Annotated in this window: 98 protein-coding genes, 2 tRNA genes and 1 pseudogene (1 of these 101 running past the window's edge); 52 read left to right on the top strand and 49 right to left on the bottom strand. The window is 33.0% G+C overall.

Translation table 11 applies throughout. The annotated features are described in order from the left end of the window. The 5 genes from ACKI42_RS10045 to ACKI42_RS10025 all read right to left on the bottom strand — a co-directional run. A protein-coding gene (locus tag ACKI42_RS10045) for a DUF5686 family protein (RefSeq protein ID WP_407404989.1) crosses the window boundary here: on the bottom strand, positions 1-2026 show its 5' portion. Its footprint begins 428 nt before the window's first position; only the first 2026 of its 2454 coding nucleotides appear in the window; its start codon is at positions 2024-2026; its stop codon lies beyond the left edge, outside the window. A 207-nt stretch (positions 2027-2233) separates the two neighbouring features. After that, positions 2234-4837, bottom strand: a complete 2604-nt coding sequence (alaS, locus tag ACKI42_RS10040; RefSeq protein WP_407404987.1) for an alanine--tRNA ligase — start codon at positions 4835-4837, stop codon at positions 2234-2236. A gap of 61 nt (positions 4838-4898) precedes the next feature. Continuing rightward, positions 4899-5492 carry a hypothetical protein gene (locus ACKI42_RS10035; protein ID WP_407404985.1) on the bottom strand — a complete coding sequence of 198 codons (594 nt, stop codon included), beginning with the start codon at positions 5490-5492 and terminating at the stop codon, positions 4899-4901. 113 nt (positions 5493-5605) lie between these two features. Next, entirely contained in the window at positions 5606-6451 is an 846-nt protein-coding gene (locus ACKI42_RS10030; protein ID WP_407404983.1) for an ABC transporter permease, read from the bottom strand. 2 nt (positions 6452-6453) lie between these two features. Next, positions 6454-7356, bottom strand: coding sequence for an ABC transporter ATP-binding protein (locus tag ACKI42_RS10025; protein ID WP_407404981.1), 903 nt, complete (start codon positions 7354-7356; stop codon positions 6454-6456). Between the two features lie 93 nt (positions 7357-7449). Between ACKI42_RS10025 and ACKI42_RS10020 the strand changes: the two genes are divergently transcribed. The 3 genes from ACKI42_RS10020 to ACKI42_RS10010 all read left to right on the top strand — a co-directional run bounded on the left by ACKI42_RS10020 (position 7450) and on the right by ACKI42_RS10010 (position 10862). Continuing rightward, complete coding sequence (locus ACKI42_RS10020; protein ID WP_407404979.1) at positions 7450-8826, top strand: AAA family ATPase; 1377 nt, start codon at positions 7450-7452, stop codon at positions 8824-8826. A 132-nt stretch (positions 8827-8958) separates the two neighbouring features. Beyond that, positions 8959-10071 (top strand): peptide chain release factor 2, encoded by a 1113-nt coding sequence (gene prfB / locus ACKI42_RS10015; protein ID WP_407404977.1) that lies wholly within the window; start codon positions 8959-8961, stop codon positions 10069-10071. Between the two features lie 83 nt (positions 10072-10154). Continuing rightward, positions 10155-10862 carry a DedA family protein gene (locus tag ACKI42_RS10010; protein WP_407404975.1) on the top strand — a complete coding sequence of 236 codons (708 nt, stop codon included), beginning with the start codon at positions 10155-10157 and terminating at the stop codon, positions 10860-10862. A gap of 44 nt (positions 10863-10906) precedes the next feature. Here the strand turns inward: ACKI42_RS10010 and ACKI42_RS10005 are convergent, their stop codons facing one another. Next, positions 10907-11767, bottom strand: a complete 861-nt coding sequence (locus ACKI42_RS10005) for a prolyl oligopeptidase family serine peptidase (RefSeq protein WP_407404973.1) — start codon at positions 11765-11767, stop codon at positions 10907-10909. A 137-nt stretch (positions 11768-11904) separates the two neighbouring features. On the opposite strand from ACKI42_RS10005, the gene ACKI42_RS10000 reads away from it, so the two are divergent. From ACKI42_RS10000 to ACKI42_RS09970, 7 genes are all read left to right on the top strand, one after another. Further along, positions 11905-12801, top strand: coding sequence for a DUF808 domain-containing protein (locus ACKI42_RS10000; RefSeq protein WP_407404971.1), 897 nt, complete (start codon positions 11905-11907; stop codon positions 12799-12801). A 323-nt stretch (positions 12802-13124) separates the two neighbouring features. Beyond that, on the top strand, positions 13125-14015 hold the full coding sequence (locus ACKI42_RS09995) for a DUF808 domain-containing protein (RefSeq protein ID WP_407404969.1): 891 nt from the start codon (positions 13125-13127) through the stop codon (positions 14013-14015). Positions 14016-14084: 69 nt separating this feature from the next. Next, complete coding sequence (locus tag ACKI42_RS09990; RefSeq protein WP_407404967.1) at positions 14085-15002, top strand: acyltransferase family protein; 918 nt, start codon at positions 14085-14087, stop codon at positions 15000-15002. Between the two features lie 248 nt (positions 15003-15250). Next, positions 15251-15327: transfer RNA gene (locus ACKI42_RS09985), tRNA-Asp, on the top strand. A gap of 449 nt (positions 15328-15776) precedes the next feature. Continuing rightward, on the top strand, positions 15777-15968 hold the full coding sequence (locus tag ACKI42_RS09980; protein WP_407404965.1) for a cold-shock protein: 192 nt from the start codon (positions 15777-15779) through the stop codon (positions 15966-15968). Between the two features lie 230 nt (positions 15969-16198). After that, on the top strand, positions 16199-16594 hold the full coding sequence (locus tag ACKI42_RS09975; RefSeq protein ID WP_407404963.1) for a (deoxy)nucleoside triphosphate pyrophosphohydrolase: 396 nt from the start codon (positions 16199-16201) through the stop codon (positions 16592-16594). Further along, the gene (locus tag ACKI42_RS09970; RefSeq protein WP_407404961.1) at positions 16587-20024 is read left to right on the top strand and encodes a DUF3427 domain-containing protein; all 3438 of its coding nucleotides are present in this window, start codon (positions 16587-16589) and stop codon (positions 20022-20024) included. Before ACKI42_RS09975 ends, ACKI42_RS09970 begins: the two co-directional genes overlap by 8 nt. 113 nt (positions 20025-20137) lie before the next feature. On the opposite strand, the gene ACKI42_RS09965 is transcribed toward ACKI42_RS09970, so the two are convergent. The 11 genes from ACKI42_RS09965 to ACKI42_RS09915 form a co-directional block, all read right to left on the bottom strand. Then, the gene (locus tag ACKI42_RS09965; RefSeq protein ID WP_407404959.1) at positions 20138-20740 is read right to left on the bottom strand and encodes an SMI1/KNR4 family protein; all 603 of its coding nucleotides are present in this window, start codon (positions 20738-20740) and stop codon (positions 20138-20140) included. A gap of 51 nt (positions 20741-20791) precedes the next feature. Continuing rightward, positions 20792-21331: a hypothetical protein gene (locus tag ACKI42_RS09960; protein ID WP_407404957.1), complete on the bottom strand. Its 540-nt coding sequence runs from the start codon at positions 21329-21331 to the stop codon at positions 20792-20794. A gap of 245 nt (positions 21332-21576) precedes the next feature. Next, a complete protein-coding gene (locus ACKI42_RS09955; RefSeq protein WP_407404955.1) occupies positions 21577-21813 on the bottom strand; it encodes a hypothetical protein in 237 nt (78 codons plus the stop codon). Next, positions 21807-22469, bottom strand: coding sequence for a hypothetical protein (locus tag ACKI42_RS09950; protein WP_407404953.1), 663 nt, complete (start codon positions 22467-22469; stop codon positions 21807-21809). The genes ACKI42_RS09955 and ACKI42_RS09950 overlap by 7 nt, the downstream gene beginning before the upstream one ends. Positions 22470-22635: 166 nt before the next feature. Continuing rightward, positions 22636-22983 carry a hypothetical protein gene (locus tag ACKI42_RS09945; protein ID WP_407404951.1) on the bottom strand — a complete coding sequence of 116 codons (348 nt, stop codon included), beginning with the start codon at positions 22981-22983 and terminating at the stop codon, positions 22636-22638. A 219-nt stretch (positions 22984-23202) separates the two neighbouring features. Continuing rightward, entirely contained in the window at positions 23203-23583 is a 381-nt protein-coding gene (locus tag ACKI42_RS09940) for a YfiT family bacillithiol transferase (RefSeq protein WP_407405136.1), read from the bottom strand. Positions 23584-23717: 134 nt separating this feature from the next. Next, the gene (locus tag ACKI42_RS09935; RefSeq protein WP_407404949.1) at positions 23718-24176 is read right to left on the bottom strand and encodes a hypothetical protein; all 459 of its coding nucleotides are present in this window, start codon (positions 24174-24176) and stop codon (positions 23718-23720) included. Positions 24177-24195: 19 nt separating this feature from the next. Then, positions 24196-25308: a TlpA family protein disulfide reductase gene (locus ACKI42_RS09930; RefSeq protein ID WP_407404947.1), complete on the bottom strand. Its 1113-nt coding sequence runs from the start codon at positions 25306-25308 to the stop codon at positions 24196-24198. Positions 25309-25318: 10 nt separating this feature from the next. Beyond that, complete coding sequence (locus tag ACKI42_RS09925) at positions 25319-26083, bottom strand: CPBP family intramembrane glutamic endopeptidase (RefSeq protein ID WP_407404945.1); 765 nt, start codon at positions 26081-26083, stop codon at positions 25319-25321. 272 nt (positions 26084-26355) lie between these two features. Further along, the gene (locus ACKI42_RS09920; protein ID WP_407404943.1) at positions 26356-27201 is read right to left on the bottom strand and encodes a GLPGLI family protein; all 846 of its coding nucleotides are present in this window, start codon (positions 27199-27201) and stop codon (positions 26356-26358) included. 320 nt (positions 27202-27521) lie between these two features. Then, on the bottom strand, positions 27522-29669 hold the full coding sequence (locus ACKI42_RS09915; protein ID WP_407404941.1) for an endonuclease MutS2: 2148 nt from the start codon (positions 29667-29669) through the stop codon (positions 27522-27524). A 364-nt stretch (positions 29670-30033) separates the two neighbouring features. Here ACKI42_RS09915 and ACKI42_RS09910 point away from each other — a divergent pair, with 364 nt between their 5' ends. The 4 genes from ACKI42_RS09910 to ACKI42_RS09895 all read left to right on the top strand — a co-directional run bounded on the left by ACKI42_RS09910 (position 30034) and on the right by ACKI42_RS09895 (position 33354). Then, positions 30034-31539 (top strand): carbon-nitrogen hydrolase family protein, encoded by a 1506-nt coding sequence (locus tag ACKI42_RS09910; RefSeq protein ID WP_407404939.1) that lies wholly within the window; start codon positions 30034-30036, stop codon positions 31537-31539. A gap of 128 nt (positions 31540-31667) precedes the next feature. Beyond that, positions 31668-32228: a helix-turn-helix domain-containing protein gene (locus ACKI42_RS09905; RefSeq protein ID WP_407404937.1), complete on the top strand. Its 561-nt coding sequence runs from the start codon at positions 31668-31670 to the stop codon at positions 32226-32228. Positions 32229-32445: 217 nt separating this feature from the next. Further along, entirely contained in the window at positions 32446-33090 is a 645-nt protein-coding gene (locus tag ACKI42_RS09900; protein ID WP_407404935.1) for a DEAD/DEAH box helicase, read from the top strand. Positions 33091-33159: 69 nt separating this feature from the next. After that, the gene (locus tag ACKI42_RS09895; RefSeq protein WP_407405134.1) at positions 33160-33354 is read left to right on the top strand and encodes a cold-shock protein; all 195 of its coding nucleotides are present in this window, start codon (positions 33160-33162) and stop codon (positions 33352-33354) included. A gap of 99 nt (positions 33355-33453) precedes the next feature. Here the strand turns inward: ACKI42_RS09895 and ACKI42_RS09890 are convergent, their stop codons facing one another. Continuing rightward, on the bottom strand, positions 33454-34113 hold the full coding sequence (locus ACKI42_RS09890) for a hypothetical protein (RefSeq protein WP_407404933.1): 660 nt from the start codon (positions 34111-34113) through the stop codon (positions 33454-33456). Beyond that, positions 34079-35749 (bottom strand): APC family permease, encoded by a 1671-nt coding sequence (locus ACKI42_RS09885; RefSeq protein WP_407404931.1) that lies wholly within the window; start codon positions 35747-35749, stop codon positions 34079-34081. The genes ACKI42_RS09890 and ACKI42_RS09885 overlap by 35 nt, the downstream gene beginning before the upstream one ends. A 176-nt stretch (positions 35750-35925) precedes the next feature. On the opposite strand from ACKI42_RS09885, the gene ACKI42_RS09880 reads away from it, so the two are divergent. From ACKI42_RS09880 to ACKI42_RS09855, 6 genes are all read left to right on the top strand, one after another. Beyond that, the gene (locus ACKI42_RS09880) at positions 35926-38889 is read left to right on the top strand and encodes a tetratricopeptide repeat protein (RefSeq protein ID WP_407404929.1); all 2964 of its coding nucleotides are present in this window, start codon (positions 35926-35928) and stop codon (positions 38887-38889) included. Continuing rightward, positions 38886-39377 carry a hypothetical protein gene (locus tag ACKI42_RS09875; RefSeq protein WP_407404927.1) on the top strand — a complete coding sequence of 164 codons (492 nt, stop codon included), beginning with the start codon at positions 38886-38888 and terminating at the stop codon, positions 39375-39377. The genes ACKI42_RS09880 and ACKI42_RS09875 overlap by 4 nt, the downstream gene beginning before the upstream one ends. Before the next feature lie 46 nt (positions 39378-39423). Further along, entirely contained in the window at positions 39424-41193 is a 1770-nt protein-coding gene (locus ACKI42_RS09870; RefSeq protein WP_407404925.1) for a TonB-dependent receptor, read from the top strand. Positions 41194-41199: 6 nt separating this feature from the next. Then, positions 41200-41276: transfer RNA gene (locus tag ACKI42_RS09865), tRNA-Arg, on the top strand. A gap of 381 nt (positions 41277-41657) precedes the next feature. Further along, entirely contained in the window at positions 41658-44060 is a 2403-nt protein-coding gene (gene pheT, locus ACKI42_RS09860; protein WP_407404923.1) for a phenylalanine--tRNA ligase subunit beta, read from the top strand. Positions 44061-44191: 131 nt separating this feature from the next. Then, entirely contained in the window at positions 44192-44599 is a 408-nt protein-coding gene (locus ACKI42_RS09855; RefSeq protein ID WP_407404921.1) for an META domain-containing protein, read from the top strand. 86 nt (positions 44600-44685) lie between these two features. Here the strand turns inward: ACKI42_RS09855 and dnaJ are convergent, their stop codons facing one another. From dnaJ to proS, 5 genes are all read right to left on the bottom strand, one after another. Further along, the gene (gene dnaJ / locus ACKI42_RS09850) at positions 44686-45798 is read right to left on the bottom strand and encodes a molecular chaperone DnaJ (RefSeq protein ID WP_407404919.1); all 1113 of its coding nucleotides are present in this window, start codon (positions 45796-45798) and stop codon (positions 44686-44688) included. 109 nt (positions 45799-45907) lie between these two features. Next, the gene (locus ACKI42_RS09845; protein ID WP_407404917.1) at positions 45908-46444 is read right to left on the bottom strand and encodes a nucleotide exchange factor GrpE; all 537 of its coding nucleotides are present in this window, start codon (positions 46442-46444) and stop codon (positions 45908-45910) included. Between the two features lie 246 nt (positions 46445-46690). Next, entirely contained in the window at positions 46691-48007 is a 1317-nt protein-coding gene (locus ACKI42_RS09840) for an Nramp family divalent metal transporter (RefSeq protein WP_407404915.1), read from the bottom strand. A 120-nt stretch (positions 48008-48127) separates the two neighbouring features. Further along, positions 48128-49423, bottom strand: a complete 1296-nt coding sequence (locus tag ACKI42_RS09835; protein ID WP_407404913.1) for a DUF937 domain-containing protein — start codon at positions 49421-49423, stop codon at positions 48128-48130. 116 nt (positions 49424-49539) lie between these two features. Beyond that, positions 49540-51015, bottom strand: a complete 1476-nt coding sequence (proS, locus tag ACKI42_RS09830; protein WP_407404911.1) for a proline--tRNA ligase — start codon at positions 51013-51015, stop codon at positions 49540-49542. 143 nt (positions 51016-51158) lie between these two features. Here proS and ACKI42_RS09825 point away from each other — a divergent pair, with 143 nt between their 5' ends. Continuing rightward, complete coding sequence (locus ACKI42_RS09825; RefSeq protein WP_407404909.1) at positions 51159-52190, top strand: prolyl-tRNA synthetase; 1032 nt, start codon at positions 51159-51161, stop codon at positions 52188-52190. Between the two features lie 34 nt (positions 52191-52224). Continuing rightward, complete coding sequence (locus tag ACKI42_RS09820; protein WP_407404907.1) at positions 52225-53655, top strand: OmpP1/FadL family transporter; 1431 nt, start codon at positions 52225-52227, stop codon at positions 53653-53655. A gap of 75 nt (positions 53656-53730) precedes the next feature. On the opposite strand, the gene ACKI42_RS09815 is transcribed toward ACKI42_RS09820, so the two are convergent. Further along, positions 53731-54438, bottom strand: a complete 708-nt coding sequence (locus ACKI42_RS09815) for a ZIP family metal transporter (RefSeq protein WP_407404905.1) — start codon at positions 54436-54438, stop codon at positions 53731-53733. After that, positions 54438-55163, bottom strand: coding sequence for a class I SAM-dependent methyltransferase (locus tag ACKI42_RS09810; protein ID WP_407404903.1), 726 nt, complete (start codon positions 55161-55163; stop codon positions 54438-54440). The genes ACKI42_RS09815 and ACKI42_RS09810 overlap by 1 nt, the downstream gene beginning before the upstream one ends. A gap of 137 nt (positions 55164-55300) precedes the next feature. Between ACKI42_RS09810 and ACKI42_RS09805 the strand changes: the two genes are divergently transcribed. Both ACKI42_RS09805 and ACKI42_RS09800 read left to right on the top strand, forming a co-directional pair. Next, positions 55301-56467: a class I SAM-dependent RNA methyltransferase gene (locus ACKI42_RS09805; protein ID WP_407404901.1), complete on the top strand. Its 1167-nt coding sequence runs from the start codon at positions 55301-55303 to the stop codon at positions 56465-56467. Between the two features lie 136 nt (positions 56468-56603). Continuing rightward, the gene (locus ACKI42_RS09800) at positions 56604-57608 is read left to right on the top strand and encodes a glycosyltransferase (protein WP_407404899.1); all 1005 of its coding nucleotides are present in this window, start codon (positions 56604-56606) and stop codon (positions 57606-57608) included. A 55-nt stretch (positions 57609-57663) separates the two neighbouring features. On the opposite strand, the gene ACKI42_RS09795 is transcribed toward ACKI42_RS09800, so the two are convergent. Beyond that, complete coding sequence (locus ACKI42_RS09795; RefSeq protein WP_407404897.1) at positions 57664-58887, bottom strand: aminotransferase class I/II-fold pyridoxal phosphate-dependent enzyme; 1224 nt, start codon at positions 58885-58887, stop codon at positions 57664-57666. A gap of 144 nt (positions 58888-59031) precedes the next feature. Between ACKI42_RS09795 and ACKI42_RS09790 the strand changes: the two genes are divergently transcribed. After that, positions 59032-59490 carry an Lrp/AsnC family transcriptional regulator gene (locus ACKI42_RS09790; RefSeq protein WP_407404895.1) on the top strand — a complete coding sequence of 153 codons (459 nt, stop codon included), beginning with the start codon at positions 59032-59034 and terminating at the stop codon, positions 59488-59490. Between the two features lie 4 nt (positions 59491-59494). Here the strand turns inward: ACKI42_RS09790 and ACKI42_RS09785 are convergent, their stop codons facing one another. Together ACKI42_RS09785 and ACKI42_RS09780 are read right to left on the bottom strand one after the other, a co-directional pair. Next, positions 59495-60520 carry a bestrophin family protein gene (locus ACKI42_RS09785; protein ID WP_407404893.1) on the bottom strand — a complete coding sequence of 342 codons (1026 nt, stop codon included), beginning with the start codon at positions 60518-60520 and terminating at the stop codon, positions 59495-59497. 142 nt (positions 60521-60662) lie between these two features. Next, on the bottom strand, positions 60663-61232 hold the full coding sequence (locus ACKI42_RS09780; protein ID WP_407404891.1) for a hypothetical protein: 570 nt from the start codon (positions 61230-61232) through the stop codon (positions 60663-60665). Positions 61233-61562: 330 nt separating this feature from the next. Here ACKI42_RS09780 and ACKI42_RS09775 point away from each other — a divergent pair, with 330 nt between their 5' ends. The 3 genes from ACKI42_RS09775 to ACKI42_RS09765 all read left to right on the top strand — a co-directional run bounded on the left by ACKI42_RS09775 (position 61563) and on the right by ACKI42_RS09765 (position 64638). Continuing rightward, positions 61563-61928, top strand: a complete 366-nt coding sequence (locus ACKI42_RS09775; protein ID WP_407404889.1) for a BlaI/MecI/CopY family transcriptional regulator — start codon at positions 61563-61565, stop codon at positions 61926-61928. A 1-nt stretch (position 61929) separates the two neighbouring features. Continuing rightward, positions 61930-64176: a M56 family metallopeptidase gene (locus ACKI42_RS09770; protein ID WP_407404887.1), complete on the top strand. Its 2247-nt coding sequence runs from the start codon at positions 61930-61932 to the stop codon at positions 64174-64176. 84 nt (positions 64177-64260) lie between these two features. Next, entirely contained in the window at positions 64261-64638 is a 378-nt protein-coding gene (locus ACKI42_RS09765) for a hypothetical protein (protein WP_407404885.1), read from the top strand. 275 nt (positions 64639-64913) lie between these two features. Here the strand turns inward: ACKI42_RS09765 and ACKI42_RS09760 are convergent, their stop codons facing one another. After that, a complete protein-coding gene (locus tag ACKI42_RS09760; protein ID WP_407404883.1) occupies positions 64914-65678 on the bottom strand; it encodes a DUF892 family protein in 765 nt (254 codons plus the stop codon). Between the two features lie 192 nt (positions 65679-65870). On the opposite strand from ACKI42_RS09760, the gene polA reads away from it, so the two are divergent. Further along, positions 65871-68726: a DNA polymerase I gene (polA, locus tag ACKI42_RS09755; protein WP_407404881.1), complete on the top strand. Its 2856-nt coding sequence runs from the start codon at positions 65871-65873 to the stop codon at positions 68724-68726. Between the two features lie 69 nt (positions 68727-68795). Here the strand turns inward: polA and ACKI42_RS09750 are convergent, their stop codons facing one another. The 7 genes from ACKI42_RS09750 to ACKI42_RS09720 all read right to left on the bottom strand — a co-directional run bounded on the left by ACKI42_RS09750 (position 68796) and on the right by ACKI42_RS09720 (position 75609). Further along, a complete protein-coding gene (locus ACKI42_RS09750) occupies positions 68796-69038 on the bottom strand; it encodes a hypothetical protein (RefSeq protein ID WP_267402570.1) in 243 nt (80 codons plus the stop codon). Between the two features lie 38 nt (positions 69039-69076). Further along, positions 69077-70408, bottom strand: coding sequence for a hypothetical protein (locus ACKI42_RS09745; RefSeq protein ID WP_407404879.1), 1332 nt, complete (start codon positions 70406-70408; stop codon positions 69077-69079). A 66-nt stretch (positions 70409-70474) separates the two neighbouring features. Then, the gene (locus tag ACKI42_RS09740; protein WP_407405132.1) at positions 70475-71365 is read right to left on the bottom strand and encodes a 3-hydroxybutyryl-CoA dehydrogenase; all 891 of its coding nucleotides are present in this window, start codon (positions 71363-71365) and stop codon (positions 70475-70477) included. Between the two features lie 9 nt (positions 71366-71374). Then, positions 71375-71797, bottom strand: a complete 423-nt coding sequence (locus ACKI42_RS09735) for a hypothetical protein (RefSeq protein WP_407404877.1) — start codon at positions 71795-71797, stop codon at positions 71375-71377. Positions 71798-71849: 52 nt separating this feature from the next. Continuing rightward, entirely contained in the window at positions 71850-72728 is an 879-nt protein-coding gene (gene bla, locus ACKI42_RS09730) for a class A beta-lactamase, subclass A2 (protein ID WP_407404875.1), read from the bottom strand. Between the two features lie 48 nt (positions 72729-72776). Continuing rightward, complete coding sequence (locus tag ACKI42_RS09725) at positions 72777-74507, bottom strand: cellulase family glycosylhydrolase (protein WP_407404873.1); 1731 nt, start codon at positions 74505-74507, stop codon at positions 72777-72779. Between the two features lie 133 nt (positions 74508-74640). Continuing rightward, the gene (locus ACKI42_RS09720; protein ID WP_407404871.1) at positions 74641-75609 is read right to left on the bottom strand and encodes a Gfo/Idh/MocA family protein; all 969 of its coding nucleotides are present in this window, start codon (positions 75607-75609) and stop codon (positions 74641-74643) included. Positions 75610-75735: 126 nt separating this feature from the next. On the opposite strand from ACKI42_RS09720, the gene ACKI42_RS09715 reads away from it, so the two are divergent. From ACKI42_RS09715 to ACKI42_RS09680, 8 genes are all read left to right on the top strand, one after another. Further along, positions 75736-76386: a protein-L-isoaspartate(D-aspartate) O-methyltransferase gene (locus tag ACKI42_RS09715; RefSeq protein WP_407404869.1), complete on the top strand. Its 651-nt coding sequence runs from the start codon at positions 75736-75738 to the stop codon at positions 76384-76386. Positions 76387-76401: 15 nt separating this feature from the next. Beyond that, positions 76402-77370 carry a 2-hydroxyacid dehydrogenase gene (locus ACKI42_RS09710; RefSeq protein ID WP_407404867.1) on the top strand — a complete coding sequence of 323 codons (969 nt, stop codon included), beginning with the start codon at positions 76402-76404 and terminating at the stop codon, positions 77368-77370. Between the two features lie 113 nt (positions 77371-77483). Continuing rightward, positions 77484-79469 (top strand): urocanate hydratase, encoded by a 1986-nt coding sequence (locus ACKI42_RS09705; RefSeq protein ID WP_407404865.1) that lies wholly within the window; start codon positions 77484-77486, stop codon positions 79467-79469. Then, complete coding sequence (locus ACKI42_RS09700; RefSeq protein ID WP_407404863.1) at positions 79470-79859, top strand: hypothetical protein; 390 nt, start codon at positions 79470-79472, stop codon at positions 79857-79859. Between the two features lie 244 nt (positions 79860-80103). Continuing rightward, entirely contained in the window at positions 80104-80694 is a 591-nt protein-coding gene (locus tag ACKI42_RS09695; protein ID WP_407404861.1) for a hypothetical protein, read from the top strand. 202 nt (positions 80695-80896) lie between these two features. Next, entirely contained in the window at positions 80897-81400 is a 504-nt protein-coding gene (locus ACKI42_RS09690; RefSeq protein ID WP_407404859.1) for an RNA polymerase sigma factor, read from the top strand. Positions 81401-81416: 16 nt separating this feature from the next. After that, complete coding sequence (locus ACKI42_RS09685) at positions 81417-82232, top strand: hypothetical protein (protein ID WP_407404857.1); 816 nt, start codon at positions 81417-81419, stop codon at positions 82230-82232. A 100-nt stretch (positions 82233-82332) separates the two neighbouring features. Beyond that, complete coding sequence (locus ACKI42_RS09680) at positions 82333-84456, top strand: M4 family metallopeptidase (RefSeq protein WP_407404855.1); 2124 nt, start codon at positions 82333-82335, stop codon at positions 84454-84456. An 83-nt stretch (positions 84457-84539) separates the two neighbouring features. Here ACKI42_RS09680 and ACKI42_RS09675 read toward each other — a convergent pair whose 3' ends face one another. Continuing rightward, positions 84540-86039 carry a S41 family peptidase gene (locus ACKI42_RS09675; RefSeq protein WP_407404853.1) on the bottom strand — a complete coding sequence of 500 codons (1500 nt, stop codon included), beginning with the start codon at positions 86037-86039 and terminating at the stop codon, positions 84540-84542. A 178-nt stretch (positions 86040-86217) separates the two neighbouring features. Between ACKI42_RS09675 and ACKI42_RS09670 the strand changes: the two genes are divergently transcribed. After that, positions 86218-87312, top strand: coding sequence for an MBL fold metallo-hydrolase (locus ACKI42_RS09670; RefSeq protein WP_407404851.1), 1095 nt, complete (start codon positions 86218-86220; stop codon positions 87310-87312). Between the two features lies 1 nt (position 87313). Here the strand turns inward: ACKI42_RS09670 and ACKI42_RS09665 are convergent, their stop codons facing one another. Beyond that, positions 87314-87601: a GNAT family N-acetyltransferase gene (locus tag ACKI42_RS09665; protein ID WP_407404849.1), complete on the bottom strand. Its 288-nt coding sequence runs from the start codon at positions 87599-87601 to the stop codon at positions 87314-87316. Positions 87602-87957: 356 nt separating this feature from the next. On the opposite strand from ACKI42_RS09665, the gene katG reads away from it, so the two are divergent. Together katG and ACKI42_RS09655 are read left to right on the top strand one after the other, a co-directional pair. Further along, complete coding sequence (katG, locus tag ACKI42_RS09660; RefSeq protein WP_407404847.1) at positions 87958-90246, top strand: catalase/peroxidase HPI; 2289 nt, start codon at positions 87958-87960, stop codon at positions 90244-90246. Positions 90247-90356: 110 nt separating this feature from the next. After that, positions 90357-90614, top strand: a complete 258-nt coding sequence (locus ACKI42_RS09655; RefSeq protein WP_407404845.1) for a hypothetical protein — start codon at positions 90357-90359, stop codon at positions 90612-90614. A 42-nt stretch (positions 90615-90656) separates the two neighbouring features. On the opposite strand, the gene ACKI42_RS09650 is transcribed toward ACKI42_RS09655, so the two are convergent. The 3 genes from ACKI42_RS09650 to ACKI42_RS09640 all read right to left on the bottom strand — a co-directional run bounded on the left by ACKI42_RS09650 (position 90657) and on the right by ACKI42_RS09640 (position 97326). Beyond that, a complete protein-coding gene (locus ACKI42_RS09650) occupies positions 90657-93056 on the bottom strand; it encodes a hypothetical protein (protein WP_407404843.1) in 2400 nt (799 codons plus the stop codon). Positions 93057-93226: 170 nt separating this feature from the next. Next, positions 93227-95446: an NADP-dependent isocitrate dehydrogenase gene (locus tag ACKI42_RS09645; protein WP_407404841.1), complete on the bottom strand. Its 2220-nt coding sequence runs from the start codon at positions 95444-95446 to the stop codon at positions 93227-93229. 356 nt (positions 95447-95802) lie between these two features. Then, positions 95803-97326: a tail fiber domain-containing protein gene (locus tag ACKI42_RS09640; RefSeq protein ID WP_407404839.1), complete on the bottom strand. Its 1524-nt coding sequence runs from the start codon at positions 97324-97326 to the stop codon at positions 95803-95805. A 190-nt stretch (positions 97327-97516) separates the two neighbouring features. On the opposite strand from ACKI42_RS09640, the gene tpx reads away from it, so the two are divergent. The 8 genes from tpx to ACKI42_RS09600 all read left to right on the top strand — a co-directional run bounded on the left by tpx (position 97517) and on the right by ACKI42_RS09600 (position 104195). Further along, on the top strand, positions 97517-98014 hold the full coding sequence (gene tpx / locus ACKI42_RS09635; RefSeq protein WP_407404837.1) for a thiol peroxidase: 498 nt from the start codon (positions 97517-97519) through the stop codon (positions 98012-98014). Between the two features lie 217 nt (positions 98015-98231). Then, positions 98232-98654, top strand: a complete 423-nt coding sequence (locus ACKI42_RS09630) for an SRPBCC domain-containing protein (RefSeq protein ID WP_407404835.1) — start codon at positions 98232-98234, stop codon at positions 98652-98654. Between the two features lie 95 nt (positions 98655-98749). Beyond that, complete coding sequence (locus ACKI42_RS09625; RefSeq protein ID WP_407404833.1) at positions 98750-101236, top strand: hypothetical protein; 2487 nt, start codon at positions 98750-98752, stop codon at positions 101234-101236. 127 nt (positions 101237-101363) lie between these two features. After that, on the top strand, positions 101364-101792 hold the full coding sequence (locus tag ACKI42_RS09620; RefSeq protein WP_407404832.1) for an SRPBCC domain-containing protein: 429 nt from the start codon (positions 101364-101366) through the stop codon (positions 101790-101792). A gap of 238 nt (positions 101793-102030) precedes the next feature. Beyond that, positions 102031-102609, top strand: coding sequence for an RNA polymerase sigma factor (locus tag ACKI42_RS09615; RefSeq protein WP_407404830.1), 579 nt, complete (start codon positions 102031-102033; stop codon positions 102607-102609). Between the two features lie 11 nt (positions 102610-102620). Continuing rightward, complete coding sequence (locus ACKI42_RS09610) at positions 102621-102950, top strand: hypothetical protein (protein WP_407404828.1); 330 nt, start codon at positions 102621-102623, stop codon at positions 102948-102950. A gap of 68 nt (positions 102951-103018) precedes the next feature. Beyond that, on the top strand, positions 103019-103279 hold the full coding sequence (locus tag ACKI42_RS09605; protein ID WP_407404826.1) for a hypothetical protein: 261 nt from the start codon (positions 103019-103021) through the stop codon (positions 103277-103279). A 268-nt stretch (positions 103280-103547) separates the two neighbouring features. Further along, positions 103548-104195, top strand: coding sequence for a J domain-containing protein (locus tag ACKI42_RS09600; protein ID WP_407404824.1), 648 nt, complete (start codon positions 103548-103550; stop codon positions 104193-104195). On the opposite strand, the gene ACKI42_RS09595 is transcribed toward ACKI42_RS09600, so the two are convergent. Next, positions 104192-104344, bottom strand: coding sequence for a hypothetical protein (locus ACKI42_RS09595; RefSeq protein WP_407404822.1), 153 nt, complete (start codon positions 104342-104344; stop codon positions 104192-104194). The genes ACKI42_RS09600 and ACKI42_RS09595 overlap by 4 nt on opposite strands. Before the next feature lie 234 nt (positions 104345-104578). Between ACKI42_RS09595 and gcvP the strand changes: the two genes are divergently transcribed. Then, on the top strand, positions 104579-107437 hold the full coding sequence (gcvP, locus tag ACKI42_RS09590; protein WP_407404820.1) for an aminomethyl-transferring glycine dehydrogenase: 2859 nt from the start codon (positions 104579-104581) through the stop codon (positions 107435-107437). A 179-nt stretch (positions 107438-107616) separates the two neighbouring features. On the opposite strand, the gene ACKI42_RS09585 is transcribed toward gcvP, so the two are convergent. The 3 genes from ACKI42_RS09585 to ACKI42_RS09575 form a co-directional block, all read right to left on the bottom strand. Next, positions 107617-108234, bottom strand: coding sequence for a hypothetical protein (locus tag ACKI42_RS09585; protein WP_407404818.1), 618 nt, complete (start codon positions 108232-108234; stop codon positions 107617-107619). A 381-nt stretch (positions 108235-108615) separates the two neighbouring features. Beyond that, positions 108616-109440 carry a hypothetical protein gene (locus tag ACKI42_RS09580; protein ID WP_407404816.1) on the bottom strand — a complete coding sequence of 275 codons (825 nt, stop codon included), beginning with the start codon at positions 109438-109440 and terminating at the stop codon, positions 108616-108618. Between the two features lie 201 nt (positions 109441-109641). After that, the gene (locus ACKI42_RS09575; protein ID WP_407404814.1) at positions 109642-110139 is read right to left on the bottom strand and encodes a MepB family protein; all 498 of its coding nucleotides are present in this window, start codon (positions 110137-110139) and stop codon (positions 109642-109644) included. 621 nt (positions 110140-110760) lie between these two features. On the opposite strand from ACKI42_RS09575, the pseudogene ACKI42_RS09570 reads away from it, so the two are divergent. Beyond that, positions 110761-111045 (top strand): annotated as a pseudogene (locus ACKI42_RS09570) (deoxyguanosinetriphosphate triphosphohydrolase); the annotation flags it as partial. Between the two features lie 6 nt (positions 111046-111051). On the opposite strand, the gene ACKI42_RS09565 reads toward ACKI42_RS09570, so the two are convergent. After that, complete coding sequence (locus ACKI42_RS09565) at positions 111052-111387, bottom strand: DUF4377 domain-containing protein (protein ID WP_407404812.1); 336 nt, start codon at positions 111385-111387, stop codon at positions 111052-111054. Positions 111388-111765: 378 nt separating this feature from the next. On the opposite strand from ACKI42_RS09565, the gene ACKI42_RS09560 reads away from it, so the two are divergent. After that, positions 111766-111942, top strand: a complete 177-nt coding sequence (locus tag ACKI42_RS09560) for a histone H1 (protein WP_042720556.1) — start codon at positions 111766-111768, stop codon at positions 111940-111942. Between the two features lie 370 nt (positions 111943-112312). Continuing rightward, positions 112313-113140, top strand: coding sequence for a GLPGLI family protein (locus ACKI42_RS09555; RefSeq protein WP_407404810.1), 828 nt, complete (start codon positions 112313-112315; stop codon positions 113138-113140). A 73-nt stretch (positions 113141-113213) separates the two neighbouring features. On the opposite strand, the gene ACKI42_RS09550 is transcribed toward ACKI42_RS09555, so the two are convergent. Beyond that, positions 113214-113759: an RDD family protein gene (locus ACKI42_RS09550; RefSeq protein ID WP_407404808.1), complete on the bottom strand. Its 546-nt coding sequence runs from the start codon at positions 113757-113759 to the stop codon at positions 113214-113216. A 63-nt stretch (positions 113760-113822) separates the two neighbouring features. After that, positions 113823-115271 (bottom strand): FAD-dependent monooxygenase, encoded by a 1449-nt coding sequence (locus tag ACKI42_RS09545; RefSeq protein WP_407405130.1) that lies wholly within the window; start codon positions 115269-115271, stop codon positions 113823-113825. Positions 115272-115343 lie beyond the last annotated feature (72 nt).

Here is a 115343-nt window from a genome sequence, read left to right as displayed (position 1 = left end):
CGGAAGATATTCCTCCAAATAATTTTAGATTAGTGTATCCCAATTTAGACCTGAATTGGTGAATTAATAGTATATCTACCTTGTCGTAATTCATTTGTCCGCCCAAGAATTCGCTGCCTCTTTCGTAGTTGAGATAAAGTTGCGGATAGCTTTTTTCTACCACAAGTTTTCCTGCAGGCGCCATTACATTTTTGTCATTCGGTGCATATTTCAGAGATAGAGTAGTGCTTGTATTTTTGAAATGATTGTCCCAATCTTTATATTGATAATTGAATAATGCCTCTTGCTTTTCGCCATGCAAACCAATTTTTATGCTTAGAGAGTTAGAAAGATCATACAGATACGTGGCGCCCCAACTTTGGTTTCTGTAAAAATTTGCGTTGTGAATATCTAAATTAAGATCCCCAAACTTCATTCTATTATCCCATTGTTCTGTACTGAATCTGCCTGCTGCAAACACATCATCAAAATATTCGACCCTAAAGATAGAAGTTCTTTTTTTAGAAAGTTTGGTGTCCAATCCAACGCCGTATTTCCAGTGATGATCTTTGAAACCATATCCCAAATAAGCATCAGGAGAAAAAGTAGTATTGAATTTTTCGTTGAGTTTTATACCTGCGCCCAAACGGAAACCTTCATATTTGTCATATTTCAAGAATTTTGTAAGATCGAAATCGATCATTTTGTATCTTAAATTTCCACGTATCAGATTGGTAAGAAAATTAAGCTTTTTCTCGAAATCATGCTTTTGTACAAAGCTATCAATCTTTGTATAAGTCGCACTTTCTCTTGCTGTAAGACTATCTGTTCTGTATTTTTCTAGCAAACTACCATCTGTATTTTTTACATCGATAGAGTAACCATTGAAGTCGGATGCTTTTTGAGCTTCGTTAAGGGTAAAATCGAAAAATCTATTTTTTACATAAAGATAATTTCCAAATCTTTTGCGGTTATATTTCTGCGCTTCACCTTTCTTGATGCTGTCTTTTTTTGAGGTATTAAAAGATTGGCTCCCCATTTTCACCTTGATGTCTTCATAATCTAAAAACCATTTGTTTTGGATAGGTTTCCAAACCGAAACTATATTGCCATCATTCTGTTTTTTGCTAATACTTTCGAATTTTTTTAAGGCAAAAGTTTCAGAATCGATATAGATTTTACCGTTGAATTTTCTAGGATTTTGTTTCTTTTTATTGGTGATTTCTTTAAACTTAATGACAAAAGTTTTTCTACCATCCAACGTGATCGTATCCGTAAGATAATAATTGAACAGTTTTCTATTTTCGGGTTTCAATTGTCTTGGAACTCTATCCAAATTGGAAATATTAAGCGCTAAAGCTTCGTAAATTGGATTCTTAAAACCCGACATTCTGTTGTCTATAATATTGGTTTTATCCCCGAATTTCTTGGAGAATTTATGTTCTGAAGCTTTTTCCCATAAAAACATTTGACTGTCTTTATTGGTTTCCAAAAAATCTTCACTCATCAAAGAATCTTTCTTATCACTTTTAGATTGTTTTGCTTTTTTTTCTTCAACCCTAGAAAGTGAATCTTTTCTTACATCCAAAAAGTTCTTGAAAATAGCAATAGAATCTTTGTCTACATCTAATGAAAACTTGCTATAAGAAGTGAAATTATAACTATCTAAAGATTTTGGAGAATTGTTTCTTGCATTTCTGTTGTATTCGTCCAAAATTTTCAATGCTTTTGGATCGCTTTTATCGGTGATAACAATTTTATCAATATTGCTTCCTTTTTCAGAAGATGGTTTCAGAAAATAATCGTTTGTTTTTTTTACATCAAACTGAGCATCGTCAAAATTATTCGCCAAAACTTCCACTTTTTTGCATTTTGTAGCAATGGTAAGAGATCCTTTGAAGTCTGTTTTCCCAAGAAGATTGTCTTCGCAATAGATAGCCGCATTGGAAATGGGTTGCTTGTTTTCTTTATTTAAAATTTTAAACTGAACTTGCCCGAAAATGCTGATCGTAGAAAGAAGTAAGAAAGAGGATAAAAGTTTTTTCATAAATTGGGTTTGGTTCGACAAATCTAAAAAATAAAAAGTGTAGAAAATGAGCCCAAATTAATAATGTTTTGTTAAATGTAATATGGATTATTGTGAATAAATCACAATAAAATTTTAAAATTCATAAATAATTTAATAAAAATAAATTCACAAAAAAAGCTCCCGATTATTTCGAGAGCTTTTTTGTATATTAGAAATGGATTTCTATTAGAGTTGTAATGCTTTTTGGTAAGCATTTTCTATACCGTCAAGGTTTTTTCCACCTGCAGTTGCAAAACCTGGGTTTCCACCGCCACCGCCTTGGATTTCCTTCGCCAACTCTTTAACGATGTTTCCTGCGTGGTGCGTAGCTTCTAGATCTTCAGAAAGTCCAACAGTTACCATTGGTTTTCCGCTGTTATCAGAGATAATGACGATCATAGAATTTGGTGTTTCTTTTTTCAGTTGGAAAACAATATCCTTCACAGAACCTGCATCTAGAGAAGTTTTCTTTACCAATAATTTTTTGCCACCTTGTTCTACGAAATCGTTTTTCCAATTTTGAATTTCTCCTTTCGCTTTTTCTTTTTTGAAAGCCTCAATTTCAGCTTTTAAAGTTGTATTTTCGTCTACCAATTTTTCAATTGATTTTACTACATCTTTAGATTTTAGCATCTGAGCAATATCACTCATTTGCTTCTCTATATTTTTGAAATATGCTTCAGAATTGTCTCCAGAGATCGCTTCAATTCTTCTAATTCCTGCTGCTGCAGAACTTTCAGAACTTAGTTTAAAGGTTCCAATCTCGCTTGTGTTTTTCACGTGTGTTCCTCCACAAAGTTCTTTAGAGCTACCAAACTGAATCATCCTTACAGAATCTCCATATTTTTCTCCGAATAATGCCATTGCACCTTTGTCAATCGCTTCTTGAATTGGGATATTTCTGAATTCTTGTAATGCAATACTTTCTTTTATTTTTGCATTCACTTTATTTTCTACCAAAGCCAATTCTTCATCAGTCATTTTAGAGAAATGAGAGAAGTCAAAACGCAAATAATCTGGTCCTACAAAAGATCCTTTTTGTTCTACATGAGTTCCCAAAACTTCTCTTAAAGCTTCGTGTAAAAGGTGAGTTACAGAGTGGTTTGCTTGGGAGTTTCTTCTTTCTGCTGCATTTACTTTTGCTGTAAAAGTTGCACTCGCATCTTGAGGAAGTCCGTTGATAAGCGAAATAATCAATCCGTTTTCTTTTTTAGTTTCCAAAACTTCGAAAGATTCAGTACCATTAGAAAGTGTTCCTTTATCGCCAACTTGTCCACCACCTTCTGGGTAGAATGGAGACTCGCTCAATACGATTTGATAAAATTCTCCGTCTTTATTTTCTACTTTACGGTATCTTGTAATTTGAGTTTCAGATTCTAAAACATCATATCCAACGAAGTTTTCAGGTTTTTCTTCTAGAACAACCCAATCGTACACTTTAGAAGCAGAATCTTTCTTAGATCTTTGTTTTTGTTTTTGCATTTCTGCTTCAAAACCAGCTTCGTCAATGGTAAGACCTTTTTCTTCAGCGATAATTCTTGTTAGATCGTCTGGGAAACCATAAGTATCATACAATTCGAAAACTTCAACACTTGGTAAAACTTTTTCGTTGTTAGCAATCGTTTGCTGAATCAATTTTTCAACTCTTACCAATCCGTTTTCAATGGTTTTCAAGAAAGAATCTTCTTCACTTTTTATTACTTCAGTAACCAAAGTTCCTTGTTTTTCCAATTCTGGGAAATAAGCACCCATTTGTTCTTGTAAAATAGCTACCAATTGATAAAGGAAAGGTTCTTTCATCCCTAAGAAACGGTAAGAATAAGAAATTCCTCTTCTTAAAATTCTTCTTATTACATATCCTGCCCCACCATTAGATGGTAATTGTCCGTCTGCAATGGCAAACGAAACCGCGCGGATGTGATCTACAACCACACGAATTGCAATATCTTTTTCGTCTGTAAGTATACCTGTATATTTTTTACCTGATAATTCTTCTACTTTTGCAATAAGCGGAGTAAAGACATCAGTGTCATAGTTTGAACTTTTACCTTGCAATGCCATACAAAGACGCTCAAATCCCATCCCTGTATCTACATGTTGGTTTGGTAATTTTTCTAAGCTTCCATCTGCTTTTCTGTTGAATTCCATGAAAACCAAATTCCAAACTTCCACAACTTGTGGGTGGTCGTTATTTACTAATTCTAAACCAGAAACAGCCGCTTTTTCCTCTGGAGTTCTAAGGTCAACGTGGATTTCAGAACATGGTCCGCAAGGTCCACTAGCGCCCATTTCCCAGAAATTATCTTTTTTGTTTCCGTTGATAATTCTATCCTCAGAGATGAGTGCCTTCCAATAGTTGTATGCATCTTGGTCTCTGTCTAAGTTTTCTGAAGAATCACCTTCAAATATCGTTACATAAAGGTTTTCTTTCGGTATTTTGTAAACTTCTGTTAATAATTCCCATGCAAAAGCAATCGCATCTTTCTTGAAATAATCTCCAAAAGACCAGTTTCCCAACATTTCAAACATGGTGTGGTGGTACGTATCTCTACCTACATCATCCAAATCATTATGTTTCCCAGAAACTCTAAGGCACTTTTGTGTATCTGCAATTCTTGGGGCAGTAGGTGTTTTGTAACCTAAGAAAAAATCTTTAAACTGCGTCATCCCAGAGTTGGAGAACATTAGGGTAGGATCGTCTTTTAACACGATAGGTGCAGAAGGAACAATAAGGTGATTTTTACTTTTAAAATAATCTAAAAACTGTTGTCTTATTTGTTGTGAAGTCATTTTTATAGCTTTAAGCTAAAAGTAAAAATCTTTTAGCATTTTTTTGATTAGCGCAAATTTACTATTTTTGAAGCGATTCTTTAATACTCAGCATCGAAATATTTAACAATATTAAAAATCCGAAAATTAGGTAAAAGGCTTCTTTGGGAAGTTGGCTGACAAGATATACGAATGTTGAAAACCCACCATAATAATTACTCTGCAAAAAATAGATGGTAGGTGACCAACCAAATCCACAATCATTAAATTGAATATGATCCTCTTCCTGAGAATTAAATGCGAATAAATGTCCAGTTTTTTCTAGTTCTAATATATAATTTTCTTGTTTAGAAAGCTGCATATCATTAAGCAATGAAACAAAATCATCATAAAAGTTTTTATCATTCAAAATAAATTCAATTCCGGATTCTTTTTTGTATTCCCGTTGTAATTTTTTAATTTCAGAAATATAAAATTTAGAATTTTTTCTTGCTTCGTGAGGTTTTACTGCTATTTTTTTTAAGTTTAAATTTATAGGAGATTCAAATGTATTGAAATCGGTTTTCTTATAAAATATAGGATCAATACTAATTTCTACATAAGAAAAATTAATTTCTTCATATTTCTGATTGCCATAATACCAAAACAAAATAGGTATGAATACTGCACTAATCAATCCAGGGAAATACTATATTCTTTTGCGAGAAATCATGGATTAAATTTAAACAAAAAAAAGTGATTCCCAAGAGAATCACTTTTTTATTACGTCATATGAGTTTGGAAAGTAAATTACCAATCTCTTTTCTTTAAAATTAAATAAGATCCTAGAATAAAAATTCCGCACCATACAAGGCATGCTACCAAACTTTCTGTAGGATAGGTAAAGTCATATTTTAGTCCAAGAGTTTTTGCTAAATTTAGACGAAGTATTGGATTTGGAATTAGACTAGCCATACTTTCTAGAGGAAGTAATTTGGAAAAAAAGAAACCATTTTGGATCACTTCATTTCTTTGGTCAGCCATCAATCCGTCTAGTTTTGTAAAGGTTTCAATCCCTGAAATTATGGCTTCGCCAACCCAGATTACAAAAAATGCCAGAAAAACAAATACAGATTTTCTAAGCAATATAGATAAAAACATTAGGAAGCAAAAGAATGATAATAGTTTCACAAAATAGTTTCCGATGAAGAAAATCTCTTTATAAATCATCTTGGAATCTGTAACGGTAGAATAGCTTTTCCCAATAAATAAAGTAATTACAAATACCAATAGAGTAGAAATAACGGTGAAAACGCCGATGGTTAAAAGCTTAGACCCAATGAACTCTTCACGGCTCAGTCCGTCTATTGTATTTTGTTTAAACATCCTGTTGGTAAACTCTTGGCAGATGGAAAAAACAATTATTAACCCTAGGAAAATCTTTAGAAGTGCAACAATATAAGTAGTAAAATTCCAGATTTCTGGGAAGTTGTAGATACCTTGTTCTTTTAGGTTGATGGTTTTGCCAAATACCTTTAGATCGACCAATCCTATAAAAAGGAATGTGATAAGAATAGCGAAATACAAAATGGTAAAAACCTTAAAGGGCGTATAGTTGAGGTTTTTATAATATTCTAATTTTAATAATTTCATCATAACTATTTGGTGTTTTTTACAAGATCTAGGAATTGAGTTTCTAGCGACTGTTTTTTCTTAGCAAGATGAGATAAGAAAATTCCTTTTTCGGCTAATCTTTGGTTGAGTGCTGAGGCAGAAATAGACGCATCATCACGTATTTGTGCTTTTATAATATCATTATCAGCTTTTATAGAGGTGAACCAATTCAGTTCATCTAAGGCTGATAAGAGTGCGTTGTTGTTATCCGATTTTAGTTCGAAGAAGCCATTGTTTTGAGAAATCTCATCTACTGGACCCGAATAGATTGCATTTCCTTCCTTTAATACAATTACGTGGCTGCATATTTTTTCTATTTCGTCCAAAAGGTGACTGGCAATAATAATGGTAATGCCTTGTTTGGCAATAGCGCTGATGATTTCTCTTATTTGAATAATTCCTTCGGGATCCAATCCGTTTGTAGGTTCGTCCAAAATCAGAACTTCCGGACTATTAAGAAGAGAAGAGGCGATAGATAGACGTTGTTTCATCCCCAAGGAATAACTCTTAAAGGTATCTTTTTTTCTAGATATCAATCCAACAGTGGTGAGAACCTCATCTATCCTAGAATGAGGAGTGCCTTTTATTTCGGCTACTATTTTTAGGTTAGTTTCGGCGCTTAGATAAGGGTAAAAATTGGGTTGTTCTATAATGGCACCAATTCTTTTTAGCGTATCAGAATCAGTGCCTCTTTTACCAAACCAATACCAATCTCCACTTGTAGGATTGATGGTAGAGAGCAACATCCCAAAAGTAGTAGATTTCCCACTCCCATTAGGTCCCAGAAGACCATAGACGTTGCCTTTTTCTACATCAAAAGATATATTATTAACAACAACTCTCTTGAATTTTTTAGTCAGATTTTTTACAGATAATATTTTTTCCATGTATTTTGTATGTACTATAAAAGTCTATAATTTTTGATAATTGTTACATATTCTCCGTACATAGATTAAAAAATTAATATTAAAATCTTATTTTTGATAGAAATAATAGATGTTTTTATGAAGCTAAATAATTTTGCAAAAGAACTGAATGTTTCCTCAGAAACTATAAAGCACTTTATACAAGACTTTGATTTGGTTCTGACGGATTGTATCACCACAACATTTGAGGTAAAAGAAGATTTCGAAAAGTTCGCAAGAGAAAATGTAGATTTTTTGGTACAGTATGAAAAAGATTTAAACCAAAATAAAACGATAGAGCAAATTGCAGAAACAATCAATCAGCCCATTGATAAAATAAAAAAGGAGATCAAAGAAAGAAATACCAATATATTTGACAACGGAAGATACACATCTTCTATCTCTAGCTACGGATTAGACCAAAAGTTAGGCGGAAATTATCAATTTGTCTATAATTATTTTGGACAAAAAACCAACTTACAGCAGAAAGAATTCATTGGGTACAGAGATTTGTTTTTTTATATTTCTACAGTTTTAGAGCCATTTCTTAATGAGCAACAGATCAAAGATTGGGGCATCTCAAAACCTGCTGGCATTGTTTTGTATGGTCCGCCAGGAAGTGGTAAGATATTTTGGGCAAACAAGATTGCAGAAATCATCAATTATCATTTCAAAGAAGTGAATAAACATTATTTAGGAACTTCGTTTGTAGATGGTAACAAAACTTCCTTTAATGATTTTCTACAAAGCATGATGCACGAAGACAAAGTGTTACTTTTCATGGATGATTTTGATGTCATTATGGAAAGTAGGGCACCAGACAAAACGGTGGAATCTTGTAATATAGAAACCCAAGAAATTATTTTGCACAACATCAGCAAATTCACAGATGAAAATGTATTGATGGTAGCTTCTGCCAATAGCGTTTCTGAGATTGTTGAGGAGGTGTTGGCGCCGGGAAGGTTTGATGTTCTTATTCCTATTTTCCCACCTAATGCGTCAGAAAGAGCAGAGATTATCCTGTTTTCTATAACCAAAGGGCTTGATGAATCTTCTTTGTTGTTTAAAATTTTAAAAAATAATAAAGCGGATACCATTCCTTTTTGGAGCGAAATTTCATCCAAAATGAAAGTGTTTAGCAATACCATGTTGATTGATTTTACTCAAAGCTTGAAAAAAAGAATAAAGAATCTGTATCAGAAAACCAGAAATGAAAAATTAATTGTTGATAAATATTTGCTAGAAAGTGCTCTGCGAGATGCATCATCTAAACTAACAGAAGAATATCTAAACCAAGTTGCTCAGTTCCTGAATGATGCTATTGTGAATAATTATGACGATTTTAAAAATAGAATAGAAGCAGTTAGATCTGAGTTAGAAACCTATAAGATGGTAGAGCCACAACCTACAAGTATAGGTTTTCAGCATAATAATAAGGAAGACAAAAAATAAGGAGATTTTTTAGGATATATTTTAAATTTAATACAAAATAGAAGATTGCTCATCATTACTATTTTACAATGATATCAAAGTGCGCATCTCTGTTTACATGAGAATCCGTATTTTTGCAGAAAAGAAACATTCGTGATCAACAGCGACCAAATAAAAGAAGTTCAATCTAGAATTGAAGATTTATACAAATATCTTCAGATTGAAAAAAAGAAAATAGAAATTGCAAATGATGATGAAAAATCTGCAGCTCCAGAGTTTTGGGACAACCCGAAAAAGGCTGAGGTTTTTCTGAAGCAATTGCGTTCCAAAAAACGATGGGTAGAAGACTTTGAAGATATTTCTACTCAGCTCGAAGATTTGCATGTTCTGATGGAGTTTGCTAAGGAAGATGCAGATTCGGAGCGAGAATTGGATGAGAGTTTTCCTCAGATTTTGGAAAAAATAGAAAATTTAGAATTCAAAAATATGCTTTCTAATGAAGGCGACGAGCTTTCTGCTGTTTTACAAATTACTGCGGGTGCAGGTGGAACAGAAAGTTGCGATTGGGCAGCAATGCTGATGAGAATGTACACCATGTGGGCAGAAAAACAAGGTTATAAGATTAAAGAACTCAACTATCAGGAAGGTGAAGTAGCTGGGGTAAAAACGGTTACCTTGGAGCTAGACGGAGAATATGCATTCGGTTACCTGAAAGGGGAAAATGGTGTTCACCGTTTGGTAAGAATTTCTCCTTTTGATAGTAATGCCAAGCGTCATACAAGTTTCGTGTCCGTGTATGTGTATCCTTTGGTAGATGATACTATAGAAATTAATATTAACCCTGCTGATATTTCCTTCGAGACGATGCGTTCTTCTGGAGCAGGTGGACAAAACGTAAACAAAGTGGAAACAGCAGTGCGTCTACGTCACGCTCCTACCGGGATTATTATCGAAAACTCAGAATCTCGTTCTCAGCTTCAAAATAAAGAAAAAGCAATGCAGCTATTGCGTTCTAGATTGTACGAGATGGAATTGGAAGAACGTCTAAAAGCACGTACCGAAATTGAAGCCAACAAAATGAAAATTGAATGGGGTAGCCAAATCCGAAATTATGTGATGCATCCTTACAAATTAGTTAAAGATGTACGTTCTGCCCACGAGACTTCGGACGTAGATGGAGTAATGAATGGAAATATCACCCCTTTCTTGAAAGCGTTTTTGATGGCAGATGGAAATGCAGCTACCAGTGATGATCTAAACTTGTAAAAGAAGCTTAAAATCTGTTAAAATATGAGAATAAATTTTCGTTTCATTTATTTTAAACCTATTTTTGCTGTTCAACATTAATTATGGAACACTTTACAAGTTGGAAAGATTTATTAAACCCAGAATTTTATATAAATATGGGTGGATTTTGGTTGATTTTATTTATCGTATTTGCCGAAACAGGCTTATTTGTAGGATTTTTTCTTCCTGGAGATTCGTTATTGTTTGTATCAGGTATCTATGCGGTAGATATCATTTCTACAACATTCGGATCCACAGGTAGCGATTTATTAGATACCACCATTTTGGCTACAGCTGTTGCACTCGCTGCAATTGTAGGAAACCAAATAGGATACTGGTTTGGAAGTAAAACAGGACCTGCTTTGTATAAAAAACAAGATACGATGTTGTTCAAAAAGAAATATCTTTTTCAGGCTCATGATTTCTTTGAAAAAAATGGGTCTTTAGCGGTAATCATGGCTAGATTTTTACCCGTAGTAAGAACTTTTACTCCTATTGTTGCGGGTATTGTAAAGATGGATAAGAAAACATTTTTACGAGACAATATTATTGGTGGAGTTTTATGGTCATTCTTGCTAATTTTTGCGGGTCATTATCTTGATAAATTATTTAGAGATGAATTCGGTATAGAACTTAAGTCCAAATTAGAATATATTATTTTAGTAATTGTTCTAGTGACTACATTACCTGTAATTATAAAGTTTTTCTTTGGTAAAAAAGAAGATTATTCTAAATATGAAAATCACGATTTTGGTGATGATAACAAATAACGAAATTTAAATATTATACAATAACCCTCTTTCTAGAAAGTGGGTTATTTTTTTATCCATTCTAGTATTTTTGGATAGATTATAGTATCCCTTTTTTTATGATTAAAAAACCTTGGGACGTGTCCTGTTTTTTTCATGTATATCAATTGATGAGGTATATTATTATCTTGTAATACTTTACCTAAAGATAATCCTTGTTTATGGTTGACTAATATATCTTGGTCCCCTTGAAATAGAAGTGTTGGTACATTGCTAACATTGGAAATAGGACTTGCTTTTATGAATTCTTTATCGATATCGTTTCTTCTAAATTTTACCCCAACCATTTTTCCTATTGTAGATGCAGAATATCTAGAATGCAAAGAGCCAAGGTAATCCTGTGTATAGAAATCAGTGGGACCACTAAGGGAAATTATTTTTTTTATTCTCTCTGGATTTTTATAACCATAGAGTAGCGCTAAATGTCCACCTGCACTTTCGCCTAATATAATATAATTATTGGGCGATAATTCAGCTTTTTCGCATAGACTATTAAATGCTTCTATAGCTAAGTCTATATCCTCCAATTGGTTTTTGTAGGTAATGTTTTTGGAGACTAACCTATAATTAATGTTAATGGAAGGTATATTATTTTCGAAAAGCATTTTCTGAATATGGATCATATGTTCTTTCTTTCCATATTTCCAACCGCCGCCGTGTACCAATACTACTGTAGGATGAATATCTTGTTCATATGATGGCAAAAAGACATCCATTTTTTGCTTTTTATGTTCTCCGTATTTGAGGTTATATATTTTCTGACTCTCGTCTCCCACCCAAACTCTAAATTTTGTACTGCACGAACTTAGGACAAATGCTCCTATTGCGATAAGGCTAATGGTTTTTGCAAAAGTAATTTGATTCATATTCAAATTTACAAAGAATACGCATTCCCACTTTTAATTTTTTTTTTAAATAATGGATTATACTCAACATACCATTAAATTTAATTTAATATTTACAATTTTAATATTACTTTTACTGCAAATAAAAATACAAAAATATGGCTTCTGGTTTTTTTGCAATTTTAGATGATATTGCAGCTCTAATGGATGATGTAGCAGTAACGGCAAAATTAGCTACTAAAAAGACAGCGGGTATCCTAGGTGATGACCTTGCTGTAAATGCAGAAAAAGCAACGGGATTTGTGGCTTCTAGAGAGATTCCAGTACTATGGGCAATTACAAAGGGATCCTTTGTAAACAAGTTAATTATTTTGCCAGTAGTATTTCTACTCAATGCATTTTTCCCCGATATAATAAAATATGTACTCATCGTTGGTGGAATATATCTTGCATTTGAGGGAGTAGAAAAAATAGTAGAATATTTTTTTCACCCATCTGATAAAAACACAGATCAAGTAAAGGTAGAAACTAAAACTGAAAATCTAGAAGAGTTGGAAAAAACAAAAATAAGATCTGCCATTACTACAGATTTTATATTGTCTGTAGAAATTGTAATCATCGCACTAGGAACAGTATTAGAAGAAAAACATCCTTTGTTAACTCAAATTCTTACTGTGACATTAGTAGCATTTATTGCTACTGTAGGTGTATATGGTATTGTAGCTCTTATCGTAAGAATGGATGATGCAGGTTTCAGACTGCTTAAAAAGAGTAAAGGAGAAGGTTTCTTATCAAAACTAGGTCAGTTTTTAGTAGATGCACTTCCTATCGTTATCAAAGCATTGGGAGCTATTGGTACTATAGCTTTACTTATGGTTTCTGGAGGTATATTTGCTCATAATATAGATTATTTACATCATATTTTACCCAATTTATATCCAACCCTTAGAGAAACAATTTTTGGATTTGCTATAGGTCTTGTAGCAGTAGCAATTTTCACAGCAGGTAAATTGGTTTATAATAAAGTGATTACCAAGCCAAAAATAAGCTCATAAATTTCAAAATAAAAAATAAGGAAAAGCATTAGTAATATAATGCTTTTCTTCTTTGCTAAAAATTGAAAGTGACTTACTAACTGTTTTTATCTTGCCAAGTTCATAATTTTTTTTAGGATATTTGGTATCTGTCTCGCATTATTATATTTCTCACTTTGATGTATTACTACCTCTTTGTACACAAATAATTAGTCTCTATCTTATGTAATAATTTTTATTCCTATTTTAAAATAAAATTTACAATGGCGGCCGTGATATTTTAAATAGGATGTCTACTAAATCGAATTTAAATATTAATTTTACAAGACATAAAACAGAGAATTATGGCTTCTGCATTTTTTGCACTTTTAGATGATATTGCAACCCTAATGGACGATGTAGCCGTTACCAGTAAGGTAGCAGCAAGTAAAACTGCAGGTATTTTGGGTGATGATTTAGCAGTCAATGCAGAAAAAGCTACTGGCTTCAATGCCTCTAGAGAACTACCTGTACTTTGGGCAATTACAAAAGGTTCTTTGCTAAACAAATTGATGATTGTCCCTGTGGCGCTCGCACTCAATGTCTTTTTCCCTATCGTTATTAAATATGTTTTAATTTTAGGTGGCATTTATCTGGCATTTGAAGGAATAGAAAAGATTATAGAATTTATTGAGAATAAAAGTAAAAGGACCACAGATTCTCCTCTGGTACATGCGTTGGAAGATGATGATGATAAGCTAGCCGAAAAAAACAAAATTAGCTCTGCTATCAAAACAGATTTTATTCTTTCTATAGAAATTGTCATTATGGCGTTGGGAACTGTCCTTACAAAATCGATGCCTGTACAAATAATTACAGTTTCTATTGTAGCTTTATTGGCAACCTTTGGTGTTTATGGGATTGTGGCAATGATCGTAAGAATGGATGATGCAGGTTTTAAATTGATTGATAAATCCAACAACAAAGGGATTTTCTCATCTGTTGGAAAAGGTTTGGTGAATTTTTTACCCTATGTAATTAAGATTTTGAGCGTTGTAGGAACTATTGCTTTATTGCTGGTTTCTGGTGGAATTTTTAGTCATAATATTGATGCGTTACACCATCTACTTCCTACTTGGCCGGTAATGGAAAAAGATGCATTACTGGGTATTGTAGCAGGTACTATTGCTGTTGTACTTTTCACGATTGTACACAAAATCTACAATTTGATCCAAAAGAAATCAGTAGAACATTAATAGACAACCTCTTAAAAAAAAGTGATAATAGGAAGAATTGTTTGTAATGCTTTCTTTGTTTTTCGATTTATGAGAAATTTACCTATAGATGTACTGAAGATTGTAATGGCATTTTTTGTAGTTTGCCTTCATATGCATCTGCTCAAAGAACATTATCCAGAATTAAGCTATGTTCTAGTGAATGGGTTGTTTCGACTTGGGGTGCCTATATTTTTGCTTATTACAGGGTATTATTTCTATTATATCAACGAGGCCTTAAAATTGAAAAAATGGTTGTTTAGATTATTTATTTTATATGGCATTTGGACGATTTTGTATATTCCTTTTTGGCATGAAAAAGATTCTGCGTTGCAAAATATTGTTTTTGGCTATCATCATTTATGGTATCTCATAGGAACCTTTTTTGCTGGAATTATTTTATTTATTTTAAAAAAATGGTCGTCAGCACATTTGGGTATTATTTCACTTTTGATATTCGGAATTGGATATTGCATACAATATCTAGCAAACAGTCATTATTTTGATGGCAAAGTAGATGCTTTCATCAATCAGTTTCCAGCTTACCGAAATTTCTTAATGGTTTGTTTTCCCTTTATGACTATGGGTTTCCTTATAAAGAAGCATCAATTAGATGAAAAAGTAAAACCGAATTTGTTCTTGGTAATTTTCGCTTGTTTACTTCCTATTGCAGAAGCCTACGGAAATATTCACCTATTGCACCTCAACAAAAAGGAAAGTACCGATCTTTTGATATCCTTATTGATATCTTGTCCTTTGCTGTTTTTGTATTGCCAAAACAGTAAATCGACTACTGGTTTCAAAACTTTGGCAACTTTTTCTACAGCAATTTATTTTATACATCCTATGTTGATGGAATGGGTGTTTGGAGAAAAAGATACATTACACTATTTATTGTTTTTCTCTATGTTGATTCCGGCAGGCATTCTTCTTGTTTTTCTAAATAAAAAATTGAAATATTTACTCTAAATGTAAAAATAGAGTAGAATAGGGTATCAATAGATCTATTTATGATCTATTTTTAAACTAAGATGATATTGCAATTAAATATAATAAATAAAAAAGTAAAATTAATTTCTTTGATAGTGTGCGAGTTGCATGTTTTATCGCATAAATAAGAGAAAAGTATTTGGAAGATATAGATTATTGTTCTACATTTGCACCAGTAAAAATGACAGAGTTAGTTGTTAAAAAAACGTCAAACATTTGCTAATAATGATCCGGTAGTTCAGCTGGTTAGAATGCCGCCCTGTCACGGCGGAGGTCGCGGGTTCGAGTCCCGTCCGGATCGCCAAATTTTTAATAAAGTAATTATAAATCTTCAAGTGCAAGCTTGGAGATTTTTTATTGTAAAGTAACGGTGAAGCCGCCGTATTATAAAAGGTAGGAGAGGGAAGAAGCAAGAGCTTTTTGGAAAGAATTATTATTAATATTTCAATAATTGCAAAACATTTTTAAAATAAATTTGTGTATTCCAAATTAATCTTTTATATTTGTAGAATAATAACGCAGTGAAATTGTAAAATCTGAAATTTAAATAAGTAGTAGTTCAGAAGTTATCACTCATTAGCAAAAAATTTTGTCATTAATATTCCAGGTGCACTACCTATTTAAGAAGTTACTTTCTTAGATTCTAAACATCCCTATTTCTTTCAAAAGTTTATTATCGTTTTGATGTAGTCAGAACAAAAGCGGATAAATATCCGAAAAGTAGAATACAATAATTTTTTTAATACATATACAATGCAACAAGGAACAGTAAAATTCTTCAACGATACAAAAGGATTTGGTTTTATCACTCCATCTACAGGTGGACAAGACGTTTTCGTACATACTTCAGGTTTAGTAGACACTATCCGTGAAAATGATGTAGTAACTTACGAATTACAAAACGGTAACAAAGGCGTTAACGCGGTAAACGTTAGAATAGCTTAATACTCGAAGAATCTAATTCTTCAGTACACATAAATGGTGCAGGTAATTTATTATCTGCACTTTTTTGTGCTTTGAAACCATGGAAAATGATGTATAAATATATCAAAATGTAGAAATATTTGTAATTACCAATAATAGTTTTCTTATTATTGTAAAAGAATAAATACTATTACAGAATATTTCTATCTTATCGGTGTAAAATCTAGTAATGTAAGAAATAGTAAAACAATATGAAAAAAGTAGAAGTTGTAGCCGCGATATTAAAATTTGAAGATAAAATATTTTGTGTTCAAAGATCCAAAAATAAATTACCTTATATCTCAGAAAAATTTGAGTTTCCTGGTGGAAAGATTGAATCAGGTGAAACGAAGAAAGAAGCCTTAGCGAGAGAATTATCAGAAGAACTTAATATCGTAGCAGATATCCAATCTTTATTTTTAACTGTCGTACATCAGTACCCAGATTTTGAATTGACGATGCATAGTTTTATTTGTAATGTCGAAAGTACTAATATTACACTCAATGAACATATCGATTCTAAATGGTTAAAAGTAAACGAAATTGAAGATTTAGATTGGGCTGCGGCTGATGTGCCTATTGTAAATAAATTAATTGCAGATGCATAATTTAAAATCAGGATTTAAAGAAAGTCTTTATACAGGTTTTATAGATAAAGAAATTTTATCAGATGTAGCTTTTCAACCTGAATTGTTAGTCAACCAAAAGGCACCACCTATAAAAATTTTATCAACAATCCTTCGTGAACTAAATAATTGTACAGAATTCTATATCTCTGTAGCATTTGTTACTACAAGTGGAGTAGCAACAATTCTTAATCAACTTAAAGACTTAGAGGAACGAGGAGTTAGAGGTTATATTCTCGTTTCACAGTATCTTAATTTTACACAGCCTGAAGCACTTAAAAAATTAATGCAGTTTGAAAATATCGAACTAAGAATTATAATTTCAGGAAATGCGCATGCAAAAGGATACATCTTTAAAAATAATACACACTATAATTTAATCGTTGGGAGTAGTAATCTTACTGCAAACGCATTATCAACGAACAAAGAATGGAATATTAAATTATCAGCGCTTGGTAAAAGTGGATTGGTAAATACTATTTTAAATGAGTTTCATTCAGATTTTGATAAAGCAGTCCTTGTAACTTCTGAGTTTATTGCTGAATATGGAAAATTGTATAAAGAGCAATTTTTATTAAGTAAAAAATTTAATGACCAAACCGTAAATGTTATTGAAACGGTGACTCCAAACTTAATGCAGCAGGATGCTCTTTTCAATTTATCAAATTTACGTTCACAAAAGAAGAATAAAGCATTAATTATTTCTGCAACAGGTACAGGGAAAACATTTTTGTCTGCTTTTGATGCTAAAAGCTTCAATCCTCAAAAACTTTTATTCGTGGTTCACAGACAAACCATAGCTAAAGATGCAATGAAAACCTTTAAAAAGGTTTTTGGAAATACGCGTACTATGGGCTTGTACTCTGGGAATATAAAAGAGATGCATTGTGATTATATTTTTTCGACAGTACAAACTATTTCTAAACGAGAATACTACGAGCTATTTTCTAAAGAACATTTTGATTATATTATAATTGATGAAACACATCGTTCTGCAGCAGATTCATACACAAGAATATTAAATTATTTTAAGCCTAAATTTCTTTTAGGAATGACGGCTACACCAGAACGTACCGATGGTAATAATATTTTTGAGCAGTTTGACTATAATATAGGGTATGAAATTCGCCTGAATCGAGCAATGGAAGAAGACATGTTAAGCTCATTCCATTATTACGGAGTTACAGATTTGATGATTGATGATAAAAGCATCGAAAATAAATCTGACTTTAATTTATTGATTTCAGAAGAAAGAGTAAATAGGGTAATTGAACAATCAAAATTTTATGGAAGTGATAATGGTATAATAAGAGGTTTGATTTTTTGCTCTAGAAAAGAAGAAGCGAAAGAATTATCAAAACTTTTAAATAATAGGGGCCTAAAAACAGAAGCATTAACAGGTGAAAATTCTGAAGAACAAAGAGCTGCTGCTATCACATTATTAGAATCTGATAATTTGAACCAGAAATTGGATTTTATCTTGACAGTAGATATTTTCAATGAAGGTATTGATATTCCTAAAATCAATCAGATTATTATGCTTCGTCCGACAGAATCTGCCATAATTTTCATTCAACAATTAGGGAGAGGATTGAGGAAAGCGAACGGAAAAGGGTATTTAACAGTAATTGATTTTATAGGTAACTATGATAATAATTATCTAATTCCTATTGCTTTATACGGAGATCGCTCTTATAACAAAGATACAATTCGTAAATTATTGAACGATGGGAGCAGATTAATTCCTGGTTCATCAACAATCAATTTTGATCAGATTACAAAAGAAAGAATCTTTCAATCTATTGATTCTGCAAATATGCAATTACTTGCTGATTTGAAGAAAGATTATAACCTTCTGAAATTCAGATTAGGGAGAGTACCTATGATGATGGACTTCATAAAAAATGATAGTAGAGACCCTTTTATATTTGTGGACTATGCTAAATCATATTTCAATTTTGTTAAAAAGGTTGATAAAGATTCAATAGCTGAATTAGAAACTTCTCAAATTAAGTTATTAGAGCTTTTTGCAAAAGATATTAATAACGGGAAGCGAGTTGAGGAAAGTGTTATTTTAAAGTTATTGATACAGAAAAATAAATTATCTGTCCTTGAACTTAAAAACTATATTAATGAGAAATATAATTATGAGATAACGAACGAAACAATTCAATCTTGTATTATTAATTTAAATTTTGAATTTATTAGAGAAAATAAGAACAAGCAATTAATCTCTGTTAATGAGATTTACAATTTAGATATCATTAGCTTAGAAAATGGTATGTTTACCTTTTCTAATAAGTTCAAGAGACTCTTAGAAAATAAATTATTTTTCTATTTTCTTTTGGATTCTACTGAATACTCAATTCATGAATTTGATAAATCTTTTCGCTTAGAGAATTGGAACGATGGTTTTATATTATATAAGAAATATTCAAGAAAAGATGTGTTCAGAATTTTAAATACATTAGAGAATCCAGTTGCACAAAACGTTGGTGGTTATCTTGTTAGTCCAGATAATTCAAACTGTCCTATTTTTGTAAATTACCATAAGGAAAATCACATATCAGAGACAACGAAATACGAAGATGAATTTGTTAATAGAAATGAATTTGATTGGATGTCAAAATCTAAACGTAAAATAGAAAGTAACGACGTACAATCTATTCTTGGTAAAAAAGGAGAAATTAGACTTCCATTGTTTATAAAAAAGAATAATGATGAAGGAACTGAATTTTATTATATGGGTGAGATGCAGCCAAATTTAAATTTTGTTGAGCAAACGACAATGGATAACGGAAAAGGGGGGAGTGTTCCTGTAGTGAAGATTCGATTTAATATTTATCCCTCTGTGAACGAATCTATTTATAATTATCTAAATAATAATAGTTCTTACAAGGATTCATCAGATGCAGCACTCGATAAAAAAGAAATAGTACAAGATTTATTAGATACAAAACAAAAAATACTTCAAATTCCATTCTATAATTTTTATGCTGCAGCTGGTACTTTTAGTGAATTACAATCTGATAATGAATACACATTAATTGATGCTCCAAGCTATTTGAAAAATACAACCGATTATTTTGCTTGTAAAGTTGTAGGCGAATCCATGAATAGAATAATTCCAAATGGTTCAATTTGTATTTTCAAATTATATAATGGAGGAAGTAGAAATGGTAAAATTGTATTGGTTGAAAATTTAGATAAACAAGATATCGATTTTAATTCAGCTTTTACGGTGAAAACATATTCAAGTGAAAAAATAGTCACAGATGATAATTGGTCACATACAGAAATCAAACTTTTACCAAACTCTTTTGATGAGTCTTTTTCACCAATAATTATCAGTGAAGAAAATGCAGAGAATATGAAAATAATAGGAGAGTTTATATCAATTTTACCAAACTAATATTGTTAGTATATTTTCCAATTCATATAGTTGTTTTGGAAAAATACTAATTGTGCTACTATAGAGTAGCTCTCAAAATCAAATACAACATCTAAATACCTTTTTCTTCTAACTTACTTATCTAATCGATCATTCCAAAATGATTTTATTTTGCTGTTTTTATTTTCCTTAATCGAATACAAAGAGAATATATCTTTTGCAATTCCTTTAGACAAAATATCAGCCCAAAAAATAATATCATCACCGTACATAGACAATACGTTTTCTGGATGGTCAAATAGTAAAAATCGATGTCCGAAATAAGGGAAAATAGGAGGGATGTTATAGGTTTTGAGGTCACCTTGAGATATTTTGTTGGCTTCTAATACCCATTCAATTTGAGATTTTATGATCTTGATATCTTCGGGATAGGAATAAAAAAGACTCCCATATTCTAGTGTACCTTCTCCACCATTATTATTAACGGCAGGTTTGTTGAGTCCATTCATGGTGCGGTAAAAATTCTTTAGAGATTCTGGAAATTCTAGATTCATTTGGTTCTGGAAATCTTTCAATTGCTCTTCGGATAAGCCTTTATTCCATTTACTTCCTGCTTGTATTTGCAAACCCCAACAATTTTCAAGCTCAATGGATTTCCAGAAAATTTCGCTTTCCAATTTGATCAGTTGGAAGCTTTCAAGAGAATTATCTAAACTTAGGTATTTTTTTATTGTCATCTGAAAGTTAATTGAAAAGAGAGAATAATATCACTTGATGCAGAAATCTTACTATTCGGTTTTGAAAAATTGAAATTGCAAGGTATCATTTTTGTCTCTGGGGTTGCTTAACTTCAATTGTATTTCGTTCTTATTTTTCGTGATGGTATATTTCACAAAATTACTTTTGAAACCTTTATTTATTTCTCGACAAATTCCATGTTGCTTAAATCTGATAATATTCAAATAAATATGGTCTTTGTCACTAAAATAAAACTCACCAGACGCCATTGGAAAACAATCGTTTCCGCAGGGAGCAGAATAAGAATTTTTAAAAGTATTATTCTCGTGAAATTTGATATGATTACCATATCCCACACGTCTATTCTCTATTAAAGTAATTTCTGTATTTACCGTAGGGTTTTGACCAATAACTTCAACAGTATTGAACCTTTTTCCTACAATCCCGAATTTATCTAGTTTTTTCTGATTAGGCAAGTCTGTCGGAATCTTTTTGATAATAGAGTTATTAACTTTAGGGACGTCTACTGAGGTTTTCTCAATTTCATTTTCAATCTTACTGTTTTCTTTGCAAGATAGAATGAATATCATACATGTGATAACAAGCAATATTGTTTTCATATAAATCAAAATGATAGTGGATACAAAAGTTTCCGTGTCAATTTTAACGCTTTAATTTAGCAAAATAACACTTCCTTTTTTTTAACATAGGTGAAAGAACAACCTTCATCGCAAATTAGTTGATAGTGTTCTGTAACGGGCGTAAGATGGAGAACAGTATTTTTTTATCAACATACCGTAGCAGATATTGCCTCGTATTACCGCTAAGGACAATTTCAAATGGTCGTTTTCCAATTGGTAAGTTCCTTTTTCTCCTTTCTCATTGCTAGAAGATTTCGATCTTGAAAATTAAGAATTTCTCCATTTTTCACTTCATTGGTGTGCGGTTTACCGCCATCACTTTCGTTAGTAGTAATTAATTGCCATTTGCCAAGTAGTATGTTTTTATTCTTTATTTGTGCGCAGGAGGTGATCACAAAGAGTAGCAATATGATCTGAATTAATTTTACCATGGATCTTTATTTAATTGATAATCGTAAGGGATATTCTGACTAAAATCGGCTAAACGCCAAGTAGTAGGATCAGATTCATATTTTACAAAATCGTAGATCACATCTAATGGATGCTGTATATTTCCAATATTTCCTCTTTTATCATTAAATGCTGAAATCATGGCTGTAACGCGTGCAATTTCTTTATCGCCATAGCTTGTTGGTTGTAGTTTTGCGGTATAGCAAGTACCAATTTGTATATGTGCTCTTTCCCTTTGCAATAACTTTACTACCTCATTTTGGTAATAAGCAACGATGGCAGCTTCTGCCTCTTTATCGGTTGGGAAATCTTTTGCAAGAACAAGTTTAGAAAAATCTTTTTTTTTGTAACGATTCAGTCCTTCTAAAACATCTTCAGGAATATATTCTTTGTTTTTTATGGCATTTACCCACATCAGAGTATCATAAGGAGATTCTACAAGTTGATTTTCTACTCTTACCGTATCTACTACTGCAATAGTAGCTTGAATAGGATCACCAGAGGTACTCTCGCTAGCAAAAAGGTAATCTTTCAAATCTCTAAGGTGAAATCCTACATGCTTAAATCCAATAACGAACTTGAGAAACAAAAAGACGGCGATCCCAAGGATAGCAATGGCAATTGAAAATTTTTTCATCTTGTGTTATATATCTCGTTAAATTAATCAATATTTCGCATTTCAATGAAAATTTTTCTATTTAATCTCGATTTATTTGCACAGTTCATCTTAATCAAAAAATAAACCTCTCCAGAATTTCTTCTAAAAAGGCTTTGTATAGTTTTAAATTATTATTGTAAATATACTATTTTCCTACAGGTTCATTTTTCACATAGGCAGGCACTAAAATGGCAGCTCCAATAATGCCAACTACCAAAGGAATTGTTTTGCCTGCACTGTGTTTTAAAATTCTGTTTACATTATTTTTTTCTATTTGCAGGTCTTTGCCTTCTTGCTTACCAATAAGCATCGTTTCATTGCTACGCAAAAACTCAAATTCTCTAATTTTATTTCCTTCTTTTGTTTCAATAATATAGTTGGAATTTGCTTTTAGAACAGAGAAGTCGAAGTTATTTTTAGAACTCACTTTTGTAGATACACAGGAGCTTAAAATAAATGCAGTAAAAATAAAAGATAATAGTTTGATTTTCATTAAATACGTTTTCGGTTACTAAAAATTATTGCTCTGGAAAAGGCTTTCAAATCTAGAGAATTTATTTTTCAAACGCCGAAATTAGTCAAAAAAGAATACTTAATTTCATTACAAAATTTAAGTAAGATATAATCTTGCTTTAATTTAAAAATTAGAGTGTTAATTTCAACTATTTTTCGCAATTCTAATATGAGCCAAATGATGCTCGCAATGCCAAGCTTAAAAACCAATATTGTTTTTTAGTGAAACTTTTTCTTGGGTTTCTGGATGAATAAAGGCTTTTTCAAAATCGTTCTCGCTCATAGATTTTAGGAAAACGACCCATCTTTCATGTAAACCTTCTAATATTTTAATAGAGCTTTCTATAGGGAAGTTTTTAGAGTCTGCTAATTCTGCCCACAAATCCTCAGAATACGGTTTTATCGTTGGCAAATCTTCCGTCATGGCGAGTTTAAAACGAATTAGACTATTCATATGACTATCAGCACAATGATTCACAATTTGTCTAATTGTCCAACCGCCTGGCCTGTATTTTTTATTAAAATCTTCATCCGTAAGATTTTCAGTTTCTAACTTTAACTTTTGTGGAAATTCTTCTATAATTTTTATCTATTTTTCAAGGAGCTTGTCATCAATACAATAGGGATTTTGAAATTTTCCTATTGGATATTTTAGTTTTTCAATGTCTTTTTCCATGAGCTTTATTGTTAAGTTGAATCAATTCACTCTAAGTTTTATTTTATTTTTGTAATTCGAATAATCTCTCTTTTACTATTCATTTCAAATTTGTAAAACTGATTATCTGCGCGCAATTCACGAAAGAATAATTTTTGACTGTCAGCATTATTCATTTCTCTATTCATTATTTCATCTGGATAATACGTAAATTCATTAGACAATATTAGGTTTTCATTTTTACTGGATTTGCATTTTATATCATAAATGTTTTTGCAATATTCATTATTTCCATTGAGGTCAATCATCGAAGCAATTGCTTTTTCTACAGTTGCACAATTAAAATTAATGCTATTTTGACGACGATCTTTATGGATTTGAGTTGAATACAATACAGAATCTGTTTTTAAAGTATTATCGCATTCACAATTACTCAATATTTTGGATGGAGAATATTCTTTCTTTTCGTTGCAAGAAAACAAGATGAAAATTGCAAAAAGAAATAGTGTTGATTTCATTATTTGTGTTAATTAAAATTTACCGAATTATACTTTCAATTGTAAGTTCTATTTTGTATAAATCACTAACTTTTCTATCTATTATTTTTCCGTTTTTATCTACAAGTATTTGTAACGGATAACCACTTGCATTTAGCTTTTTTGGAAATTCATTTTTAACATCAAAATAATTTTTCCATTCTACATTATTGTTTTTCAATATCCTCTTTGCCAATTCCATTCTATCTTTCTTGCTATCACTGGCAATACTAATAATGTTTACTTTTTTATCCTTATATTTTTCAAAGAGTGCAACCAATTTGGGTAAATCTTGGATGCAGGGTTTGCAGGTTGTAGACCAATAATCAATCAGTGTAATATCGTAGTTTGAGAAATCAGATTTTGTTATCTTTTCATTGTTTTCAAAAGATAGCTTCGGGAAATTACCACCAATATTTGTCGAATTTTCTAGGTCTATCATCTTTTTAAACTCAATATAACTATAAGATTTTTTCACAGTGTTAGAAAAAAGAGATAGATTTTTAACATACGATTTGTCGAAGCGATATTTGCTAAAATCACTTACGATTTCCCAAAATGCCACAAAGGAATTTGGATTTTTTATAATATACTTTTCAAGGAAATTTTGTTTGGCTAAAATATCATTACGATCATTTTCAGAATAGGGAATTAGCTTTTTATCAAAATTCAACAAATCTAATCTGAGCTTTTGATACTCGATATTGGCAGGAGTATTAAATTCAAATTGATAGTCGAAATTATTAATTCTATTCACAGAAATAACAAAATTTCCTTTCTCTAAAAAAAAAGGTTTTGTTTGGTAACTGTTTTTAGTTTTTGGATCAAAGTAAACCAAATTCATTATCTGCGGATAATCTATCTTTCCTTCAATACTGGTTTTTTGCGCATTTATTCTTGCGATAATACTATTGAAACCTTTAAGAAATGAAATATTGGAGTTTGTATCTACCGAGAAATTAAAGATCCGTTTGGTATTTCCAGAATTTGTTGCGGCTTCTATGAACAAAGAATCTTTTTCAAAAGCAGCAGCTTCCAATTCAATTTTAAAATTGTTTTGAGCAAAGAGTAGATTGCCCATTAGTAATATAAAAATTCCAAAACTATTTTTCATTTTTTCTAAATTATTTTTTCAACCAAATAGTTGTTCTGTTTATTAAAAATATTTCACCCTTGTGTCTTTTCCAAAGTATTGTAAAAACGATTGCACATAATATTGTCAGAATTCTAAATATATTTGAATAAAGATTCCCTGACGAGTTTTCACTTAATGAAAAAGTCACCCAAGCCAAATTCATGAAAGTATGAAGAAATATAGGTATCCAAATATTGTAATTCCATTCAACATATAACCATGCAAATAAAATAGCTCCAATAAAAGTTGAAATAAAGATTCCTAAAATTTCTATAAAACTTTGTGCTCCAAACAAGTGAAATAATGAAAAAATTAAGGCTCCTATGAAAATAGATAATATAAAGCCGAGTTTTGTTTTTTTGAATAACTGAGCAAATAGAAAGCCTCTAAAATATAATTCTTCGAAAAAACCAGCTATTAAAGCCATTTTAATTACATATTCAAAAGATAGTGAAGTATTTAATTTGAAAAATATCATGCCACCAATAAACATTGGAATTGTGGCTAGTCCTGCGAATACAAGACCAAGTAAGATATTTTTATTAAAACCGTATTCATCAATAAAGTTTAATTTTTTAGTGATAAGAAAGGTTGCGATGAAGATTGGAATTCCTATAATTAGATAAAATAGAATAATACTAATCAAATTATTATGAGTAATATTTTCGAAAATGCCTATTATAAATTCTTTGTTAATTATACCTATTGTGAAGAATAAAAAACCAATTAAAATAGTTATGAAATTTTTTATCATTGTTGTGTTTTTATCATTTAAAGATTGCTCACATTCCCGAATTACAAAATTCTAAAAAATATAGATTCAAGCAATTACACAAAGACAATCTTCCCACTAAAATACAGTTTTTCACATTATAAATATTCATTATTTCAAGATCACAACAAAAAAGCAGCCCTTGTAAAAAGACTGCTTTGTATATTTCAATTCGATAAAGGATTTTTCGGTTTATTTAACTTCAGTTTCTTGGTTAGAAGTTAATATAAAAGCTTAATTATTGTAGGAAGTTATTATTTATATAGTTCCAAATCAATAAAATTATTCACAGCTTTTAATTTTCTGAGAGCTTGTTCTCTTTCTTCTTTGCGAACATCATTCAAATTTCTTTCTTTTCCATTTTCATCAAACATTTTGTAATTTGAAATTTGAGGATTCATTAGTTGAAATTGCTCACTTCCTCCAATTGGATTTTTCTTATAATCGTTCCATTTTTTTTGAAATTGTTCTCTAGTAACTTCGTAAGCTTTGAACATTTTATTTTCGAGTGAAACTGATGTTGCATTGTTGGATTTACTATGTGCAATTAATAAAAATGAGTGTTGTTTTCTGCTATCGAAGATTTGTACTATTAGTCCTGGTAAGTTTCGGAAGATATAGGGTCCTTCTTGAAGTGAAATGTCTGTAGTAAACCAAGCTTCCCAAGATCTATTTCCATAATTCACAATTGCTTTTTGACAATTATAATTTTGAATGATTTTTTTTTCATTTGTTAGCTTCCAATCCAAAATTTTATTATTTAGAACTTTGAATGGTTCGATTCCAATATATTCAGTCGAATAGGTTTTCTCTTTACTTTTCCAAACTTTATTTTTAAATTTTCCACTAGGTAAATTAGTTCCTACCTCGCCTGAATTTTTTAAAGATGATTTTAACAGAGCTGAATCTCTCTTTGTAGATAATTCACTCATAAATTCAGAATGATTCTTGAATATTTCTAATCTCGTATGTTCAGTTAATGCACTATCAATTTTTGTGGAATCTGGAACGAATTTATATTCATAAATAAATCGATGGGATTGTGCTTTAAAATTATAAAAAATTAATATTGAAACTATTATTAAAAGTTTTTTCTTCATACCAGTTTTATAAAATTGTAGGTAAAAATATATTCAAGCCTCACACAAACTCGACCTCAATAGAATTTAGCAATACCCAAATACAAACAAGTCGCTAAAATACACTTTTTCAAACCAAAAAAAACTTTCCCGCACGATCAAAACCAAAAAAGAGAAACCGCAAAATGCAGTTCCTCTTTTTAGGGTTTCAAAAACTCATGCGGGTGAATCTAATATTTCATGCGCATGACTTTCGAGATTCATGCGGGTGAATTGTACAACTCATGCGCATGAATTTTTAGGCTTATCCTTTTAATTATAAAATTTAACCTAAATAAAAATTAAATCCTTTCCAATTCTTCAGGATCTATCGTGGTTTTGAAGGTGCCGTAGTTTACTATCACCTTATTTCTAGATATCTTATCAATAGTTCCCACACTGGTACTTCCTGTGATGCGCACACGTTGTCCCACTTTCATCCAAACGGCACGGTCTACTTTGCGTTTTTCCTCTAGCTTTTCGTTGGTTTCTTCTATCTTTTCTATTACTTCCTCTTTCTTCAGTTGCTGGGTAATTTTCCTTTTCACCACTTGCAGCCTTTTGGTCTCATCTTTATCAGCACCAATTTTCCTGAACTTCTCTTGCTCCAAGATTTTCACAAAGTCTTTTACTACATCTTTTCTAGATTTCCCTTTGATATAGCTCTCTATAAAAGTCTCAATTTTGTTCCCGAATTGCAATTTTCTATGCTCATCTTCATACAACTTTTGGAAGTTGAAGAGCTTTTGTTGCAGCTGTTCATTCAGTTTTTGGAAGTTGTCTCGCTTACCTTCCACAGATTCTTTTCTCTCGGTAAGGTCGGTTCTTAGCTTCTCTACCTCGTATTTCTCTTGCTGTAGTTTTACGATGGTTTTATCTAGGTTGATGATGTCGTGTTCTACTTTCTTCTTCGCAGACTCTATGATAAACTTCGGAATTTTGTTTTTCTCTGCCACCTCAAACGTGAAAGAACTTCCAGCTTGTCCCACTTCCAGCTTATACATAGGCTCTAGCGTCTTCTCATCAAAGAGCATGGCTGCGTTTTCGGCGTTGGGTAGTTGCTCTATTACAATTTTTATATTGGTATAGTGCGTGGTAATAATGGCAAAACTTTTCTTATCGTAGAAGAACTCTAGGAAGCTTTCTGCCAAGGCACCTCCCAACTCTGGGTCAGATCCCGTCCCGAATTCATCTATTAGCAACAGCGTTTTTGCGTTGGCTTCTTTTATAATACCGCCCATCTTCTTTAGCCTAGAAGAGTAGGTAGAAAGGTGGTTTTCTATGGATTGGTTGTCGCCAATATCCGTCATGATCTTATCAAAGAAGAACATTTCAGATTTTGGATGGGTAGGCACCAAGATTCCGCTCTGTATCATCAGTTGCAGTAGCCCAACAGTTTTCAGGGTGATAGACTTTCCTCCCGCATTAGGACCCGATATACAGATAATTCTGTTGTGGTCTGTTAGCGATAAAGTTTGTGGGAAAATCGTTTTATTCTGCTTCTTGTTTTTCAACCATAGAAGAGGGTGGTAGGCATCCTTTAGCTTTAGGGTTTTGTGACGGTTAATCTTTGGCAAAACTCCATTCACCAATTCGGCAAATTTACCCTTAGCTCTCGTAAAATCCAGATCAAAGATATACTTCTGGTATCTCCAAAGCTGAGGCTGAAAAACTGCAATTTCCGCCGTTAGTTGCCTTAGTATTTTATCTATTTCTTTCTTTTCTTCTTCCTGACATTCCTTTAGTTTAAAGTAGTGCTTCACCACGCTATCGGGCTGCATATAGGTAATAGATCCTGTTTTGGACAACCCAAGAACTCTACCCAATACACGCTTTTTGTACGCCGACTTCACCGCCAAAACTCTTTGGTCGTCTATAATACTTTCTCGGATCTCATCCAAAAAGTCGCTTTGTCCGTAGTTGAAAAGCGCCCTATTGAAGTTCTCTTGTATTGCCTTCTTGGCGTGTTGCATTTCTGTTCTCAGTCCTTTTAGGATAGGCGAAGCTTCGCTCTTCACTTCCCCAAAACGATTGAAAACTTTATCTACTTTATCAATGATCTCCTTCTTGAACTCCAATACAGATACTTCCTGCAACAGTTGTGGGAAGGTATCGGGCATCGTAGGGAAAAACTTTTGCAGCCTTCCTATTTGTTCAGTCAGGGTTTTTATTTTTATAAAAGCGCTGTTCTCCAGTCTGTAGTTCTCTATCAGCATCAGCTTTAGCTCGTTGTCTATATCCTCGTATTCATCAAACGGGATGGCGTTCGAGCTTTCAAAACTAGATAGGTATTCGGCAGTCTTTTTCAGAGCAAGTTCTGCTTCATCTATGCCCATTGGCAATAGCTGATGTATCTTCTCTCTGGTCTTTGGAGAATAGGCAAAGGGTGCAATCTCCGCGAGCAATTGCGGAAATTCTAATTCTTTTAAATCTTCTTTATTTATATACACCCTGCAAAGATAATTAATTTGTAAATCATCCAAATTCTATAGTCCACTATTTTTTCTTACACGATGAAGCAAAACAATTCTATCCACTTATTTTTTTCTTAGAAGCTATTTCCCGCTATCACTTCTCGCTTTTTTGTGCCTTTCGCTTTCCTTCGCTTGCAAAAAGAGCTCAAACAAGCCGTTCTATCGGGGCTATTGCCCTAGTTTGTGCTAATTAAAATAGGGGTTTATCAGCTCAAAAATTGTCAATCATTCACTCCTATATCAAAGTTATAGAGCTCTTCTCAGTCAATTTACTAGATAATTGATGTCTAGAAGTCACCACAACTCATAGGTTTTCTATACCTTTAAATAAAAATACAATATGCAGATAGAAACGAGAAAACTCCATATCCAAGACTATGATGAGCTTATAGACGCCATGAAACTAGCCTATCCTCATATGGCAGATAACATCTGGACGTATAAAGATATTGCGCGTCTTACCACAATCTTCCCCGAAGGACAAATTGGGATTACCGTTAATGGCAAGATCGCTGCCGTAGCACTTTCTATAGTAGTGAACTATGACGACTTTGATGATGAGCATACTTATGATGATATCACAGGGAAGGGCAGTTTCAGTACTCATACAGCCAACGGCAATGTACTGTACGGAATAGAGATTTTTGTAGACCCAAGATACAGAGAGCTTCGCTTGGGAAGGAGATTATACGATGCCAGAAAAGAACTTTGTGAAGTACTCAACCTAAAATCAATCATTTTTGGAGGCAGAATTCCCAATTATCATACGTACAGTTCCGAGATATCAGCAAGAGAATACATACGCAAAGTAAGAGACAAAGAAATCTATGATCCTGTGCTTTCTTTCCAACTATCTAATAATTTCTTGCCCATCCGTATCCTCAAAAAATATCTTCCTCAAGACGAAGATTCCAAGGAAAACGCCGTTCTTCTCCAATGGAATAATATCTATTATAGCAAGAAACCCAATACGATGAAGGATAGTACCGTAAGGTTGGGGTTGGTACAATGGCAAATGAGACCCTTCAAGGATATTGATGCCTTCTATGAGCAAGTAGAATTCTTCGTGAACGTCATGGGAGCCTATAAATCTGATTTTGTATTATTCCCAGAATTATTTAATACTCCTTTGCTTGCCCCTTTCAATCATCTTTCTGAAAGAGAAAGTATGATAGAGCTTGCAAAACTGACCAATGATATCAAAAAGAAAATATCGGATCTTGCTATCAGTTACAATGTCAATATCATTTCTGGAAGTATGCCGCTGTTTGAAAACAACGATCTGTATAATGTGAGCTATCTATTACATCGCGATGGGAGAATAGATGAATACAGAAAAATACATATTACCCCTAACGAAAGAAAGTATTATGGAATGAAAGGAGGAAACGAAATAAAAACCTTCGATACCGATTGCGGGAAAATTGGTCTCGTGATATGCTATGATGTAGAATTCCCAGAATTGCCAAGGATCTTAGCAGACCAAGGAATGAAACTGCTTTTCGTACCCTATCTTACCGATACGCAAAATGCCTACATGAGAGTAAGGCACTGCGCTGCAGCCAGAGCCATAGAAAATGAATGTTATGTAGCCATTGCGGGATGTGTAGGTAATCTTCCTGGTGTTAATAATATGGATATCCAATTCGGGCAAGCAGCTGTTTTTACGCCTTCAGATTTTGCATTCCCTTCTAATGCCGTGAAAGGAGAGGCTACACCCAATACAGAAATGACGCTCATTGTAGATGTAGACTTCAATCTTCTAAAGGATTTGCATCATAATGGGTCTGTACAAGTACTGAAGGATAGACGAACAGATTTGTATGAAACGTATTTAAAATCTTAAAAACAGTGGATCAAGCCCAGTTGGCTATCTCAAAAGGTGTGTTGCACTTTAAAAATAAATCAGTACCTTGAGGGTAATAATTTAGCTTTATTAATAAATACAATGAATTGTCGAAAACAATTTGAACAATGAGAATTCACATTAAATATATGGTCAGTTTGCGATGTAAAATGATGGTACAACAAGAAATCGATAGATTGGGAATAAGCCAAGCTGTAGTGAAATTAGGTATTGTGGATACTATAGAACCAATGGATTCTAAACAACTAACTACTTTTACTGCTCGACTAAAAAAAATGGGTCTTGAAGTTTTAGATGATAAAAAAAGTATTCTAATAGAGAAAATTAAAAACTCTATCACCACGCTTATTCATAATACTACAGAACAACCGAAAGAAAACTACTCAGAATATCTTAGCAATGCCTTAGGTTACGATTATACTTATCTCGCCAATATTTTCTCTGAAGTGAATGGCTACACGATACAGCAGTTTATTATCCTCAACAAAATAGAAAAAGTAAAAGAATTGATCTTGTACAATGAGCTTAATCTTACGGAAATTGCCTACCAGCTAAACTATAGCAGTGTAGCGCATCTTTCTTATCAATTCAAAAAAATAACAGGTTTGGCGCCGTCTTTCTACAAACAGCTCAAACAAAAAAGAGAGAATAATCTAGAAGATTTATAAAAACGTGTGATTTATGTAAATCTTAGATTTATTTGTATAAACTATTAATCAATTTTTTGTAGACTTTTGTAAAGTGGAAAAAAATATATCCAAATTAGTTTTTTACACAACCAGAATTTTTATATAATTCTGATAAAAGATCGCACCAGGTCTCAAATATTAAACCAGTTTCCTGCATCAAACTTTGTTAGGAAAGCCGCGACTCGGCAAATATACTATGAGTTTTAAGAATCTAAACTTAATCAATCCTATTGTTCGTGCTGCTACAGAAGCAGGTTGTGCAAAACCTTCAGAATTACAGAATGATATTATTCCGCAAATCCTGAATGGTAGAGATATCTTGTGTTGCATGTCCAACGATATGGAGCGTCTTACCTCTTTTATTATGCCGATCATTCAACTTTTGAAGAAGAATAATACCGATCACAATGAAACAAGAGTTCTTATTTTGACCTCTACCAAAGAATCTGCATTAAGAATAGAGGAAAACTTTAAGGTCTATACCAAGTATTTGCCACTAGCACAATTGTCTGTTTATGATGGTATTTCTAATGGTACCCAACTTTCATCTCTTAGGAAGAGATTGGATCTTATCATCGCCACACCAGATAAATTATTAGAGCTAGACGAGCAGAGACATATTACGCTTTCGAAGATTGAAATGCTAGTGGTAGATGAAGCAGATGAGCTTTTAGAAAGTAATTCTGGCACTTTTATCAAATTAATACATAAACTTCCTATTAAAAGGCAAAATATATTTTATTCTAGTACGATATCAAAAGATTTAACTATATTTGCTGAGAGAACACTGAATAACAGATTGGAAATCAATAAAAAAGATTACTTCTCTGCGGTATCTTAAAAAACCAAAATCACAAACGTTTAACTCTTGTTAGACAAATATTATATCAACAATTTTAATACCAATACAATGCAACAAGGCACAGTAAAATTTTTCAACGAAACTAAAGGTTTCGGATTTATTTCTCCAGACGAGGGAGGTCAAGACATTTTTGTACATTCTTCAGGTTTGAACACTAAACTTATTCGCGAGAATGACAAAGTAGTTTTTGACGTAGAAAAAAGCGAAAAAGGACTAAACGCAGTAAATGTAAGACTGGCTTAATTGCCAATAATATATATTATTGAAACAAAATCCATCTCAACTGAGATGGATTTTTATTTTGTACCCCAATTGAAATGGAGTAGTCTTTCCTTTTAATTATTATTTACTCAATCTCCCAATCATAAAAGTTTTTGATGCATTAAGGGCTTGCGAACTTGTTGCCAATTCTTTCACCACGCCTTGATTTTTAATATAATTTGAATGAATAAAGTAAGTTTCCTTACCATCAAAAGTGATAAATCCTGTATGAAAATCTAATCCAACAATATACACCTGATTTTTAGATTTGGATCTTACAAAATCTTCTAATCTTTCTCTACTATCAAAATATTTTATGTCAGTGCAAAGTTGCTTTATCATCACCGATGAAGGTTGTTGTGCGAGATGAATTCTTTTGATATTATATCCAAAATCCGTCAAAATATTCGTAATAAAGTAGCCACAAGCTATGCTTCCAGATTGGGGAATCCTGGTTGTGCCATTGTAAGACCAAGGCGTACCTTCCCAATAAGTTGGGATTTCATTATTTATAAATGAGAATAACTCTTCTTTTTGTGCTTGTGTACTTTTGTTCTTGATGGAAGAAAGTAATTCAGTATAGCTTATTTTAGAAACAGCAACCACACTGGACGGAGTGGTTGCTGTTTTTTGAGTAGATGTATCTTTGTTGCAACTCATCGTTGCAGAGACAAATAAAGTTAACAAAACCTTTTTAAAAATAGGTTTAGCTACTTCTAAGTTTACTGTTTTTATATCCATAGCAGAAATAAATAATTAATCCTAAAGCAAACCAAAGTCCAAACCAAAACCAGTTGTTATGGCTCATACCGGTAAGAAGATAAAGGCATGAGCTTAATCCAATAAGTGGTATTAAGGATAAGTTTTTTATAAATGCGACAACGCACAAGATTAAATTAATAATTAGATAAAAGAAAATAGAAGCTCGAAATTCTCCTTCTTTAGGATCTTTCCAATCCATCAATGTGTCAAAAAATTGAGGTTGCAAGTAATAAAAAGTTCCTAGCGCACCTAAAAATAGGATAGGGAAAATAACTTTTCCGTTGATATACGGAAGATGAAATCTACCTTTTATTTTCTCTTTTGCAGGAAGCATAAGTACACCAGCACAAACTAGCACAAAGGCGAAAATAGTCCCAATACTGGTAAAATCTAGGATAAAACTTTTGTCTGTAAAGATGATTGGTATTCCGACAACGATACCTGTAATAATGGTAGCAAAAGAAGGTGTTTTGTGTTTTGGATGCACTTCTTGAAATTTCTGTGGCATCAAACCATCTCTACTCATAGCGTACCAGATTCTTGGTTGTCCCATCTGGAAAACCAAAAGTACGGTAGTGATGGCCACGATGGCTACGAAGGAAACCACCAATTCCATCCAAGCAACGTTGGCATTGGCTTTTTCGAAAATAAATGAAAGTGGATCTCCCACGCCATCAAATTTTCTGTAGTCTACCATCCCTGTAAGAACAAGGGTAAGCGCTATATAAATCACGGTGCAAAGCACCAGTGAGATAATCATCCCTTTTGGTAGTGTTTTTTGAGGATCTTTGGTCTCTTCGGATAAAACGCTAAGTGCATCAAACCCAATGTAAGCGAAAAATACTCCAGATACCGCGCTCATTACCCCAGAAAAACCATTGGGCATAAATGAAGCAACTTGTGTTGTAGTACTAACAGGTGTCCAATTGTCTGTATTTATATAGGCAACACCCACTAAAATAACGAATACAATAACAGCTAACTTCAAAATTACTAGAGAATTATTGAAGTTTTTACTTTCCTTTAAACCTAGATAACATAGCCAAGTAATCAATCCGTTAATGACTAAAGCAGGAATATCAATGATAAATTTTAAGCTGCCTAAAAGCGGTGCATTTTTCCAGGCATTAATGAGTTCTTTGTTTTCAGAACCATTAAGAAATGCTTTTTTGGCCTCAGAATAGCTACAAGTAAGAAAATCTGGGATATGAAGATTCAATCTTCCTAGAAAACTTGTAAAATAATCAGACCAAGAAAAGGCTACATAAATATTTCCGAAAGAATATTCCATAATCAGCGCCCAGCCAATAATCCAAGCAATCAATTCGCCAAAACTGGCGTAAGCATAAGTGTAAGCAGATCCTGCAGTAGGAATTCTACTCGCAAATTCGGCATAGCAAAGCGCAGTAAATCCGCAGGCGAAACCACAAATTAAATATAACAAAATAACTCCAGGTCCTCCTCTGAAAATTGCTTCTCCCAAACTGCTAAAACTCCCTGCTCCAATAATCGCCGCAATACCAAAAAATACAATGTCCCAAACGCCTAAAACTCGTAGCAGATTGGTGGATGTATCGGTTTCTGAATAATTTTTTCTTTTGAATAGTTGATTCATTCAATGTCTATATTTAAGTGTAAGAAACAAATGTACTAATTATTGTAAAAGTTTGTTAAAAAATTGCTAAAATTTGTTTAAAATTAAAGTATTGTACGCTTATATGTTTGCCAAAGCAATAAGTTTTCAATACATTCGTTGATCTATATAGAACCCAATTTTTATTCAAAAAAAGAATGAAATCAAAAAAGATACTTTTAGCGGCAGCAGTTGTTTATTTCGGCATTTTCGATGCACAACAGTCACAATATTATACTCAAAAAGAAAATTTCCGGTATAACCTTGCGGAAAATCTTTATCAGACCAAAATATACAACGCTTCTCAATATGAATATGCTAGACAATATTTTTACAATCAAAATTTGTCTCAATCTAAGAAAGAAGCCGCGCAATTTTTTGATAATGTAATTGGTGTGATTTTGCAAAAAAATCATGCAGAAGAAGGTCTTACAGCATTCATGAAAGAATATCCGAATTCTGCTTACTTTGCACAAGCCAATCTGCCACTTGCAGATTATTATTTGGCTAAAAAAGATTTCAAAAAGGCATTGGAAACTTTGAAAAAGGTAAACCAATATCAATTAACAAAGGAGGAGAATACGCAGTATATTCTTAAATTGGGTTATTCCAAATTTATGCAGGGAGATTCTAAAGGCGCTATTGATGCATTAGAAGAAGCTTACAAAAATGTGGATTCCACAGAAAAGGGCGACGTAGGCTATATGTTGGGACATCTTTATTATGCCGAGGGGCAAAACGATAGAGCATTCCAATATTTTGATTCTGTAAAAGATCAGCCCAAATATTCAAAACTAGTACGTCCTTATTATGTTCAGATGTACTATAATGATAAGGATTATGATAAGGCCGTTGCAGAAGGAAATGTTCTGTTGAATGAAGATATTTCAGATTCTTATAAAGCGGAGGTTCATAAGATCATAGGGGAAAGTTATTTTATGAAAAATGATTTTACTTCTGCGTATCCACACTTGAAAGATTATCTAGCTGTGCAGCAGAATCCATCTGAAAATGACTTGTACGAAATGGGTTTTGTAGCAGCAAAACTAAAAAAATATGATGAAGCTGTCTCGTACTACAATCAATTGTTAAACAGCAATTCGGCTTTGTCTCAAAATGCGTATTACCAATTGGGTAACGCTTATTTGGCTGTAGAAAAAAAACAAGAAGCACTTTCTGCATTTCGTTCTTCTTACCAAATGGATTATGATAAAAGTGTGAAAACACTTGCACATGAACAATATGCCAAATTGAGCTACGATATTGGAAATCCTTTTGAAAGTCCTACTACCGTTATTCAAAATTATATTACAAATAATCCTTCCGGAACAAAGACAACGGAAATGAGATCACTCTTGGTAAAGTCTTATTTGTACTCTGGTAATTTTAAAGAGACACTGAATGCGATAGATAAACTTCCGAATTCTACACCAGAGACGGATAAAGTAGACCAAGAAGTTTCTTACTTACTCGGTACAGAAGAATTTAACAAAGGAAACTTTGATGAAGCGGAACGTTATTTCCTAAGAAGTTTAGAATTTAATATCAATAAAGAATTTAATAGCAGAGCATTATATTGGCTAGGTCAGGTATATTACCAAAAAGGAAATTATCCTTCTGCCATTGTAAGATATGAGAAATTATTAGATCAAACCTTCCCAGAAAAACAGCAATTACCTTACGATTTGGGTTACGCTTATTTTAAATCTAAAAAATTTGACCAGGCTCAAAAATATTTTAAAGATTATTTAAACAATCCAAAAACGGAATTTAAAAACGATGCTGAGTTGCGTTTGGCAGATATCTATTATGCAAATAATGATTTGAATGAAGCAATTGCTATCTACGATAAAAACGAAGAATCTACAGATTATACTTTGTACCAAAAAGCTCTAGCTTTAGGTTTTAAAGGAGATAATGTAGCTAAAATTGCAAATCTAAAAACCTTGCTTTCCAAATATCCAAGTTCAGAATATCAGGATGATGCTCAGTACGAAATTGCTTCTGCTTACGCAGATCAAGATGATTTCGCCAATTCCAACGAGTATTTCAGTAAGGTAATAAAAACGTCGTCTGATAAAGATTTGGTAGCTAATGCTTCTATTTTTAGAGCACAAAACTACATCGATCAAAATCAGAGTGATAAAGCATTATCTGAACTAAAATCTTTAGGAGAGCAATATAAAAATACAGCATACGCACAAAAAATTGTGCAAGTAGCAAAACCATTATTTACCAACAGTGGTGATGTGGCAGGATATCAATCTTTTGCTAGAAATATAGGTGTTAATGTAGATGCTAAAGAACTAGACGAAATCAATCTCGCTACTGGCAAACAATATTTTGCTAAAAAAGATTATAAAAATGCGATTTCGTACTATGAGAAATATCTTATGCAAAATCCTATGGGAGAAAGCTTATATCAAGCAAAATACGAATTGGGAGAAAGTCTTTACCAAACCAATAATTTTACCAAGGCATTATTAGTATTACAAGAGGTTGCCAATATACAAAATGATTATCAAGAAGATGCTCAGACGCGTCTGGCTCAGATTTTCATTGCACAAGGCAATTATGCAGATGCCAAAAAGTATTTGGAAAACCTTAAAAATTCATCTAACGTAAATATCAAAAATTACGCTAATGTAGAATTAATGAAGCTATACGCAGAAGAGAAAAATTTCTCTCAAGCTGAAAAAGTAGCTGATGCGGTGATTGCAAATAACAAAAACTCTGCAGCCGTAATAGAAACAGCGAAAGTAATAAAAGCAAGAAGCTTGATGAATGCTTCTAAAGATAAAGAAGCACAAACAGCTTATACAGCATTAGAAAAATCGTCTAACGCTGAAGTAGCAGCAGAAGCATTATATGCCAAGGCATTTTATCAGAATAAAGGAAAAGCCTTTAAATCTTCTAACGAAACCATCTTCAAGCTAGCCAACAATTTTGCTTCAGAAGACTATTGGGGCGCAAAGGCATTGGTGTTGATGGCTAAAAACTATATCGGTCTTAAGGATAATTATCAGGCGAGTTATACGTGTGATCAGATTATTAACAACTATGCAGATTTCCCAGAAATTGTAGCAGAGGCAAAAGACGTTAAAAAACAAATTAAGAAATGATTTTTTTAAATAATAATATACGTGGTATTAATTACTCTACTACGGGATCTGTAGATCCAAAAACGTGTGCAGTAGATTTTGCTAAAATAATGAAGGGGAAAGGGCATACACTAGACTTTTCTCTCGAAAGTTTGGAGAAGGAAGTTGATCGTATTTTGGTACAATATGCTTCCGTGGATTTTGAAGATCTTAGTATTCTTGAGGACTTTTTGACAGCTTATGTAGGTGAAACCTTAATAGCTAACTTTGGAGGAAGCTGGACAGGGAATTACTATGCGCCAATGAGTTTAGCTGGAGTAAATTACTACTCCTCATTTATCACAATTAATGATTTTAGGTTTAATCCTAATCATTTTATAGGATATTACCTTACAAATGGGCAGGCAGTAGAAGGCACCTTCTACCAATATCTTTACAGGAGAAATCAAATAACTGAAGATACACACGACTATTCGGGTGAAGGCTTGCTAGGGAATATAAAAAAATAGTAATACTCAATAGGTTTTATAATCCTTTGAGATTTAAAAAAAAAGTATGAATAAGAAGATTCAAATATTATCTATATTATTTTTAGGAATTTCGCAAATTGCATTTTCTCAGATCAAAGAAGAAAAATTGGTACTTACTAAAAAAAGAGAACCAGAAATTAAAAAGATAGAAAAGAAAAAGACATCTGTAGAAACCATCAAGAATTATCCACCAGAGGAAAAATCTCAAACTCCTGTGCAATACAATATCACAGATGTGCCTGCGGTTTCAGATTTCAAAACTTCCACCATACAAGGAGAAGATGTAACACCAAAGTTTGATGGAACTGCCCAAAATAACTATTTTAGATTTGGAATGGGGAATTATGGTAAAATTCTTGCAGATGCCAATATTTCCACCAAAATTAAAGAAACCATTGAGGTAGGTGCGGATGTTCACGTTCTTTCTTCCAACGGATTGAAGAAGGATTATGCTTGGGATTCCAAGCAAAATTCGGCAACTTTGGGAGCGTTTCTTAATGCATATGGTGAAAAAGGAAAATTCAATGTGAATGCTGAATATGGTTTAGACAAATATAATTATTATGGAATCTATGCATTACAGCCTGAAAGTACGATAGATCTAAACCAAAAGGTTAATCAATTTAAAATAAATGGATATTATGATTTTTATTCGAATGAAATTTTAAATGACGTTCGAGTAAAATCATCATTTTTGAAAGACCATTATGACGCGAAAGAGAACCAAGGTTCCTTATTAGCCAATTTCTCTAAGCATGCAGTAGCTTTAGGGAATTCTGAAGTGGTATTGAATGCTGATTTGGGCGTAGGATTAGAAACTGTGGAGAGTACTTTTGAAATTTTAAACAAAAACTCTTCAAGCTTTTTCAATACCAATTTGTCTCCAAAGTTAACGTTCGCCAAAGGTGAATCTTATTTGACATTAGGATCTGATTTTTCATTTCTGAATGCCAAACACAATAATCTACTCATGGCGGAACAGTCTAAAACGAATAAGACCTATTGGTTTCCAAAAGCTGAGTTCCAATTAGCTGCTTCTACAGAATTTAAGTTTTATGGTGGAGTAGACGGAGGACTGAAGATCAATACATATAGCGAACTTTTACAACAAAATCCATTCTTAGTTTCAGACCAACTTTTAAAACCAACAGAGACAAAATATCATTTTTATGTAGGTCTTAGAGGAGATATAGATGAGACTTTCAAATATGATGTATCTGCTGGATATGGTAAAATGAGAGACATTATGTTCTTTAAGGGGAATAACATTTTGGATAACGGATATACGCTAGATAGAGGACCATACAATTTTGCCAACACATTTTCTGCGGTATACGATGATGGAAATATAAGTGATATTAAGGGAAGTTTGCAGTATTTTCCGCTAGAAAACCTTACTGTAGATGTAGAAGCAAGATTCTTGAAATATGATCTTGCCAATTATGAAGATATCTATAATGTTCCCTTACTTACGGGGAGTATAGGTGCAAGATATACGATGTTTGAAAAGAAATTATCTCTTGGCTTCAAAGGAATATTTGCAAGCGATAGAACTACTAATTCTTACACAATAGAAGCAATAGGTAATCCTGCTATGTTTTATCAATCTACCGAAAATAGAGACGATAAAGTAGGAGGATATGCAGATTTAAATCTATCAGCGGAATACAAAATTCACAAAAATTTTAGTATTTTTGCCCTAGGAAATAATCTTTTAAGTTCCAAATACCAAACCTATAAAGGATATAAAGTTCTAGGGGCTCAAGTGGTAGGTGGAATAAAAATTACATTCTAATACAAAGGCTGCGTAGTTCAACTGGATAGAATATCAGATTTCGGCTCTGAGGGTTGGGGGTTCGAATCCCTCCGTGGTCACCATTAGAAATTTATAAAAGAAGCATTTCGCTTATTTTTAGAGAGAGATTATTTATGTAGTCTCTCTTTTTTGTTATATAGGCATCTCCTAATTTTTTTATTCAAGGTTATGTCATCTCCTATTCACCATGCAATTTATTACTGTGCAAATGGTGACTCAAACCAAATTCCTAAGCCGCCATAATGCTTATTATTAAACTTAAAATAGTCCATTTTATAATCTTTTTAAATTAAGATTTATGATAAAAGTAATGGCTAGTTTCTAACTAATTATCAAAAAAAAAGCGATATTTGTAGCCGTATAAAAATCGATTAAAATTTTCAAAAATTCAGAAGAATCTTATAAGTGAAATTTGAAAAACTTGAAAAAATAGAAGTTAGCACATGAAAATATCAAACAATTGGTTGAAAGACTTTATCAAGACAGAAATTAAATCTGAGAGAATTGGAGAATTTCTTACCGATATCGGTCTGGAAGTAGAAGGGATAGAAAAATTTGAAAGCGTAAAGGGAAGTTTGGAAGGTATTATTGTAGGGAAAGTATTAACTTGCGAGAAGCATCCAAATGCAGACAAACTAAACAAAACCACTGTTGACATAGGAAACGGTAAGGTTTTGAACATCGTTTGTGGCGCGCCCAACGTCGGAGAAGGACAAACTGTTCCTGTTGCAGTTGTTGGGACTAAAATTTATGATAAGTCTGGTAATTTCTTCGAGATTAAGGAGGCTAAAATCCGTGGTGAAGTTTCTCAAGGAATGATTTGTGCAGAAGATGAACTAGGCCTTAGCGAAGATCATGGCGGAATCATGATTTTAGATGAAACAAGATATGAGGTTGGTAAAAACTTTGCAGATTACTTTGAATTATCTAATGATGAGGTTTTCGAAATTGGTCTAACTCCCAATAGAACAGATGCAATGTCTCACTACGGTGTTGCGAGAGATCTAAACGCGTTTTTATCTACTAATCAGCAAAAAGGTACTTTTACAAAAGTATCATCTGTTGCTTTAAATACGCAAGGTTCACATGATTTTACTCTTAATGTAGAAAATACAGAGCTTACGCCAAGATATATCGGTGCTGTAATTGAAAATGTAATGGTGGCAGAATCTCCTGCTTGGTTGAAAGATAGATTGAAAGCAATTGGTCTTAGCCCAATCAATAACGTTGTTGATGTTACCAACTATATCCTCCACGGTTTCGGACAACCATTACACGCTTTTGATGCTGCTAAAATTGCAGGTAAAACTGTAAAAGTTGGTACTGTAGCAGAAGGAACAAAATTCACTACTTTAGATGGAGTAGAAAGAACACTAAACGGCTCTGAAATTATCATTAAGGATGGAGCAGATACGCCAATGTGTATTGCTGGAGTATTCGGTGGTGCTACTTCTGGTGTTTCTGCTGAAACTAAAACTATATTTTTAGAAAGTGCTTATTTCAATCCTGTTGCGATAAGAAAAGCTGCAAAAGCACATGGCCTAAATACAGATGCTTCTTTCAGATTTGAAAGAGGTGTAGATCCTAATATTACCAGAACAGCAATTACACACGCCATCAAGATGATTGAAGAATTGGCTGGTGGTCAGTTGGTAGGAGAATTATTAGAGGAATATCCAAAAAAAATAGAAGATAACTATGTGATCATTAGATTCTCAAAAATCGAGCAAATTTTAGGAACAAAAATCCATAGAGAAAAAGTAAAGGAAATTTTAAAAGCCCTTGAAATTCAGGTTCTCAATGAGATTCAGAATGGGTACGAAATTTCTGTACCAGCATACAGAGCTGACGTTACTAGAGAAATTGATGTAATAGAAGAAATCTTGAGAATCTACGGATACAACAAGATTGATGCTCCACAGAAAATAGCTTTTACCCCTGTAAAATTGGACGCAAAAGACCAAGATGAATTAGAAAATAGCTGGGCAAGAACTTTACAAAGTTTAGGATTTTACGAAGCCATAAATAACTCTCTAACTTCTGTAAGAGATGAAAATGAAGCCGTAAAATTACTTAATCCTCTAAGTAATGATTTAGCATTCATGAGAAAATCTTTATTAGAAGGTCTTTTACAAAATGCCATTTATAATATCAATAGAAAAAACCAAGATATCAAGTTTTTTGAGTTCGGAAAAATTTATCACAAAAAAGAAAAATACGAAGAAAGAAAACAATTGGCTATTTTGGTATCTGGTAGAGAGGTGGCAGAAAACTGGCTTCAGCCAAAATCCGTTACAGACTTCTACAATCTAAAAGGATATGTAAAAGTTTTATTAGAAAAATTAGGAATTACATATCTAGAAAAATCCCTTACCGATAGCCGTTTTTCTGATGCCTTGGCATATGAAGTAAATGGTAGAGTATTGGTGAGAATTGGCAAAGTTTCTCCAGAAATGCTGAAAGATTTTGATATTGATCAAGAATGTTATTATGCTGAGATTGAATTAGAATTTGCACAAGAATTAAGAGTGCACTATCAATTGAAATTTAAAGATATTCCGAAGTTTAATAAAATAAGAAGAGACTTAGCACTATTGGTAGATAAACATATTTCTTATGAAGATCTATACCAAACTGCCAAGAAAAACAAATCTCAGTTCATCAAAAATATCAATCTGTTCGATGTCTATGAAGGCAAAAATCTTCCAGAAGGTAAAAAGTCATATGCGATGAGTTTTGAACTATTAAATGAGGAGAAAACATTAGAGGAGAAGGAAATTTCAGAGGTAATGAATTCTTTAATTAAATCATTCCAAAAAGAATTTGAGGCAGAATTAAGATCTTAATATTTTTAACAATATTCTACTTAAATTATATACTAAAACGGACGTTTGTCCGTTTTTTTTATATCTAAGTATCATTAGGTATAAGATAATAATAATATTTCCGTAAATTTGGTATAAATCAAAAGGTAATCATGAAGAACATATTTTTAGGTTTGTTCGCAGCAGCTATTTTAGTTTCTTGTGGAACAATTTCTACCACTACATCAAAAGTAGGAAAATCTCAGCCCTCAATTTCAAATTCGAAATGGACGTTGGCAGATAATGTAAAAGGAAAAACGCCCACTTTAAACATCGAAGCTGGTAAAGTAACAGGCAATGCAGGGTGCAATAATTATTTTGGAACATTATCTTCAGAAACAACTTCTGGAAGTTTTGTAGCGTCTCAAATGGGTTCCACAAGAATGGCTTGTGATAATATGAGTGTAGAGAAAAACTTCTTAGAAATGATGCAAAAAGCTAATAAGTACGTAGTTTCTGGAAATACTTTAGAATTATACAAAGATGAACTTTTACTATTAAAATTCAATAAAGCCGAATAATAGGATTTCCTTTCGTTCATTATTGACTGATGAAATAGAAAATTATCATATAAAAAGAGACCTTATTTCTAAGGTCTCTTTTATGATTAGTTGAATAAATCTTTTACTTTATCAAAGAAAGTTTTCTCTTTACCAGAAGGCTCCGCAACCATATCGCCGCTTGCCAATTGCTTTTCGAAAAAATCTTTTTGTTCTTTATTTAATTTTTGTGGAGTCCATACATTGATGTGAACGAACATATCACCTTTACCGTAGCTATCAATACTTGGTAATCCTTTACCCGCCAGTCTAAGGATTTTACCAGATTGAGTACCCGCATCTATGGTGATCTTCACTTTTCCTCCTACAGTTGGTATTTCTTTTTTAGTACCTAAAGATGCTTCTGCAAAAGAGATATATAATTCTTGATGAAGATTGTCACCCTCTCTTTTTATAGTTTGGTCTACTTCCTCTTCTACAATTACCAAAAGATCACCTGCAATTCCCCCGAAAGGTGCATCATTACCTTTTCCTCTCACATTCAGTTGGATACCATCTCTAGCACCAGCAGGGATGTTGATAGAAATCTCCTCTTCCTCTTTTATTAAACCTTGCGCATTGGCACCTGCAGGAATTTTATCCGCAACTTTACCAATACCTTGGCAAGTACTACAAGTAGTTTGGGTCTGCATTTGTCCGAACATCGTGTTCATCACCTTCATCTGTACACCCATTCCATTACACGTAGTACAAGTTTTTGAAGTAGCCCCAGGCGCCATCTTCATTCTTTTAACCTTCAGTGTCTTTTGTGTACCATTCACCATTTCTTCAAGATTCAGCTTTATTCTTACTCTCAAGTTAGAGCCTTTCACTTGCTGACGACCACCGCCGCCATTTCCGCCAAAACCTCCACCGAAAATATCACCGAACTGACTGAAGATATCCTCCATGTTCATTCCGCCTCCGAAGCCACCACCTCCAAAGCCTCCTTGGCCGCCAACTCCAGCATGTCCGTATTGGTCATAACGTGCTTTTTTGTTGTCGTCGCTTAAAACTTCATAAGCCTCTGCTGCTTCTTTGAAGTTTTCTTCAGCTTGCTTATCACCAGGATTTTTGTCTGGGTGATATTTTATAGCCATCTTACGGTAAGCTTTTTTTATTTCGTCGGCACTTGCAGACTTACTGATTTCTAGAACCTCGTAATAATCTCTTTTTGACATGATATATTGTAATTGATGATTGATAAATAATGATGGTAGAATAGAATAATAGTAAAGTATTTACTCCAATTCTTCTCTCATCATTAGCTAGCAATAGTCATGGTTGATTTTAGTTTCCTGTTACTACTTTTGCAAAACGAATTACTTTATCACCCAAAGTATATCCTGTTTCTATGACATCTACTATTTTCCCTTTAAGATCTTCGGATGGAGAAGGTATCTGTGTAATTGCTTCATGGAAATCTACGTCAAAAACGTCTCCAGCCGCAACTTCCATAGTTTTTAATCCTTTCTCAGTCAATTTATTTTTAAATTTCTGATAGATCAATTCTACTCCTTGTAGATCAGATGGGTTACCGTTTTTCGCAATCTCCTTTAATGCTCTTTCAAAATCATCCAAAACTGCCAACATAGAAATCATCATTTCCTGATTTGCGTACTGGAAAAATTCCATTTTCTCTTTAGAAGTTCTCTTTTTATAATTTTCGAACTCAGCATATAATCTGATGTATCGGTCTTTTTCTACTGCCAAAAGTTCCTCTGCTGTTGGAGTTTCTGTCACATTTTCTTGTACCGTATCCTCTGCCTGAGTATTTATATCTTCTTGTGTATTGATGTTTTCTTCGTTGATCTCCTGATTTTCCATAATTCAATAACTTTTTACAATGTTGTTTGGCAAAGATTTTGCCAAAGGCATTTTTGTGACATTAAGTCAGAAAGTGCGATATTCGCGATCCTTATTTAGAAGCTAGTTCCCGCTTTTCATTATAATCTTTTTTTTGCCGAATTATCCAAACCCTATAGGTTTAGCTATTCAATTTTATAAAAACCAGTAAGGTTCCCAACCCAAAAAAAAAGGACTTCCATTGCAATCGGGGCTATATCTCGGTCATTATACAAATGTTTGGTACAACAAATAAAGATTAAGCACAATAATCACAACCGAAATTACCCAAACAGCAATTTTAAGGACAGGTTTATTTACAAATTCACCCATTTTAGCTTTATCATTCGTAAACATCACCAATGGAACTACTGCGAAACTTAGTTGCATAGATAATATCACTTGGCTCAAGACCAACAAATCTGTAGTGCCTTGTTCACCATAAATTATAGTAACAATCAAAGCTGGAATTACTGCTATTAGTCTTGTTATAAGCCTTCTTAACCAAGGTTTAAGCCTAATATTTAGAAATCCTTCCATTACTATTTGTCCTGCTAAAGTTCCCGTAAGTGTGGAGTTTTGCCCAGATGCCAATAAGGCTACTGCAAAAGCAATACTCGCCATAGAAGCTCCCAAAATAGGAGTCAACAATTTATGGGCATCATGAATATCAGCTACATGGTTATTTCCTGTGGTATGAAAAGTTGCAGCCGCCAAAATAAGTATCGCCGCATTAATGAAAAATGCTAATAATAGTGAAACCGTGCTATCTAAAGTAGCAAATTTTATCGCTTCTTTTTTTCCTTCCCGATCTCGTGTGTAATCTCTTGTTTGTACAATGCTGCTGTGTAGATAGAGATTGTGCGGCATTACGGTTGCTCCAAGTATACCAATTCCGATGTATAGCATAGCGGGGTTGGTAATAATCTCTTTTTGCGGAATTAGACCTCCCAAAATTGCATTAATTTCTGGCTTAGAAATAATAATTTCGTAACCAAAACATATAAGAATAATAAATATAAGCCCACCAACAATACTTTCTAGCCATCTAAATCCTTTTGCTTGAAGCATCAAAATGATAAGAACATCGATGGTGGTTATTACAATTCCCCAAGTTAGTGGTATGCCAAAAAGTAAATTGAGGGCAATTGCAGCGCCAATTACTTCTGCAAGATCACATGCAGCAATTGCAATTTCACAAAAAACCCAAAGTATAAAGTTGGTGGTAGGTTTGAAATGATCTCTACATGCTTGTGCCAGATCTCTTTCTGCTACCACACCCAATTTCACAGATAGATGCTGCAAGATCATAGCAAAAATATTGGAAATAAGTATAACGGAAAGTAGAGTATACCCAAACTGTGCACCACCTGCAATATCGGTTGCCCAATTTCCAGGATCCATGTATCCTACGGCAATCATCAATCCTGGACCTGCAAATGCAAGATATTTTCTCCAAAAACTAGATTTTTTAGGTATTGGTATTGATGAAAATACCTCTGGCAATGAGTTGCTTATATTTTCTTTTCTCCAAGCGTCTTTCATGTTATAATCAAATTGTTAGATTTCGCTAACAAATTTAAATAATTAAATGACTAATAAGAGTAATTCATAAAAAAAATCCCGGATATTATTCCGGGATCTTTTTATATATAATATAGGAGATTATTTTGCGAATCTTACAGACATTTTTCTATCAACTGCTCTCTCTTCATCAGATGCCGACGTAGCAACTGTTGCAAATTCGCTTCCGTAACCATCCGCTCCTAAAACTTGTGCGCCAACACCTTTGCTGCTCAACCAGTTTTTGATAAATTCAGCTCTTTCTTTTGATAATTTTACATTGTTTGCTTCATCACCTACCTTATCTGTGTAACCACCAATTTTTACCTTAGCATCTGGGAAAGCTTTAAGAATAGCTAGTAAATTATCAAGTTGACCTTGTGAGTTAGCTTCCAATTCTTTAGAAGATCCCATTTTGAAGTTTACGTGGTCAAAATCATACCATGTTGTTTTCAAAGCTTCATCATCGGCTGCATTTTTATAGCCATCCGATTTTAAGAATGCAATCATTCTATCTTCCATACCTCCTTTATAACCTTTAAGTGCAACACCATTAAGGTCAATATTTTCATCAACTCTTGTTACTGGAGTAGTGGTAGTAGTATTAGTAGCCACTGTATCCCTATCTACGATTGTAGTATCATTATCAACTATATTTGTAGTAGTCTCTTTCTTCTCGCATTGTTTCCAAAGGAAAAATGCTGCGACAACTGCCAGTAATAATGGTAAAAGCCATTTCCAAATAGATCCGCCTCCTTCATTATTGTTATTATTTCTATCGTTAAAAACTTCACTTTGGTTGGTACCTCTAGTAACTTCAACCCTTGGTTTTGGAGTCTCTGGAGTTGTTACATTTACTTTTTGAGTAGTGTCACCTCCAAACATATTTCCAAGATTAAGAGATGCTAAAGATAAACCTGCAGGCAATAAAGTAGATAAAATACCTTTTTGCTCGCTTAATAAATTAGAAATACCAGATTTATCAAGATTATTATCAGAGGCATATTTACCAATAGATCCTACTGTAGCTCCAGTTACTAGATTTAGCAATGATGCAGAAGAATTATTGCTTATTCCTGCGTAAGTTGCAATTGAGTTTACAAGTCCACCTACTTTATCTCCAAAAATGGAGGTTAGCAAGCCAGAAACGACAGATGTGTTATTATTAGAAGCTAATCCTAATAAGTTTCCTAAAATACCTTGAGATGATGGATTACTAATGCTATCTAAAACATTTGTATTATTAGAATTGTTAGCCAATCCGCCGATTACAGCTGGTAATAATCCGCTAATTGCTTTCGCAATACCAGACTCACTTTCGCCAAGATGTGAAGCAGCTTGAGTTACCAATGCGGGACCAAGTTGTCCTTTAATTAAATCAATGATGTTTAAAGACATAATAAATTATTTTAAATTAATGTTATAATTCATTCAACAAAAAGTAGTCCATTTTTAAGGTTTTCTTAATAATATTTTAAATATTGCTAAAATTTCCAGGAAAATTATCAAGTTTTTTAGTAAGCTTTTGCGAATAATACACGTCTAGCTGAAGGTTTTCCTGTAATCATAGAAACTCCCTCTTCAATATCGTCATCTAAGGGTATACATCTGATCGTTGCCTTGGTTTCATCCTTTATTTGCTCTTCTTCTTCTTCTGTACCATCCCAATGCGCATAGATAAATCCTCCTTTTTCTTCCAATACTTTCTTAAATTCTTCATAAGAATCTACTTTTGTGATGTGAGTATCTCTAAAGTTGAGCGCTTTTGCAAATACATCATGTTGTATTGTTGTTAACAGATTTTCAATGTAAACATCAATATTTACTAATGGCTGAGACTCCTTAGTCAAATTATCTCTTCTCGCAATTTCTACCGTACCATTTTCCAAGTCTTTTGGTCCTATCGCCATTCTTACCGGTACTCCTTTTAATTCATACTCAGCAAATTTCCATCCTGGCTTGTTTTGTGTATCGTCATCAAATTTTACAGAAATTCCTTTCGCTTTTAATTTAGCAACAATATCAGATGCAACTTCTGTGATTTGAGCCAATTGTTCATCACCCTTAAAAATTGGAACGATCACTACCTGAATTGGGGCTAGAGATGGAGGCAATACTAGGCCTAAATCATCTGAATGCGTCATAATAAGTGCACCCATTAATCGGGTTGAAGTACCCCAAGATGTTGCCCAAGGATATTCTTGCTTCCCTTCTTTACTGGTATATTTCACATCAAATGCCTTAGGGAAATTTTGACCTAGAAAGTGAGATGTACCTGCTTGCAAAGCTTTACCATCTTGCATCAATGCTTCAATACAATACGTTTCATCTGCTCCAGCAAATCGTTCGGAAGGAGATTTTAGACCTTTGATAACAGGGATAGCCATGAATTTTTCTGCAAATTCTGCGTAAACATTATTCATCTTTTCAGTTTCTTCAATGGCTTCCTCCTTGGTGACATGAGCTGTATGACCTTCTTGCCACAAAAATTCTGCAGTTCTTAAGAACAGTCGGGTTCTCATTTCCCAACGAACTACATTTGCCCATTGATTGATAAGAATTGGTAAATCTCTGTAAGATTGAATCCAGTTTTTATAAGTACTCCAAATAATTGCCTCAGAGGTAGGACGTACAATCAATTCCTCTTCTAATTTTGCATCGGGATCAACTATTAATTTTTGAGGATTATTAGGATCAGTTTTTAATCTGTAATGGGTAACCACGGCGCATTCTTTAGCGAAACCTTCTGCATTTTTTTCTTCAGCTTCAAATAAGCTTTTAGGTACAAAAAGTGGAAAATAAGCATTTTGGTGACCTGTTTCCTTGAACTTCTTATCTAGTTCATCGCGCATTTTTTCCCAAATTGCATACCCGTAGGGTTTAATAACCATACATCCTCTAACGCCTGAGTTTTCAGCTAAATCTGCTTTTACTACAAGTTCGTTATACCATTTGCTATAATCTTCGCTTCTTGTGGTTAATTTTGCCATTATTTTTTATTTTTTTTAACTTTTCTATTTTATTGTAATCTAAAAATAAAAATCTATTTTTGGTAGATCTTTTGCCTCAATGTTTTGGTACATTTTTGGTGCAGATTGCAAATATAATTTAAATATAAAATTTTTACATTATCATGAAAAGAAATATACATAAAAATTTGCTACTTATTCTAAAATCTAAAAGTATTTTAGCGATATCTAGTGGATTATTATTAGTCTCTTGTGGAGCTCAAATGGGCGGCTATAGCGAGAGAGATGGCGTATATTATGATCCCAATAAAGATACACTTCCAGAAGGTGTTATCATCAGTGGAGATCAAGGTAATAGAGTAGGGCAAAACTATGATTATTATCAAGACTCTAATATTATTGAAAATGCGCAACTTAACGCAGCTGAGCAAAACAATCGATACAGTACTTGGGCTGAGACATCATACCAAACCAATGTTACCGACTCAGATTGGGGTAACTTTGCAGGAAACCAGACCAATTATTATTCAAACTACTTTGGTTCACCTTGGGGATGGTATGGTGGATATAGCCCATTTTGGGGTATGGGTTCTGGCTGGGGCATGGGAATGGGAATGTCATTGGGTTGGGGCTGGGGAGGCTATAATTCCTTTTGGAATTTAGGTTGGAATTCCCCTTACTACTATGGTGGATACTACGGGAATCCTTATTGGGGATATGGTGGTGGATATTATGGAAACCCATATTGGGGTTATGGTAGTGGATATTATGGATATAACAACTATTATAGACCTCAATATAGAAGAAGTGGCGCAAATGGTAGAAGCTTCACCAATAATAGCATCAACAAGTATCAAGGGAATAATTCTGCTTTCAGAAATTCTAATGGCTCTGGAGTCAAAAACAATGCCAATGGTTTCAGAAATGGTAATATGAACAATGGTGGAAGACAAAACGGAATAAACCAAAATGGAGGCTTCAGAAACATCAATTCTAACCAAAATAGAGGATATAGAAACACTTCAATACCTAGGCAAAATAGTTCTCAGCAGCCTACCCAAAATAATGGTGGTTTCAGATCTGGAGGATTTAATAACTCCAATTACAATAGTGGTGGCGGATTCCGAGGTGGATCATCTTCTGGCGGAGGTGGCATGAGATCTGGTGGCGGAGGCTTCAGGTCTGGTGGAAGATAATTAATTACAAAAAAACTACTTACTAAACATAACAATGTTAAAAAAATCTATAATTATAACAAGTATTGCTGCTGCGTTTTTTGCACAGGCACAAGATATTTCAGTAATCAAAAATTCCGTAGATGTCTATTCTAATACACCCATGATAGGCTCATCAAGGTTTAATGCAATGGCGGGATCCAATGGCGCATTAGGTGGGGATGCTTCTGCTTTATTAACTAACCCTGCGGGTATTGGTGTTGCCATTGCTGGTGATGTTTCTGGCACCTTATCTATCATTAGCAACAAAAATACCTCAACTCTTGGAGGTAATTCTACTTCTTACAAAGTGAATAATGCAGATTTGGGGACCGCAAATGGATTAATTGCCTTTAAACTTCCTACAGAATCAGCTTGGAAATTTGTGAATTTAGCCGTTAACATTTCTACCCAATCTGTTGAAAATTATGTTGAATCTCCAGGCAATACTAATGTAGTTATCGCTAAAGACTTAGTGGATAATGCAGGTAATAATTTGGTAGGCAATTTATCCTATATGGGTCATGCTTATGATCGATACGGTAACCAATCTAAATTTAACTTTGGGGTAGGTGCCAATTATAATAACTCTATTTACTTAGGTGCTAGTTTAAATTTTCATACAGTAGATCTGGAGCAACATGATGTAGCAAAATTGGGTTTGGATCTGGATAACTCAGTAACCACTTTCGATAAACAATTTAGTCCTTTTCAAGAACAATCAAATGGTTTTTCTGCAAATGTGGGTATAATAGGTAAAGTTTCCAATCAGGTAAGATTGGGTGCTTCTATAGAAACACCTACATGGTGGTCTATGGATAGGATATACACAGATTATTATGATGGTAGCGATGGGATTTATTATGATAATTTCTCGGAAACTAGAAACTTTAGATCTCCAATGAAAGCCACGTTCAGTGGTGCCTATGTTCCTACTAAAAACTTTGCAATTAATGTAGATTACACTTTGGGTCTTACAAAACCTAAATATGAAATAGAAGGACCTGCGGAAACTGAGTTGAATTCATTCTTTAATGATTCTTCAAAAAGTTTATCAGAAATAAGAGTGGGAGCCGAATATAGAATTAGTGCTTTCAGAATTCGTGGAGGATATGCACATGCATCAAGTCCTTTTGACGCTATGACTATTAGTTCTTATTCTAATGCAGGATTAGCAGGTGATAATAATTACAGCAACCTAATTTTAGGTTCTAGAAATACTATCGGGGTAGGTATCGGATATGATTTTGGTAAATTGTATATTGATGCAGCTTATCAAAATGTTTCATCTGAGTACAAAAATCCTTTCTTAGCGGGATATGCTGGGGATAACTATACTACAGGTTATTATTCAGGGGATTTTGATGTGACTACGCCATATCATGTTGTGTCAGATGTCAAAAACATTAAAAATAATTTGTTTCTTACTGTAGGATTTAAGTTTTAATATAATTTTAAAATTAAAAAGTAGGCTTCGATAAATATTTCGAAGCCTATTTTTTTACATATTAATATCTATTATTTAATGGTCGTGAGTATGAAAAGTATGCATTATTAATGCAAACGAAATTCCCAAGATAACCAAACCTATTTTTGACCAGTTTATATTGTGATTTTTATTACTTTCAAATATAATAACTGAAGATATATGTAAAAATATTCCTCCAACAATCGCCAAGAAATAAGGTTGCCAATCTGGATTGAAATAATTACCCAATAATACACCCAGCGGTGACGCCAGAGCAAACAATACCACGATGAGCAAAGAAGAACGTGAGGTTTTACTTTCAGAATGATTGAATAAAAATGCACCTAGAATAAATGAGATGGGTAGATTGTGAAACAAAATTCCAAGCAGATAAGGAGACAGAACTTCCTTTTCGTTCGCTAATGGGATACCTTCTATAAATGCATGAACAAACAGCCCTACCATTAAAGCAACCGGCAATATATTTTTGCTGTCGTTATGATGATGAAAATGCCCATGTTCAAACCCTTTTGTGAGTGCTTCCAAAATCATTTGAAGCAAAACTCCCACTATGACAAAAATTCCTAGATTTTTGCTCACGGTTGAGGTATACACCATCGGAAATACTTCATTAAGGCATATTGTAATTAAAAATCCGGCACTGAGAACAAGTAAACTTTTGGCAAATTTTTCTTTTTTTCCGAATAATTTACCCAAAATAATCCCTGCCAATACACTCAGAATTAATAAAAGAATAATCATTATTTTTTCTTAAATAAATTGATGCAACGAGGTGACGTTTCTTTTGTGAAATCATTCAAAACATAATCTCCACAAATTTTTACTCTTTCAAAACCACTATTTTCAGCATATTCTTTGATAGCGTCTAGCGTATGCAATTTTACTTTCTCGAAAAAATGAAAAGACTGTCCTTCATGTTCAAATTTAATGTCTTTGATCACGTGTCTTCCTTCAATTTTTTTGGTAATATTAAAATCAATTCCTTGTCTGTGAACTACGGTTTCTGGAACCAAAGTATTTTTCACAAATTCCTCGTTCAAGTAATCCAAAACAAAATAACCGCCAGATTTCAAACCATTACTTACAGAATCAAATACCTTTTTGTCATCTTGTTCGTCATCAAAATACCCAAAACTGGTAAACAAATTGAAAATTGCATCTACAGGCTCGGCATCGATAGGATTTCTCATATCATGAACCTTAAATGTAAGATTTTCGTTTTCAAATTGATGATCAAACTCAATACTTTGCTGAGAAAGATCGAGTCCCAACACTTGGTAACCCAATTTATTAAGAAAAACAGAGTGTCTTCCTTTTCCGCAAGCAAGGTCTATAATGCAAGAATTTTCCGGCAATTTAAGGTCTTGCGTAAGTTTTGTAATAAAAATTTCTGCCTCTGTGTAATCTCTATTACTATAAAGCATATGATAATAAGGGGTATCAAACCAAGATTCAAACCATTCCATAATACAAAAATAACTAAATTTGCACGGTTAAAAGAATAGTATTTTAGATAATGCAATATCATTAAGATCAAATTTGGGTTCTTTAGGTTTTGTATTAAATTAAAAATCAGATACATAAAACTTTTTTCAGTATAATTATGGATATAGAAAACTTACAAATTCAGATAAAAACTTTCTTCGGGTTGGAGGCAGTTTTAGCAGAAGAAATTAAAAAGTTAGGAGGAAAAAACGTAGAAATAAAAAATCGTGCAGTAAATTGTGAAGGCGATTTAGGATTTTTATATAAAATAAATTACTCAGCAAGAACAGCATTAAAAATTTTAGTTCCGATATTAGATTTTAAGGCTTATAATGAAACTAAATTTTACGAAAAATTATTTAAGTTCGAGTGGGATCAATATATGGATGTTGACCAAACTTTTGCTATTGATAGTACCGTAAATTCAGAAAGATTCAGTCATTCTCAATTTATGACTTTCAAAATGAAAGATGCTATCGTAGATTATTTTCAAAATAAATATGGCAAAAGACCAAATATTGAAACGAAATCTCCAGAAATAAAAATTCACCTTCATATTGATAGAGAATTGGTAACAATTTCTCTAGATTCTTCTGGTGATGCACTTTTTAAGAGAGGATACAGAAAAGAACAAGGTGAAGCGCCTATCAATGAAGTTTTAGCGAGCGGAATGCTTCAATTAGCAGGTTGGGATGGTAAAGGTAATTTTTTGGACCCTATGTGTGGATCGGGAACCATCTTAATTGAAGCAGCAATGATTGCAATGGATCTGCCAGCACAGATTTTCAGAAGAAGATTTGCTTTCCAAAACTGGAATAACTATGATTCTGATCTGTTTCAAACAATAAAAGACGTGAGAATTGCAAGAATAAAAGAATTTCATGGTAAAATTGTAGGGTACGATATTGATGGGAGGATGCTAGATGCAGCTGATATCAATGTTCAATCTGCAGAAATGGAAGAGGTGATAGATATTAGAAGACAAGACTTCTTTGAGTCTAAAAAAGAACTTTTCCCATTATTAATGGTGTTCAACCCACCTTATGACGAAAGAATCTCCATCAACGATGACGATTTTTATAAAAAAATTGGGGATACCTTCAAAACAAACTATCCAAATACCTTAGCATGGATGATTTCTTCGGATTTAGAAGCGGTGAAGAAAGTGGGATTAAGACCTTCTAGAAAAATAAAATTATTCAATGGAAAGTTAGAAACTAGATTCTTACAGTACGAAATGTATGAGGGTACTAAAAAGTTGCATAAGCTAGAAAAACCAGAATAGTAAAGTACTATCTATCTAAAATAATAAGAATGTAAAGAAGAGTTTTTTACCTTTAAAAGCATTTCTTTACATGTCTTATGGATAGAGTAAATTTACATGTTTCTTATGATGATCACCATTTTAATTTAAATTTATTTTGAATCCTACTATTTCCATCGTTGTCGCTATTTTTAATCGTAAAGACGAATTATTCGAGCTTCTAACATCTCTTAGTCATCAATCTGATCCACTTTTTGAAATCATTATCGTAGATGATGGTTCGAAAATAGATTTGAAACCGACTATTAAAAATTTCGAGAATTCATTGGAAATCAATTATTATAGAAAAGAAAATTCGGGTCCTGGTTTATCAAGAAATTACGGCGCCAAACGTGCAAAAGGCGAATGGTTGGTTTTTGTAGATAGCGATGTTATTGTAGAAAAAGAGTATATAGAAAATATCAAAAAATCTATAGAAACGATACAATGCGATGCTTTTGGTGGTGCAGATAAGGCACATAAGGGTTTTAACCTGATGCAAAAAGCAATTTCGTATTCTATGACTTCAGTTTTTACAACGGGAGGAATACGTGGAAATAAGAAAGCAGTTGCCAAGTTTCAACCTCGCAGCTTTAACATGGGAGTGAAGAAGGAAGTTTTCGATAAAGTAGGTGGATTTTCTGAAATGAGAATTGGTGAAGATCCAGATTTATCGATGACATTGTGGGAAAACAGGTTTACCACGGCTTTTTTTGATACTATTGCGGTCTATCACAAGCGTAGAGTAGATTTCGGGAAATTTTCTAAGCAGGTCTATCAATTCGGGTGTGCAAGGCCTATTCTCAACCAAAGACATCCCAACTATGTGAAGATCTCTTTTGCATTTCCTACCTTATTCTTGTTGGGTTATATTTGTGGTTTTATAGAGTATTTTGTAATAGGTAATGGTATTATACTTGGATTTTATGGTCTTTACACATTGATGGTGTTTTTTCATGCCCTTTTCGTTACGAAAAATGTAGCAATTGCTGCTATGGCAATTATCTCTACCTATATCCAAATGTTTTCTTATGGATATGGATTTTTGAAATCGTGGATCTTACTTACAATTTTAAAGATGAAACCTGAAGATGCATTTCCCTCTCATTTTCACAAAAATTAAATTGTTATATTTCATAAAAAAAATAATGCTGCTGATCCCTCAGCAGCATTTCCTTCTAAATGTACATCGTTTCATGGTTTAGAACGCCCGTTTTTAGCATGCATTCTTTCATTTTTTGATAGGTTCTTTCGATATCTTGGTCGAGTCCTATTGAAAATCTTATTAATCCGTCTGATATTCCCATTGCGATGCGCTCTTCTTCTGGTATTTCAGATGAGGTAGAGCTTCCAGAGCAAGAGAATAACGTTTTATAGAAGCCTAAACTTACAGCTAGATAGCCTAAGTTTTCTTGCTGCATTAATTCCATCAATTCGTTGGCTTTTTCAGTAGTGCCAGCGTCTACAGTAATGAGTCCTCCATATCCATATTCTGCGTTCATCATTCCTTTCATAATTTCATGGTTAGGATGAGATGGCAATCCTGGGTAAGACACTTTTAGTCCATCATTTTCAAATCTTTCCGCCAAGTACATTGCATTATAAGAATGCTGTTTCATCCTGATGTGTAAAGTTCTTAAATTTTTAAGCACACTAGAAGATCTGAAACTATCCATTGTTGGCCCCAAAAGCATACATGCACCATCGTTTACACTTTTAGATGCATCTACAAATTCCTTAGTTGCGCAATATACTCCACCTACAGTATCACTGCTTCCGTTGATGAATTTTGTTAAACTGTGGATTACAACATCTGCACCCAATAATGTAGGAGAGATAGACATTGGGGAGAACGTATTATCTACAATCAGTTTTAGATTGTGTTTTTTACAGATTTCTGATAATTTTCTTAGATCCGCTACTTCTAATAGAGGATTACTCACTGTTTCACAGTAAATTACCTTTGTATTGGGTTGTATTGATTTTTCTATCCAATCGAAATTATTGATATCAACGAAAGTAGTATCTATCTTAAATGAAGGTAAAAAGTTTTTAAGAAAAGCATAAGTACCTCCATAGATTGTTCTGCTAGAGATGATATGATCGTCAGACTTACAAATTTGCATCAATACAGAAGTAATAGCACCCATACCAGATGCAGTAACATTGGCTGACTCTGTATTTTCCATCTTTGCTAATGCCTGAGATAGATATAAGTTGGTAGGAGAGGTGTGTCTAGAATATAGATAGCATCCATCTGTATTTCCCTCGAAGGTATCAAGCATTGTTTTTGCTGATAAGAAGGTGTAGGTAGAACTATCCGAAATAGAAGGGTTTACTCCTCCGAATTCTCCAAAGTATTGCAAATCTTGTATTTCGTTTGCTGGGTCAAAATGGTTCATGATTTTTTTTATAAAATTGTACTATTTCAAATTTTAAAACAACAAAAATCTACTTATTTAGATTATAAAACTAGAAATTCTTCATATTGTAAACAAAAAAATTATTATATTGTAGAATAATAAATTTTCACCAAAAAAATTACGATGAAATTAGACGACACAGATAGAAAGTTATTACTTTATCTCCAACAGGATTGTAAACAAACTACAAAAGAGCTTGCCTACAAACTAGGTTTATCCGTTACAGCCATTTATGAGCGCATAAAGAAGCTAGAAAACTCGGGTGTTATATCGAAATATGTTGCTTTGTTGGACAGAACTAAGATTGATAAAAATTTTGTTGTCTTATGCCATATTAAACTCACACAGCACAAGAAAGACTTTGTGATGCAATTTGAAAGAGAAGTAATGACGTTAGACGAAGTCACAGAGTGCTTCCATGTGAGTGGTGACTTCGATTATATTCTTAAAATTTGCCTTAAAGATATGGACGATTACAGAAATTTTATGCTAAGTAAACTTACTGCCCTCAATCATATTGCGAGTACGCATAGTTCGTTTTCTATTTCGGAGGTGAAAAATACCACGTCACTTATCCTTTAAAAAATTACATCAAAACGCCATTATTAGAAACTACAGCATCAGGAAGATCCTCATGTTCGCCCATCATTTGTAGCAAATCAATCTCAATACCTCTACAAATAGAAAGCATAGGAACATCAAACATCAGACCAGCAAAAGGGTTTTCAGAATAATCGCCCACCAATTCCATAATAATATAGATCCAACCAACAATAATGCAGAATGGGATGCTAACCCAAATTCCCCAATCACCCAATTTGGCAAATTCGCTTACCAAACCTAATGGCAAAATGGTAACAAATAGAATATTGAAAATGTAAGCTGTATTGGCGAATTGTCTAGGAGATGGAAATTTTTTTATTCTTTCAGCTTGTCCCTGAAGGGTATAAAACTCGTTGATGCATTCTTGCAATTGCATATGATTAAAATCTGAAATCCAACCTTCGTTTTTAAGTTCTATAATGTCTTTGGATTGTATTGCATTGAGATGTGTAGCAAAGTTTTTGTAGATCGATTGCTCCTCAAGTTCTTTTTCAGACAAATATTTGTGCAAAAAAATAGACGTGCGATTGTAATCTGGAAAACTTGCTTTTATCAATCTATTGCGCTGTTGATCTACACTTACAAAATTTTCATCAGCATACAGATGTTCCCAATCTGTTGGGATAAGAAGTTGTTCTCTTAGCTGATACAGCCAAGCGATATGACGATAAATAATTGTTCTCTTTTTATTATTAAAATTTTCGTCTATTCCTTTATTATTTTCAAAAGCATTGATCATTGCGGAGAAGGATCGACTAGAATTTACGATTCCGCCCCAAATTTTTCTTGCTTCCCACAATCTATCATAAGCTTGATTATTTTTAAAACCTACCAAAAAAGCTTCTGCTGTACCAATAAGAGCAACCGGAACCCAAGGAATAATCATCCAATCCCAATTGAAAATATAAAACAATGTTGCCACCAATGTACACCATATTGCTACCAAGAGCAAATGCTTACCAGAAATATGCAAAACCTGTTTGTAACTGAAATATTTGGATGTGATCATGGGATAGTTTTCTTATCTATAGTGTTTTACATATTTAAGAAATAATTTGATAAGAAGACTCGAATTTTTTAAATTTAATTTTAAATAAAAAAATCCTACTCAAAATAGAAGTAGGATTGAATTTTTACAAGGAGTAAAAATGTTATTTTACTAAAGAATCAAAATTTTGCAATTTGTAATCTTCAGAGCTTAGTTGTTCAAAGTAAGATAATTTTGAGTTGCCTTTCATTTTTCTTACTGCTCCTACAGCTCCTGCAAAATCTTTGTCAATTTTGGTTGCAATTTCTGTTGGTTTGAAGTCTTTTTTTACACTATCATCTTCAACACCTAGATATCCATTTTTCTTGGTTACATAAGTGATATAGTTGTCATAAGTTCCCAATGTATTTCTGAAATATTGAGTGTGATAGTTCATACACTTGTCTACTTTTTTGCTTTTGTTTACGATACAAGAGCCCATATTTCCTTTATAAAGGTCAAATTCCTGCGATAGCGTTTCATATTCTTTCTTCAAAGCTGCAGTTCCGTTTACCAAAACAGTTTGGTCGCCTTCTTTTTCGCTTATTTTTTTCAAGTGTTCTATTACCAAAGGTACGGTATTTTCAATTTTGGTTTTGGCTTCGGTGATAGAGCCAAAAACCGAAGAAGTCTGTGCATTCGCTACATTAAATACAAGTAATAAAAGTACAGAAAATAACTGATATCTTTTCATGATCAAATTTTAAAGCACTAAAATAAATATATTTTCTCGGTTTATCCAATAACATTTTGATTTTATTTAATAAAATTTAACAAGTTTTAAGAGATAGTCCAATTTTACCCATTAATACAGACAATTCATTAGCAAACTCAAATATTGTTTAAGTTTTAAATAAAATGTTAAATAAATTTTATGAGTTGATATTCAGTGTGTTAAGATTAATTTAAGCTTATCACTATAAAAATAGTTGTACGTGTAAGAAAATCGTTTACATTTGTATCACTAAATAAATAGTGATAAACACAAATTCGCTCTTATTTTAAATTAAATAATAAAATGAAGATGAAAATACAAACACTTACCAAAGCAGAAGAACAGGCAATGCAATATCTATGGAAACTGAAAAAAGGTTTCCTGAAGGATCTTTTGGAACTTTATCCAAAGCCCAAGCCACATACCAATACTTTATCAACTTTACTGAAAGTGCTAAAGGAAAAAAACTTTGTAGACTATGAAGTTTTTGGGAGGCAGCACCAATATTTTCCGTTGGTTACCAGAGAGCAATATTCTGGCAAAACAATGAAAAGTTGGGTGGGGAATTATTTCAAGGGCTCTTATAAAAATGCGGTTTCTTTCTTGGTAGAGAAAAACGAAATGTCGGTAGAAGATCTAGAAATGTTGCTGAATGAACTAAAAAATAAAGATTGACATGGAAGCTCTACTATTCTATCTCGGAAAACTTATTCTCTGTTCGGGTGTATTATTTTTGTACTATCAGTTGTCTCTTAAAGATAAGACTTTTCATCATTACAACCGTTTTTATTTGCTCTCGGCAGTGCTTATTTCCATTATTTTACCTTTGGTAAAAGTAGAAAACTTCACTATTGAAGTGAGTAAAAATGTGTATTTGCTGATGAGTCAGTTTCAGACGTTTCATGTAGAAAATAACAACAATCATGGTATCATTTATAGTAGAATTATGTATTCGGCTTTGGTCTTGGTTTCTCTATTTTTTGTAGGCAAATTGTCTTATGGCATTTTTACCATTTTCAGACTCAAAAGAAAGTTCCCACAAGAGAAATTCGGGGATATTCAATTTTATCAAACCAATTTGGAAGAAGCTCCGTTTTCATATTTTAAAAATCTCTTTTGGAAGGATAGTATTGCACTTAATTCTGAAATTGGAAAGCAAATTTTGAAGCACGAAATGGTTCATATAGAGCAAAAACACTCTTATGACAAGATTTTTATGGAAGTGATAACCGCATTGTTTTGGTTTAATCCTATTTTTTATCTATTCAAAAAAGAAGTCAATTTAATACACGAATATTTGGCAGATCATAAAGCTGTAAAACAATCTGACACCAAAGCATTTGCGCAGATGCTACTGGCTAGTCATTTTTCTGGAACAGCGTTTCCTGCCACAAGTCCATTTCTGAGCTCAAACCTTAAAAAAAGATTGAAAATGTTACAAAAACCACAAACAAAATATGCTTATGCGAGAAGAATATTGGCTTTACCAGTAGTTTTCACACTCGCTTTTTCTTATATGGTAAATGCCAAGAATAACGAAATAAAAGCGACCAATGAAGAAATAGATGCAGCGGTAAAAATGATGGAAACATCTGAAAATACGTCAAGCGATAATTCAAAATTGGATGAAAATGCTATGTCTAATACTACAATAGCAAAGGATACGATAGCACAACCAAAAGTTTCAAATTTAATAATAACCAAAAATGATGGAGAATATCATCCATTAAGACAGAAAATAGTTGATGCAAAATCGGATGATGTCTTTCTAATCAAGGGTAAAAAAGTAAGTAAAGCAGGCTATTTAAAATACTTTGATAACAATAGGGAAGTTCCTAATTTGGTATTTAGTCATTCGGTTCCGAGAAGTGAAGGAGCGCAAAGCAAAGTTTTTAGCGTAGAACATTCAGATGATAGCGATTCTCAAAAGATTAGAAGCAAAGTCTTTAAAGAGAATAATGCGAGCAATGATTTGGTTCTTTTTCTAAATAAAATCGATAAAACTCCTGAAGAAAAGGAGGTGACTAGACAAAAATTACTAGACTTTAGAAAAAATATTCAAGAAAAAATATCAGAAAAAATAAAATCTAATTCAGAAGTAGAAGAAAAAATTGCGAATCAGCGCAAGGAAAGTCTATTTGATAGACAATTTTATAAAGATAGAGATTACGTGAGTAATCCTCTAACAGCGAAAGAATTAAAATCACTGACGGATGATGCTAAGAAGATAGAACGATTGAATTCCGGCGGTAAATCTAATTTTAATTATGGAATATATAATGCTAAAGAATACGTGACAAAAATTTTTGATTTTGAAGGGAAACTTGTGAATACAGACAATTCTAATAGACCAAAAATAAAGACTAGCAAAATGATGATAAGTACAGATGGAGCTGAATTATATGTTAACGGGAAGAAGGTAAATAATGAGGAATTCAAGAAATATCAATCTGATTTTAAAATTGTAAATGAAAATCCTACGATAAAATCCTTCATTATAGAAAGAGTAGGAGACGCTAAAAGGTCTTATGCGAAAAAGCTAGAAATCATAACTGATGATATTGCAAACGCAAAACTAGACAATCCTTGGATAATCAAAGTGGATGCACATCCAAAGCCTTTAGCAGTCTCTTCAACGAGCGTTGTTACTACTAAGCCTTTGGTTAAAAAAGGTGAAAAATTAAGCAAAATTCTCAAACAAAAGGAATTAGAATTTTTAAGTTCAAGCTATTTAAAAAACGCTAATCCTGGTGAAGATCAAAAGAAATTTATCGAAGACAATGTAAATATTACCATCGATGGAAAAGTTTCAAGTAAAGAGCAATATCTTTCACTTGATCCAGCGAAAATTAAAAATATTATTTTTAGTAAAAATAAGGCAGAAGATACATTGATGAATAATATTTCTATAACCACAAAATAAGCTTAATTTAAAGAAAATGAAAAAACTAATAACCGCAGTTCTTAAATCTTTTACTTGCTTGATAATGGCACAAATAAAAGGTTTGTGTATGAATACAAATTGGTGCCAGATTCTACAAACAGAGCAGATATAAAGGCTGAAATAATGCATTTGGATGTTACCAAAGAAGGTTCTAGATTTTATAGTTATACGGTTTACCAATCGGATTCTTCTATGAAAGTAAATATGGAAAAACAATTGGCAGCAAAAGGCAGTATAGAAATTAAAAGTGGAGATAGAAAAGGTTTTGTAAAATATTCTGTATCCAAATATTATCCTGATTATAAAATATACCTGAATAATAGGGTGCTTATGGACCATTACAAAGTATTAGATGACCGAAAAATCGTTTGGAATATAGAATCTAAAAAAAAAGCTAGGAAACTGGAATGTCCAAAAAGCAGTTACTATCTTTGGCGGTAGAGTTTGGACTGCATAGTTTTCTATAGAATTACCAACTCAAGCTGGAGGTCTGGAATCTTATTCCTAAAGAGTATTTTGTTTATTATAGAAAGAGTCATGACCATAAAAATGGAGTAATATATTTCTGTTGTAGTAGATGATTCTTGATATTATGCTTAAATTTTAAAGGCATTTATATGACTATCAAATAATTATATTTATAAACTCTATAAAGCAAAGAATCCGTCTCAAAAATGAGGCGGATTTTTTGTTTTATTATATATAACAGAAATTTCTTATTTAGCTTTAGTGTTCAAAGTGGTGTCGGCAATTTTAGATAAAAGCTCGTCACAATTTTTTTCTTCTTTTAAAGTGTCCAGTAGATTTTTTAGAGATATCTTTTCATCCAAAACTTTTGCATACGCAGCTAACGTTCCATAAGATGCAATTTCGTAATGCTCTATCTTTTGCGATGCAGCAATAATTCCGGCATCACGTACTGCGCCTGGGCTTGTTTCTTCCATAATACCTTCGCCTTCATCTAACAAACCTTGCATTGCATCACATTTTTTAGCTTGTGCCTTTAGCTTTAGAGATTTGAAATTATCTTCAAGACGTTTCACATGATTATCAGTTTCTACCATGTGGGCCTCAATTGCTTTTTTCAATTTTTCGTCAGTGGCATTTTTATGCATTTTTGGTAAAGCCTTCGTTAATGCTTTTTCTGCCCAATAGATATCCTTCATAGCATCTACAAATAGATCTCTTAAATCTTTTGCAGCATCTTTTTTTGCTGGAATTTTTTTTGCATTTGTAGCTGTTTTCGTAGTTGAAGACCCAGCTGATCTAGTAGAAGATTTGGTTTCTTTTTTTGTATTAGAAACCGCTTTCTTATCCGTAGAAGAGGTATTGCTTTTCTTAGCTGTAGTAGTCTTCTTTTCTTTCGCAGGAGTTTTCTTTTCTTTGTCTTCTACCTTTTTCTTTGCACTAGAATTAGTGTTTGATTTTTTCGCAGGAGTAGAAGTACCTGTTTTTTTTGAAGTTGAGCTTTTCGTAGCCATAGTAATTATTTTTGATTTAGTTTTAGTAATCAACCAAATATGATACCAATTATTATTAAATTCAATAAATATCATTTCTTAATTTTAACTTTAGATCGATGATCAAATCTATTTATTTCAAATTAAAATTCTATGTATTAATTGTATATAATAAAGCTACCTATTTTCTTATATTTGTTGATTATACAAAATATGGAGGCAAAACAAGACAAAAGGCTTTTTCTGATTGATGCGTATGCAATGATTTTTAGAGGATATTATGCACTAATAAGAAGTCCGCGAATTACAAGTTCGGGGATAGACACTTCTGCTATTTTTGGGTTTACCAACTCTCTTATTGAACTGATGAGGAGAGAAAAACCTACGCATTTAGCAGTAGTTTTTGATGTAGGAAGGGAAAATATAAGAACAGAATATTTCACAGATTATAAAGCCAATAGAAGTGATACGCCGGAAGCCATAAGACTTGCAATACCTTATATTCACAGAATCATTGATGCCATGCATATTCCCAATTTGGGATTGGAAGGCTATGAAGCCGATGATGTGATTGGTACAATCGCTTGTAAAGCTGAAAAAGAAGGGTATAACGTCTTTATGGTAACTCCAGATAAAGATTTTGCCCAATTGGTGACAGAGAATATTAAAATCTATAAACCTGCTTCAAAGGGTGGAGAAATAGAAATATTAGGCATAAATGAAGTGAATGCCAAATATGGGATAGAAGATCCCAAGCAAGTGATTGATTATCTAGCAATGATGGGCGATGCAGTAGATAACATCCCTGGTTTGGATGGAGTAGGAGAAAAGACGGCAATGAAATTCTTGAAAGAATATAAAAGCATTGAAAATCTTTTAGCAAATACCCACGAGCTAAAAGGAAAAATAAAAGAGAAAATAGAAGCTTCTGCAGAACGCGGAATTTTGTCTAAAAAATTAGCTACTATTATTTGTGATGTTCCTGTAGAATTTCATCAAGAGCAATATAATGTAGATACGCCAGATTTTACCAAAGTAAAAGAAGTTTTCGAGGAGATAGAATTCACAAGGTTGTATGAAAATCTGTATCGTGTTTTTGCGCCAACTTCACAGCCAGATTCTATTGTTTTGGAAAATAAAGCAATAGAAGAAAAATCATTAACATCAGAAGCTACACCAAAACAAAAAACTGCTCAGAATAATGGACAGTTGGATTTGTTTGCCAATTTTGAGGAATTAGATGATGCTACAACCTCCAAAACATCTATCACAGAAAATGATCACTTGTATCAATTTGTAGATAATAAAAAAGCGCAGAAAATTTTAGTTCAAAATTTATTACAGCAGAAAGCCGTTTGTTTTGATACAGAAACAACTTCTCTGAACGAACTAGAAGCCGAATTGGTAGGAATGAGTTTTTCTTACAAAAAAGGTCTTGCCTATTACATTCCTTTATCGGAGAATAGAGAAGAAGTTTTGGAAACTTTAGAAATATTCCGACCTTTTTTTGAGAAAGAAGATTTGCTAAAAATTGCTCATAATCTGAAATATGATTATAAAATACTACAACAGTATGATATCACCGTAAAAGGAGCCATGTTTGACACCATGATTGCTCATTATTTGCTAAATCCTGATGGTAGACATGGCATGGATTATCTTTCTGATGTATTTCTTAATTATAAGCCAGTTTCTATTGAAACAATTATTGGTAAAAAAGGGAAAAACCAAGGTACTTTTCGTGATGCAGATCTTAGAACGCAAACAGATTATGCGGCAGAAGATGCTGACGTAACGTACCAATTGTACGAACTTTTTGCTCCTCAATTAAAAAAAGAAAATTTAGAAAATCTTTTCTACACGATAGAAATGCCATTGATGGTTGTATTGGCAAAAATGGAATTAGAAGGTGTTTCTCTTGACGAAAAATGGCTAGCACAAGAAAGTATTGATCTAGAAAATGATCTTAGAAAATTGGAAGCTACTATTTTTGAAATGTCAGGGGAAGAATTTAATATGAACTCACCGAGACAATTGGGTGATATTTTGTTTGAAAAAATGCAACTAGATCCAAAAGCAAAAAAAACTAAAACGGGACAATATGCGACTGGTGAAGATATTCTACAAAAATTAGCCCCTAAAAACGAAATTATTCAGCATATTTTAGAGTACAGAACTTATCAAAAACTGAAATCTACCTATGTAGATGCATTGCCGTCTCAGATTGAGCAAAAAGACAATAGAGTTCATACCAATTTCTCACAAACAACCGCTGCAACAGGTCGTTTGGCGAGTGTAAATCCTAATTTACAGAATATTCCAATTCGTACGCTAAGAGGTCAACAAATACGTGGAGCTTTTGTTTCAGCAGAAGGCAAGAAGATTATTTCAGCCGATTATTCTCAGATAGAATTGCGATTAATTGCCGAACTTTCTGGTGAGGAAAATATGATAAAAGCTTTCCAAAATGGAGAAGATATTCACATTTCTACCGCTGCAAAATTGTTTAATGTACCTTTGGAAGATGTAACGAAAACGCAAAGAAGCCAAGCGAAAACGGTGAATTTCGGGATTATCTACGGGCAAAGTGCATTTGCTTTGGCAGAACAAACAGGATTGTCTAGGAGTGAAGCAAAAAAGATGATTGAATCTTATTTTGAAAACTTTCCAAAACTTAAAGCCTATATGGCGGAGCAAGTAGAGAAAGCTAAGGAGCAAGGCTATGTAGAAACCATTTTGGGTAGAAAACGTCATCTAAAAGATATAAATTCTGGAAATTTTGTAGTACGAGGTCATGCAGAAAGAAACGCAGTAAACGCTCCAGTACAAGGAAGTGCAGCTGATGTTGTAAAGTTGGCAATGATTAATATAGACAAGCAATTGCAAGAAAAAAATATGCAAACCAAAATGCTTCTCCAGGTGCATGATGAACTTTTGTTTGAGGCTCCAATAGAAGAAGTAGAATCTGCTACACAATTGATAAAAGAAGAAATGGAAAATGCCATAAAGACCAATGTACCACTTCTGGTGGAAGTAGGTGTAGGAAACAATTGGCTAGAGGCACACTAAAATTTAGCTTAAAAGAACAAAAAAAGGAACTCAAATTTTGGGTTCCTTTTTTTTTATGAATAGTTGATATTATTCTTCGTCTTCTTCCTCATCATATTTAGCCAACTCCTCATCGCACCATTTGAATGCAGCTTCTACAACTTTAGTAGCTTCATCTGCCATAGTTTCTTCATCGTCGCCTTCTAAATCATCTAGCCATTCTACTTCTTCTTCCTCAACATTCAATATGAATCTTGGATATTCTGTATGTACTACAAATAAATCTTCAGGAAATTCCGAATTGTCCGCTAATAAAAACTTTGGTAATTTCATTTTTTTTAATGTTTAAACTTTATCAAAGATAAATAAAATTATTGATATTTATTCTTGTCAATTTTAATTTTTTGTAAAACTTTATACCTTGTCAGCGTTGTGGGACGCAGAGTGTCTGATGCTTTATACGTTAGCGTAATTTGGGGATTTACCGTACTTAGGATTTCTGCAACTTGTATTTTTTCTAGATTTTCTTCTTTCACTACAAAAAACTGCAATGGGATTTTGTCTAACTTTTCTTTTTGTAAATATTCTGTAATAATTTTTCTGTTTTCTAGGTAATTTCCTTTGGATAACCAAGTGAAAACAAATCCTGAACACAAACTCAATGCGCCAATGACGAAAGTTTTATTCCCAAAATATTTTAGCAAAATTTGAAAATAAACCATCCAAATAGAAAGCAAAAAAGGAGAAAGCAATCTGTAGTCTAGAGGATTGATAGGATAAAAATATTGAATAAAATAAGAGCAAATAATCCCGCAAATCCCTATGTTCAGATAGAATAATTGAGTTTCGGATAGTTTGTTTTTAATAAAAAGAAATACCATCAGCAAAATATTAAGCAATCCCAAACCATAGATGGCAAAATTAACAATTCCACCATTTGGATTTGCCATGTGTATAAAAGGATTAAAAGCCGTTGTAATCCCTTGGACAAACTCTTTTAGTAATTCTGGTGTGGTATGTAGACCCGTTATCAGTGAATCTTTTATATAATTTTCGTTAAAATAATCGAGGTAAAATAATTTGAATAAAACAACGTAAGCCATCCCAATACTTCCTGCTAAAATGAAAGTTTTTCCAAACTTTTTCTTCCAAAATAGCAATCCAAATAAGCCTGTAGCGCCAATAATAAATAAAGAACTATATCTGATATTGTAAAGAATTATTAAGTTTAAAGCTAAATAAATGAAAGCTTTTGTGGAACTTAGTTTTTCTGTAATCGCCAAGTGCGCCAAATACAGTAATAAAAACACAAATGGCAATAATAACGCTTCGCTCATCGTGAAGGAGAATATGGAAACGTAGCTGAATAAAGAACAAACGAGAATAATTTCTCTTAGATAAAACTTCTTATAGTACGCGAAAAGTATGATGAAAAGAACAGCACAAATTCCGAGCGCTTTGCTTCCCCAAAATTCGTCCAATCCGAAAAAGGTAAAAAACTTAATCATCATAGGATAACCTGGCGGCGCCACCGTACTATCTATAGTTGGGAAAACGTGAGCAAACCTCATATAAACTATAGAATCTGGGTTTACACGTCCTTTTTCATTCATTAAAAAACGAAAAATGGTCATCACTATAGTAGTGATGACCATTGATATTTGGATATATTTTTCTTTAAAATTGATAGAGTAGATGCTCATTAGAGTTTAATTATAGCTTTTCGCCAAATTTATAACTAAAAACGCACAACTCAAATGGTAAAGAATTTATTTTGTAAACATTTTAGCTACTTTTTCAGCTTTTTTACTTTCAGAATAATCGTAGAAACCTTCACCAGACTTTACTCCCAATTTCCCTGCCATCACCATATTTACCAATAATGGATTTGGTGCATATTTAGGATTTTTGAAACCATCATACATTACATTCAAGATGGCAAGACAAACGTCTAGTCCGATGAAATCTGCCAATTGCAATGGTCCCATAGGATGCGCCATACCCAATTTCATTACTGTATCTATTTCTTCTACGCCCGCAACGCCGTTGTACAATGTTTCTATAGACTCATTAATCATGGGCATTAGAATTCTATTCGCTACGAAACCAGGATAATCATTCACTTCTACAGGGACTTTACCTAATGTTTGGCTCATATTGTATACCAAATCAAAAGTTTCTTCGGATGTAGAATAACCTTTAATGATCTCTACCAATTTCATGATAGGTACTGGGTTCATAAAGTGCATACCAATTACCTTGTCTGCTCTTTTAGTAGCTGCAGCAATTTTTGTGATAGAAATAGATGAAGTATTAGTAGACAAGATGCAATTTTCTGGAGCAAACTCATCCATTTGCCCAAATATTTTCAGTTTCAACTCTAAATTTTCAGTTGCAGCTTCCACAATAAGGTGAGCATCACTCACGGCATCCTTTAGAGTAGTGAATGTGGTAATATTACTTAGAGTTCCTTCTTTTTGCTCTTCTGTAAGATTGCCTTTTGCAATTATTCTGTCGAGATTGGTAGTGATGGTCTTTATTCCCTTATCCAAAGCTTCTTGCGATACATCTACCAAATTTACACTAAAACCACTTTGTGCAAAAGTATGTGCAATACCATTACCCATGGTTCCAGCCCCGATAACTACAATGTTTTTGATCATTTTTTCTTATTTAATTAAATTATTTTTAAAGAGTGCTACATTATTTTTATCCAACAATTCTTTTTTGGTAATGCTATAATTACCATCCAATGCTACAGATCCGTCTCTTCCTAGATTTCTTCTGTCATTCTGTTGCTGTATTACACGAGCTAGTCCGGATAAGAATTTTTTCTTTTTGGATTTAGATAAACAATCTAGCCCCAAAAATAAAGAATATTCCCCTTCTCTTCCTAGTCCACTTTGCTGATAAACTTCAATTGTATTGTTCTTGTTATTTTTCTGATATTCCTCTATATAATTCATTACTGGTTTTACAGAAGGAGTTCCACAACAAATACTAGAATATCCTATTGGGATAAAGCTTTTACTCTTCTGGGCGAAGATTATTGTGCAACAAAAGACCCCTATTATTAATGCTAATTTTTTCATTTTTTCTATTTAATTGTAAACCATGCAAATCTTAATCCATGAGCATGATTTTTTACTTTGTAAATTCATCCCAGACAGCCTTAGAGATATCGGCTACGATTCTAGTATTCGTCTCCTCGCTTTCCATCGAATCTGAAACGAAAACCGACAAAGCATAATGTTTTCCGTTGGGTAGTGTGATAATTCCGATGTCATTTTCTGCTACCGTCATGCCCTTTTCATCTTTTCCGGAAGATCCTGTTTTGTGCGCTACTGGCGTGCCTTTGGGCAATTGAGCTACGATTTTTGTTGCTCCGGTACTGGTTTCCAAAAGAATCTTCATCATTGTCGCGGTAGATTTTTTAGATAAAATTTTACCATCAAACAATTTTTTCAGGGCATCGTTAGCTGAAATAGCGGTAGTGGTATTCCAATACATAAATTCAAAACCCTTATGCATTTGTTTTTCATCCGCTTTTACCACGAAATCTTTAATCCCTTCTTTATCGATAAATTTCTGAATAGTTTCGGTTCCACCAATCATATTTATTAATAGATCTGTCCCAATATTATCACTATCAGCAATACTATATTTCAATAATTCGGCAAGGGTAAGCGTGATATTCCCATTCGGATATTTCTCTCGTATCGGGCTCCAAGTACCTTTTACCAAATCAGACTTTTTGATAAGGATTTTCTGGTTTAGATTCATTTTTCCTTGGTCTACCAAATCCAAGATTGTAAGTCCCAAATGGTATTTGAAAACACTAAGCATTGGAAGTTTTTTATCCCCATTGATGCTGATAGAATAGGGTTCTTCAAACTTTAAAACCGCTACACCCACGGTTGCTTTTTTATTTTCTATTAAATTGTTAATTTTCCCTTCTAGTACAGACTTTTGGGCCAGCACAAAGGTAGAAGCAAATAAGAATATGAAACTAATTTTTTTCATTTTATGTGAGTTGGTTTTAGTTCCGAAAGTTAAAATAATTTTATGAAACTAACGTAGTTCATAATAATTCAGGTTGAGACCACTATTTTCAAATACAAATCGAACTTTATTAATGCCTTTTTTTAAATTGATTTTTTTAAATGTTTTTGTTTTCCAATTCTCATTATCACCCGTAGCTGGAAATTCTAGAGTTTGCAAAACTTTATTATTTTCATCTACCAATCTTACTTTTGAAAGGTTTGGCGAGGAATATCGAATGGTAAGTTCATAGTTTTGCTCTTTCTTGGAGTTTAAAGTATATTGTAACCATTCATCAGATTCAGTTTTACCAACATAGTATTTGTTGGTAATTGCGTCTTTACAAGTATAAATATCTACACCATCGTTTCTCATTTTCTGACCCGAATTCCAATCAGATTTTTTCGCAGCATCACTTACCCATAAATCTTGATAATCTTTATCATAATAAGCTTCATTAATAGGCCCCAAATCATATTCGGTAAAGAAAATTCTGTCTGGAAGCATGTTATTTTTGAATGGCAGAGTCGTTTTTTCTTTGGTTTGTCTAAACATTGCATCAATAACATCTCTTTTTACTTCTACATTTTTAAATTTATAGAGATCTGCAATTTCCATCAAAATATCCGTAGCTTCCTTAGTAGAAGGTTTATTTTGCCCAGTTTTCCAATAATCTAATAATTTTTGATATCCAGGAGTTATTTTAACATTAGTAATGCCTGCAATATTATCTATCTTTTTCATAGGCCAAAAGGCATAGCCAATATTATTTTGATCTAGAAGTTGAATCAACTCAGTAAACCAAACATTAGAATTTTCGCCAGTTTCACCTAGCCAAATTGGAATGTTATATTTGTCTCTGAGTTCTAAAATTTCCTTCAGTGACTCATTATTATTAGTTGTCCAATATTTATGAAAACTCAATGCTAAGTTATCATCCCACAAGTCTCCCAAACCATTATAATTGTTTCCCCAGCCATTACCTTCTAAGAAAATAATATGCTTCTTATCAACTTCTCTTATGGCTTTAGTAATATCTTTTTGAAGTTTCCATAATGGTGTATTTTGCATTTCGTCTGTACCATTTGGATTATTTCCTGTGAAGTTAATATTGGGTTCGTTGATGAGATCATAACCTCCTATCCACGGTTCATCTTTATATCTTTCGGCTAATTTTTTCCATAGTGCAATAGTTTTATCTTTGTTTTCTTCACTATCCCACAAAGAAGGTTTGTTTTTATCATTATCAGAAATATTAGCATCGTTACCTTGCCCGCCAGGCGTTGCATGAAGATCTAAAATGAGATACATTTTATTTTCCTTACACCATTGTAGCAATTCATCAGTCATTTTAAAACCTTCTTTAAGCCATGTGTTTTTACCCTTTATAGGTTCTTTTTCAATAGGAAGTGTATACAAATTGTAGTGCATCGGCAAACGGACAGAATTAAAACCTGCTTTTGATAGAAATTCAATATCATCTTTTGTAATGCCATTTTTCAGATAGGCTTTGTAAAATTTTTCCATGCCTTCTGTACCTATTACTTCTGCAATTTTATTTTTTATCTGATACTGAGGACCTGCAAAATCTCCAGTTTTCAGCATATAGCCTTCTTGGAGCATCCAACCCCCAAGTCCTAAACCTCGGAGCTGAACGTTTTCCCCTTTATCATTTACAATCTCTTTATCATTTGTTTTTAAAAGCTGACCAGTCCCAAATTGAGACAATAAAAGTCCGGATAGTAGGATTAATTTTTTCATAGTAACTAAATTTTGTGAAGTGATGGGATATTTATTAAGTATATTAAACTTTACAATTTATACATATTTTATTATTTGAAACAAAAAAAACGGGAATTTCTCCCGTTTGATTGTATTTCGATAGTAAATACAATTACGCCTGATTGATCAATTTCATAATTTGCAAAGCCACTTTCAAAGCTTCTGTTCCGTCTTCCAGAGATACTTCTACGGTTTTATGTTCTAAGATTGCATCAGCAAAAGAATTCAGCTCATCCAAAATAGCATTATTAGGTTGGATATTCGGATATTCGAATAAAATTTGATTTTTTTCGCCTTCCGCATTCTCAATAATCATATCATAAGGAGTTGGATTTTCTGGCGCATCTTTCATGCGGATGACTTCTGCTTTTTTCTCTAAGAAATCTACAGAAATATAAGCGTCCTTCTGGAAGAATCTGCTTTTCCGCATCGCCTTCATAGAAATTCTAGAAGTGGTAAGGTTAGCAACGCATCCATTTTCAAATTCTATTCTTGCATTGGCAATATCTGGAGTTTTACTCACTACGCAAACGCCACTTGCATGGATATTTTTTACTTTAGATTTTACCACACTAAGGAGTATGTCCAAATCATGTATCATTAAATCTAATACTACAGATACATCCGTCCCACGAGGGTTGAACTCTGCCAAACGATGGATTTCTATAAACATTGGATTTTGTATATAATCCTTTGCTCCTATAAATGCTGGGTTATACCTTTCTACATGACCTACTTGAGCTTTTATCCCATTCTCTTGGCATTTTTGCAATATCTCTTGTGCTTGTTCTAGCGTATGCGTTACAGGTTTTTCTATGAAAAAATGAAGTCCTTTTTCTATTGCTTTCATTGCGTAATCGTAATGATATAGAGTAGGAGTTACTATATCCAACATTTGGATTTGAGATAATAATTCTTCCAGATTCTCAAAATATTTGTAGCCGAATTCAGCTTCCAATTTTTTTCCGTTTTCTGCATCTTTATCATGGAAACCAATAAATTCATATTTATCGGATTGATTCAGAAGTTTAAGATGTATTTTTCCCAAATGTCCGGCACCTACCAAACCAGCTTTCAACATACTTTCTATTTTTTGGTAAAGATAAGAATTAGATGCCAATTGTAAACCAACACTTCTGTGACATAATGCATGAAAAATCTATTGCGCAAAATCTTTTTTGTAAGATCTATTTATTATTTTTGCGTCATGCATGATTCGTTTGTACATAAAGGAAAGAGAAAAATATTAGTAGACTATCTTAGAAATAAAATAGGTATTTCTGATGAGAATGTACTTTCTGCAATGAACATTGTTCCTAGACATTTGTTTATAGAAAGTATTTTTGAGGATTACGCTTATGAGGATCGGGCATTTCCTATACTGGCGCATCAAACTATATCGCACCCTTCTACCGTTGCAGAGCAATCTGAATTGCTGATGGTTCAACCTGGCGATAAGATTTTAGAAATTGGTACCGGCTGCGGATATCAGACAGCTGTACTAATAGCACTAAAAGGATTGGTGTATACCGTAGAGAGACAAAAAGATTTGTTCGATTATTCTAAAAATAAATTGCGTGAGCTTAATATGTATCCCAAATTTCAAAGTTTTGGAGATGGTTTTGCGGGGCTTCCAACATTTGCTCCTTTTGATAAAGTAATTGTAACTTGTGGGGCTTCAGTTTTACCAGTAGAACTTCTAAAACAACTGAAAGTAGGTGGAATAATGGTAATTCCGTTGGGTCCAACGGATGAGCAAGTACTGTACAGATTTACCAAGATTTCACCTACAGAGATAGAAAAAGAAGAGTTTGGAGCGTACAAATTTGTTCCTATGTTGGGCAGTACCAATCAATAATCAACAAAACAACACATGAAGGTTTTTGTTACCAATCCAATTCCTGAGAACGGAATAAAGTTATTAGAAGAAGCTCAATTTGAAATTATTCAAGGGTATAATGATACTACTGCTTCCGATTGGGAAAAATATTGTTCTCAGGCTGATGTATTATTGAATGTAGGGTACGCTCAGTTTAACCAAAAATTTTTTAATCAATTTAAAAATATCAAAGCTATTGCATTGTATTCTGTAGGTTTTGATAGTGTAGATGTTACTCAAGCCAATCAGCATCATATTCCTGTTGGTAATACACCCGATGTTCTAAGCAAAGCAACTTCTGATATTTCATTCTTATTGATGCAATCTGTTTCTAGGTTTATCACTTACAATATAGAAAAAGTGAAAAACGGAACTTGGGATAACTTTGATGCTTTAGAATCTATTGGGCAAGAATTGTATGGCAAAACCATTGGGATTTTTGGATTAGGTAGAATAGGTTTCGAGATGGCCAAAAAATGCAAATACGCATTTGATATGAAGGTGATTTATCATAATAGAAACAGAAATCTTCAAGCTGAACAAGATTTGGGCGCAGAATATGTTACTTTCGATGATCTAATCGCTGAAAGTGATGTGCTAAGTGTTCACGCCAATTTTACCAAAGAAAAAGCAGGAATTTTCAATAAAGAAGTTTTCGATAAAATGAAATCTACTGCAATTTTCATCAATACTGCGAGAGGTGGTTTCCATAATGAAGAAGATTTGTATCAGGCTTTAGTTGAGAAGAAAATTTGGGGTACAGGTTTGGATGTGAGCAATCCAGAACCAATGTCGCCCAATAATCCTTTGCTTTCTTTGCCTAATGTTTGCGTGCTTCCTCATATAGGTTCGGCAACGGTAGATGCTAGAGAAGGCATGGCGAGAAGAGCTGCAGAAAACTTAATTGCTTTTTCGAAATCTGAAAAGATGCCCTATTGCATTAACCCAGAAGTGTATGCCTAGTAAACAATTCAATACATATAATTATATTTAAATTCCCCTCTAGTGCAGGGGAATTTTTTATGGAGTCCTAATTATTTTATTATCTTTAAAACCAGAAATAAATAATCAGTTTTATGACTTTTCAAGACCAAATCCAACAGGGAATCCCTACACAATTACCCAATCCCAAATTATACGATGCAACCATTAATCATGCGCCAAAACGTAAAGAAATATTAACGGAAGAAGAGAAAGTTTTAGCTTTAAAAAATGCTTTGCGTTATTTCGATCCGAAATTCCACGCAGAATTATTGCCAGAATTTCGAGAAGAATTAGAAAAGTATGGAAGGATTTATATGTACCGTTTTCGTCCAGATTATGAGATGAAAGCAAGAAATATTGCAGAGTATCCAGGGAAATCTCTGCAAGCGAAAGCAATCATGATGATGATTCAGAATAATCTAGATTATGCTGTTGCCCAACATCCACACGAACTTATTACTTATGGTGGTAATGGTGCTGTTTTTAGCAATTGGGCGCAATATCTATTGACCATGCAATATCTCTCTGAAATGACCGACGAGCAGACACTTACCATGTATTCTGGACATCCGATGGGTTTGTTTCCGTCTCATAAAGATGCTCCAAGAGTGGTAGTGACTAATGGTATGGTAATCCCGAATTATTCTAAACCAGATGATTGGGAAAAATTCAATGCATTGGGTGTTTCTCAATATGGTCAGATGACGGCTGGAAGCTATATGTATATTGGTCCACAAGGTATTGTTCATGGGACAACAATTACTGTTCTGAATGCATTCAGAAAAATAAATAAAGCGCCAAAAGGAGGATTGTTTGTAACTTCTGGTTTGGGTGGAATGTCTGGAGCGCAGCCTAAAGCAGGAAATATTGCAGGTTGTATTACCGTTTGTGCTGAGGTAAATCCTAAGATTACTAAAATTCGTCATGAGCAAAAATGGGTGAACGAAATTCATGAAAACCTTGATGATTTGGTAGTAAGAGTAAGACAAGCGCAAGAAGCCAATGAAACGGTTTCCTTAGCTTATTTAGGCAATATTGTTGAGGTTTGGGAGAAATTCGATGAAGTGAATTTGAGGATAGATATTGGGTCAGATCAAACTTCTTTGCATAATCCGTGGGCTGGCGGTTATTATCCTGTAGCACAAACCTTCGAAGAGTCGAATGTGATGATGGCTGAAAATCCTGAATTGTTTAAACAAAAAATACAAGAAACATTAAGAAGACACGCAAAAGCTATCAATAGACATACTGAAAAAGGAACGTATTTCTTCGATTACGGAAATGCGTTTCTTTTGGAAGCAAGTAGAGCAGGAGCAGATGTAATGTCAGAAAGTCCAAGCTTAGGAAGAGAATTTAAATTCCCAAGCTATGTGCAAGATATTATGGGACCCATGTGTTTCGATTATGGATTTGGGCCTTTCCGTTGGGTTTGTGCATCTAATAAACCTGAAGATTTGCATAAAACGGATGCTATAGCTTGTGAAGTTTTAGAAGAAATGATAAAAAATTCGCCTTCCGAAATCCAACAGCAGATGCAAGATAATATTACATGGATAAAAGGTGCACAGCAAAACAATCTAGTGGTAGGTTCTCAAGCGAGAATTTTATATGCTGATGCAGAAGGTAGGATGAAAATCGCCGAGGCTTTTAATAACGCGATTAGAGCGCATAAAATTGGTCCCGTAGTATTGGGTAGAGATCATCATGATGTTTCGGGTACCGATTCTCCTTACCGTGAAACTTCAAATATCTACGATGGATCACGTTTTACAGCAGATATGGCAATACAAAATGTTATTGGAGATAGCTTCCGTGGGGCAACTTGGGTATCCATTCATAATGGCGGTGGTATAGGTTGGGGTGAAGTAATCAATGGTGGTTTCGGGATGCTTCTTGATGGAAGTGACGATGCCGATAGACGACTAAAATCTATGCTATTTTGGGATGTGAACAATGGGATTTCTAGAAGATCTTGGGCAAGAAATGAAGGTGCAGTTTTCGCAATCAAAAGAGCGATGGAAGCCGAACCGAACCTAAAAGTCACTCTTCCTAATTTTGTGAACGAAGATTTATTTTAAATGAAAATTCTTGATTTCAAAGAATCAAAAAAAGGATTTCAAATTCTTGATGAAAATAAAAAAACAGTCGGAGAGTTTGTCTATGGATACATTACGGGATGGAATGAGAAATTGATCATCGAAGTTAAAATTTACACGTTGCATTATCAAGGATTTTTATGGAAGGATGTGTACATTTTAGATCAATTTAAAAATAAAATATTACAACTGGATTTCGATAAAAACAGGATTTTTTATTATGGTGAATCTACAGAGATTTATCAATATAAAATTAAAGATGGTTTATCTTCTCAATTTCAAATATTCAACAATGTAGAGACATTAGTAAATGTGGGGGTTCAATCTGGTTTTCTAAAAACAAAATATACGATTGAGGTAAGCGAGAATTAAAAAATCCTTTGCTTATCTTGATAGCTTTAAAGCTTTCAATGAGAGATTGATTTTTTTTTAAATTGTTATCCACCCCGTCTTCTCCTTTTAGTCGAATCCACCCCTCCTTTGGAGGGGAATTTCTAGCATTAAGAATCTAAAAGAGGAGTAGACTAGTCTTGTAAATTAAATTTATTTTAAATTAAATTTCGTCATCAATCCAACCTTTTTGTTTCGTACTGCATCTTTATATAAAAAGACCATTATGAAAATTACCATACCCAATGCTTGTTATGAAAACTGGGATGCAATGTCTCCAGACGAAAAAGGGAAATTTTGCACAGTATGTTCTAAGAAAGTAACCGATTTTAGAAACGATTCTGACGAAGAAATTATTAGTTTTATAGAGTCTACAGAAGAAAATATTTGTGGCACTTTCTCCGAAAATCAGTTGGGTAAAAATCTTCATCATTCTTATATCAATTCTTTGTTTACCAAATTTGCAGTTGGCTTTTTTCTTACATCAGGGGGTGTAATTACAGCTAATGCTCAGCAAAAACAAGAAATATGTAAACCTGTTGCAAGACCTCTGATCATGGGGAAAATGGTGGCGATAAAAAAACCTAAACCTGCAATACAACAAAATAATGGTAGGCTTTTGGGAGAAACTGTTGCGGAGAACCGCAATATTGATACGCCATTGTACTTTTTGAATGGAGTAGAAGTGAGTGAAAAGATGGTAAAAAACTTAAAACCTGACGCGATAAAGAAAATGATAGTTTGGACACCCGAAGCTGCAATGGCTAAATATGGTGTAAGAGCCAAAAATGGAGCAGTAATTATAAAAACCGAATAGAAAAATTAATATAGTTTTTTTAATATTTTGTATTGATGAAGTCTACCTTGGGTAGGCTTTTTTATGGTTTTTTCTTAAAGATGGAAGAAATTGATGTTAAATGATATATATTTGACAATATGAGTTGAGAAATATTTAATAATACATGAGTATTTAATTCAAATTAATAAAATACTTTAAAAGTAAAACAGCTGCGTCATTCATGCCATTAAGAGAAAAAGATTTTTTGGAAAAGATAGAAAAGCACAAAGGTGTTATTTTTAAAATTTCCAAAATGTATATGGATAACTTCGATGACCAAAATGATCTCTACCAAGAAATCATCTATCAAGCGTGGAAATCGTATTCGGATTTTCAGGGTAAAAGTCAGTTTTCTACATGGCTCTACCGAACGGCACTTAATACAGCGATTTTATTCTTGAAAAGACAAAAGAGAAGGCAATCTTTAGAGATACATCACAGCGATGCTATTGTAATATCACAAGATTCTTATAACGAGCAAGATGATCTCAATATGAAAAAAATGTATCAGGCGATACATCAATTGAGTCCCATAGATAAAGCACTTATCTTTTATTTTTTAGAAGATTTCCCCGGCAAAGAGATTGCTATCCAACTCGGTATCACAGAGGTGAATGCGCGTGTTAAACTAAACCGAGCGAAGCAAAAACTGAAAGAAATAATACAAACGCAAGAAACTAACTGATCCCAATATAAGCATTATGGAACTTGATCAAATGAAAAATCTTTGGAACAAAGACAAAGGAAATACGCCACCAGAAATATCGTTAGAGGAGCAAATGCAAATACATTCTCCATTAGAGATGATACGCATTAATATGAAGACCGAATTTTGGCTCATGATCTTCACGCTACCATTACTATTTTATGGATTTCCAACAGCCACAGGAGATTATAATGTGAGGGTAATTGCTTCATTCCAGATTGTACTCTCACTCTGTTTTATCATCTATTTTTATTCTAGATTTGTAAAGTTGTATAAACTGCTAGGAAAGAAAAGCACTAATACCAACTACGATTTGTTTACACTAAAAACGCAGCTCCTCATCTCCAAAGAAATTTATATATCGTATTATATTTCTTATATTCCACTTGCTTTTATTATTAGTTTAATTCAAATAGGGTTTCATTTTGATAAAGATTATCACATGACCTTATTTGCAGTGAGTCTCTTGATTTCTATCTTACTTATATGTTTTATTATTAAATATTGGGTGCATTATATGTACGGTAAATATATCAAAGAAGTAGTAAATCTTATAGAAGAGTTAAATGGCGTAGAAGGAATGCCTATCGTTGCAAAAAATAAGACTTGGTTTGAAAAATCTCAAGATTACTTGATGGGAAAATATGGATTTCGAGGCAATATCATCAATACTGTAGTTTGGTTTGTGATGATGTATTTCGTATTTCTAGCATGTTTAGCGGTAGTCTTTACCCTAATTATTCTAGCAGGAGTTTTGTGCAATCTTATTGATATCAATGCTTTTAATAAGGCGATGCAGAGTTTAGATTAAATTATCTAGTATTATTTTTATTTTATTTAATTTTTTATTACAAATTAATGTAACATTTTTGATTTGAGGTTACTAACTGATAAAATCAAATCAATTTTAAATGAAAAAATCATTAACATTTGTAAAACTTTTATCTTTTGTGGTAAGTGTAGCTTTTATCCCAAGTTTGGGGAAAGCGCAAACTAAAACTACTACAAAAACTGAAACCACTCTAAATAATTATCCTACCATTACCAAAACTTCTGACATGAATAATTTTTATGCGAGTTTTGAAGGAACTAATATTACTCAAGAAAAATTAGCATCTCATTTTTCTAAGTGGTTTAAGACAAATAATGAACACAGTTTGAAATTTGTTGATGCTACAACAGACGATTTGGGTTTCAAAAGGTCAGAATATCAACATTATTACAAAGATGTTTTGGTAGCTGATGAGAGAGTATTTGTTCATGAGAAAGAAGGTAGAGTTACTTATGTTAACGGTGAATACTCTGATAACATTAACCTTACAATTGTTCAACCTCCAAGTAAAACAGAAGTTGAAGATATTATAAAAAGGGATATGAACGCCGCAGATGTTACCTTTTCCGATTTCAAACAAGTGGTAGTAAAAGCTTACGTTGATGAGGGAGTGGAGCTTCGTCTAGCAAGTCAGATAAATGCATTGTCACTTAAAAATATCAAAGGATACTTGTATTACATTGATAATACGTCTAAACAGATCGTTAAAAAGCTGAGTACTATTCAACAGCATAATTATACTCCCCAGCTAAAGATTGGAGCTATTAGTGAACCACTATATCCAAATCTGGAAGTTTTCAAAAGTCCATTGATAGATGCTCCCTCTACGAGTACTACTTACTTTAAGGGAAATCAAAATATTACTGTAGACTCTTATAATGGAAGCTACCGCCTAAAAGATAATGCAAGAAATATCCACACTAGAAATGGAGCAGGATGGGATGGGTCCGCAAACCTAGCAACTGGTGAGCTTACTGGTACTATTACAGAATACACAAGTTCAACATCAAATTTTACTGAAGTAGTAACAAAGCCAGCGGTAGAAGTACATTGGGCGATGAAGATTGCAAAAGATTACTATATCAGTAGACACAACAGAAATAGCTATGATGGTAATGGATCTGTTATAAGAAATTACTATGATGTCAATTTCGGAAGTGCCGCTGAACCTTCTGGTGCAAACGCTGCCGCAGTAGATACACAAGGCATTGTAGCTATGGTATATGGCAATGGTTTTTTTGCAAATTCTAATGCACCTTCCACCAACATTAATGCCTTTTATCCTTTTGTTGGGATAGATGTAGCAGGACACGAATATTCTCACCTTATCGTAAGCAGAACAGCTAATTTGGCGTATCAGAAAGAATCGGGAGCACTTAATGAATCTTTTGCAGATATGTTTGGGGCTGCAATAGAATTTTATTCTGGCATTACACCAAATTGGAATATCGGCGAAGGACTTTGTAATCCAGCTTACATTTCTACCAACTACCTTAGAAGTATGTCTAATCCTAATGCTGGTCCTGCACCCATATCTGGCCAGCAACCAGACACGTATCTTACCGGAACGTATTGGCAAAACGCTTCTAGTACTTGTACACCTATAAGTGATGGGAATGATCCCAATTACAATGATTCTTGTGGAGTACATACCAATAGTGGAGTAGGGAACTTTTGGTTTTATCTTTTGTCAGTGGGTGGCTCTGGAACAAATGATAGTGGAATTTCTTATAACGTAACAGGGATCACTATACAGAAAGCCGAAAAAATTGCGTACAGAACATTGGCTACTTATCTTACTTCTAATAGTGCCTATATCAATGCATACAATTCTAGCAAACAGGCAGCGATAGATTTAAATGGTGCCGGATCTAACGAATTACAACAAGTGGAAAATGCATGGTGTGCCGTAGGATTGGGAAATTGTGCAAGCCTTTTGGACGTGAATGAAAGTACAAAAGCGGAACAAAATGACTTCAAGATCTATCCAAATCCTATTAAAAATGGACAATTTACTATAGAAAACCATAGTAAAGATGCAACTTTTGAAATCTATGATCTATCGGGTAAAATCATAAAAACGGCAGAAAAACTATTAAACGGTAAAAATGAGGTTCAAATAATCGGCACAACTGCAGGAGTGTATATGGTAAAAATTCAAGCTGATGGTAAGACGATAACAAAAAAAATTATCAATAAATAATTTGTAATCCATATTAAATTTTAAAATACATAAAACACACAACTGAACACTTATTATTTTCGAATGGGTTCCGATAACATTAGTTATTGGAATCCTTTTTTTGAATCTCTTTTAGATTGTATATGATCAATCACCCAATCCAATACCTTATCTTTTTTCTGTATTCGGTCTTGCAAGTTTTCTTTAATCTCAATATCAGGAATTACTCCTTTCAATGTATTGGTAAAATGGATATCAGGTTGTACTAAAACCAAACCAATAGGCAAATCTATTTTTGAATGAGGTAAAACTTGATAAGAGTAAAATCCAGCTACTGTACCATCATTTGCACCGCCTGTTTCTTCACCTACCAAGGTTGCTCTTTTATCATACTTAAGTTTTGATGCAATAATAGAAGATGCAGAAAAACTACCTCCGTTGATGAGAACAAATATATTACCTTTGTAAGAATTAGATCGAGGAGAAGTAGGCTTTGAGGCTTTTATTTTGTAATAATAGTTACCATCTTTACCTCTATAAGAACTAAATAGATGAGCAAAGAAAAATCCAGGGTAAGATATAGTTTTCAACATATACGCTATACTGCTGCTTTTTCTGAAATAGTTGGTTTTTAGTGGGCTGGTGGATGAGGTAATTTTCGCAGGTTTTATCAGTGTAAAAGGTTCTGCAGCAATATACGTATACAAGTTGTGAATCTCTGCTAGAGAGCCTCCATAATTATTTCTAATATCTATCACTAAATATTCTGATTTTGAATTTCTAATTTTTTTGAAACTTTCTTTATAAAATTGTTTAGAATAAGTGGAAGAAAAACTACTTATTTTAATATAAGCAATTGTGCTATCTTGATCCAAATATTTGAAATTTCTATTATAAGAATCCGACGAAAACACATAGTCATTAATCTTTTTATTTGAAGTTCTTTTTTTTGCTAATCGGTCCTTTGTAAGATCTTTACCAGTTTTATTTTCTCTTCTTAGATTTACTATTTTCACCTCGTCTTTATACTTTGTCTTGAGTTGCACACTATCCAAAAGACCGTGTTCTACAGTATAAAAATTAAAAAAAACATCTTTCAGAAAATAAGGTTTAAAGGTTGTATTATATCCATCACTACTGATTAATTGATTGTATTTTATTATATCTTCATCAACAGGTACATCATTGATGGACAGTATTTCAGTGCCTGGTTTTATACTCTGTAAAGAATCCTTATTTTTTTCGACAAACATCCTATTGTTCTCAATATAGTAATCCAGCCTTGTGAAAAGTCCTTTGGTATCCTTCATTTTGTCTAAGTATTTTTTGCTGTATTTTTTATCAGGTATTCTTAGCGTTAGATGACCTTCTTTTATCTGAGAAATCACAGGTTGCAGCTTAAAATAAAACTGTATTGGCGTAAGTGGCTTATCAATGGTGCTTTTTAAACTATCAAATTTAAAATCTAGGTCTTTTTTGGAAATATACCAGTACAAATTGGGATGAAGCTGTTGCAGTTTTTTAGAGGCAAAATCTATATCAGATTTAATTTCATCTGGCTGAATATAGGTTTTTCGTTGTCTATTAATGGTGTTAACAGACATACAAGAAGTGATAAAAATAACAGATAATATAGATACAAAATGTTTCAATGGAGTAATTCTTCAAAATAAATCCGTAAATGTATTTATAATTTTTAATAAAAAGTAAATTTTGTATAAATACGTCCTACTAAATAGTCACTTATATTTTCAGCAAGTGTATTCAAATTAAATTACTAAAATGATCTACGGCTTTATAATAATACTCTTATTGGTTGTTGCAACCTATTTTCTTACCACCTTGGAGGTGTATGGTGCCTCTCCCAATGGAAAAAGATTGGAAAGAATAAAGGCAGCAGGAAATTTTAAGAATAATGAATTTCAGAATCAAAGTTTTACACCACAATTATCTGAGGGATATTCTTTGCCCAAAGTGATGCTCCATTTTTTATTGGCAACAAAAAATACAATGCTGAAACCACTCTCTCCAATTCCTACTGTTAATACGAATTTGAAATCATTACCAAGAGATGAAAATATATATATTTGGCTTGGTCATTCCTCATATTATTTGCAAATCGATGGAGTTTCCTTTCTCATAGATCCCGTATTAAGTAATTACGGATCTCCATTTAAATTTTTTAATAAAGCTTTTGAAGGATCACATTTATACAAGCCTGAAGATATGCCAGACATAGATTATCTGATCATCACACACGATCATTATGATCACCTGGATTTCCCTACTGTAAGAGAGATTAAAAATAAAGTTAAAAAAGTAGTATTGCCATTAGGAGTAGGAGCGCATTTTGAAAAATGGGGCTATCAATCTGATCAACTTTTGGAGGAAAATTGGGGAACTACCCTTACTTTATCTAATCAAATTAAAATTACCTTTACTCCTGCAAGACATTTTTCGGGAAGAAAATGGAATCGAAATAATACGCTTTGGACCTCTTATGTTCTAGAGAGCCAATCACAAAAAATATTTTTGGGTGGGGATAGTGGATATGATACCCATTTCAAAAAAATTGGTGAACAATATGGACCATTTGACTTTGCAATTTTGGAGAACGGACAGTACAATGAGGCTTGGAAATACATCCATGCAATGCCTGAAAATATGGTATCTATCTGTCAAGATTTAAAGGCTAAAAATATTATACCCGTACATTTTGGTAAATTTGCGCTGGCGCATCATGCGTGGAATGAGCCGCTTCAAAATATTACCGACTTTGGAAAGTTATACCATCTAGCCATATTAACGCCTAAAATTGGCGAAGTGATGTATCTAGATAATACGCCTCAATTTTTCGAATATTGGTGGAATAATTAGTTTATTCGTGCCAAATACCTTTATATCTTTTAGGATGATTTTCTAGCTGCTGATGTACAAATTCACATTCAGGATCAATCATCAGGTTGTTGTCTTCTGCATAGCTTACCAACTCGTCTAGTAGAATTTTCGCATAACCCTTCCCTTCCAAGTCTGGGTCTATCTTTGTGTAATGCACATTGATCAATCTCCCATCAATAGCAATTGACATATATCCAACTTTTTTACCATTTAGATGGAGTTGTAATTCATCTTGGTAAGGTGATAGTACAAATTTTATATTTTCCATAGTCCCTGATTTTAATAATTATAGTAGGTTCTTAAACTTAAATTTACAATAATTCTACATTCAAACTGAAAAAAAATTAAATATTTCATAATTTGTATTGTGTTTAAATTATAGATGTTTACAAATTCTCGTATAATTTAATATTCATTTAACATAAAATAAAATACTTTCTAAGTAATTTAGAATATTCACTACTATTTAATAAAAAATAAATGTCATAGATTTTGTTTATACAACTATGTAATATTTATAGTTTTAAACTATTTAAAATATTATTAAATGTGATTGATAATCAAACTCAAATTGTTAATAAATCGCTAGTTTTGAATAAAAGTAATCAAATTAAATATATAAATATGTCAGATTCAGGAAAATGCCCTTTTAATCACGTAGAAAATATGCCTCCTCAAAATGATCCTAACCAAGGAGAAACTATACACAGTGCTAACGAATCTTCGGATACTGTAGATAATTCTGGTAGTGGAAAGTGCCCTGTAATACATGGAGGTTTAACCTCTAATAATGAGTCTGTAATGGACTGGTGGCCCAATGCTCTGAATTTAGACATCCTTTCTCAGCATGATTCCAAAACAAATCCGTTAGGACCGGATTATAATTATAAAGAAGAATTTGCAAAATTGGATTTGGAAGCTGTAAAAAGCGATATAAAAAATCTATTGACAGATAGCCAAGATTGGTGGCCAGCCGATTGGGGTAACTATGTAGGGATGTTTGTGAGAACAGCTTGGCACATGGCAGGAAGTTACAGAGCAATGGACGGACGTGGCGGTGGAAATACAGGAAATCAACGTTTTGCACCACTAAACTCTTGGCCAGATAACGTAAATACTGATAAAGGTCGTCGTTTGTTATGGCCGATTAAAAAAAAATATGGAAACAAAATCTCTTGGGCAGATTTAATTATGTTGGCAGGAACAGTTGCTTACGAAGGTGTGGGTCTTAAAACATTTGGATTTGCTGGCGGACGAAAAGATATTTGGCACCCAGAAAAAGATGTGTATTGGGGATCTGAAAAAGAATGGTTGGCTGCTACAGAAAATAGATATAAATCTGATGATAATCGTGAGTCGTTGGACAATCCTTTAGCTGCAGTGCAAATGGGGCTTATCTATGTAAATCCCGAAGGGGTAGATGGTAACCCAGATCCTCTAAGGACTGCACAAGATATGCGTGTTACCTTCAAAAGAATGGGTATGGACGATGAGGAAACGGTAGCACTTACAGCTGGTGGACATACCATTGGTAAAGCACACGGTAATGGTGATGCATCGCTGCTTGGAGGTGACCCAGAAGAGGCAGATGTAGACCAACAAGGTCTGGGATGGCAAAACCCTCAAGGTACAGGAAATGCTGGGTATACCGTAGTTTCAGGTATTGAAGGAGCGTGGACAACCAATCCTACGCGTTGGGATAACGAGTTTTTAACCTTATTGTTTAAATATGATTGGGAACTAAGAAGATCTCCTGCTGGAGCTCAGCAATGGGAGCCTATCAATATATCTGAGGAAGATAAACCTGCAGATTCTCATAATCCTAATGTAAAGCGTAATCCAATAATGACCGATGCTGATATGGCATTGAAAATGGACACTGAGTACAGAAAAATATCAGAGAAATTCTTAGCAGATCCTGCTTATTTCTCAGATGTTTTTGCAAGAGCTTGGTTCAAATTAACGCACAGAGATTTAGGTCCAAAATCAAGATATTTAGGAGCAGATGTTCCTGCTGAAGATTTAATCTGGCAAGATCCAATTCCAACGGTTGATTATACTTTATCTGATGCTGAAGTAGCAGATTTAAAGCAAACATTACTAAACTCTGGTTTATCAACAGCCGAATTAATTAATACGGCTTGGGATTCTGCAAGAACTTACAGAGGTTCTGATTACAGAGGTGGAGCAAACGGATCTAGGATTAGATTAGTGCCACAAAGAAATTGGGTTGCTAACGAGCCAGAAAGATTAAATAAAGTTTTAGCAAAATTAGAAGAAATCCAAGCTGGTTTGACGAAGAAAGTTTCTATTGCAGACCTTATCGTTTTAGGCGGTTCTGCAGCAGTAGAAAAAGCAGCTCAAGCAGCGGGTGTAAGCATTACAGTTCCTTTTGCTGCGGGTAGAGGAGATGCAACTCAAGAACAAACTGATGTTGAGTCTTTCGAATATCTAGAGCCTTTATATGATGGTTTCAGAAACTTCCTTAAAGCAGATTATTCGGTTAAAGGAGAAGAATTATTGCTAGATAGAGCACAATTAATGGGACTTACAGCTCCAGAAATGACAGTTCTAATTGGTGGTATGAGAGTTCTTGGAACTAATTATGCTGGAACTAAGCACGGCGTTTTCACAGATAAAGAAGGTGTTTTAACTAATGATTTCTTTGTGAATTTAACGGATATGTCTAACAAATGGATTCCGACTGGTTCTAACGCTTATAATATTGTAGATCGCCAATCTGGTGCTACAAAATGGACAGCAACAAGGGTGGATTTGGTATTCGGATCTAATTCTATCTTAAGAGCTTATGCTGAAGTTTATGCACAGGATGATAGCAAAGAGAAATTTGTTAAAGATTTCGTAGCTGCTTGGACTAAAGTAATGAACGCTGACCGTTACGACTTAAAATAAAATAAAAAATAATATAAAATTTAGACTTACTATCAAAAATAGTAAGTCTTTTTTTGTAACAATAAGTTATATTACATACTAACTAAGTATTAATAATAAAAAATAATTTTATGAAAAGTACTTGGAAATCAAATTACCAAAATAATGAGATAAAGATTATTAATTCGTGGTTCAAAGGAGAAAAACTTTATGTAAATGATATCCTTCAAGATGAAAAAATTAGTTTGGTATCTTCTACTTTAAATGGGCATATCTTGGGTAAGGACAATCAGAAAATCAATATAAAAGCTAATTTAGGAGGCTTTTTTAGTGTAGAATGTTCTTTGTATGTGAACGACGAAAAAATAGAAATTATAAAAATAGTTTAAAATAAAGCCTTTCAGTAGTAGTCTGAAAGGCTTTTTGCCAATTTATTTTAAAAGTATAGTATCGTACATTAGATTATCATCTTTATCAAAACTTATGATTTTTACCTTGTACTGTTTGGCACCATCATTATTATAAAATTTAATTCTTGGTGGAACGTAGTCGCTTTCGAATAAATTGGGATTCCAGTATAATGTTTCACGAGTATCATTTTCCACTTTTGTAGAAGATTCGGCATCTAACATTTCAATAAAAAATTCCGAAGGTTTGTCATAACCTTTAATGATTACAGAATTATTTTTCACCAAAGTATTTTCATTATTTTTAGATTGCATATTACCTCTCATCGTGTAGATTGCTACGGCATCGCCCACTAGCGTAGAACCTTTAATAATTTTTACCATGGCGATATTACTTATTGGCAGCGTTGTAACCATAGTAGGCTCGGCAGGCATTTCATCTATATACAATTTAGCTTGTTTACCACGAATATAGGGAACATTTTCTCCCGAATTATTTCTTTGAAAAGTCAAGCCTGCGGCTCTTCCCTGAAGCCAATCGAGTATATTGTTATTTCCAGATGCATATTGGTTTTCATTTACAAAATCGAAAATAGTAGTATTAATAGAATTAAATCTATTTGTAGCTAATTGTTTGTCGAGTTCTTCTTTGGGATCTATTTTTTTACCTACAATTCTTACTTCTTCAATTTGTTCATCGACATTTTCTGTTTTTTTATTATTTTTTTGGTTGTTGAATGCCCTTGCAATAGATTCTGGTAATTTTATGTTATTTGCATTTTTCACTAGTTTGTACGGAGTTTTAGGAAAATTTCCTTTGAATGGAGTACCAATTACAAGTGGTTCTATGGTTACCGATAAATCATCTGTGCTAGCTTCTTTGCTTTTATCTGAATTTATAAATACTGAAACAGCTAAAGGATCGTTGAAATTGAGTTGATCTAAATAAACATACCCATTTTCATCTGTGGTAAATTGATTGATCGCAGGTTCCTTTTCACCCAATTGTAATACTAAATTTACACTTGAATTCTTTACTAAACCATTATTTTTGATCGGTTTAATTTTATAGGACAAAAAATTTTGATTATTTATTTTTATATTTGGTAAACTACCACTTAGAAGATTATTCCAATCAAACTTTTTCCAATTTTCAGAAATCAGTAATGCGTCAAGAGCATCTGCTTTGGCATTTGAAGTAAAATATTGCGCTGGGGAATCTATTCTTGATGTAAAATCTCCTGTTAGCCAAAGGCCACTTAGGATATTTTCTTCATCTTTTGCAGCACTATAATCTGCGTCATTTACTACTATAGTATAATTTTTAAAATTAGATTCTGGAGAAATATCTATACTGTTGAAAGATCCAGGAATTTGCTTGATGCTTTTCCCGATAATATCTACTTTTTCTATTTTTAAATTGTTAGGCTTAATAAAAGATAGGCGCTGAGCAACCACATTATCTTGTTCATCGAAAATTGCCAATTGTAAAACGGCATTTTTTTCGTTACTAATTTTGGTCGGAATTGTACTAGTGGCTTCATCCACCAATTTATTTATATTCGCACGATAGACAAATTGATTATTAATTGTACCTACGATTTTATAATTTTGTAATTGCTGAGGTAAATTCATGCTTTTCAAACTATATTTTATACCATCTTTGGTATTACTAACTTGCAAATTGATGCCTTTATTAGCAATTTGTGGTAAATCTACAGTTTGTTTTTTGCCTAAATTATCTTGAATAATCACTTGGTATTTTTTACCAATATTTGGAGTTATTGAGAAAGCAGCCACATTTTTATCAAATGAAGTGAATGTTGCCACCGGAACAGCGGGACTTCCTAGATCTATCACTTTTCCCGTCCAACTTTCGGGTAATACTGTTTCAGAAGAGAGTCTTACTGCAACTTTTGTAGACAATCCATTTACAAAAGTTCCTCCTTCTGGAAAGACTTTAGCAGACCAATTGCTATTTGTAGACACTTCCAATCGCTCTGTACTATTGGCATTGAAGATAGGTACTATTTTAGCAATCTGAAAATCTTCACTAAAATTGGTCATGTTCGGAGTGTAAGCTCTTATATAATATACTTGTTCGGGCAAATCTTCTTTTAGTTTAAAATCTCCGTTGCCTTCACCATTTGTTAATAGGATGGTTTTAGAGTCTATCAATTTTTTGTCAGCACTATACAATTCTACAAAAAGGGTAGTAGATATTGCTGATTTGTTATATCCTTGAAATACAAAACTTTTAAACCAAATTGGATCTCCTGCAACATATTGTGATTTGTCGGTGAGTAGATATACTTTTTCTTGTACATCATAAATTTCTAGATTTGTTATTGCTTTTTCTAATTTCGTTTGAGAAAATACAGGTTGAACCGCTGTTACAAGCAACAAAAAAAAGATATTTTTCATAAGATTTATTATGCAAATTATTTTTGCACTTCAAAAATAGTCTATTTCAAATTTCTACCATTTTATTAGGAAAATAATTTTTTATTTTAAGCATCTTTCTAGCACTCTTCAAAACAAAACCTCGCTTACGATAAGCGAGGTTTGTATAGTAAAATTGTAATTTGTCAGAATTAGATTCCGTTTACAATAGTATTTAATGTTTCAGAAGGTCTCATTGCAGCATCTGCCTTAGCAAAATCTGCTTTGTAATATCCTTGGATATCCTGAGCTTTCCCTTGAGAACCAATTAACTCTTCATTAATTTTTGCCTCATTGTCTTGCATAGCTTTTGCTACGGGTGCAAACTTAGCTGCTAATTCGGCATCTTTAGTTTGGTTTGCCAGAGCTTCTGCCCAATACATAGCCAAATAGAAGTGAGAACCTCTGTTGTCAATAGTTCCTAGTTTTCTTCCTGGAGATTTATCTGTAGCTAAGAATTTTGCGTTTGCTTCATCTAAAGCATCTGCTAAAACTTGAGATTTTGTATTGTTTTGAGTTTGTGCTAAATGCTCTAATGAAGCTTGTAGCGCTAAGAATTCTCCTAGAGAATCCCATCTTAGGTATCCTTCTTCGATGAACTGCTCTATATGCTTAGGTGCAGATCCACCAGCTCCTGTTTCGAATAAACCACCACCGTTCATCAATGGAACGATAGAAAGCATTTTTGCAGAAGTTCCTAATTCTAAAATTGGGAAAAGATCGGTAAGGTAATCTCTAAGAACGTTACCGGAAACAGAGATAGTATCTTTACCTTCTCTTGCTCTTTTCAGAGTTTCTGTCATGGCATCCATCACATCAAGAATTCTGATGTCTAAACCAGTAGTATCATAATCTGCAAGATATTTTTCTACTTTCTTGATGATTTCTCTATCGTGAGCTCTTGCTTTATCTAACCAGAAGATAGCAGGTGTATCTGATAATCTTGCTCTATTTACGGCAAGTTTTACCCAATCTTGGATCGGCGCATCTTTAGTTTGGCACATTCTGAAAATATCAGAAGCTTCTACTTTTTGAGAAAGAAGAACGTTCCCCGCTTCATCTTGTACTTCTACAGTACCATCAGCAGTCATTTGGAAAGTTTTGTCGTGAGATCCGTATTCTTCAGCTTTCTGAGCCATCAATCCAACGTTTGGTACAGAACCCATTGTAGTAGGATCCAATGCACCGTTAGCTTTCATATCATTGATCACAGATTGGTAAAAACCAGCGTAAGAACGATCCGGAATAATACAAATGGTATCTTCTTCGTTTCCATCTTTGTTCCACATTTTACCACCACCTCTTACTAATGCAGCCATAGATGCATCAACTATGATGTCTGAAGGAACGTGGAAGTTGGTAATTCCTTTGTCAGAATTTACCATTGCCACTCTTGGTCCGTTTGCTAAAGCCGCTTCGATATCCGCTTTGATGTCTGCTTCTTGAGCGTTTCCTTTTATTTTTTCGAATAAATCTGCAAGACCGTTGTTAGGATTTACGTCCAATGATTTGAAAGTTTCTGCATATTTAGCAAAAACGTCTTTAAAGAAGGTTTCTACAATTGCTCCAAAAATAATAGGATCAGAGATTTTCATCATAGTCGCTTTCAAGTGAGCAGAAAGAAGAACATTTTTCTCTTTAGCTTCGTCGATAGCTGTTTGTACAAAAGATTTTAAAGCATTAAGATTCAAAACAGAAGAATCTATAACTTCACCTGCTAATAATTTTGCAGAATCTTTTAATATTTTTTCAGAACCATCATTTCCTTTGAAAACAATTTTATACTGTGTATCATTTTCTAAAGTAGTAGAAGTTTCCGTACCATAGAAGTCTCCAGAAGTCATGTTCGCAACATCTGTTTTGCTATCAGAAGCCCAAAGACCCATTCTGTGTGGATTTGCTTTTGCGTAATTTTTTACCGCTTTAGGCGCTCTTCTGTCAGAGTTTCCTTCTCTAAGAACTGGATTTACCGCAGATCCCAGAACTTTTCCGTATTTGGCTTTAATTGCTTTTTCTTCTTCGTTTTTCGGTTCAGCAGGATAATTAGGAACTGCAAATCCTTTTGCTTGAAGTTCAGAAATTGCTTCTTCCAATTGAGGTGCAGATGCTGATATATTAGGAAGTTTAATAATATTAGCGTCTGGTTGAGTTGCTAATTGGCCTAATTGTGCTAATGCATCATCTATTTTTTGCTCATCTTTTAAGAAATCTGGAAAGTTGGCCAAGATTCTTCCCGATAGAGAAATATCTGGAACTGCGATTTCGATGTTTGCAGATTTTGTAAATGCTTTTACAATTGGTAAAAATGAATGTGTAGCCAACATTGGCGCTTCATCCGTTAAAGTGTAGTAGATTTTTGATTTGTCTGACATTCTTTATTGTTTAAAAAATGAGTAATAATTGTATGAATTTTTGGAAATCTTTCAGTTTTATAAACCTTCAATTTCTTGTAGTACAAATTTAATAATTTTTAAATAGTTATTGGCGATTTTCAAAAACGATTTAAATGATATTAATCTATATTTAAAAATTATACGTTACTTAAGAATTTATTATACAAAAAAAATACTCATCAATTTCATGATGAGTATTACATTTTAGTTATATGTAGTATAGCAAAGACTCTAATATTTCTATAACCAAATTAGGGTCGAAAAGACCGTTTGTAGGATCTTCAATGAGATTATCAGCAAGCAATCTAATCGGACTCTTCAATTTTCAATAATTATTATTTAGCGATAGCTTCTAATTTTTCAACTCTTTCTAATAGTTTTTTAATGGTTTCATCCTGATCCTTAATCTTTTGTGTCAAAACTGGGATGAATTCAAGGTAATTTACAGACTTGTATCCCTCTTTATCAGTAAATACAGCATCTGGCATTATTTTCTCTACTTCTTGAGCGATAAAACCATATTGCAATTTATTATTTCCCCCTTTCTCTTTTCCTTTTGCATTCCAAGTATAAGTAATAGGTTTTAATTTCAGGGCAAGTTCACCATCAATAGACTTAATGTTTTCTTTCAATCTTTCGTCAGAATCTAGTCGTAATGCCATTGTTTGCATAGATCCATTAGCTGATAATAAAGGAACATCGGTAGCGTTTATAGTCCCTATTCTTTTATAAGTCACCATATTGCTATCGGTCACATCAACAATTCTTTGGTTTGTTATTGTACCATTTTGATTATAAAAACTAGCTATAGTGCCCGGTGAAAGGTTACCCCACTTCGTTGTAGTATACGGTTCTATGCCATTTCCAGGATTAACAACTTGGTCAAACATTAAAACTTGTCCTGCTGTAGGTGATACTTTAGGAAGATAATAAGCTGAAATTTTTCTTGTCCAGTTAGGTTCGCTAGGATTTACGGCAGATCCTAAACTTGAAACGAAGGTACCATTAAGATTATTTATATAACCTAGTTTTATTCCTTTTTCATCAATAGCAACAATAGAGTTGGTTCTGTCTGGAAGCCAAGTAGTAAATGTATGAGCTCCCATTCCATCATTGAATTTGTTATCAGATGGATCTATTAAGTATTCAGCGTATCTATTGGCTCCTGCTATTGTAGATCCTGCGGAAATTATAGTTTTAGGAGTTCCATAGTTTGGTGTTGCGGGGGAATTTCCATTATTATCAATAGCAATATATGATTCAGAATTGATTTCATTTGCTGGAGATCTATTTATATTTCTCATAGATAATTCATCTCTACTGAGATCAAGAATAGTTTGTTTATTATTTAATCCCACTAAACCATCATTTTTAGTCTGAAATCTACTATTACCATGAACATACAATTCCTCATCTCTTGTGGTAGTAGATAAATTATCTCCGATGCTGACTTTATTATTTCTATAGATGTTTTCAGAATCTTTAGTTGCTGATGCGGTACTATTTTGTACCAACCACGGGCTAGAAGAACCTATTGGTAACCATTCTGTATCTTTGAAATAGTAAAAGCCGGGCTCAACAATCTTCGTTGTTTGCGCAGAACTCGTCGTATTAGTACCCGCAGCAATATCCGTTACATATACCATTGCGCTATTTTGTGTAGCAGTATAAGTGTTTGCCGCTTTGGCATTAAGTTCACTTTTTGTAATTCTAGGAATCAGTATTCCATCTTTGTCGTTGATACCCTTTTTTGAAGTAATATCTAAAGTTGTATTAGGCTGTTCATTATTGATCCCAACCTGTGCGTAGCTAAGTGAGCATACTAATATAAGTATAGCTGATAAATTTTGTCTCATCATTTTGAGTTTTTATGTTATTGTAAATCTAATAATTATTATGGAAATAAAAATTATTATCTAATAAAAATTACTATTCTCTCCAATAATTCACTATAAATAATGATATATTTTTAGACATACTACGAGCGTTTATTAATGATTTTGTAACAATATTTTTTCCACTATATTTACATAAAATTTATTTATCATTATGGCAAGTATAAAATTGAAAGGAAATCCAGTACAGACTATTGGTGAACTACCTAGCGTAGGGTCACTAGCAAAAGAATTTACCATGGTAGCTACAGATTTATCAGAAAAACATCTAGCAGACTATACAGGTAGAAAAATAATACTAAATATATTCCCAAGTATAGATACTGGTATATGTGCAGCATCTGCTAGAACATTCAACGAAAAGGCTAATACTATAGAAAACACTGTAATTATCAATGTTTCTAGAGATTTACCCTTTGCACTAAATAGATTCTGTGCAGCAGAAGGACTAGAAAACGTAGAAGTTTTATCAGATTTCAGAGGAAATTTTGGAGAAGACTATGGTGTAACAATTGAAGATTCTCCAATGAAAGGATTACTAAGCAGAGCTGTTGTTGTATTAGATGAAAAAGGTAATGTGTTATATACAGAACAAGTATCTGATATTACGCAGGAGCCTAATTATGAAAAAGCATTAGAAGTTGTAAAATAATGTATCTCAAATAAAGAAAAAGAGGATCATGATTTATGATCCTCTTTTTTTATTGTTGATAGTAATCTACAAGTATTTTAAAAGAAATTTCATAAACCTACTATTAGACTAAATTAGTTACAAATTTCAATGTTTGACAACCATTATTTGATTATTATTTTAATGGGGTTACCACATGATGGCACAATTTTCTCACTCATGATGAAAATTACTCACTATGACGAATCCAATCACTATAGAAATCACAATATTGGCGCCTATCAATACGGTTTGGGAATATTTTTGTAATTCTAATCATATTACAAAGTGGAATTTTGCAAATGAAACTTGGTATTGTCCAAAATCTGAAAGTAATCTCCATGTAGGAGGATCATTCAATCATACAATGGCTGCTAGGGATGGTAGTTTTAGTTTTGATTTCAAAGGAGTATATGATGAGATTCTGCCCTTTGACACGATTAAATATCACCTTGATGACGGGCGAAATGTAGTAGTGTTATTCGAGGAGATTGATGCTAACACCACAAAAGTAACAGAGATTTTCGAACCCGAGAAGCAAAATTCTGCAGAGATGCAGCGCGAGGGTTGGTATGCGATACTCAATAACTTTCATAAGTACGTTGAGAATAATAGCAAATAAACTTCAAATATTTTTGTACAGTTTAAAATATTCAGTCAAATAATTGTAAATTAACCATTTATTACATTAATCCGGATCACACAAGCACAATATATATGGAAGAAAAATTACCTCAAAAAAAAATTTCAAAATGGAAAAAAGTCTTACTTATCATCCTTGGATGTATACTGATTCTAGCACTTATATTTCCTTTCGCACTAAATATATACTTAAAGAATAAGCTCCCTCAAATTGTCAATGAGAAAACGCCTTACCAAATAACCCTTAAGAATTTTGACCTTAGTTTATTCAATGGTGATATATCTGCTCATGATATTGCAGTTCATACCAAGCCAACGAAAGATACCACGGTAACTCATCTAGAAGGTACAGTAAAAAGCTTAAAAATTGAAAATTTTGGAATTTGGAATGCAATATTTAATAAATCTTATCATGTTGACAACATTAATCTGATAAATGCTAATATTAAAGCTACATTAGGTAAATCTAAAAAGAAAAAAAATAAGCAGAAAAAGGAGGTTGATTTTGGAGTGAAAAATATCTTGGTCACTAATGGTAATTTTGATGTAAAAAATAGTAAACTGAAAAATCTTTTTACGGGAAAAAATGTGAATATTAATGTTACAGAAATATACCAAAGTAAAGATGACGCAAAATTGCCCATCGCCTTCAAAGATTTCAAGATTGATGCACAAGATGTATTAATAACAATGAATGATTATTACCAAATAATTGCAAAAAAAATAGATGCAAAGAATAAACAATTGGCAATTTCAGAATTTCATCTAAATCCAATTGAAAGTCCGGGATTATATAATGCAAAAAATGTTTTCGATCTGAAGGTAAATCATGTGTTGGCAGATAATTTCTCTGTAGATAAGGATTCATTAATTATAGATAACGCAGTATTTTCCAAACCAGAGCTGATTATCACTTCAACGAACAAGAAAACTGTAAAACAAAATCCGAAAGAGGTAAACCTTAAGATAGGGATCAAAAATATTGATATAAAAGAGGGTAATGTATTAGTTCAGCAAAAAAACAAGGTGAAAACCGCATCGGTGGATAAATATCATATCAATTTGAAAGACATTGTCTTCGATAAGAATACCGTAAAAGAAAAGATACCATTTGTGTTTTCTAGTCATGATGTTCAGATCAATAATGTGTACTTCAAAATAGACCCACTACAAGCTTTGAGTGCGAAAAAAATTACCGCGAATGGTGCAAATACCTATGTAGAAAATTTTCAGATGATGGCAATTGGGAAAAGTGCCGCTAAAGATGTATTCAATATTAAAACGGATAAAATAGAGATTCTTAAGAATGCCTCAAAATTTGCGGGTCAACAATTAAGGATTAATTTGGGAGCGATTAATATTCATAAGCCGCAAGTGGAAATTATTTCTGCTACGCAAAAAAATAAAAAAGCCAAAAATCCCAAAAAAGAAATTCCAGATTTACTTCTAAATCTTGGCGAATTGAACTTTATCAATGGTACTTTTACTCAAAAAAACAATGGGAAAGATAAAGTGAAGGTAGGAAATTTCAGTGTGAATTTAAGATCCATTACCACCAACAAAGATATCCTGAAGGAAGATTTGCCATTTCACATGAAAAGTCATTTGGTGACAGCAAAAAGTATTGATGTAGATGCTGGAAAATATTACACTTTGAAGGTTGGTGATGTAAAAAATACAGGTAAAATAACAACCTTGAATAATTTTGCCTTTTTGCCCAAATATTCTAGAAAGCAGTTTAATAAAATGATTTCGGTAGAAGAAGATTTGTATACTATAAAAATAAAATCTGTAAATATTACAGATAAAAATTCAGTTTTTGCTGGCAATACAAGTATTGATATTGATAAAATTGGAATTGATGGGATAGATTGTAACATCTTTCACGATTTGACGCCTCCAGATGATAGTAGCGTTCGATATATGTTTAGTAAAAAACTACGTGATGTGAAGTTTCCATTATTTGTAAAAGATATTGATATAAAAAATTCTAAACTTTCTTACGAAGAAATTACAGAAAAAGCCATGATGCCTGGTAAATTGACTTTCGAGAATTTCAATGCTAAAGTGAGCAATGTGAATAGTGCCAAGATGAAAGGCAGACCCACATTGGTACAAGTAGATTCTAATTTCAAATTTTTTGGAGCAGCACCTACCGATATCCATTGGGAATTTGATGTAGCCAACAAAAATGATGATTACGCCATTAAAGGAACTATAAATGATCTTTCTGTAGAAAATGCAAACCTGTTTGTACGTCCTTATTTGAATGTTAGTTTGGATGGGAAAATTCAATACCTGAAGTTTGACTATAGAGGGGATAACAAAAAAATTGCAGGTAATTTCTATTTCAAATATACCGATATGCATGTGAATCTTCTTAATAAGAAAACAGGTGAGGAGAAAAAAGTACTGAGTTCGATCGCTAATATTTTTATTAAAAATGATTCTAAAGGTGAACCCAACCACGTAGAGGTAGAAAAGGAGAGAGATCCTAATAAAAGCTTTTTTAATACTTTATGGCAAGGCATCATGGAAGGTTTGAAAAAATATCTCATCTAGTATACGTAATCAGTATAGTGAAATTCAGTGAGTAACATATATTATCACCATAACAAAACACATTTCATTTGTGGAAACATAATAGTCACGCAATTACAGAGAAGCATAAATAATAAAAAAATACAATATGAAGGAATTAGAATATAAAATAGAGATATTAGCAACACCAGATAAAATATGGTTGGTATTATGGGGTGACATTACGTATCAACAATGGACAACGGCTTTCACAGAAGGGTCTTTTTATATCGGCAATTTCGAGGAAGGCAGCATAATGAAATTCATGGATCCTAAAAATAATGGAATGTATAGTAAAGTTATAAAAAACGTAACTAATGAGACGATGATTTTTCAACATCTAGGAGAAATCTATGATGGAGTAGAAGTACCACAAAATTGGGGCGACGCCACTGAAACTTACACCTTATTAGAAACAGAAAACGGTACTCGCCTTACGATAAAAGCTAAAACTACAGAAGAGTTTGTATCTTTTTTTGAGGAGAATATCCCCAAAGCTATGCATATAATAAAAAACTTGTCGGAAAATCAGTTATAGATGGAGGATGTTTCTTAACACTGACAATTTATCCTACTATCGCCAAACGGAAAGCTATTTGCTTTCCGTTTGGTGGTTTTAGCGTGTAGATACATCAATAGCCCAGATAGAAGCGATACCCCACAGCAAACATGGAAGAAGCAATGGCGCGAGGAGTAAAGCGGAGAGCTGGAAATGCTACAAAGAAAATATCTTACAATAAATAAAGTATTACATAAGCTCTAATCGTTATAGGAATATGGAGGTTGCCAATAAAATATTGATCCCACAAAAGGAAAAAGAAAACATCATTTCTCAGGCTGTTACAAGCTATGGTGGGAAATTGATGTCTTATATTCGCCCGAAAGTGAAAAATACGGAAGATGCGGAAGATATTTTGCAAGAGGTTTGGTATCAGTTCAGCAGCCTTACCAATCTTTCAGAGATTGTGAATGTGGGTGGATGGCTTTATCGAGTGACAGCCAACAAAATCATCGATAAATATAGAAAAAAGAAAACCGAAAATCTAGAAGATTTTGTGTACGAGGATGAGGACGGCACGTTTTCTATAAAAGATATTTTGCTTTTGGATGATAGTGCAGGACCAGAAATCAAGATGTTTCAGGATGAGATTTGGAAAAAGCTATTCGAGGCGCTAGAAGAATTACCCGAGAAACAAAGATGGGTGTATGTAGAAAATGAACTGAATGATAAGACGCTACAGCAGATTGCAGATGACCAGGGCGAAAATATAAAAACCATTATCAGTAGAAAAAATTACGCTGTAAAACACCTAAGATCTCGACTAAGAATGTTGTACGAAGATCTGAACAATTAAGAACAAAAATCATGAATAATAAACATAAAAAAAGCTGGATCCTCATATTGCTCTGTCCACCACTTATATTTTTGGCTGTTGCTTTTATCGTAATGCAGCTTTGGAACTGTATTTTGCCAGAAATATTGGGCGTAAAAATGATTAATTATTGGCAAGCAATGGGGATACTATTGCTTAGCAAAATTCTTTTTGGAGGTTTCAACGGAAAATTCGGTCAAGGAATGCGAGATATGAAAGAAAAACATATGCAAAGTAGGATGGAAGGTATGACGGATGAGGAAAAAGAAAAATTCAAAGAAATATGGAAACAAAAATGCAGCGCAGGATTTTTTCAGAAATAAAATAAAGTAAAACAAGACATCAGTCGTCTTTATAAAAAACAATCAACATCATTAAAATAAGTAAAAAAATGAAAAATTCAGTATTAAAAGGTATTTTAGGAGCAGTAGCCGTAGCAGGCGTTGCAATGGTAGCCAAAAAAGCAATTGAAAGAAAGAAAACGATAAAAGGAATTCTAGGTGAATACGGAATCACAGAAAAATCGCCTTTCGGGTTGGCAGATAAGATCAGAGAAATGGATGAAGACCAGTACCAAGAGCTAAAAGGGAAATTAAAAGAGGAGTTCGCATCGTCTTGCTGTTGCAAGAAAGGAACGATGTGCGAGGCATAATCTCCTTATTATTTTAAATTATATTGTTAAGAAATTACGCGGAAAGCAAAGCATTCCGCGTAATTTTATTTTTGTTCTCTATTTATTTAGGAGCTATTTCTCGCTATCACTACTCGCTTTTTTATGCCATTTTTTTCTCCTTGGCTTATAAAAAGAGCTCAAACAAACCGTTCTATCGAGGCTGAAAAAACTTAGAGAATTTCATACACAAAACCCGTTTTCTAGTACAATTACAAAAATAATATTTCCTAAATTTGCACTCATCTCTATGAAAGATTACTACTATTTTCTCGGTGTTTCCCATGATGCTTCAGAAGAAGACATCAAAAAAGCGTATAGAAAATTATCCTTCAAATATCATCCTGATAAAAACGATAACGACGAGTTCTTCTCGATAAGATTCAGAGAAATCCAAGAAGCGTACGAAACTTTGATGGACAAAAGCAATAGAAAAGCTTACGATCAGAATTTAGAAAGTCACAGTAGAACTTTCAAATACAGCATTCCACCCTCTGTAAAGACGTTTTCGGCAAACAAAATACACGCAAAAAAAGGAGAGGAGATTATCATCACTTGGCAAACAAGCAATGCAGATGTGGTAAAGGTTCTACCATTTGGGCTAGAGAAAGTTTATGGCGAAAGGATTTTTAAAATTACAGAATTTCAAAACGGGAAATTCCAATTGTTGCTTCATGCAACCAATTCGTTACTTCATAAAACAGTGGTACAGGGTATCACAATCACAGAAGTCTTTGATAATGATTCTGAAAAATTCAGATCGCAGGCAGAAGATTTATTCAAGAGTCAGCCAAAAACTGCTGCCAACCCAAGAGGAAATCCGAAAATTTTCAAAATTTTTCTGATTACGTTATTGTTGGTATTAGCAATCTTTGCTTTTATTAATAATTTATCTTAGGCTAATTTCTTATTGCCAGGACATTTTTTACATCTTTTACCTTTCTTGAATTTTTTGCAACAAGATTTTTTATCACAGAACATTTCTTCATTTTTAAAATTGAATCCTGCGTTCAATGGAGGTACTTTAAAAGGAGTGATCGTATTCATGATGCAAATATATTAATTTAGAATAAATATAATTAAGAAAGTTTGTTAAAATTTCTATTCTCTAAAATCTCGCATAGAGTACTCGTACAAATTGTCCCTATTCAAGGTCATTTTTGGTTCATTTCAGAAGTTTTTTATACCGCTGATTTTTGACAGTTTTTTACAAGTTGTGAAATCGTAGGAAAAATTGTAATTTTAACCATCTTTTTTACAAACAAAATCTAATAAAAAAAAATGAATACAGAACAGTTTGTGAGTCGTCACATTTCTATTAATGAAGCCGATAAATTGGCAATGTTGAATAAAATTGGCGTTTCTAGTGTTGAAGAATTAATATCTCAAACCATCCCAGCTTCTATCCGTCTAGCAAAGGATCTTGACATCTCAGAGCCTCTTTCGGAATATGAAATGCTGAGCTACTCAAAAAAATTAGCTTCTAAAAATGCTGAGTATACCAATTATATTGGTTTTGGGTACCACAATACTTTATTGCCATCAGCAATTCAGAGAAATATCTTCGAAAATCCAAGTTGGTACACCGCTTATACGCCTTACCAAGCGGAAATTGCACAAGGTAGATTGGAGGCACTGCTAAATTATCAGACTGTTGTATGCGATCTTACAGGTTTTGCCTTAGCTAATGCATCTTTGTTAGATGAAGCTACTGCCGCAGCTGAGGCAATGCATATGTTCTTTAATAATAGAACTAAAGATCAAAAGAAATCTAGTGCCAATAAATTCTTTATATCAGAGTTGGTATTGCCACAAACAGTATCTGTACTGAAAACTAAAGCAGAAGGATTAGAAATTGAAATCGTAATCGGAGATCATGCTACTCATACTTTTGATGCTTCTTACTATGGTGTATTATTACAGTATCCTGGTAAAAATGGTGTTGTTTTGGATTACACAGAAAACATTGTAGAATACAAGAAATTCGATCTTCAAGTTGTTTTAGCTTGTGATCCATTGGCATTGGTGAAATTGAAATCTCCAGCTGATATGGGTGCAGATTGTGCAGTAGGGACTTCACAGAGATTTGGTATCCCGATGGGATATGGTGGACCTCACGCAGCATTTTTCTCTTGTAAAGAAGATTACAAAAGGGATATCCCGGGCAGAATCATTGGGGTTTCTCAGGATATGTACGGCAGACGTGCTCTTAGAATGGCTCTGCAAACTAGAGAACAGCATATCAAAAGAGAAAGAGCAACTTCTAATATCTGTACTGCACAAGTATTATTGGCTGTGATGGCTGGTATGTATGCAGTTTACCACGGACCAAAAGGGCTAAACTATATCGCAGATCAAGTTCATTACAAAGCTAATGCCTTGAAAAACGGATTGAGTGCTTTAGGGTACCAAACAGTAGAAGAGCCTATCTTTGATACAGTAAAAATAAACCTTAGCGAAGACGAAAAAGGAAGATTGATGATGATGATGAAAGATCACAAAATCAACCTAAACTACTTCACAGAAGGTGTAGTAAGTATTGCAATCAACGAAAGTACTACTTTAGAAAAACTAAACTTATTAATGGCTTCATTTGCTCAGTTTTATGACAAGCAAGCTTTCAAATTAGAAATAAAAGAAGAATACAGTATTCCTGCAGAATTGTTAAGAAAAGACGCAATTCTTACTGAAGAAGTATTCAACAAATACCATACAGAGACAGAATTGATGCGTTACATCAAACGTCTAGAAAGAAAAGATTTGTCACTTACACATTCTATGATTTCTCTAGGTTCTTGTACAATGAAGCTAAATGCAGCTACACAAATGTTGCCTTTATCTTGGGGAGAATGGGGTACAGTACACCCATTTGTTCCAATTGATCAGGCTGCAGGATACCAAGAGATGATTGCAGATTTAGAAAAAGATCTAACAGAAATTACAGGTTTTGCAGGAACATCACTTCAGCCTAACTCAGGTGCTCAAGGAGAATATGCAGGACTAATGGTTATCAGAGAGTATCACAAATCTAGAGGAGAAGCTCACAGAAATGTGGTATTAATTCCTCAATCTGCACACGGTACAAACCCAGCTTCTGCTGCAATGGCAGGAATGAAAATTGTTGTAGTGAAAAATCTTGAAAATGGTGAAATCGATTTCGAAGATCTAAAAGCTAAGACAGATTTACATTCTGCAAACTTATCTTGTGTAATGATTACTTATCCATCTACTTACGGATTGTTTGATGCAAACATCAAAGAAATCACTCAGCTTATCCATGATAATGGTGGACAAGTTTATATGGATGGAGCAAACATGAATGCTCAGGTAGGATATACAAGTCCTGGTAACATTGGAGCAGACGTTTGTCACCTAAACTTACACAAAACTTTCGCAATTCCTCACGGTGGTGGTGGACCTGGAGTTGGACCAATCTGTGTTGCAAAACATTTGGTGCCATTCTTACCAACCAATGCGAATATTAAAATTGGATCTAAAGAAGCTATTCAAGGGATTTCAGCAGCACCTTATGGTTCCGGATTGATTCTTAATATCTCTCACTCATATATCAAAATGCTTGGAAATGCAGGTCTGAAGAAAGCTACAGAACATGCAATTCTTAATGCTAATTACCTGAAAGTAGTATTAGCAGAGCATTTCCCAATCTTATATTCTAATGAAAATGATAAGGTTGCTCACGAATGTATCGTAGATTTCCGTCAGTTCAAATCTATCGGAATTGAAGTGGCAGATGTAGCGAAAAGATTGATGGATTACGGTTTCCATGCTCCTACTGTGTCTTTCCCAGTAGCAGGTACACTAATGATTGAGCCTACAGAATCTGAAAGTAAAGCTGAAATTGATCGTTTTGCTGAAGCATTAATTGCGATAAAAGCTGAGATTGACGAGATTGCTAATGGAACAGTAGATCAGGCAAATAATGTGCTTAAAAACGCTCCTCACACAGAGCAAGTAGTAATCTCAGATTCTTGGGACAAACCTTACAGTAGAGAGAAGGCAGCTTATCCATTAGAATGGGTAAGAGATCACAAATTCTTTGCTTCGGTTTCTAGAGTAGATGATGCTTTTGGAGACAGAAACTTGGTTTGTACTTGTGAGCCTACAGAGTCTTATATGTAAAAATAGAGGTTAAACTTTAGAATTTTACTTCTATTGTTTAGCTCTTTCTTTACTTTTTAATATAATAAAATCCCTTTCAGAAATGAGAGGGATTTTTGTTTATTTGTGACTAAACAGTTAAAGATTATATTTAATATTTATAAAAATTTAGAGTTGTGGAAGGAATGCTACTGTTATTATTACAAAGTTCTGTTATTTTCTATATTTTGAGCAGAATTAATCATATTTAGTGCAGTTTTTGCCAAAATACTATTCGGAAATTCTAGTAAAGTTTTTTCGTAATAATATTTTGATTTCATTCCATTTCCTATTTGTGAATAACAGAACGCAATATTATTTAGAGCCATTTCTCTATAACTCATATTTGATGCAGAGAAAAGTGTTATAAAACGATATTTATCAATCCAACTATAATTTTTAAAGTATTCTGCACTTCTTTCATAGCATTCAATAGCTTCAATAAATTTTTCAGCTTTTGTCAATTGCATTCCTTTGTTATGATATTTTGCTAAAATTTTACGTGATCCAAAAGATAAAATTAAATAAGTTAAACATCCCCAAATTACAGGTTCATTTATACTGAATAAATAATAAACTAATATAAGAAAAGCCATGAAAATTAATTGAGGAACAATAGCTAGCCATTTTGTTTGCTTAACTACTGGAATATTTTGGTTTGACATTTTTATGATGTATGTAAAGACTATCTTATAATGCCCAAATATACTCAAGTTTGCCAAATGCTCAAAGTGTATTTGTTTATATAATCTCAAAAACAAAAAATCCATATTTTTCATAGGGATTTTATTCATAAAAAATAGGAATTAAAGTTTTGGTGGTTTCTGTGCTCTCGGTTTCTAGGGTAGATGATGCTTTTGGAGACAGATACTTGTTGTGTATTTGTGAGCCTACAGTATCTTATATGCAAGAAATTATTAATATAAAAAAGAAAATCACCTTTCAGTATGGAAGGGTGATTTTTTTATTTTTTCAAGTATAAGATTTATTATGATAAGGAATTTACTATTATTAATGTTACCATTTGATCAAATAATTATGAATCGTAACTCTTTATCCTTACAATTGAATTATTCATGAATTCACATTTGTCATTGGCGAATCTTGATGTTTTTTTCTTGAACAAAGAATGAACGATTTTTTTATTAGCCGCCTTACTTTTAATTCAAAATGATATTTCCATTGGAGTCATAATTGAATGTCCAAGATGATTCAGAAGTCGAAGTTAAAACATTATTATTGTATCTTTGCTCTGAATATTTTCGGAAATTATTTTTAGAAACTGAACGATAAAAATATTCGTCTAATAAATAAAAATATTTTGTTGGATTTGATGAAGTATCATAATTTTCAAAAGTTCTAACAATTTTTTCACCCATATTAATTCCATTTCTTTGTTCATAATACTCTGTTTTAGACAAATTGCCGTTCAAATCGTAATAAAATTTTTCGGAATATGTCAAAATATAATCATTAGGATCTTGTGGAAAATAGGGCATATTTGGCAGTGAAGTTTTTATTTCAACAAGTTTACTATTTGAGTATTCAAAAAGTTCTTTTTTAAACAAATAATTATTGGTATCGTTAGGTGTTTCTTTTGTTATGATTTCTTTTGAACTATTTAAGATGTAGTGTTTTGTTTTTTTAGGAATAGTAAATTCATTGGTAGAAGAGAAATTTTCTATAGTAACTTTATTGTCATTATACATTAGTGAAGTGTAAATGTTTTTTGTGAAAAAACCATTATAGCCCGTAGAACCAGACAATTCTAAAAAACCACCAGTTTTTTTTATTAAACGTTTTTGGTTATCATAATTAAACAAAAAAAACAATTCAGTTTCATTGGAAGAAGAACTAGGATTATAGACATTTAGTGCTATTTTTGTTACTAATGATTCCTCTGCATCTTTTTTTTGTGGTTCATCATCTCTTGAACAAGATACTGAAATTATTCCTATTAGTAAAAGTGTAATTATTTGCTTCATTTTTTTTTAGTATTGTGGATAATGAAAAAAGTTTTAGGAACTGCTTGCAAATAGTGGATTTTTTATTTCAATTTTGACCCATCTCAGGCAATATTTTTCAATGGAACTAAGTTAGACAAAAATGTGGAATTGAAAAATATTGTGGTCTACATATTTTTTAATATTTCCAACGCTGGCGAGAGCGCCACTCTCATGTTCGCTTTAGAACAATTTCAAAATATATTCAAACTTTTCTAGAGAATTTTCGTCAGAAAAATTTATAAAAAATTCTTTTTGCCAGTTTTGAGTTTTCTGAGCTTGTTTGTTTTCGGGAAGATCCCAGTCGGGATATATCCTAAATCCTCGCTTACCTTCTTTTGATAGGGAAGTGAGAATGTTTTTTTGAGATAGAATAGAATTTGGGAAAAAGAAAAAGCCAAATTGATTGTTACATTCGGTGAAAATTATATAAAAATCAAAGGGATCTTCAGATGTAAAGGGTTCGGTTTGTTTATTTTGGAGATTTCTCTTCCATAAAGTCACAAATTGTCCGATTTTTTTTGGAGTAATTTTAGCCTTTCTGAATTTAATATTGGTTTTATTGAGAATGAATTCACATCCAAGATAATCTTCACATTCAGAATCGGGCTGTAGGTTTAAAATTATTAAATTGAGCTTAGAGAAAATAGAATTCTGGAGCTGCTCAAGTTCTTTAAACATTGTAAATTTTGTCTTTTCTGCTCTTTTACCCGTTACGAGTAAAAGAGCGAGCAATCGTTATCTTACAACAAATAATTGAAGTAAAATAAATTATATATTCTTAGTTTTTTTCTCTTCTTACTGTTACAAAATAAGAGATAATAAGAAACGCGAATGTAGCAATACCGATGTAAGCAATCATAATTTTTGAATTTTTAAATTAATGGATATTTATTGTCAAATCTTCAATGGCAAAATTAATACTTTTTCATCATGTGACAAGTGGTTTTATTATGATGTATATCAGTATATTATGAGTGTTTTAGCGATTTTTTGAGCTTTATCTAATTGTGATTTTTTAATTATTTAATAGGGATTTATTTTAAATTTAATTATATTATTCATAATAAATTATAAATATGATATTATTTCTTAGGTGCTCATTTTCAATATGATAATTTTAAAACAAATTCATGTTAACGATTTTTAATATACCATTACTTAAGTAGCTTTTATTTTTAAAAAAAATAGTCTGAATTTATTTTGAAATGATCTTACTTACCTGCTTAATGTCCAATAATTAAATTAAATTTGAAACATGATGAATTAAATCCAGATGACAGGCAATAACGCACTAACTTTGAAATATACAATCATAAGGCAGTAGTGGAGATAGAAAACGCGGGCTACAACGTAATGTACGAGTTGTTAGACCACTTTATCATTTTTATTGTAAAACCCTTAAACGAAAGAAAATCGTATGATAAAAAGGCTCTAAAGTTGCTTCCAGAACAATTTGTTTACAATGAGGGATCCGATTACCAAAAAATTTTGGGTGTGCTAGATTTTGTTTCGGGAATGACGGATAATTACGCAACCGATCTTTACCGAAAAATTAAAGGAATTGATATTGGTATGACGATGTAAGAAAGCTTATTTCTTGGATTTTGATATTTCTTTTATCAATGTATATTTTATAGAAGAAGTGTCGGCAGGAGTATTTTCCACTTTTTCAGTTTTTATTTGTAAAACATATTCATATCCAGATTGGTAATTGAAACCTTCAATATTACTATAAAAGTTGGACCAATTTCCGGATGTTTTTTCTTTGATTTGGAGGCATTTCATTTTCACAACTCCTGTGCAATCTACCTTATTGGAACCAACAATGATAATTTTTTCGTCGGCTAAAAGTGTTTTTTTGTTGGTAGAACATTGAATGCTTAAAAACAGCCCGATAATTGGAAGGATAAATTTTGTACAACGCATATTTTTATGTTTTAAAATGATGATTCTAATAGGTAGTGCTAAAATCTTTTCGAGTATAAATTTACACATTAAAAATATACTGTATTTGAATGGTACATTTAAACTTAATTAGCAATTTTTGGGACAGAATTTTATCCTTTATAATAAAGCTTTTCTGGCAGTATTTGTCTAAATTTCCCTCGAAAAATATAAATGTTTTTGAAAGAAAAAAACACCTCACTTACATGACTTTTAAGGTTGACTTTTTACTTTTTATGAGCTTAAACTTAAAAATATAGACTTTAAATAAGAAAATCTACTGTTTATCGATAAATTTCCGTGTTGTTGTTAGGCTAAATTCATCTGAAAGGTTATATTTGCACCCTAAATTTTATAGACATGAAAGAACTTATTGAAAAAATCAACGCAGAATTTGAAGCATTCGCAACTGAAGCTAACCAACAAGCAGAAAAAGGAAACAAAGCAGCTGGAACTAGAGCTCGTAAATCTGCATTAGAATTGAGCAAATTGTTCAAAGAATTCAGAAAAGTTTCTGTTGAAGAATCAAAAAAATAATCAATCTACATAGATTATGGCCGGTTTAGTTTCTAAACCGGTTTTTTTGTGCCCAAAAGCCAAGGTTTTTTTTAAATAAAATGAAATAAAGCTGACTTGAACTCTTAATAATTGAACTGATTCATTGTTAAATTAGTTATAAAATTATTCTTTAATTATAAAATAAACAATATTAATGTTAAAAATTTAAGGAAAATTATAATTTATTCTTAAATGTGTTTTGATGCTATCAATTCTCAGTTATATTTGTTACTTATTATTTATTTACCCATTTTACAAATTATACCAGTAGGTGATAATGATAATAAGGAAACTACAGTTTTGTTGTCTAAAGAGCAACAAGAATTTATTAATAAAAAATAAAAAAGAGATGAAGAAAATAATTGTATTAGGATTTATGATATGTGGTAGTATCATTGAAGCGCAAACGCATCGTTTTGTCTATGATGTAGAATATAAAAAAGATTCTACACAATCTGTGCTTACCAAAGAAAATTATTTGCTGGATATAGATGATGTGGAAGCAAAATATTACACAAGGGATTTCTTTGTGGCAGATTCTCTGATTGCTAATAATATTCCTTTTCCTAAAGGGCAAAAACTAAATACGTCTACAATTATTACTCATAAAAAATCGAGTGATCAATACCAAGAATATGATATTTTGGAGAATACAGTGCTCAATTTAGAATCTAAAGAAAATCAGAATTGGAAACTTTCTACAGACAAAAAGAAAGTAAAAGAAATGACTTTGCAGAAGGCGACTGCAAATTGGGGTGGTAGAAATTGGACTGCATGGTTTTCAACCGAAATTCCGTTTCAGGAAGGTCCATACAAATTTCATGGTTTACCAGGTTTGATTGTAGAATTGTATGATGACCGAAAGGATTATCATTTTTCTTTGGTTAAATCTCAAAATATAAATGGCAAGGTGAAAAACCAATTTATAGATATGAGTAAAGCGATGAGCGTGCCTGTAACAAGAGAAAAATACAATGCAACCAAACTGAAATATTACCAAGCGCCAATCAATTTTCTTAGGAATCAAGTAGGAGATGGAAATGGAAAAGGAGATTTTTATTTGAACGATGGAACAGTAGTTACGGATAAAAATAGCCGAGAAACCAACGAAATACTTAGAAAAACCATTAAACAATATAACAATCCAATCGATCTAGAAAATGCAGTGAAATATTAGTCTACTTCATTTTTTGTGCAACATCAATATTTGGATTTACTTTAGCATTATGAAAATCCCCTACCTTATTTTTTTAATTTAATAATGCTTGGACCTCCGTCACTTGTTCTTCCTTTAGAGTATATGTTTTACAAAATTTATTATTTAGATGCATGCTAAAACTCATTTTATTAACGATGTCTGTTCCGTAGCCTCCATTTTTATAAATTATTTCTGAAAACTCGGGGAAAAAGTTCAAGAGGCAAAGTATATTTCTAGCTAAAGATCTAAATAGTTTTGGGTTCTTCCCAAAGTCATCAACAATTTTCATTTTAAAAAATTTCTTACCCAAAGTAGTTCCCCAAAAAGTTTCTAGAATACTTCCAGAAATAATCACCAAAAAAATTGAAATTAATACAACCAGAAAAATATTTTGATGAAAGCCAAAATAACCTAACAAAATGTAAGGAGATAGATCAATCATTTTGGCATAAAATCTTTCTCGTTCACTGCCTTCATAGTAGGCTTTATAGGGGAAATCATATTCGAAAGAATTATACAATCTATTTCCTAAATAGTCGAAATTTTGGGTTGGCCTATGAATGATTTTTTTAACTTTTAGTTCGGATATTTTTTCCATTTTTAGTTTGAATTGTCTTAAAATACAAAAATTTAAACAGACAAAATAGCATTAAATTTAAAATTAAAAGTTTCCTCTCTTTAAGATTTTTCCTCTTGGTTCATCACCTTCGTAGAGCGCAATGTCAGAATGTAAAAATTGGGCGGCGGCGGCAGAATCTTCTACTTTTATAGCGCTTCTTTTCATCATTTCAGATTCAAAATCAACTAAAGCAGATTTTCTAATTCCGATTTCTCGCCAATTGGATTTTGCATTGCATTTTTTATAGATTTCTCTTGCCAAAGAAAGTGAGTCTAAAAGAGCTTGGTTGGCTCCTTGTCCTTTGAAAGGACTCATTGGATGCGCTCCATCGCCTATTAAAGTCGCATTTCCGAGTGTATTGAAAAGCTGTGGTGTCAACAAATCTCTATCGTAAACTGGATATCCAGAAATATGCTCCGTTAGGGTAGAAGACACAATCTCTGGAACAGGTTGGTGCCAATTGGTTCTTCTGATGGCCTCCTCTTTTAATGCTTGTGAGCCTTTTGCGCTAAGCGTTTTAGCATCTTCTTCAGACATCGGAAAACTAAGTTGCCACATTACAGATTTTGCATTAAATGGCATTATATAAATTCTCTCGTTGCCATTTGCTGTCTGAAAAACCGTCGCCGAATCTAATAAAGGATGATTTTTCTGGTCTAAATTTTCCAAAGGACAAATCCCAAGAATCACCAAACAACCAAGATAACGCAAGGGTGTAGTTTCTTCACCAATGCTATTTTTTCTTACCACACTTCGTATTCCGTCTGCACCAACAATGAGGTCTGCTTTTTTTCTAATAATTTCTGCTTTAACTTTAAAATTAAGCAATATTTTACCCGAATGATTTTCTTTAAAATCAAGCAACTGATGTCCCCAATTGATCATTTCATGTCCTCCCAATTGCTGTATAAGTGCAGATCTTAACGATTGTCTTGCAATATGAATATTGGTTTTCTTTGGACTAGATTTTTCAGAGTTGGCAAGCCATTTTCTCATTCCCCATTCGGCGATAACCTTGCCTTCTGGCGTGTGCACCAGATGTCGAGTAGAAACCACGCCTTTTTCTAGAGGGAAGATTCCAAAACCTTCCATTGCTTTACTGGCTTGTTGCAAAGTCAATCCGTATCCTTGTGATCTTTGACTAAAACTCTCATCACGCTCGTAAAGAGAAAACGGAATTCCACGATGAAGACAAGCCACAGCCAACGCTACACCGCCAATTCCGCCACCAATGATGGCAACGTGAGGAAGATTTTCTGTATCTGCTTTTGGAAAACTCTCAGAAACCACCAATCCCGAACCTTTACAACTATTGCAAACGGAGAGATGAGCTTCTGGTCGGGTAGGAGGCGTGCTTGTGCCATTAGATTGAGCAAAGATTTCTAATTCTTGTTGATATCTAAGTTTTAGACTTTTTTTGATTCTGTTTTTCTTCCTTCCGAGACCTTGGCACTCTTCGCAAGTTCTGAATTTTGGAGTTTCGGTTGACATTTTAATGTTGTGTTCTCGATTTTCGTTAATTAATGATAAACCAAAAATACTGATTGTGTTCTGTTTGGTTAA

It is taken from the genome of Chryseobacterium sp., from assembly GCF_045629545.1.
In the GTDB taxonomy this organism is placed as follows: Bacteria; Bacteroidota; Bacteroidia; order Flavobacteriales; family Weeksellaceae; genus Chryseobacterium.
This window is presented reverse-complemented; position numbering and strand designations above follow the sequence as displayed.

Bases quoted from the DNA above. Each gene is read 5' to 3' on its own strand.
- ACKI42_RS09675 (WP_407404853.1), bottom strand. From the start codon at position 86,039: ATGTCTGTTAACACCATTAATAGACAACGAAAAACCTATATTCAGCCA.
- polA (WP_407404881.1), top strand. From the start codon at position 65,871: ATGGAGGCAAAACAAGACAAAAGGCTTTTTCTGATTGATGCGTATGCA.
- ACKI42_RS10010 (WP_407404975.1), top strand. From the start codon at position 10,155: ATGGAACACTTTACAAGTTGGAAAGATTTATTAAACCCAGAATTTTAT.
- ACKI42_RS09890 (WP_407404933.1), bottom strand. From the start codon at position 34,113: ATGGATATAAAAACAGTAAACTTAGAAGTAGCTAAACCTATTTTTAAA.
- ACKI42_RS09670 (WP_407404851.1), top strand. From the start codon at position 86,218: ATGATCTACGGCTTTATAATAATACTCTTATTGGTTGTTGCAACCTAT.
- ACKI42_RS09930 (WP_407404947.1), bottom strand. From the start codon at position 25,308: ATGAAAAATAGTTTTGGAATTTTTATATTACTAATGGGCAATCTACTC.
- ACKI42_RS09580 (WP_407404816.1), bottom strand. From the start codon at position 109,440: ATGAAGCAAATAATTACACTTTTACTAATAGGAATAATTTCAGTATCT.
- ACKI42_RS09920 (WP_407404943.1), bottom strand. From the start codon at position 27,201: ATGAAGAAAAAACTTTTAATAATAGTTTCAATATTAATTTTTTATAAT.
- ACKI42_RS10005 (WP_407404973.1), bottom strand. From the start codon at position 11,767: ATGAATCAAATTACTTTTGCAAAAACCATTAGCCTTATCGCAATAGGA.
- ACKI42_RS09905 (WP_407404937.1), top strand. From the start codon at position 31,668: ATGAGAATTCACATTAAATATATGGTCAGTTTGCGATGTAAAATGATG.
- ACKI42_RS09975 (WP_407404963.1), top strand. From the start codon at position 16,199: ATGAAAAAAGTAGAAGTTGTAGCCGCGATATTAAAATTTGAAGATAAA.
- ACKI42_RS09645 (WP_407404841.1), bottom strand. From the start codon at position 95,446: ATGTCAGACAAATCAAAAATCTACTACACTTTAACGGATGAAGCGCCA.
- ACKI42_RS09835 (WP_407404913.1), bottom strand. From the start codon at position 49,423: ATGTCTTTAAACATCATTGATTTAATTAAAGGACAACTTGGTCCCGCA.
- ACKI42_RS09925 (WP_407404945.1), bottom strand. From the start codon at position 26,083: ATGATAAAAAATTTCATAACTATTTTAATTGGTTTTTTATTCTTCACA.
- ACKI42_RS09785 (WP_407404893.1), bottom strand. From the start codon at position 60,520: ATGATCACATCCAAATATTTCAGTTACAAACAGGTTTTGCATATTTCT.
- ACKI42_RS09820 (WP_407404907.1), top strand. From the start codon at position 52,225: ATGTTAAAAAAATCTATAATTATAACAAGTATTGCTGCTGCGTTTTTT.
- dnaJ (WP_407404919.1), bottom strand. From the start codon at position 45,798: ATGTCAAAAAGAGATTATTACGAGGTTCTAGAAATCAGTAAGTCTGCA.
- ACKI42_RS09840 (WP_407404915.1), bottom strand. From the start codon at position 48,007: ATGAAAGACGCTTGGAGAAAAGAAAATATAAGCAACTCATTGCCAGAG.
- ACKI42_RS10025 (WP_407404981.1), bottom strand. From the start codon at position 7,356: ATGGAAAAAATATTATCTGTAAAAAATCTGACTAAAAAATTCAAGAGA.
- ACKI42_RS09750 (WP_267402570.1), bottom strand. From the start codon at position 69,038: ATGAAATTACCAAAGTTTTTATTAGCGGACAATTCGGAATTTCCTGAA.
- ACKI42_RS09550 (WP_407404808.1), bottom strand. From the start codon at position 113,759: ATGGAAAAAATATCCGAACTAAAAGTTAAAAAAATCATTCATAGGCCA.
- ACKI42_RS09630 (WP_407404835.1), top strand. From the start codon at position 98,232: ATGACGAATCCAATCACTATAGAAATCACAATATTGGCGCCTATCAAT.
- ACKI42_RS09995 (WP_407404969.1), top strand. From the start codon at position 13,125: ATGGCTTCTGCATTTTTTGCACTTTTAGATGATATTGCAACCCTAATG.
- ACKI42_RS09780 (WP_407404891.1), bottom strand. From the start codon at position 61,232: ATGAAAAGATATCAGTTATTTTCTGTACTTTTATTACTTGTATTTAAT.
- ACKI42_RS09625 (WP_407404833.1), top strand. From the start codon at position 98,750: ATGGAAGAAAAATTACCTCAAAAAAAAATTTCAAAATGGAAAAAAGTC.
- ACKI42_RS09725 (WP_407404873.1), bottom strand. From the start codon at position 74,507: ATGAAAAAATTAATCCTACTATCCGGACTTTTATTGTCTCAATTTGGG.
- bla (WP_407404875.1), bottom strand. From the start codon at position 72,728: ATGAAAAAAATTAGTTTCATATTCTTATTTGCTTCTACCTTTGTGCTG.
- ACKI42_RS09585 (WP_407404818.1), bottom strand. From the start codon at position 108,234: ATGAAAAATATGGATTTTTTGTTTTTGAGATTATATAAACAAATACAC.
- ACKI42_RS09690 (WP_407404859.1), top strand. From the start codon at position 80,897: ATGCCATTAAGAGAAAAAGATTTTTTGGAAAAGATAGAAAAGCACAAA.
- ACKI42_RS09935 (WP_407404949.1), bottom strand. From the start codon at position 24,176: ATGAAATCAACACTATTTCTTTTTGCAATTTTCATCTTGTTTTCTTGC.
- ACKI42_RS09815 (WP_407404905.1), bottom strand. From the start codon at position 54,438: ATGATTATTCTTTTATTAATTCTGAGTGTATTGGCAGGGATTATTTTG.
- ACKI42_RS09880 (WP_407404929.1), top strand. From the start codon at position 35,926: ATGAAATCAAAAAAGATACTTTTAGCGGCAGCAGTTGTTTATTTCGGC.
- ACKI42_RS09945 (WP_407404951.1), bottom strand. From the start codon at position 22,983: ATGAAAATCAAACTATTATCTTTTATTTTTACTGCATTTATTTTAAGC.
- katG (WP_407404847.1), top strand. From the start codon at position 87,958: ATGTCAGATTCAGGAAAATGCCCTTTTAATCACGTAGAAAATATGCCT.
- ACKI42_RS09565 (WP_407404812.1), bottom strand. From the start codon at position 111,387: ATGCGTTGTACAAAATTTATCCTTCCAATTATCGGGCTGTTTTTAAGC.
- ACKI42_RS09960 (WP_407404957.1), bottom strand. From the start codon at position 21,331: ATGATATTCATTCTATCTTGCAAAGAAAACAGTAAGATTGAAAATGAA.
- ACKI42_RS09650 (WP_407404843.1), bottom strand. From the start codon at position 93,056: ATGAAAAATATCTTTTTTTTGTTGCTTGTAACAGCGGTTCAACCTGTA.
- ACKI42_RS09770 (WP_407404887.1), top strand. From the start codon at position 61,930: ATGGAAGCTCTACTATTCTATCTCGGAAAACTTATTCTCTGTTCGGGT.
- ACKI42_RS09665 (WP_407404849.1), bottom strand. From the start codon at position 87,601: ATGGAAAATATAAAATTTGTACTATCACCTTACCAAGATGAATTACAA.
- ACKI42_RS09685 (WP_407404857.1), top strand. From the start codon at position 81,417: ATGGAACTTGATCAAATGAAAAATCTTTGGAACAAAGACAAAGGAAAT.
- ACKI42_RS09970 (WP_407404961.1), top strand. From the start codon at position 16,587: ATGCATAATTTAAAATCAGGATTTAAAGAAAGTCTTTATACAGGTTTT.
- ACKI42_RS09720 (WP_407404871.1), bottom strand. From the start codon at position 75,609: ATGTTGAAAGCTGGTTTGGTAGGTGCCGGACATTTGGGAAAAATACAT.
- ACKI42_RS09810 (WP_407404903.1), bottom strand. From the start codon at position 55,163: ATGGAATGGTTTGAATCTTGGTTTGATACCCCTTATTATCATATGCTT.
- ACKI42_RS09600 (WP_407404824.1), top strand. From the start codon at position 103,548: ATGAAAGATTACTACTATTTTCTCGGTGTTTCCCATGATGCTTCAGAA.
- ACKI42_RS09990 (WP_407404967.1), top strand. From the start codon at position 14,085: ATGAGAAATTTACCTATAGATGTACTGAAGATTGTAATGGCATTTTTT.
- ACKI42_RS09555 (WP_407404810.1), top strand. From the start codon at position 112,313: ATGAAGAAAATAATTGTATTAGGATTTATGATATGTGGTAGTATCATT.
- ACKI42_RS09955 (WP_407404955.1), bottom strand. From the start codon at position 21,813: ATGGTAAAATTAATTCAGATCATATTGCTACTCTTTGTGATCACCTCC.
- ACKI42_RS09885 (WP_407404931.1), bottom strand. From the start codon at position 35,749: ATGAATCAACTATTCAAAAGAAAAAATTATTCAGAAACCGATACATCC.
- ACKI42_RS09700 (WP_407404863.1), top strand. From the start codon at position 79,470: ATGAAAATTCTTGATTTCAAAGAATCAAAAAAAGGATTTCAAATTCTT.
- ACKI42_RS09545 (WP_407405130.1), bottom strand. From the start codon at position 115,271: ATGTCAACCGAAACTCCAAAATTCAGAACTTGCGAAGAGTGCCAAGGT.
- ACKI42_RS09560 (WP_042720556.1), top strand. From the start codon at position 111,766: ATGAAAGAACTTATTGAAAAAATCAACGCAGAATTTGAAGCATTCGCA.
- proS (WP_407404911.1), bottom strand. From the start codon at position 51,015: ATGGCAAAATTAACCACAAGAAGCGAAGATTATAGCAAATGGTATAAC.
- ACKI42_RS09680 (WP_407404855.1), top strand. From the start codon at position 82,333: ATGAAAAAATCATTAACATTTGTAAAACTTTTATCTTTTGTGGTAAGT.
- ACKI42_RS09980 (WP_407404965.1), top strand. From the start codon at position 15,777: ATGCAACAAGGAACAGTAAAATTCTTCAACGATACAAAAGGATTTGGT.
- ACKI42_RS09655 (WP_407404845.1), top strand. From the start codon at position 90,357: ATGAAAAGTACTTGGAAATCAAATTACCAAAATAATGAGATAAAGATT.
- ACKI42_RS09795 (WP_407404897.1), bottom strand. From the start codon at position 58,887: ATGAACCATTTTGACCCAGCAAACGAAATACAAGATTTGCAATACTTT.
- ACKI42_RS09610 (WP_407404828.1), top strand. From the start codon at position 102,621: ATGAATAATAAACATAAAAAAAGCTGGATCCTCATATTGCTCTGTCCA.
- ACKI42_RS09950 (WP_407404953.1), bottom strand. From the start codon at position 22,469: ATGAAAAAATTTTCAATTGCCATTGCTATCCTTGGGATCGCCGTCTTT.
- ACKI42_RS09875 (WP_407404927.1), top strand. From the start codon at position 38,886: ATGATTTTTTTAAATAATAATATACGTGGTATTAATTACTCTACTACG.
- ACKI42_RS09620 (WP_407404832.1), top strand. From the start codon at position 101,364: ATGAAGGAATTAGAATATAAAATAGAGATATTAGCAACACCAGATAAA.
- ACKI42_RS10030 (WP_407404983.1), bottom strand. From the start codon at position 6,451: ATGATGAAATTATTAAAATTAGAATATTATAAAAACCTCAACTATACG.
- pheT (WP_407404923.1), top strand. From the start codon at position 41,658: ATGAAAATATCAAACAATTGGTTGAAAGACTTTATCAAGACAGAAATT.
- ACKI42_RS09705 (WP_407404865.1), top strand. From the start codon at position 77,484: ATGACTTTTCAAGACCAAATCCAACAGGGAATCCCTACACAATTACCC.
- ACKI42_RS09575 (WP_407404814.1), bottom strand. From the start codon at position 110,139: ATGTTTAAAGAACTTGAGCAGCTCCAGAATTCTATTTTCTCTAAGCTC.
- ACKI42_RS09760 (WP_407404883.1), bottom strand. From the start codon at position 65,678: ATGGCTACGAAAAGCTCAACTTCAAAAAAAACAGGTACTTCTACTCCT.
- ACKI42_RS09965 (WP_407404959.1), bottom strand. From the start codon at position 20,740: ATGACAATAAAAAAATACCTAAGTTTAGATAATTCTCTTGAAAGCTTC.
- ACKI42_RS09900 (WP_407404935.1), top strand. From the start codon at position 32,446: ATGAGTTTTAAGAATCTAAACTTAATCAATCCTATTGTTCGTGCTGCT.
- ACKI42_RS09710 (WP_407404867.1), top strand. From the start codon at position 76,402: ATGAAGGTTTTTGTTACCAATCCAATTCCTGAGAACGGAATAAAGTTA.
- ACKI42_RS09715 (WP_407404869.1), top strand. From the start codon at position 75,736: ATGCATGATTCGTTTGTACATAAAGGAAAGAGAAAAATATTAGTAGAC.
- tpx (WP_407404837.1), top strand. From the start codon at position 97,517: ATGGCAAGTATAAAATTGAAAGGAAATCCAGTACAGACTATTGGTGAA.
- ACKI42_RS09605 (WP_407404826.1), top strand. From the start codon at position 103,019: ATGAAAAATTCAGTATTAAAAGGTATTTTAGGAGCAGTAGCCGTAGCA.
- ACKI42_RS09895 (WP_407405134.1), top strand. From the start codon at position 33,160: ATGCAACAAGGCACAGTAAAATTTTTCAACGAAACTAAAGGTTTCGGA.
- ACKI42_RS09640 (WP_407404839.1), bottom strand. From the start codon at position 97,326: ATGATGAGACAAAATTTATCAGCTATACTTATATTAGTATGCTCACTT.
- ACKI42_RS09825 (WP_407404909.1), top strand. From the start codon at position 51,159: ATGAAAAGAAATATACATAAAAATTTGCTACTTATTCTAAAATCTAAA.
- alaS (WP_407404987.1), bottom strand. From the start codon at position 4,837: ATGACTTCACAACAAATAAGACAACAGTTTTTAGATTATTTTAAAAGT.
- ACKI42_RS09845 (WP_407404917.1), bottom strand. From the start codon at position 46,444: ATGGAAAATCAGGAGATCAACGAAGAAAACATCAATACACAAGAAGAT.
- ACKI42_RS09870 (WP_407404925.1), top strand. From the start codon at position 39,424: ATGAATAAGAAGATTCAAATATTATCTATATTATTTTTAGGAATTTCG.
- ACKI42_RS09790 (WP_407404895.1), top strand. From the start codon at position 59,032: ATGAAATTAGACGACACAGATAGAAAGTTATTACTTTATCTCCAACAG.
- ACKI42_RS09855 (WP_407404921.1), top strand. From the start codon at position 44,192: ATGAAGAACATATTTTTAGGTTTGTTCGCAGCAGCTATTTTAGTTTCT.
- ACKI42_RS09805 (WP_407404901.1), top strand. From the start codon at position 55,301: ATGGATATAGAAAACTTACAAATTCAGATAAAAACTTTCTTCGGGTTG.
- ACKI42_RS09735 (WP_407404877.1), bottom strand. From the start codon at position 71,797: ATGAAAAAATTAGCATTAATAATAGGGGTCTTTTGTTGCACAATAATC.
- ACKI42_RS09595 (WP_407404822.1), bottom strand. From the start codon at position 104,344: ATGAATACGATCACTCCTTTTAAAGTACCTCCATTGAACGCAGGATTC.
- ACKI42_RS09615 (WP_407404830.1), top strand. From the start codon at position 102,031: ATGGAGGTTGCCAATAAAATATTGATCCCACAAAAGGAAAAAGAAAAC.
- ACKI42_RS10000 (WP_407404971.1), top strand. From the start codon at position 11,905: ATGGCTTCTGGTTTTTTTGCAATTTTAGATGATATTGCAGCTCTAATG.
- ACKI42_RS09910 (WP_407404939.1), top strand. From the start codon at position 30,034: ATGCAGATAGAAACGAGAAAACTCCATATCCAAGACTATGATGAGCTT.
- ACKI42_RS09775 (WP_407404889.1), top strand. From the start codon at position 61,563: ATGAAAATACAAACACTTACCAAAGCAGAAGAACAGGCAATGCAATAT.
- ACKI42_RS09695 (WP_407404861.1), top strand. From the start codon at position 80,104: ATGAAAATTACCATACCCAATGCTTGTTATGAAAACTGGGATGCAATG.
- gcvP (WP_407404820.1), top strand. From the start codon at position 104,579: ATGAATACAGAACAGTTTGTGAGTCGTCACATTTCTATTAATGAAGCC.
- ACKI42_RS09745 (WP_407404879.1), bottom strand. From the start codon at position 70,408: ATGAGCATCTACTCTATCAATTTTAAAGAAAAATATATCCAAATATCA.